A 115,343-nucleotide genomic window follows, 5' to 3' on the forward strand; every position below is an offset into this window, starting at 1 on the left:
GTTTTTCACCGCTTTCGACCGAGAAGATCGAACCGTCAAAAGCGCCAAACATCCCGACCCTCTCAACTCCTTCCAGGCTTCGGTGAACTGAAGCAACCCGCTGCCGAAAACTTCGTAACTCATTGAATCTCAAGGAGTTTTTCGTTTCGACTGCGCCGGAAGTGGGGCGAATTATAGAGACTCAGAATCTGCCGTCAACCCTTATTTTCATAAATCTGTCACATCGGTCAAAAAAGCCCCGAAACGCGAAGGCCGACCTTATTAGGTCGGCCTTCTTTGCATTGCCCCTCTACTTACAAGCTAGGAAACGCGAACTGCGAAGCTTCATGGCTCGCACGCTGCGGCCAGCGCTGGGTGATGGCCTTGCGACGGGTATAGAAGCGCACACCATCCGGGCCATAAGCATGAAGGTCGCCGAACAGCGAACGCTTCCAGCCACCGAAACTGTGGTAAGCCACCGGTACCGGCAGTGGTACGTTGACGCCGACCATGCCGACTTCAATCTCGTCACAGAACAGACGCGCCGCTTCACCGTCACGGGTGAAGATGCAGGTGCCATTACCGTATTCGTGATCGTTGATCAGCTTCATCGCCTCTTCCAGGCTGTTCACGCGAACCACGCACAACACGGGTCCGAAGATCTCTTCCTTATAGATGCGCATCTCAGGGGTGACGTTGTCGAACAGGCAGCCGCCGAGGAAGAAGCCCTCTTCGTTACCTGGAATGCTCAAGCCGCGACCGTCGACCACCAGGGTCGCGCCCGCTGCCACGCCGTCATCGACATAGCCGCTGACCTTGTCCCGCGCCTGACCGGTCACCAGTGGCCCCATGTCCAGCCCACACGAAGTGCCGGCACCGATTTTCAGCGCCTTGATCTGCGGGACCAGTTTGGCCACCAGCGCATCCGCCACCTGATCGCCGACACACACTGCGACCGAAATCGCCATGCAGCGCTCACCGCACGAACCGTAAGCCGCGCCCATCAATGCGCTGACTGCATTGTCCAGGTCCGCATCCGGCATCAACACCGCATGGTTCTTCGCCCCGCCCAGTGCCTGAACGCGTTTGCCGCGCTTGGTACCTTCGGCGTAGATGTATTCGGCAATCGGCGTCGAGCCGACAAAGCTCAGCGCCTTGACTTCCGGCGCTTCGATCAGCGCATCCACCGCGGTCTTGTCGCCATGCACCACGCTCAGCACGCCTTTCGGCAAACCGGCTTCCAGCAGCAGTTGGGCGATCAGCAGCGTCGAGCTCGGGTCACGCTCGGACGGTTTGAGGATGAAGCAGTTACCGCAGACGATCGCCAACGGATACATCCAAAGCGGCACCATCGCCGGGAAGTTGAACGGCGTGATACCGGCAACCACACCCAGTGGCTGAAAGTCCGACCAGGCGTCGATGTTCGGGCCGACGTTGCGGCTGTACTCGCCCTTGAGGATTTCCGGCGCGGCGCAGGCGAACTCGACGTTCTCGATACCGCGCTTGAGTTCACCGGCGGCGTCTTCGAGAGTCTTGCCGTGCTCTTCGCTGATCAATTGCGAGATGCGCGCTTCGTTCTGCTCCAGCAGTTGCTTGAAGCGGAACATCACCTGGGCACGTTTGGCCGGAGGGGTGTTGCGCCATGCCGGGAACGCAGCCTTGGCAGCGTCGATCGCGTGTTGAATGGTTTCGCGGGTGGCCAGCGGCAGCTTGTGGATCGCCTGACCGGTGGACGGGTTGAACACATCAACCGCGCGACCGTTCTCGGTCACCAGTTCGCCATTGATCAAATGCGGGATAACGCTCATCGAAAACTCCTGAATTCTTGTGTACAGACGCCCGCATGGGGCGCCTGTTATTCGCAGGTATATATAGAGGGAAAAATCAGTCGAGCTTGCTCAGCACTTCGCCAACCGCGTCGAACAGACGATCGAGGTCTTGCGGCTTGCTGTTGAAAGTCGGGCCGAACTGCAGGGTGTCGCCGCCGAAGCGCACGTAGAACCCGGCTTTCCACAGGGCCATGCCGGCTTCGAACGGACGCACAATGGCGTCGCCGTCACGGGCCGCAATCTGGATCGCACCGGCCAGGCCGTAGTTACGGATATCGATGACGTTCTTCGAACCTTTCAGGCCGTGCAGGGCATTTTCGAAATGCGGGGCAACCTCGGCCACGCTCTGCACCAGGTTTTCCTTTTGCAGCAAGTCGAGTGCCGCCAGACCAGCGGCGCACGCCACCGGATGCGCCGAGTAGGTATAGCCGTGGGGGAATTCCACCGCATATTCCGGCGTCGGCTGATTCATGAAGGTCTGGTAGATCTCGGAGCTGGCAATCACCGCGCCCATCGGGATCGCGCCGTTGGTGACTTGCTTGGCGATGCACATCAGGTCCGGAGTCACGCCAAAGCTCTCGGCGCCAAACATCGATCCGGTGCGGCCGAAACCGGTGATCACTTCGTCGAACACCAGCAGGATGTTGTGCTGATCGCAGATCTCGCGCAGACGCTTCAGGTAACCCTGAGGCGGAACCAGCACACCAGCGGAACCGGCCATCGGCTCAACGAATACCGCCGCGATGTTCGAAGCGTCGTGCAGTTCGATCAACTTCAGCAGCTCATCGGCCAGAGCGATACCGCCCTGCTCCGGCATGCCACGGGAGAATGCGTTGCTGGCCAGCAGCGTGTGCGGCAGGTGATCGACATCCATCATCGCCTGACCGAACAGTTTACGGTTGCCGTTGACGCCGCCAAGGCTGGTACCGGCGATGTTCACACCGTGGTAGCCACGGGCACGGCCGATCATTTTGGTCTTGGTCGACTGACCTTTCAGGCGCCAGTAGGCACGGACCATTTTCACCGCGGTGTCGGCGCATTCGGAGCCGGAGTCGGTGAAGAACACGTGGTTCAGGTTGCCCGGGGTCAGCTCAGTGATCTTTTCCGCCAACTGGAACGACAGCGGATGGCCGTACTGAAAGCCTGGCGAGTAATCGAGGGTGCCCAGTTGTTTGAATACCGCTTCCTGAATTTCCTTGCGGGTGTGCCCGGCGCCGCAGGTCCACAGACCGGACAGCGAATCGTAGATCTTGCGGCCCTTGTCATCGAACAGCCAGCTGCCCTCGGCACCGACGATCAAACGCGGATCGCGCTGGAAGTTGCGGTTGGCGGTGTACGGCATCCAGTGCGCGTCCAGCTTCAGTTGGCTGGCCAGTGGCGACGGCGCGTTTTCAGGCATGTTCATCGGGCAAAACCTCGCAGGGCATAAGCATCAGGGAGATAAAAAGCGTTGTTGCAGCTAAATTGCCACGCGGATAAAGTCGGTGAAATCCAACTTTTCTAACCTTCAGTTAGAAGCCTGCTAAACAATGAGAACAACAGCATGAGCAGTCGTCGCCCCGATCCGCTGGCCCAGGTCAGTGATTTTGATATTCGCCTGCTGCGGATTTTCCGCAGTGTGGTGGAGTGCGGCGGCTTCTCGGCGGCGGAAACCGTGCTTGGCATCGGTCGCTCGGCGATCAGCCAGCAAATGAGCGATCTCGAACAGCGCCTTGGCCTGCGTTTGTGCCAACGCGGCCGCGCCGGGTTCTCGCTGACCGAAGAGGGCCGCGAGGTTTATCAGTCAGCGCTGCAACTGTTAAGTGCGCTGGAAAGTTTCCGCACCGAGGTCAATGGCCTGCACCAGCACCTGCGTGGCGAACTGATCATTGGCCTGACCGACAACCTCGTCACCCTGCCCCACATGCGCATCACCCATGCCCTCGCCCAGCTGAAGGAGCGCGGGCCGGACGTGCAGATCCAGATTCGCATGATCGCTCCCAACGAAGTCGAACAAGGCGTGCTCGACGGTCGCCTGCATGTCGGCGTGGTGCCGCAGGCCAGCGCACTGTCGGGGCTGGAATATCAGCCGTTGTACAGCGAACGCTCACTGCTTTATTGCGCGGTGGGTCATCCGCTGTTTTATGTCGATGACAAGCAGCTGGATGACGAACGCCTGAACAGTCAGGACGCGATTGCGCCGACGTTCCGTTTGCCGGCGGAAATTCAGGCGCATTACCAGGCACTCAACTGCACCGCCAGCGCTTCCGACCGTGAGGGCATGGCGTTTCTGATTCTGACCGGGCGTTATATCGGTTATCTGCCGGATCACTACGCCAGTCTGTGGGTGCAGCAAGGGCGCTTGCGTGCGCTGAAATCGACGACGCGTTTTTATGACTTGAGCCTCGCATCGGTCACGCGCAAGGGGCGGCGCCCTCATTTGGTGCTGGAGAGCTTTCTGGAGAGCCTGGCGGCGACGCGTTGAAAGCAAGATCAACAGATCGCAGCCTCCGGCAGCTCCTACATTTGGCAATCGCAATCCCTTAAAGCTGAGCAAGTGGACAGGTTTTTGCAGTGAAGGGTGAACTCGATCCCTGAACAAGAAGCCAAACCCATGCAGCCAGATTCTGAACCGTCCAGCGAACTGATCTACGGCCTCGATGACCGCCCAAAACCACCGGCAGCTATCCTCGCCGCCCTGCAACACGTGCTCGCCAGTTTCGTCGGCATCATTACCCCGCCGCTGGTGATCGGCTCGGCTCTCGGCTTGACCGCGCACTTGCCGTATCTCATCAGCATGGCGTTGATGGTTTCAGGGGTCGGCACCTTTATTCAAGCGCGGCGACCGTTCGGCATCGGCGCCGGGATGATCTGTTTGCAAGGCACCAGTTTCGCCTTCCTCGGCGCAGTGCTGTCGGCCGGGTTTCTGGTCAAGCAGCGCGGCGGCAGTCCGGAGGACATTCTGGCGATGATCTTCGGCGTGTGCTTCTTCGGCGCCGTGGTGCAGATCGTCCTCAGCCGTTTCATCGGTCAGTTGCGCCGGGTCGTCACGCCGCTGGTGACCGGGATCGTCATTACTCTGATCGGCATCAGCCTGATCAAAGTCGGCATTACCGATCTGGGCGGTGGTTTCAATGCGCCGGACTTCGGCGCCCCGGGCAATCTCGCGCTGGGGGTGTTCGTGTTGCTGACGATCATCCTGCTCAACCGTTCGAACACGCCGTGGGTGCGGCTGTCGGCAATCATCATCGGACTGCTGCTGGGCAGTCTGGCCGCGTGGTTCAGCGGGAAACTGGTTCCGCAGGCATTGCCTGACTTGCCGCTGGTCAGTCTTCCTGCACCCTTCAAGTTCGGATTCAGCTTTGACTGGACAGCTTTCCTGCCCGTCGCGCTGATTTATCTGATCAGCACCATCGAAACCGTCGGTGACCTCACGGCCAATTGCATGCTCGCCCGTCAGCCGATCAGCGGCCCTTCTTATATAAGCCGTTTGCGCGGCGGCGTACTCGGCGACGGCGTGAGCTGCATGATCGCCGCCACCTTCAGCGCCTTCCCCAACACCACGTTCGCGCAGAACAACGGCGTGATTCAGTTGACCGGCGTGGCCAGCCGCTATGTCGGGCTGTACATCGGCGCGATTCTGTTTTGTCTCGGCCTGTTCCCCATGATCGGCGCGGTGCTGCAGCAGATCCCGAAACCGGTGCTCGGTGGCGCCACCCTGGTGATGTTCGGCAGCGTCGCCGCAGCCGGGGTGCGGATTCTCGCGCAGTCGCCGCTGGACCGCCGCAGCATGCTGATCATCGCCACCTCGCTCGGCGTCGGCCTGGGCATCGCCGCGCAACCGAACCTGCTGCACCTGTTGCCGAAACTGGTTCAGAACCTGTTCGACTCGGCAATTACCAGCGGTGGCCTGACCGCGATCATCCTCTGCCTGTTGCTGCCGGAGGCGAAAACCTCGACCGTCGAATCCGGCGCATCGTTGAACAAGATCGAACAGGCGTAACGGTTTTATTGCATCAGGACTTGTCGGATGCCTGTGGGTGCGTTATCAACGCAACTGGTTGCACCCACAGACAAACCGGAAGTGCCTATGACCTTTGAAGTCCCAGCCCATGGCGGCAAACCCGCCAGCCGCATTCGTCAGAAGAACGAAGAGACCATCCTCAAAGCCGCCGAAGACGAGTTCGCCCGTCACGGGTACAAAGGCACCAGCATGAACACCATTGCGCAGAATGCCGGGTTGCCCAAGGCAAACCTGCATTACTACTTCACCAACAAGTTGGGGTTGTATGTGGCGGTGCTGAGCAACATCATCGAGCTGTGGGACAGCACCTTCAATACCCTGACCGCCGATGACGATCCAGCCGAAGCGCTGACCCGCTACATTCGCGCCAAGATGGAATTCTCCCGCCGTCAGCCGCAGGCCTCGCGGATCTTTGCGATGGAAGTGATCAGCGGCGGCGAGTGCCTGACCGAGTATTTCAACCAGGATTACCGCGCCTGGTTTCAGGGGCGCGCGGCCGTTTTTCAAGCGTGGATCGATGCGGGCAAGATGGACCCGGTGGATCCGGTGCACCTGATTTTCCTGCTGTGGGGCAGCACCCAGCATTACGCCGACTTCGCCACGCAGATCTGTCGCGTCAGCGGTCGCAGCAAGTTGACCAAGCAGGACATGGAAGACGCCGGCAACAACCTGATCCGCATCATTCTCAAAGGCTGCGGCCTCACCCCGACTGTTTAAGACGTTTATGCCTTTCACCCTCAGCGGTTTTTGCGAGTACCGCGAAGAGATTCGCAAAAGCCGCTTCATCACCTTCGCCGCGCCGATCGCCAGCCCCGCCGACGCGCAGGCGTTCTTTGAACAACACAGCGACCTGAATGCCTCGCACAACTGCTGGGCGTGGAAACTCGGTGCGCAATACCGCAGCAACGACGACGGCGAACCCGGCGGCACCGCCGGACGGCCGATTCTGGCGGCCATCGAAGCGCAGGATTGCGATCAGGTCGCGGTGCTGGTGATCCGCTGGTATGGCGGCATTCAACTGGGCACCGGCGGTTTGGCCCGAGCCTATGGCGGCGGCGCGAACAAGTGCCTGCAAGCGGCGGCAAAAGTCGAGTTGATCAGCCGTGTGCCGCTCAGTTGTGCCTGCTGCTTTGCCGAGCTGGCGCTGGTGAAGCTGCGGGTGGCGGATCTGGGTGGCTTGGTAGTGGAAGAAAACTTCACTGCCAATGGTGTTGAATTGCGGTTGGCGCTGGGTGAGGCGCAGATCGATCTGCTGCAAACGCAATTGGCGGACTTGAGCCGTGGGCGGATTGTGCTGCAGCGTTAGATGAGTAAAAGATCGCAGCCTTCGGCAGCTCCTACACAAGACTTTGCGTTTCCCCTGTAGGAGCTGCCGAAGGCTGCGATCTTTTAGGGCAGCCCACAATCTGCTTATTCCACGGAGTTGCCCACATCTGCTGTGCACCCGACTGTGGATAACCTGAGCACATTTGGCTGTAACCCTTCTGTCACGTGGCTTTGCGCGATTTGCTCATTTTTCGTCCACTCCATCTGAAAAAAGACTAATCCCGCGTAAAAACAAATAGTTAGCGCTGTTTATCACCAATGGAAGATAGCACTGCAGCGCTTATGCCAAGGATTTCCAATTGCACACAAATACTGTGGAGCAACCTGTGGATAACCCGTTCATGGCTGGCGCAGCCGCAGGGTCTGCATAGGCCCCACGCATTTGCTCGTTTTTTGATCAGTTGCCTACGGGCAAAACTGGAGCCTGATCAACGGCTTTGCTCCCAATTGGTGCCGTACCTCCCAAACATTTGCCCTTCGACGCTCTACGGCAACCGTTGCCGTACGAGGGCCGCCAAGGTTCCTGACTCAATGGCCAGGAAATTGCTTTATCCACAGGCACAACTCCAAGTCAGTCGAGCCTGTCATGCCAAGCCCAGATTCAACGCCGCGCCTGCAACTGCGCCAGATCAGCAAACGCTACCCCGGTTGTCTGGCCAATGACGCCATCGACCTGAGCATCGCGCCCGGAGAAATCCACGCCCTGCTCGGTGAGAACGGCGCGGGCAAAAGCACGCTGATGAAGATCATCTACGGCGTGACCCAGGCCGATGCCGGCGAAATGCTCTGGCAAGGTCAGCGGGTGAATATTCGTAATCCGGCGCAGGCCCGGCAGTTGGGGATCGGCATGGTGTTCCAGCATTTCTCGCTGTTCGAAACCCTCAGCGTCGCGCAGAACATTGCCTTGGCGATGGGCGCCAGGGCCGGCACGCCGAAACAGCTTGAGCCGAAAATTCGCGAAGTGTCGCGCCGCTACGGCATGGCGCTGGAGCCGGAGCGACTTGTCCACAGCCTGTCGATTGGCGAGCGGCAACGGGTGGAGATCATTCGTTGCCTGATGCAGGACATTCGCCTGCTGATCCTCGACGAGCCGACGTCGGTGCTGACGCCGCAAGAGGCGGACGAACTGTTCATCACCCTGCGCCGCCTCGCCGCCGAGGGCTGCAGCATTCTGTTTATCAGCCACAAGCTCGCGGAAGTGCGCGCGCTGTGCCATAGCGCCACGGTCTTGCGCGGCGGGCGGGTCGCCGGGCATTGCCGGCCGGCCGAATGCTCGGATCAGCAGTTGGCGCAGATGATGGTTGGCGAAGCGGCAGCACTGATCGGCGAATATCCGAAGGTCAGTGGCGGCGCGGACTTTCTACAGGTCAACGGCTTGAGCTGGCACAACCCCGATCCCTTCGGCTGCTCGTTGAGCGACATCAACCTGCAAGTGCGCGGCGGCGAAATCGTCGGCATCGCCGGGGTCGCGGGCAATGGCCAGGATGAGTTGCTCGCCCTGCTCAGCGGTGAACAAACCCTGCCCCGCGACGGCGCGACAACGATTCGTTTCGCCGGGCAAGCGGTCGCCGATTTGCGTCCGGATGCGCGGCGCCAACTCGGTCTGGCGTTCGTCCCGGCAGAACGCCTGGGCCACGGCGCAGTGCCGGAACTGAGCCTTGCCGACAACGCCTTGCTCACGGCCTTTCAACAGGGGCTGGTGAGCAACGGTTTGATCGAGCGCAGTAAAGTCGAAGCCCTCGCCCAACAGATCATTCAGCGCTTCGGGGTGAAAACCCCGGGCACTCACGCGGCCGCGCGCAGCCTGTCCGGCGGCAATCTGCAGAAATTTATCCTCGGCCGGGAAATCCTCCAGCAACCGAAACTGCTGATCGCCGCGCACCCGACCTGGGGCGTCGACGTGGGTGCGGCGGCGACCATTCACCGCGCGCTGATTGCCCTGCGCGATGCCGGTGCGGCAATCCTGGTGATCTCCGAAGACCTCGACGAACTGTTCCAGATCAGCGACCGCCTCGGCGCCCTGTGCGCCGGGCGTCTGTCGCCGATGCAGAACACCACCGACACCCTGCTGAGCGATGTCGGCGGCTGGATGGCCGGGCACATCAACCCCACGCATTCATCGGCCACGGCCTGACGGAGTTTTCCCAACATGCTGCTTTCCCTCGAACCCCGTGGCCAGCAATCGCGCCTGATGTTGTGGTGCTCGCCGTTGCTGGCAGCACTGCTGACACTCGGTTGCGGCTCGCTGTTGTTCATCGCCCTGGGGCATGATCCGCTGCAAACCTTGCACACGTTGTTGATCGCACCGGTCAGCGATCTGTATGGCGTCTCCGAACTGCTGGTCAAGGCGCTGCCTATTCTGCTTTGCGCACTCGGTCTGGCCGTGGCTTATCAAGCGCGAATCTGGAACATCGGCGCCGAAGGCCAGTTGCTCCTCGGTGCACTCGCCGGCAGTGCCTTGGCGGTGAACATCATCGACCTGCAGAGCCGTTGGGCGCTGGTGCTGATTCTGCTCACCGGGACCTTCGCCGGGGCCGCTTGGGCCGGGCTGACGGCATGGCTGCGCACGCGCTTCAACGCCAACGAAATCCTCACCAGCATCATGCTCAATTACATCGCGCTGAACCTGTTGCTGTTCTGCGTGCACGGGCCACTGAAGGATCCGGCCGGCTACAACTTTCCCGAGTCGGCGATGTTCGGCGACGCCAGTCGCCTGCCGCTGCTGATGGAGGATGGTCGGGTGCATGCCGGGGTGTATTTCGCCTTGCTCGCGCTGGTCGCGGTGTGGGTGTTGTTGCAGAAAAGCTTTGTCGGTTTCCAGATCAAAGTGCTCGGTCTGGATAAACGTGCGGCGGGGTTTGTCGGCTTTCGCGAGAAACGCCTGACCTGGCTCGCGCTGTTGATCAGCGGCGGTTTGGCCGGGCTGGCCGGGGTCTGCGAAGTGACCGGGCCGATTGGGCAATTGGTGCCGCAAGTCTCGCCGGGCTATGGCTATGCAGCAATCACCGTGGCGTTTCTCGGGCGGTTGAACCCGATCGGGATTCTGTTCTCAAGCCTGCTGATGGCGCTGCTGTACATCGGCGGCGAGAGCGCGCAGATGACCCTGAATCTGCCGCAAGCCATCACCCAACTATTCCAGGGAATGATGCTGTTTTTCCTGCTGGCCTGCGACGTGCTGATTCTCTATCGGCCACGCCTGAAACTGCGCTGGGCACGGCGCGCGTCGACCACCGCCGTAACCGCCGGAGCGCTGTGATGGATATCGATCTGCTGAGCAATATTTTCTACGCCATGGTGCGTTGCGGCACGCCACTGCTGTTGGTGGCACTGGGTGAGTTGATCTGCGAGAAGAGTGGCGTGCTCAACCTCGGCCAGGAAGGGATGATGCTGTTTGGCGCGGTGATCGGTTTTATCGTCGCCCTCAACAGCGGCAACCTGTGGCTCGGCGTGTTGTTGGCGATGCTCGCGGGGATGCTGTTGTCATCGCTGTTTGCCCTGGTGGCGCTGGTGTTCAATGCCAATCAGGTGGCAACCGGATTGGCATTGACGATTTTCGGCGTGGGGCTTTCAACTTTTGTCGGTGCCGCATGGGTCGGTAAGCCACTGGCCGGATTCGAGCCGTTGGCGATTCCGTACTTGAGTGATATTCCGCTGATTGGACGGATGCTGTTTGCTCAGGACTTGCTGGTGTACCTGTCGTTCGCGCTGTTTGCGCTGGTGGCTTGGGTGATCATCAAGAGCCGTGTCGGGTTGATCATTCAGGCCGTTGGCGAGAACCCGGACGCGGCCAGTGCGATGGGCCTGCCGGTGCTGACCGTGCGCACGCTGGCGGTGCTGTTTGGCGGGGCGATGGCCGGGTTGGCCGGGGCGTATCTGTCGCTGGCGTACACGCCGATGTGGGCGGAAAACATGACCGCCGGACGCGGCTGGATCGCCTTGGCGCTGGTGGTGTTTGCCAGTTGGCGGGTGTGGCGCTTGTTGCTCGGGGCTTATCTGTTTGGCCTCGCCAGCATCCTGCATCTGGTGGCGCAGGGCTTGGGGCTGGCGATTCCGTCGAGCCTGCTGGCGATGCTGCCGTATGTGGCAACGATTGTGGTGTTGGTGCTGTTGTCGCGGGATGCGGTGCGGACTCGGTTGTATGCGCCGGTGTCGTTGGGGCAGCCGTGGCAGGCCGGGCATTAGACGGTGATGTCACTGGCCTCATCGCTGGCAAGCCAGCTCCCACAATGTCGGTGTTGTAGACATGATGTGCGAACATCGCTGAGCGGCCTGCGAATTTGGGAAGCAAGCATGCTAAAGCCTGGAGTATGCTCCGGGGTCAACAGCTCTTTTGAGAGCCGGTTCGATGTGCTGCGACGAGCGTTGCAACAACGACTCGGTCAGGCGTGTCCATTGAATCCGTGAACCGTAACTTTCAAGGAATTCCGTCATGTCCCAGGCAAAACACGCACTGATCATCGGCGCCTCCCGCGGCTTGGGCCTCGGGCTGGTGAAAACCCTGCTGGCCGACGGCTGGCAAGTGACCGCTACCGTGCGCAATCCGCAAAAGGCCGAGGCGCTGCAAGCGCTGGGCAAGGTGCGGATCGAGAAACTCGACATGGACGACCAGCAAGCGGTGATCGCCCTGAGCCAACAGCTCAAGGGCGAAACTTTCGACCTGCTGTTCGTCAACGCTGGAGTCAAAGGTCCGGAGGTGCAAACCCCGGGCGGCGCGACCCTGGCCGAAGTCGGCCAGTTGTTCTTCACCAACGCCGTGGCGCCGATCAACCTCGCGCAACGCTTCGTCGGGCAAATCCGCGATGGCAGCGGCGTGCTGGCGTTCATGAGTTCTGGTCTGGGCAGCGTGACCGTACCGGACGCGCCGGAGCTGGCGCTGTACAAGGCCAGCAAGGCCGCGCTGAATTCCATGACCAACAGTTTCGTCACTCAGTTGGGCGAGCAGAAACTGACCGTGCTGTCGCTGCATCCGGGCTGGGTGAAGACGGACATGGGCGGTGAAGGTGCTGACCTGGATGTAGAGACCAGCACCCGTGGGCTGATTGATCAGGTGAATGCTTATACCGGCAAGGGTGGACATCACTTCATCAACTACAAGGGTGAAACGATCCCCTGGTAAACACTGAAGATCCCAATGTGGGAGCGAGCCTGCTCGCGAATGCGGTGTGTCAGACCATGGATGTATCGACTGATACGACGCCTTCGCGAGCAGGCTCGCTCCCACAAGGGTTGTGTGGTGAATGGTCGGGTTGGGCTTGCCCGCTACCGCGATTTGTTTGAAACTCCGCACCTCGTCCAACGCGGCGACCCTGGATCAGCAGACAGGGCAACACTGAGCTGGCAACCCTGAACCCCACTTTCAGAGGAGCCGGCCACAATGCCTGCGACCCGTACCTGGTTAAAAAATCCCCTCGCCATTTTCACGGCCAACGCGCTCGATGCCCGTGGCGGTCTGGTGCTGCAAGACGGCGTGATCGTCGAAGTGCTGGCAGCCGGTCAGCAACCTTCGGCACCGTGCAATGAAGTGTTCGATGCCCGCGAGCATGTGATCCTGCCGGGCCTGATCAACACCCATCACCACTTCTATCAAACCCTGACCCGCGCCTGGGCGCCGGTGGTCAATCAGCCGTTGTTCCCATGGCTGAAAACCCTGTACCCGGTGTGGGCGCGGCTGACCCCGGAAAAACTCGCTCTCGCGACGAAAGTGGCTTTGGCTGAACTGCTGCTGTCGGGTTGCACCACCGCCGCCGACCATCATTACCTGTTCCCGGACGGCTTGGAAAACGCCATCGACGTGCAAGTCGACACCGTGCGTGAACTGGGCATGCGCGCCATGCTCACTCGCGGCTCGATGAGCCTCGGCGAGAAGGACGGCGGCCTGCCACCGCAGCAGACCGTGCAGGAAGGTCAGGTGATTCTCGACGACAGTCAGCGTCTGATTCACGAGTACCACGAGCGCGGCGACGGTGCGCAAATCCAGATCGCTATGGCGCCTTGCTCGCCGTTTTCGGTGACCCCGGAAATCATGTCGGCCAGCGCCGAACTGGCGGACAAACTCGATGTACGCCTGCACACCCATCTGGCCGAAACCCTCGACGAGGAAGATTTCTGCCTGCAGCGTTTCGGCCTGCGCACCGTGGATTATCTGGACAGCGTCGGCTGGCTCGGCCCGCGCACCTGGCTGGCCCATGGCATCCACTTCAACCCGGATGAAATCGCTCGCCTCGGCCAGGCCGGCACCGGTATCTGCCATTGTCCGAGTTCGAACATGCGCCTGGCTTCCGGCATCTGCCCAAGCATCGATCTGACCAATGCCGGCGCGCTGTTCGGTCTGGGCGTGGACGGCTCGGCCTCCAACGATGCGTCGAACATGATCCTCGAAGCGCGGCAGGCGTTGTACATTCAGCGTCTGCGTTATGGTGCGGAGAAGATCACCCCGGAACGCGTGCTCGGCTGGGCAACCAAAGGCTCGGCGAGCCTGTTGGGGCGTACCGACATTGGTGAGCTGGCGGTGGGCAAGCAGGCGGACCTGGCGCTGTTCAAGCTCGATGAGCTGCGCTTCTCGGGGAGCCATGATCCGATTTCGGCGCTGTTGTTGTGCGGTGCCGATCGTGCCGATCGGGTGATGATTGGTGGCCAGTGGCGGGTGATTGATGGCCAGGTTGAAGGACTGGATCTGAAAGGCCTGATCGCCGATCACAGCCAGGCGGCTCGGCAGTTGATCGCAGGCACCTGATCCGATAAAAACCCTGTAGGAGCTGCCGCAGGCTGCGATCTTTTGATCTTGATTTTAAGAACAAGATCAAAAGATCGCAGCCTGCGGCAGCTCCTACACCGGATTTGTGGTGGTCTTAGAGACCCAACAGCGACAGCATGATAAACGTCGCAAACAGCACAAAGTGAGTCATGCCTTCGATGGCATTGGTCTCCCCGTCATTCAGGTTGATCGCACTGACGATCAGCGTGATGAAGATCATCACCGTCTGCACCGGGGTCATCGCCATTTGAAATGGCTGGCCGGTGTACAGCGCCATCGCTTCCATCACCGGCACGGTCAAAATCACCGTCGACAGTGACGCGCCCATCGCGATGTTCACCACCGATTGCATGCGGTTGGCCAACGCGGCACGCAACGCCGTCAGAATTTCCGGCGCGGCGGAAATCGCCGCCACCAGAATCGCCGTGATCACCGGCGGTGCGCCCGTGCCTTCCAGGCCCAGATCGAGGGTCTTGGACATCACTTCGGCCAGTGCGCCGATCACCACCACGCCGAACACCAGAATGCCGACCGACCACGCCAGGCTCAGCGGTTTCGGCTCATTTTCCACCGGTTCTTTCTTGCGGCGCTTATCCGGGTAGCTGTAGCTGAAAAAGTAACTGTGCGGCCCGACCTGCATGCGCAGGAACAGCGCGTAAAGCACCACCATCGCACCGATGGTGAACGCTGAATAAATTTTCCAGTTGGCCGCCGGAATAAACTCCGGCACCACCATCGACACGCCCATGGCGGTGAGGATCATCACGCTGTAGCTGCGCGCCGAATCGTCGTTGTACGACTGCTCGCCATGCTTGAGTCCGCCCATCAACGCGGCGAGGCCGAGGATGCCGTTGATGTCGAGCATCACCGCCGAATAGATCGTGTCACGCACCAGCGTGGCGGACGCTTCGTTGCTCATCATGATCGCCAGGATCACCACCTCCACCAGCACCGCAGCGAGGGTCAGGATCATCGTGCCGTAGGGGTCGCCGACTTTTTCGGCGAGCAGTTCGGCATGATGGGCAACGCGCATCGAAGCCGCGACGATGAAAGTGATCAGCACCAGACCGCAGATCAGCGCGACGATCTGGCCGCTATGGAGCATCCAGTGTTCCAGCGGATAGGCGATGCACGCGGCAATCACCGCCAGCAGCAGAAAGCTTTCTTGCTTGAAAATCGTGAGCATGGCGGGCCTTTTTGCCGAGAGGTTCGAATGAGCTACTGACTGCGGCGCGGCGCTAACGTTTCGTTACACCTTAGCGCACCAGCCGATAGCGTGAATCCGCTGACTTGCACTGCGTTGGTTCCGGCGCTGAAAAGATCGCAGCCTGCGGCAGCTCCTACAGGTTTCCCATTCCCCTGTAGGAGCTGCCGCAGGCTGCGATCTTTTGCTTTGTTGTCCTGTTGGTCAGCAATTTGCATTGCCCCTGACCACACACAACAAAATGGAGTTCGAATTCATGCAAATACGTCCGCTGCACAAACTGCTGTGCGCCGCCATCGGTCTGGGGATCAGCCTGAGCGCCAGCGCTGCCGATCCGCTGAAGGTCGGTTTCGTCTACATCGGCCCGATCGGCGACCACGGCTGGACGTATCAGCATGAACAGGGACGCAAGGCGCTGGCGGAGAAATTCGGCGCGCAGATCACCACCAATTACGTCGAGAACGTGGCCGAGGGCGCCGACGCCGAGCGGGTGATCCGCAACATGGCCAAGGACAATTACGACCTGATCTTCACCACCTCCTTCGGCTACATGAACCCGACGCTGAAAGTCGCCAAACAGTTTCCCAAGGTGACCTTCGAACACGCCACCGGCTACAAGCAAGACAAGAATCTCGGCACCTATCTGGCGCGCACTTACGAGGGTCGCTACGTCGGCGGCTTCCTCGCGGCGAAGATGACCAAGACCAAGAAAATCGGCTACGTCGCCTCGTTCCCGATTCCGGAAGTGATCCGCGACATCAACGCGATCCAGTTGGCGTTGAACAAGTACAACCCCGGCACTGAAATCAAAGTGGTGTGGGTCAACTCGTGGTTTGACCCGGGCAAGGAAGCCGACGCCGCCAACGCTTTGATCGATCAGGGCGTGGACGTGGTGTTCCAGCACACCGACAGCCCGGCGCCGATCCAGGCCGCTGAACGGCGTGGCGTGTACGCTGTGGGTTACGCCTCGGACATGGCGCACTTCGGCCCGAAAGCGGTGCTGACTTCGATCGTCAATGACTGGGCGCCGCATTACATTCAAGCGACCCAGAGCGTGATCGACCACAGCTGGAAATCCCAGGATTACTGGGGCGGGCTGAAAGAAGGCACGGTTGAACTGCCGATCAGCGAGCTGGTGCCGGCACCGGTGAAAGCCGAGGCCGAACAGATCATCGCCGACATCAAGAGCGGTGCGCTGCAACCGTTCACCGGGCCGATCAAGGATCAGGCCGGCGTGGAGAAAATCCCTGCCGGTGTGAGCGCAACCAATGCCGAACTGGCGTCGATGAACTACTACGTTGAAGGCATGAAGGCCGAGATGCCGAAGTAAATCTCCGATTCACCACACAAAACCCTGTGGGAGCGAGCCTGCTCGCGAAGAGGGAGTGTCATTAAACAAAAATGTTGTCTGACACTCCCTCTTCGCGAGCAGGCTCGCTCCCACATTGGAAACTCAGCGTATTCAAGGATTGTGTATGGATCAGCTTCCGGTCATCGACATCAGCCCGCTCTATTCCACCGACCAAAACGCCTGGCCCGCCGTCGCCGCGCAGATCGACCAGGCCTGCCGCGAATGGGGCTTTTTCTACATCAAGGGCCATCCGATTTCCGCGCAGCGCATCGACTCGCTGCTCGACCACGCCCAGCGTTTTTTTGCGCAACCGGCAGAAGAAAAACTGCGGATCGACATCACCCGGACCCGCCACCATCGCGGCTACGGCGCCATCGCCACCGAACAGCTCGACCCGGACAAACCCAGCGACCTCAAGGAAACCTTCGACATGGGCCTGCACTTGCCGGCGGATCATCCCGACGTGCTCGCGGAAAAACCGCTGCGCGGGCCGAATCGCCATCCGGCGCAAGCTGGCTGGGAAACGCTGATGGAGCAGCATTACCTCGACATGCAGGCGCTCGCGCAAACCCTGCTGCGGGCGATGACGATTGCGCTGGGGATCGAGCGCGACTTCTTCGATTCGCGCTTCGTTGAGCCAGTCAGCGTACTGCGGATGATCCACTACCCACCACGCCACACCGCCAGCAGCGCCGAACAGCAAGGCGCCGGAGCGCACACCGATTACGGCTGCATCACCCTGCTCTATCAGGACAGCGCCGGCGGCCTGCAAGTGAAGAACATCAACGGTGAATGGATCGACGCGCCGCCCATTGACGGCACCTTCGTGGTCAACCTCGGCGACATGATGGCGCGCTGGAGCAATGACCGTTATCGCTCGACTCCGCACCGGGTGATCAGCCCGCTGGGGGTAGACCGCTATTCGATGCCGTTCTTCGCCGAGCCGCATCCGGATACTCGCATCGAATGCCTGCCCGGTTGTCAGGACGCACAGCATCCGGCGAAATATCCGACCACCACCTGCGCAGAATTCCTGCTGTCACGCTTTGCCGATACCTACGCCTATCGTCGAGAGCCGCAAGCGGTCTGATGGATCGCTTGGTCAGGTTTTGCCAATTGTTTCGGCGAGCATCTGTAGAATGCCGTCATTGCACCTGATGAGAAAAGCATATGTACGACTGGCTCAACGCCCTGCCCAAGGCTGAACTGCACCTGCATCTGGAAGGCTCGCTGGAGCCCGAGCTGCTGTTCGCCCTGGCCGAACGCAACAAGATCGCCCTGCCGTGGAGCGATGTCGAAACCCTGCGCAAGGCTTACGCCTTCAACAACCTGCAGGAATTCCTCGACCTGTATTACCAAGGCGCCGACGTGCTGCGCACCTCGCAGGACTTCTACGACCTGACCTGGGCTTACCTGCTGCGCTGCAAAGCGCAGAACGTGATTCACACCGAACCGTTCTTCGACCCGCAGACCCACACCGACCGCGGCATCCCGTTTGAAGTGGTGCTCAACGGCATCGCGGCGGCACTCAAGGATGGCGAACAGCAACTGGGCATCACCAGCGGTTTGATCCTGAGCTTCCTGCGCCACCTGAGCGAAGACGAAGCACAGAAAACGCTGGATCAGGCGCTGCCGTTCCGTGATGCGTTTGTCGCCGTCGGTCTCGACAGCTCCGAGATGGGTCACCCGCCGAGCAAGTTCCAGCGTGTGTTCGACCGCGCCCGCCACGAAGGCTTCCTGACCGTCGCCCACGCCGGGGAAGAAGGCCCGCCCGAGTACATCTGGGAAGCCATCGACCTGCTGAAAATCCAGCGTATCGACCATGGCGTACGCGCCATCGAAGACGAACGCCTGATGCAGCGGATCATCGACGAGCAAATCCCGCTGACCGTGTGCCCGCTGTCGAACACCAAACTCTGCGTGTTCGATCACATGTCGCAGCACAACATCCTCGACATGCTCGAGCGTGGAGTGAAGGTCACCGTCAACTCGGATGACCCGGCGTACTTCGGCGGTTACGTCACCGAGAACTTCCACGCGCTGCACGAACACCTGGGCATGACCCAGGATCAGGCCAAGCGCCTGGCGCAGAACAGCCTGGATGCGCGGCTGGTAAAACCGTAAGCAACACCGCATAACCAATGTGGGAGCGAGCCTGCTCGCGAAGGCTTCGTGTCAGTCACAGTTTGAGTTGTCTGACACACCGCTTTCGCGAGCAGGCTCGCTCCCACATTTATACCGGTGTCGACTCTGTAAGCTCTTCCAATGTCTTGCCCCGCGTCTCCATCCCGAACAGCCACACCACCCCCGCCGCAATCGCAAAGCACAGCGCCCCCAGTGCAAACACTCCGCCCTGCCCGGTAATCGGGAACACCAATCCGGTCACCAGCGGCCCGAGCAGCGAACCGACACGGCCAATCGCTGAGGCAAAGCCCGAACCTGTGGCGCGCGCCGAAGTCGGGTACAACTCCGGCGTGTAGGTGTAGAGCACCGCCCACATGCCGAACAGGAAAAACTGCATCAACAATCCCGAGCCGATCAACAGCGCGACATTGCCACCAAACACCGCACTCTGGCCGTAGATGAACGCCATGACCCCGCCGCCCAGCAAAGTGACGATGCACACCGGTTTGCGCCCCCAGCGCTCCACCAGCCACGCCGCCATCAGAAACCCGGGAATCCCGCCCAGTGAAATCAGCACGGTGTAATACACCGACTGGGTCACGGCGAAACCCGACTGCTGCAACAAGGCACTGAGCCACGACGTCAGCCCGTAAAAACCGAGCAAGGCGAAAAACCACAGGCTCCAGATCATCGTCGTGCGCTGGCGGTATTGCGGCGACCAGATCTGCTGCAGGGCCGAGAAGAAGTTGCCCGGGGGCGTCACTGTCCTTGGCAGGCGCACCGGCTCAGGCAATGTCGCAACGCCAAGAGACGTGCGCACCCGTGCCTCGATGGCGCCGAGGACCTTGTCCGCCGCTTCGTGACGTCCGGCCTGCTCCAGCCAGCGCGGTGATTCGGGAATGAAAAAACGGATCGCCAGCACAAACACCGCCGGTACCGCCAGTACCAGGAAGATGTCGCGCCAGCCAATCAACGGCAGCAGGAAGTAAGACAGTACGCCGGCAGCGACAAAACCCAATGGCCAGAAACCGTCCATCAACGCGATGTAGCGACCGCGCCGTTGCGCCGGGATCAGCTCCGAGAGCATCGACTGCGCAATGGGAAACTCCATACCCATGCCGATCCCCAGCAGGATGCGGAACAGTGTCAGGCTCTCGACCGTTTGTGCGGTCGAACACAGATAACTGGCCACGCCCCACAACACGATGCTCCACTGAAACACCGGTTTGCGTCCGAAGTGGTCGGCGAGCAGGCCCGACAGCGATGCCCCCAGCACCATCCCGAAAAAACTCGAACTGGCGAGCAGGCCGGCTTGTGCACTGCTCAGGCCAAACTCGCTTTTGATCGAGCCGAGCAGGAACGTCATCATGGCCAGGTCCATGGAATCGAAAAAGAACGCCAAGGCGATGATGATGAAAATGACCCGGTGATAACCGCTGAGCGGCAGCCGTTCCAGGCGTTCTGCCGCGCTGAAGTTTCGCGTATCCATACCTCATCCCCCATCCACGAAGTGTGCGGACCGAGTGTGCGCGATAACGCCTCAACGCTTTTTCTGGATACGACCTGTTCGCAGTCACAGACGACGCAAGCCACGAAGTGTTGACCGGCGAATGCTCTATTACGCCAGTTCCAGCTCGACTTCCTTGGCGAAACAGTGAATTTCCCGCTGTCCGGCCGGCGTGACTTGCAATGCGCGAGAATCCTTGGGCAGCACCAGCCAGCCGGACTGCATGAACAATTGCAGCAACGCGGCGCCCAGTGAACCGCCCAGATGCGGACGGCGTTCGCTCCAGTCCGGACAGGCACACGCCACCTGGGCCTTGCGATGGGCCAGGGCCTGAATGAACACCCCGCGATTCGCCAGCTGCGTCGAGCCTTTGAGCGTCACCACGACCCGCTGCTCGATCTGTTCGATCCAACCGGCATCGAGCAAACGCTGGTACAGATCGGCGGCCAGCGTGCCGCCCAAATGATCGTCGCAAAAGCGCGCACGCAGCAGCGAGGACGGCGCGGTTCGTGGATTGTTGATCGGCGTCGAGCGTTTGAATACGTGAGGGACGTCCCGTGGCGCACTGGCAATCGTGGCACTGGCCAGGGCTTCAATGGCGGCTGCGATTTCCGGAGCCGCCAGGCGGAAGAAGCGCTTGCGCCCACGGACCTCGACTTTCAACAGGCCACCCGCGGACAAACGCCCCAGATGCGCACTGGCCGACGACGGCGACAGCCCTGCCAGCAGCGCCAGCTCCTCGGTCTGGCGGGCCGAGCCATCCATCAACGCCCACATCATCGCGCTGCGCTTGGGGTCGGCCAGCAGCGTGGCGATCTGGCTGATGCAAGGTGCATGTTCCATGTATTCACTCCCTGTTGAATCGTATCGTCTACTGCTCGAAGACATCTTGACCTGTAATGTGTCGTCGGCCAAGACGGGTAAAACGCCATGAGCCGGTGCAAGCCAGGTCAGCACTGCGACACCCGTTGATGGCGTGTTCACAGCGTTTGTATGGCGCAGGCACGGCCCTGGAAAAACCGGCCTGATTCTGCCCTGGCCAGTTGTCGGTGCAGGTTTGAGGCGGTCGCTAGTATAAGCGGGATGCACGCTGCTTCCTGCGCCGTGGCTGACACGAATGGTGATAGTTCCTGAGTGAAATTTCGCTAATTGCCTGCGACTAATGATCAACTTTCGGGAAATGGGGAAATTGACTACTCAATTCGACGCATCGGCTGGCGAGCATTTCCCTTAAAAGGTTTACCGGCTTACTCAATTGCGCGCGATGGGCGCACAACAGATTCAGCGGAGCACGCTCGCAGAGAAGCTCCGGCAGCAACACTTTGAGGCGTCCGGCGAGGACATCGGTGCCGACATCGAGCCACGATTTATAAGCAATGCCCGCCCCCGCCACCGCCCACAACCGTACGACGTCGGCGTCATCACTGAAGCGATCACCACTGACCGTCAGTCCGACTTCGCGCTTGCCGTCATGAAAACTCCAATGGTCATGCACGCGGCTGCCGAGCATGTACAGCAGGCAATTGTGCTGCGCCAATTGTTCGAGCTGACGCGGCTCGCCGTGGCGCGCCAGGTAGGCCGGCGAGGCGCAGAGCACGCGGCGATTGTCCGGGGCGATGGGCAGGGCCACCAGACTTGAATCTTCCGGTTCGCCGTAGCGCAGGGCGATGTCCACTGGCTGGCGGAACAGGTCGGCGATACGGTCACCGAGCAACAGCCGCACGGTCAGCTTCGGGTGCTCGCGCTGAAACTCGTCGAGCCAGGGCAACAACATGTTGCGCCCGAAATCCGAGGGCGCCGACAACTGCAGGATGCCGCTGACCTGATCCTGCGCGCTGGAGAGAAAACGCCGGCCTTCGTCCAGCGAACCGAGCGCGGCCCGGGCATATTCGAGAAAGCCTTCGCCCTCGGCGGTCAGGCGCAGGCTGCGGGTCGAACGCGCCAGCAAGCGCACGCCCAGTTGCTGTTCGATACGCTTGAGCGCGGCGCTGGCCACCGCGGCAGACATGTCCATCACTCGCGCGGCTGCCGACAGACTGCCCAAGTCCGCAGCGCGAACGAACAACTGTAAATCGTCGAAACGCAGCATTCTCAGCCTCGATTATCAAAATAAAATTGAAAGAGACTGCTCTTTTAGCCGGTTTTATCGCGCCGAGAAATAGCCAATGATTGGCCCAAGCCCATTTATCCCGCGACTGGAGCCAAACATGTCCAAAGCATTCACCGCCATCGCCACCCTGATCGCTAAACCCGGTCAACAGGACACCCTCGAAAACGCCCTGCGCGAACTGGTTGAGCCGAGTCGCGCCGAAGAAGGCTGCAGCCAGTACGACCTGCATCGCGACCTCGCCGATCCGCTGACCTTTTATGTGATCGAACACTGGGCCAGCGAGGAAATCCTTTCGGCGCACAACGCCAGCGCGCACTTCCAGAATTTCCAGGCCACAGCCGGCCACTGTATCGAACACTTCCAATTGAAACGCCTGGGCAGCATCGCCTGAGCCCTTCTTCTATTACCGTTACGGAGCAAATCATGAAAGCCATCGCCTATTACGCTTCCCTGCCGATCAGCGACGAAAATTCCCTGCAAGACATCGAACTGCCGGAGCCGGTCGCCGGCCCGCGCGACCTGCTGGTGGAAGTCAAAGCCATCTCGGTCAACCCGGTCGACACCAAGGTGCGGCAGAACGTGGCGCCGGAAAACGGCGCGGCAAAAGTGCTGGGCTGGGACGTCGCCGGCGTGGTCAAAGCCGTCGGCAGTGAAGTGACGCTGTTCAAGGCCGGCGACAAGGTGTTCTACGCCGGCTCCATCGCCCGTGCCGGTGGCAACAGCGAACTGCACGTGGTGGATGAGCGGATTGTCGGCCACATGCCCAAGTCCCTGGGTTTCGCCGAAGCCGCTGCCCTGCCGCTGACCGCGATCACCGCGTGGGAATTGCTGTTCGAACGCCTGCAGATCCGTGAGGGCAAGACCGATGAAGGTCAAAGCCTGCTGATCGTCGGCGCCGCTGGCGGTGTCGGTTCGATCCTCACCCAACTGGCCCGCCAGTTGACCGGCCTGAAGGTGATCGGTACCGCGTCCCGTGCACAGACTCGCGACTGGGTGACTGAGCTGGGCGCCGATCTGGTGATCGATCACAGCCAGCCGTTGAGCGAAGAGCTGCAGCGCGCCGGCATCGATCACGTGACCCACGTCGCCAGCCTGACCCAGACCGATCTGCACCTCGATCAACTGGTCGAGGCCTTGGCGCCGCAAGGCAAACTGGCGCTGATCGACGATCCTAAGTCACTGGACGTGAGCAAACTCAAGCGCAAGAGCCTGTCGCTGCACTGGGAATTCATGTACACCCGCTCGCTGTTCGAAACCCCGGACATGATCGAACAGCACAAACTGCTCAACCGCGTGGCCGAGCTGATTGATGCGGGGACCTTGAAGACTACGGTGGGCGAGCATTTCGGCACGATCAATGCGGCGAACCTGCGACGCGCGCACGAGTTGCTGGAAAGCGGCAAAGCCAAGGGCAAAATTGTTTTAGAAAGTTTCTGAAAAACCGAACGTCGTCATCAGCGCCAGTCCTTTTAAGGGCCGGCGCTGTTTTTTGCCGTCAGTCAGATGCTTGATCGTTGTCACAAATGCGATCGTATTCAGGTCTACACTCGAAACCTCTGCGATGCATCTTTTACACGAGGGAGGTCAGCAATGAAGATCCTGATAAAAGAAGTGGCAAAGTCTCAATGGCAGGTTCGTCTGGACCAGCACGCCGTGACCTTTCGCAGTGAAGCCGAGGCGCTCGCCTTCACCCGCACCCTCGAAGCGCGCCTGCACGCGCCCCATCAGATTCCCCAGCCCGGACAACAACGCGCCGTCGGCTGAAGTTCAGGCTTCGGCCTGTGCTTGAGCCAGTGCCCGGGCATTCTGCAAACGCCGGGTGTACATCGCAATGCTCACCACCAGTAGTCCGCACAGGCTGATGACCATGGCCATCGGCATGGCGCTGCCATCGTGCAGGACACCCACCAGCGAGGCCGCGCCGGAGGCCACGCTGAATTGCAGGCAGCCCATCAGCGCCGAGGCACTCCCGGCGCGCGCGCCCTGGCCATTCATCGCGCATGCCGCAGCATTGGGCAGGATGCAGCCGAGGCTGGCAATGCACACGAACAACGGAATCAACAGCGGCCACAATGCTTCGGTGTGCATCGCGCTGACCGCGAGCAGCGAAACGCCGGCCAACAGGTATACCCATACCGCTCGCGCCAGCAGGAAGGACGGACCGCGCTTGGCCAGCAGCCGCGCGTTGACCTGAGCCACCAGAATGAAACCCGCTGCATTGGTGCCGAACAGCCAGCCGAAATGCTCGGCGGGTACGCCGTACAGTTTGATGAAGACAAATGGTGAGCCGGCGATGTAGGAAAACATCCCGGCGACCGCGATACCGCCGGTCAGTGCGTGGCCGAGAAACACCCGGTCGCCGAACAACCGACCGTATTGACGCAACGCACCGGACAGCGGCTGGCGCGGCACATAGGCCGGCAGGCTTTCCGGTAACCCCAGCGCCACAGCGAGGCCGGCCAGTGCACTAAAGCCAGTCAGCACGAGGAAGATCGACTGCCAGCCCGTGGTGTTGACCAGCAGACCGCCGAGCAATGGTGCGAGGATTGGCGCCAAACCCATCACCAGCATCAACTGCGAGAAGACTTTCGCCGATCCGACGGCATCGCATTTGTCGCTGACCACCGCCCGGGAAATCACCATCCCCGCGCAGCCGCCCAAGGCCTGGACGAAGCGGGCCCCGATCAGCCATTGCAGATTCGGCGCATAGGCGCAGGCTAACGAGGCCAGCGTGAACAAGCCGACACCGACCAGCAGCGGCAGGCGCCGACCAAAACGGTCGGCCACCGGGCCATACAACAACTGCCCGATCGACAGACCGGCGAAATACGCTGCCAGGGTCAGTTGGACGTGCTTTTCATCGGTGCCAAAGGCCAGCGCCATTGACGGGAACGCCGGCAGATAGAAGTCGATCGCCAGCGGACCGAAGGCGCTCAAGGCACCGAGAATCAGAATGGTACGGAAGTTCATCAGGCATCCAGGTTGGATTGGAGTCGGCAGCCCGACAGTCTAGCCGCGCAAAGACACCTTGAACATTCCGATAGCTCGCTAACTATTAAAAAGTCAGACGAACTGCACTGTGGAGTTTGCCTGCAAAGATCAAAAGATCGCAGCCTTCGGCAGCTCCTACATTGGAATGCGTTTCCTGTAGGAGCTGCCGAAGGCTGCGATCTTTTGGCTTTTGATCATCCGGCGAGTTTTACCGGGTAGCCCTCTTCGCTGATGATCTCGATCACCTGCTCGGGGCTGAGCGAACTCTCGACGCCGACTTCTTTGGCCGCCAGATCGACCCGCACGCTCGCCGCCGGATCTTTCGCCTGCACGGCGTTGGTGATGGCTTTGACACAGTGGCCGCAGGACATGCCTTGAACGCTGAACACTTGCATGGAGGGACTCCTTTGAGTGAGGTTGCCGGCAGTGTCGAGCTTGCCACCATGGCAAGGTCAAGTTCTGCGTAAAACTGCCGGGCTGGCAATCGGCGCTGCGCTCAGCCAAGCTGCGTGCATCAATGACTCAAATTCAGGAGATTCAGCCATGCGCTGGTCAGCTTTCAGCCTGTTTGGCTTGCTCAGCCTCTTTGCCGCCCTGCCTCAGGCCAATGCAACCGGCGAGGACTATGCGGTTCTGATCATCTCGCGCGAGCGCCTGGAAGTGCCGACTTCCTGCGAGATTGGCGTATATCTCAATGACGAACTGGCGGCGCGCCTGCTTCAGGAGCAGACCACTTCGTTCAACCTGCCGCACGGCACGATTTCCATTCGCCTGAAACAATTGCCTGGCCAGATGCCGGGGTGCCAGGCAGGCATGCTCGCGCCGCCCGCGCAGCAGATCTCGCTCAAGGCCGGCGATGTGCTCAAGTACCGGATCGCGGCCAACGCCAAAGGGCTGTACCTGCGACCTGCCGCCCTCGAATATTGAGTCAATGAAAAAGATCGCAGCCTTCGGCAGCTCCTGCATTGGAATGCAATCCACCTGTAGGAGCTGCCGAAGGCTGCGATCTTTTGCTTTTCAGATTGGCGCTTGACCTTGCCCGCATGGCAAGGTTGATCCTTGTAGACATCTTCTACAGGGAGTAAGACCGATGTCCGATTCCATCACTTTCGATCTGCCGATTGCCGGCATGACCTGCGCCAGTTGCGCCGGGCGTGTCGAGCGGGCGTTGCGCAACGTCAGCGGCGCCAGTGACGTCAGCGTCAATCTCGCCACCGAACAGGCCCGCGTCCAGGCACCCGGTGACAGCTTGCCAGCGTTGATGGAGGCGGTTGAACGCGCCGGTTACAGCGTCCCACAACAAACCGTGGAACTGAGCATCGACGGCATGACCTGCGCCTCGTGCGTCGGTCGCGTCGAGCGCGCCCTGAACAAAGTCCCCGGGGTGAGGAGCGTCAGCGTCAACCTCGCCAACGAACGCGCCCACCTCGAATTGCTCGGTCAGATCGATCCGCAATTGCTGCTCGACGCCGTGAGCAAGGCCGGTTACTCGGCCAGCGTCTGGCAAGCCGAACATCCCGCAGCGGATAACCAGCAACAGCGCCTGCAACATGAACGCTGGGCGCTGATCTGCGCCATCGCTCTGGCCTTGCCGCTGGTGCTGCCAATGCTGCTGCAACCGTTCGGCATTCACTGGATGCTTCCCGCCTGGGTGCAATTTGCCCTTGCCACGCCGGTGCAATTCATTTTCGGCGCGCGATTTTATGTGGCCGCGTGGAAAGCCGTGCGCGCTGGCGCCGGCAACATGGACTTGCTGGTGGCCCTCGGCACCAGCGCCGGTTATGGCCTGAGCCTGTACGAATGGGCCACCGCCGCCGGGCGCATGCCGCATCTGTATTTCGAAGCCTCAGCCGTGGTGATCGCCCTGGTGCTGCTCGGCAAATATCTGGAAAGCCGCGCCAAGCGCCAGACCGCCAGCGCCATCCGTGCCCTCGAAGCCTTGCGCCCGGAACGGGCGATTCAAGTCATCGACGGTCGCGAACAAGACGTCGCGATCAGCGCCCTGCGCCTTAATGATCAGGTGCTGGTCAAACCCGGTGAACGCTTCCCGGTGGACGGTGAAGTGCTGGAAGGCCAGAGCCACGCTGACGAAGCGCTGATCAGCGGCGAGAGCCTGCCGGTGCCAAAACAGCCCGGCGACCAGGTCACCGGCGGTGCGATCAACGGCGAAGGCCGCCTGCTGGTACGCACCACCGCCCTCGGCGCGGAAAGCGTGCTGGCGCGGATCATTCGGCTGGTGGAAGACGCCCAGGCAGCGAAAGCGCCGATCCAGAAACTGGTGGATAAAGTCAGCCAGGTGTTCGTGCCCACCGTGTTGCTGATTGCCCTCGTCACGTTGATGGGCTGGTGGCTGTACGGCGCGCCTATGGAAACCGCGTTGATCAACGCTGTCGCCGTGCTGGTGATCGCTTGTCCGTGTGCCCTCGGCCTCGCCACGCCGACGGCCATCATGGCCGGCACCGGTGTGGCCGCGCGTCACGGCATTCTGATCAAGGACGCCGAAGCACTGGAGCGAGCCCATGAGGTCGACAACGTGGTCTTCGACAAGACCGGCACGCTGACGTCCGGTACGCCGCGCATCGCCCATTTCAGTGCGCTGGATGGCGATGAAAATACCCTGCTGACACTGGCCGGCGCCCTGCAGCGCGGCAGCGAACATCCGCTGGCCAAAGCTGTGCTGGACGCGGCCGCCGAGCGCGGGCTGAGCGTGCCCGATGTCAGCGACAGCCAGTCCCTGACCGGGCGCGGCATCGCCGGCCATCTTGACGGGCGGCGCCTGGCGCTGGGCAACCGGCGTATGCTGGAGGAAAGCGGCCTCAACGCGGGTGATCTCGCCGGGGCCGCCCAGGCGTGGGAAGCGGAAGGCCGGACCCTGTCGTGGCTGATCGAACAAAGCCCGCAGCCACGGGTGCTCGGGTTGTTCGCGTTCGGTGACACACTCAAGGCCGGCGCACTGCAAGCGGTGCAACAACTGGCCGCCCGGGGTATCCACAGCCATCTGCTGACCGGCGACAACCGCGGCAGCGCGAAAGTCGTCGCCGAGGCGTTGGGCATCGAGAACGTGCACGCCGAAGTGCTGCCCGCCGACAAAGCCGCCACCGTCGCCGAACTGAAAAAAACCGGGGTGGTGGCGATGGTCGGTGATGGCATCAACGACGCCCCGGCATTGGCCGCAGCGGACATCGGCATCGCCATGGGCGGCGGCACCGACGTGGCCATGCACGCGGCCGGTATTACCTTGATGCGCGGCGATCCACGACTGGTGCCCGCCGCGCTGGAGATCAGCCGCAAGACCTACGCGAAGATCCGCCAGAATCTGTTCTGGGCCTTCGTCTACAACCTGATCGGCATTCCGCTGGCGGCGTTCGGTTTTCTCAACCCGGTGCTGGCCGGTGCGGCGATGGCGCTATCGAGCGTCAGCGTGGTGAGCAATGCGCTACTGTTGAAAACCTGGAAACCGAAGGATCTGGAGGAGCACCGATGAACATCGGCCAAGCGGCCAGGCACAGTGGCCTGAGCGCAAAGATGATCCGCTATTACGAGTCGATCGGCCTGCTCAAGGCTGCCCATCGCACCGACAGCGGCTACCGTGTCTACAGCGATGATGACCTGCACACGCTGGCGTTCATCAAGCGTTCGCGGGACCTGGGATTTTCTCTGGAAGAAGTCGGCAAGCTGCTGACCCTGTGGCAGGATCGCCAGCGCGCCAGCGCCGATGTGAAAGCCCTGGCACGGCAGCATATTGACGAGCTGAACCAGAAGATCCGCGAACTCGGCGAGCTGCGCGACACCCTGCAGGACCTGGTCGAGCACTGTAATGGCGACCATCGCCCCGACTGCCCGATCCTCAAGGAACTGGCGTCGGGCTGCTGCGCGCAACCCGCCCGCGCCTGAGCGCCAACAGCTTAACGGTCAACAACGTACCGAGCGGGATGCCGTGAAACAGCAGCACCACGGCACCCGGCGTCCACCAGCCGTAGAACGGCGCGGCAATCAACATGCCGACACCGAACCCGGTCATTTGCAGCAAGGTCAGGAAGCTGAAGACCGGCAGGCGCAAATGCTCCGGTTCGCGTTGCAGGCGCGACATCAGGCCGACCTCGGAAATGCCGTCCCCCAACCCCGCCGGCAGGGAAAACAGCAGCAGACCGAGAAGGCTGTGCTGCTGGAACATCAGGATAAAACCGCAGGACATCAACGCCACGCCGAAGAAATACCGTCGCTCCAGATTACGGTTATCAGAACCTTTGAGGCGACTGGCAATCCGCGCACCCAGCAGTTTGCCGCTGGCCCACACCGCCAGCATCAGGCCGAGCGTGGTGCTGGCCGAATCGGGTGTCAGCAGTTTGGAGATGATCGGGAAGCCGACGTTGTGCGCGGCACTGCCCAAGGTGTCGGCCATGGTCACGGCGAGCATCGCCGCAATCACCGGAGCGCTGCGCAGGCCTTGTTTCAGGGCTGACCATTCGCTGCGTTCGTTGGTCGATTGTTCGCAGACGTCTGCAGCGGCGAAGCGCAACGGCGTAATCAACAGCGCCGCCAGCACATAGGTCAATGCGTTTAGCGCAAACACCGTTTCGAAACCGAACGCCGCCACCAGCAAACCGGACACCAGGCTGCCACCAACCATTGCCGCCGATGAAGCCGACGTGAGCCAGGTATTGGTTTTCAGTAGCTGCGCGGCTTCGATCAGCCTCGGCAATTGACTGTTGAGGCCGATGGCGAACATCGAGTTGCCAAAACCCAGGCCGAAAGCGATCACCGGCAACATCAACGCCTGCTGGCTCATCGGCAAGATCAACAGCAGGCCCAGTAACACCGCGCGCAGCAGATCGAAGGCAATCAGCGGCCCCCGGCCGTTCCAGCGCCGATAGAACCGCGTGCCAATCAGGCTGGCAAAAATCCCCCCGCCGACACGACTGGCGAGAAACACCCCGACGCTCATGGCGCTGTTGCTCAGCAGGTAAACGTAAGTCGCCAGCGCGACCATGTTGAGGAAAGCGCCGAAGTCGGAGATCAGCCGGGCGCTGATGATCAGTTGGGTGTTGCGTGGGGTGATCACAATCAGTCCTTGAGTGTGCCGAGGCCGGACAGATTCACACACAACTATTAGCAACACCACCCATCCTCTGTGGGAGCGAGCCTGCTCGCGAAAGCGGTATGTCAGTCAACAAGGATGGTGACTGGTAAGGCCCCTTCGCGAGCAGGCTCGCTCCCACAGGGAATTTGGGGTGGTCTCCGGAAAAATACAGGGCACAAAAAACCCGGCCGAAGCCGGGTTTGTGTTCAAGCGCTCACTGCATCCACGGTGGCGGCGGTGGTTCGTCGGACTTGCCTTTGGGCGCATCGTCGGCGGCACGGATAGCCTGCTTGCGCTCTTCATCCAGACGCGCCGCTTCGATCTCGCGCAACACTCCGCCAACGTCGGCCAGGTCTTCAGGATCGTCGAACTCGCCGGTCAGCACACTGTTCGGGTGCAAGGTGCCGGCTTCGTACAGCGCCCACATTTCTTTCGCATAACGGGTTTTCTTCAGCTCCGGGGCAAAGCGCCCGAAGTACGAAGCCATGTTGCCCACATCACGCTCCAGCATGCTGAACGCGTGGTTGTTACCAGCGGCATCCACTGCCTGCGGCAGGTCGATGATCACAGGACCTGTCGGGGTCAGCAGCACGTTGAACTCCGAGAGGTCACCGTGCACCAGACCGGTACACAACATCAACACGATCTGCGAGATCAGGAACGCGTGATACTCGCGGGCCTGATCCGGCTCCAGCACCACGTCGTTCAGACGCGGCGCGGCATCACCGTATTCGTCGGCCACCAGTTCCATCAGCAGCACGCCATCGAGAAAATCATACGGCTTGGGCACTCGCACGCCGGCTCCGGCCAGCCGGAACAGCGCCGCGACTTCGGCGTTCTGCCAGGCGTCTTCGGTCTCCTTGCGACCGAATTTCGAACCCTTGGCCATCGCCCGCGCCTGCCGGCTGTTACGCACCTTGCGCCCTTCCTGATACTCGGCTGCCTGGCGGAAACTGCGTTTGTTCGCCTCCTTGTAGACCTTCGCGCAACGTAACTGGTTACCGCAGCGCACCACATAAACAGCTGCTTCTTTACCACTCATGAGTGGGCGCAGCACTTCGTCGACCAGACCGTCTTCGATCAGGGGTTCAATGCGTTTTGGAGTCTTCATCAGCTTTTATTGTGGGTCCTTTATTACCAAACACGCGAATGTCACTCGTTATACGGCAATCCTCGCGCTACGGGGAGGGGTTGCCGACCTGTGAACCCTGTGGATGCACACACTGTGCCGAAATAATCGACCGACCGTTGCCGATCATAGCCGAGCCCACCGGGCTTGTAGTGATCGGTCGTCGAGGGCATTTGCGACAGAATCTGACATCGCATGCATTTCCCCTGAGGGATTGCGCTCAGCGTTCGATGATTGCGGTGACACCCTGGCCGCCGGCAGCGCAGATCGAGATCAGTCCTCTGCCTTTGCCCGCCGCATCCAGCAATTTCGCCAGATTGGCGACAATCCGCCCGCCCGTCGCGGCAAACGGATGCCCCGCCGCCAGCGAGCTGCCTTTGACATTCAAGCGGCTGCGATCGATCGAACCGAGCGGCGCATCCAGTCCAAGACGGGTCTTGCAGTATTCGGGGTCTTCCCAGGCCTTGAGCGTGCACAGCACCTGCGCGGCGAACGCTTCGTGAATTTCGTAGTAGTCGAAGTCCTGCAAGGTCAGGCCATTGCGCGCCAGCAGACGCGGCACCGCATACACCGGCGCCATTAACAGCCCTTCGGCGCCGTTGACGAAATCCACGGCCGCCGCTTCACCGTCACGCAGATAGGCAAGGATCGGCAAACCACGCTCTTTCGCCCATTCTTCACTGCCCAGCAGCACCACCGAGGCACCGTCGGTGAGCGGTGTGGAGTTGCCCGCCGTCAGCGTCCCCTTCGGGCTTTTTTCGAAGGCCGGTTTGAGCGTGGCGAGTTTTTCCAGGGTCAGGTCCGGGCGCAGGTTGTTGTCGCGGGTCAGACCGAGAAACGGCGTCATCAGGTCGTTGTGCCAGCCTTCGCTGTAGGACGCGGCGAGTTTGTGATGGCTTTCGAGGGCCAGTTGATCCTGCTCTTCACGAGGAATGTTCCAGGTCTGCGCCATCAGTTCGCAGTGCTGGCCCATCGACAGGCCGGTGCGTGGCTCGCCGTTACGCGGAAATTCCGGAATCAAGTGCCGCGGACGCAGTTGCAGCAAGGTTTTCAGCTTGTCGCCGGTGGTCTTCGCGCGGTTGGCCTGCAAGAGGATTTTGCGCAAGCCTTCGCTGACGCTGATCGGCGCGTCCGACGTGGTGTCGACGCCGCCAGCGATGCCGCAATCGATCTGGCCGAGGGCGATTTTGTTCGCCACCAGCAGCGCCGCCTCTAGCCCGGTGCCGCAGGCTTGCTGGATGTCATAGGCCGGGGTGGTGGGCGACAGCCGCGAGCCGAGCACGCACTCGCGGGTCAGATTCATATCCCGTGACAATTTAAGCACCGCCCCCGCCACCACTTCGCCGATGCGCTGGCCGTGCAGGTTGTAGCGTTCGATCAGGCCTTCAAGCGCGGCGGTGAGCATCACCTGATTGCTGGCGGTGGCGTACGGCCCGTTGGAGCGGGCGAAAGGAATACGGTTACCACCGATGATGGCGACGCGGCGCAGCTGACTCATGAAAAGCTCCTTGTTTGATTTCAGACCTGAAAACAATCCCTGTGGGAGCGAGCTTGCTCGCGAAGGGCCGGCACATCCAACAGTTACATTGGCTGACAAGCCGCCTTCGCGAGCAAGCTCGCTCCCACAAGGTCCGCATTTGTCTGCAAGACCTGCTAAACCTCAGTGTTCAAGCGTAGGCCTTATTGCGTGGATCGAACGATTGATTGCCGTTGGTAGTCCACACTTTGAACCCCAACTTTTGGAGAGCGTTCCATGTCTGACCGCTATATCGACTTCGCCAACTCATCCATCGGCCATCGTCTGGTCGGGGCGTTGGGCCTGCCGTCGCCGGTGCGGCTGGAACGCTGGCAGGCCGGGCGCCTGCGGCCGGTAGACGGCGCCCTGCTGATCGGCGGCGGGCCGCTGGCCGAGCGGGTCATTGCATTCGCCAACCGCCTGACCGATGCGATCTACAGCTACGGCACCGAACCGTCGCTGGCCACCGCGTGGATTCCCGGGCACGGGCCGAAACTCAAGGCCGTGGTGTTCGACGCCAGCGACCTGCAGCACACCGACCAGCTCAAACAGCTGCGCGAATTCTTCCAGCCGCTGATGAAAAACCTCGACCACAGTGCGCACCTGGTGATTCTCGGCCGCGCTCCGGAAACCCTGCGCGATCCCTTTGCCTCCAGCGCACAACGGGCACTTGAAGGTTTCTCGCGCTCGCTGGCCAAGGAGCTGCGCAGCGGCGGTACGCTGCAACTGATCTATGTCGGTGAGGGCGCCGAAGAGCAACTGGAAGGCCCGCTGCGATTTTTCCTCTCGCCGAAAAGTGCCTTTGTCTCCGGGCAAGTGATTCGCCTGACCGCGTGCGCCACGCACGTCACCGACTGGACGCGGCCATTGGCCGGACGCAAGGCGCTGGTCACCGGTGCGGCACGCGGGATCGGCGCATCCATCGCCGAAACCCTGGCCCGCGATGGCGCCGAGGTGATTCTGCTCGATGTGCCGCCGGCCAGGACCGATCTGGAAGCCCTCGCCGCGCGGCTCGGCGGCCGGGCGATCACCCTCGACATTTGCGCTGAAGACGCCGCTGCGCAATTGATCGAACAACTGCCGGACGGTCTCGACATTCTGGTGCACAACGCCGGGATCACCCGCGACAAGACCCTGGCCAACATGACCCCGGAATTCTGGGATGCGGTGCTGGCGGTCAACCTCAATGCGCCGCAGGTGCTGACCAAGGCCCTGCTCGACAGCGGCACCTTGCACGACAACGCGCGGGTCATTCTGCTGGCCTCGATCAGCGGTATCGCCGGCAATCGCGGACAGACCAACTACGCCGCGAGCAAGGCCGGCCTGATCGGCCTGGCCCAGGCTTGGGCGCCGACGCTGCACGAACGCGGCATCAGCATCAACGCCGTGGCGCCGGGCTTCATCGAAACCCAGATGACCGCGCACATTCCGTTCGGCCTGCGGGAGGCCGGGCGGCGCATGAGTTCGCTGGGCCAGGGCGGTTTACCGCAAGATGTCGCCGAAGCCGTGGCGTGGCTGGCCCAACCGGGCACTGGCGCGTTCACCGGCCAGGCGCTGCGGGTCTGTGGACAAAGTGTTCTGGGGGCGTAGACATGAGCATTGAATGGCACATCCTCGACCGCGAACCGAGCCTGCCCGGTCTGTATGCACGGGCCGCGACCCGGCGCAAGATCACCGGCACTCGACTGCCCGACAGCGGCTTGCGCTGCTGGATCGATGTCGACGGCCAGAAGCTGGCGGCTTATCGAAAGGTCTGCGGCTTTGCCGATGACGGCCTGCTGCCGCCGACTTATCCACACATCCTCGCATTCGCCCTGCAAATGCAATTGCTCACGCAGAAGGATTTTCCGTTCCCGCTGCTGGGGTTGATTCATCTGAGCAATCGCATCCGTGTATGGCGGCCGATGGGCGGAATCAGTCGCGCACAAGTCAGCGTCCGCGTGCACAACCTGCAGCCGCATCCCAAAGGGGCAACCTTCGATGTATTGACCACCCTCGATGATCAACTCGGGCCGCTGTGGGAAGCCGAAAGCCAGATGCTCTGTCGCGGAGTGAAACTCGACGGCGAACCTGTGGAACAACAGTGGGAACCTGCGCAGCCTCTGACCCAGGTGGCGCAGTGGACAGCGCCGGCCGATATTGGTCGGCAATACGCCAAGGTCTCGGGCGACTACAACCCGATTCACCTGAGCGCCGCCAGTGCCAAACTGTTCGGTTTCCCCACGGCGATTGCTCACGGCTTGTGGAACAAGGCACGAACCCTTGCGGCACTGGCCGATCACTTGCCAAAAGCCAACCTGGAAATCGTCGTGCACTTTCGCAAACCGGTGCGTTTGCCCAGTGAGGTTTCGTTGCTGGCGAGTGCGCCGGGGTCCAGCGGCGAGTTGCGCCTGATCGGTGCTGGCGATCTGGAGCATATGGTTGGTCAGTGGCAACCGGTTGCCTGATTCCACCCCCGGCAAGCCTGTAAATTGTGTATATATCACTTAAGTTTTTCCGCCCTTCACGCGGCGCCCTGGAAAACTCCCAGCCTTGATTTTCAAGGCTTTTTTTTGCGCGTTTATATCCTGGGTATTAGTCCTTAGGCACTGCGCGGCGCCTTATATATAAAGGCGTTAATACCAACTTGAGAATGGCGGCAAGCCGCGACGCGATCGAGATTGACACCACGGACGAGGCATCACCGGCGACAGACGGGTGAGCCATCGAAAACGACGAATGTTGTTACAGGTGCAAGGAATCTCAATCATGAAAACTCAAGTGTGGTGCAAATCGGCAACAGCTCTGGCATTGATCCTCTCCCTTGGCCTCGCGGGCTGCAGCAGCGGCGGTGGCGGCCATCACAGCAGTTCCGGCAGCTCTTCGCCTGACGGCGCGACATCGGGCACTGGTGGCACCAGTGGCACCGGCGGTTCCGGCAGCACTGGCGGCACCGATACCGCTGGCACAGGCGGTACTGGCGGCACTGGCGGCACTGGCGGCACTGGCGGTACCGGCACGACCAACCCGACCAACCCGACCGATCCGACCAACCCAACCAATCCGACAGACCCTACGGACCCCACCAATCCGACCAACCCGACCACCACCCCGTTGGTGACCACCACCCTGGTGCAGGATGTCGGCAATACCGTCGCAGGCGTCGGCGACGGCGTCGGACAGGTCGGCGATTCGCTCAGCACGGTTCCAGTGGTCGGAGGCGTCGTGCAAAGCGCGGCCAACACCGCTGGCAATGTGGTCAGCACTTTGGGTGACGGCGTGGCCAACGGTATCGGCAAACTGGGCACGGTCGATAATGGCCTGGGCGTCACCGCAGCCTCGGTCGGCGGCGTGGTTTCAGATGTCGGTACCGGCGTCTCGGACCTGAGCGGCAAACTGGCGACCGCCACCGGCAGCGTTCCAGTCGTCGGTGGCGTGGTGACCAAAGTGGCGCCGGTGCTTGATGGCGTCGGCGAGAAAGTCACCATGCTCGGCGACACATTGAGCCTGGCCACCACCACAGGCCCCCTCGGTTCAGTGACCAAAAGTGTCGGCAACGGTCTGGTACCGGTGATTGCAATGGTGGAAAGCACCACCGACAAAGTCGGCGACACGACCGGCCTCGGCGCTCCGCTCAACGGTGTCCTCGGCCAGGTCGGTGGCGCAGTCAAAGGCCTGGGCGGTCAAGTTACCGGGGCCGGCAGCGGTAATGCCCTGACCAACACCGTTGGCGGCGCCCTGACCAACGTTGGCACCACGGTCGGCAAAGCCGGCGGGCTGGTCGACAATGGCACCGCTTCCGGTGGTGGCTTGGGCGGCGGCCTCGGTGGCGGCCTGGGCGGTACCGGCCTGCTGCAAACCGTAGGCGGGGCCGTGGTCAATGTGGGTGCTGGCCTGAACGCCGGCAACACCAACGGTGCGGTGAGTGCCGGTGGCGTCACCACGGCGTCAGTGGGCAATACCATCGCCTCGCTCAACACCGTACTCGGTGGCTCGGGCACGCCGATCACCGCCACCACCTCGCCGCTGGCCACCGTCGGCGCCACCGTCGGTGCCGGGCTGAACCCGGTCACCAGTGCGGTCACCAGCGTCACTCAACAAGTCGGCGCCGCCACAGGTCTGGGCGCACCGGTCGCAGGTCTCACCGGTCAGGTCGGCGGCGCAGTCAGCACGGTTGGCGCCACCCTCGCGTCCACCAACAACCCGGTCACGACCGCCGTCGGTGGTGTGGTCAGCAACGTCGGCGCTACCGTCGGCGCGGTCGGTGGTCTGCTCAACGGTGGCACCAGTACCGGCGGCACCGCAACGGGTAGTACCGCAACCGGTGGCTTGGGCGGTGTACTCGGTGGCCTGACCGGCACTCTTGGAGGCAACAAACGCTAAATTGCACCTGGCCGATTCGACGGCCTCACCTACAGCGCCTACGCTTGGTTGAGGGCGGAAGATTCCCACGAGTCTTCCGCTTTTTTCTTAGGAAAAATTCAGCCCAGTGCTGTGATCTGACCATGGAGTGTCCTATGCGTGTAATGGCATCCCTGCTGTTCCTCAGTCTCAGTTCCGCCGCCCTCGCCGACACCCTGCCCAGTTTTCTCAACAGCAACGAAACCATCCGCAACCTGCCCGTGCCGAACCTGCCGGCCGATGCCTACCGCCCGGCCACTACTCCGGTGCAAGTACCGGAACCCGGCGCGGCCAGTGCCCAGCCGCTGATGATGGAAACCAGAATTACCCTGAAGACGGTCCAGATTGAAGGCGGGACGATCTATCCCCTCAGCGAACTGGCCGAGATCTATAAACCCCTGATCGGTCACCCGACCAGCCTCGCCGACCTGATCGAAGCCACCCGCACCATTACCCGCCGCTACCAACAGGACGGTTATCTGCTGTCCTACGCGTTCTTGCCGCAACAAAAATTCGACGACGGCGTCGCGCGGGTGGTGTTGGTGGAAGGCTACGTCAGGGACATCCAGATGCAGGGCGACGTCGGCCGGGTCAAAGGTCTGCTCGACAAGCTGGCAGCGAAAATCCAGGCTGAACGGCCGTTGACCCGCAAGACCTTCGAGCGCTATACCACGTTGATGACCCGCATTCCCGGCGTGACGGTGCAGGCCCAAGTGCCTCCGCCCGGCACCACTGACGGTGCCACGACCCTGGTCGCCCAGGCCAGCCGCAAACCGTTCACCAGCACCCTGAGCACCACTGAAGACAACCGCAATGGCACCCAGGCGTTGCTGGGAGTGAGCAGCAACTCGCAGACCGCCATGGGCGAGCAATTGACCCTCAGCGGGCTGTTTCCGCCGGGGGATGACCACGAGCATTACTACCGACTGGACTACAACCAGTTCCTCAACAGCGAAGGCACGCAACTGAGCCTGTTTGCCTCCCGCTACCGTGCCGACCCGGGCACCAGTCTGTTCACCAGCGACGGCTTCGAACTCAAGCCGCACAAGGAAGACGACCGTTACTCAATCGGTGTCAGTCACCCGTTCATCGCTGCGGCCAACGAACTGCTCAATGCCGGCGCGCGGCTGTATGCGGTCGATAGCACCAACCGCTACAAGGTGGTTGGCTACCCGTTGAGCATCGAGGAACGCACTGACGTACGCGCCCTCGCGTTCGAAAGCGACTGGCGCAAGAGCGACGCCCGGCAACTGCGGATTCTCAGTGGCGGCTTGTATCAGGGGCTGGACAGCATGGGCGCACATTCCAACAACCCGGCACTGGACCTGAACTTCCTGCGCCTGCGCCTCTCCGGCGTGCAGAGCGACAAGTTCTTCGACAACTGGCAAGGCGTGTTGTCGGCCGCGTTGTACTGGAGCGATGACACCCTGCCCGACAGCGAACGCGCCGTGTTCGGCGGGCAGAATTTCGGCCGTGGTTACCCGGACGATCAGGCGTCGGGAGATAAAGGCTGGGGCGCGGCCTACGAGGTCAACTACAGCTTCAACCGCGACGGCAACTGGGTGCGCATCCTGCAGCCGTATGTGGTGCTGGACCGTTCGAAAACCTGGTTCAACAAGCTCGCGGTACAGAGCAACGACCTGTCATCGGCGGCAGTGGGGCTGCGCTTTGGCGATGCCAAGTACTACAACATTGCATTGGAGGCCGCCAAGCCGATGTCCGATGAGGCGCTGGATACGTTCAATCGACGGGCGCGCTACAGCATCAGTTTCAGCTATCAGTTGTAGACCTTCAGCCATTGCGTCAACGCCGCTTTAGCGGCGATGACGCAATGGATTTAGCCTCGCCAGCAACCTAGTTCTTGGTCTCGATCTTGCCGCCCGCGTCCGGGTCGTAGAAGTCCGGGATCTCGTACTTGTACTTCTTCAGCCAGCGCTGCATCGCCTCTTCCCGCTCGGCCGCCGTGGCGGTTTGCGGTTTCGTCGAGGCCGCCTGGTTACGGCTTTGCAGCACCAGCCAGCCTTCGGTTTCCTGTTGCTGCGCCGAGGCCGGGCCGGCGTCGATCGCCTGGGCTGCTAGCGGCAGGCTCAGCAGTATCAGGCAGCTTAGGCGGTGCACGGTGTTCATGGTGATCTCCCGGAATGTCACTTGAGCGTCGACGGTTGTGGGTCAGCCACCACCGCCACTTGATTACCGGCCGCGGTCGGGGCCTTGGCCGGCACCTTGAGTTTTTCCGCACGGGCCCGGGCTTCGGAGAATTGTTCCGGCGTCAGGTGCGCGCGGCTGACGATTTCGGCGGCTTGCTGCCAGTTGTTCTGGTAGAGCAGCAAGGTCACCAGATTCAGCGGAGCCAGTTGATCGTTCTGCTTGAGTTCGATGGCGGTGAGGAATTCGAAGCGTGCGTCCTCCAGGCGCAACTGATTGAGGTAGACCACGCCGAGGTCGTTGCGGATCTTGTCATTGGTTGGCGCCAGACGCACCGCGCGCTGCAGGTGCGCCTGGGCCTGACCGTTATCGCCACGGGCGGCATAGATTTGCCCCAGGCCATGTTCGGCGTCCGCCGTCAGGCACGTGCCGAGCAGGCCGCGATACAGCGGCTCGGCCTCGTTGCGCCCGAGCAAGCGGTAAACCCTGGCCTTGCGCAAGCGCACCTCGACCAGGTTGTCGGGCAGGCTTTGCAGGTTGGCCAGGCTGGCGTGCAGCTTGCCGTCGTTGGCCAGATCATCCGCCAGGTTCAGGGCCAGTTCCTGTTCGGAGTCGAGCTTGCTGCAACTGCTCGGCGCCAGCATTGCCGACCACGGTGCCTGGCCGTCAGTGGCACAGCCACCGAGCATCAACAGACTTGCCACGACAATCAGTGCTTTCATCAAACGCTCTCCATGAGCCCACGTCAGTTTGCAAACGCCCGGGTAATCGCGGTGAACCCCGGGCCGGCCAGTACGATCAGCAAGGCAGGAAACAGAAACAGCATCATCACCACCGACATCTTCGCCGACATTTTCGAGATGTATTCCTGCAGTCGGGTCAGGCGCCGGTCGTCGAGCAATTGTTTGAGCGCCAGCAACGATTTCATCGCCCCGCCGCCCTGCTGAATCAGCTGTTGCAAGATCACGCAGGTGTCGGTGAATTCATCGACGGCGAGCATCACCGAGGCCTTGTTCAGTTCCTGCCCCAACTCCAGTCCCGAATCGACCCGGGCCAGAATCAGGCGCAGTTCGCGGGTCAGTTCCGGCAGCAGTTTCTGCCCTTCGCTGCTGAGCACGCGCAGGGCTTGTTCGACCGCCATGCCCGACTCGAACAGGATGCGCAGCAACGGGATGAACGTGGAGATTTCCACGGTGATGGTTTTCTGCCGACGCCCGGCGGCGTAAGCCAGCAGCCGCTTGGGTAACAGGTAACCGGCGCCGGTGGCGAGCATCGGCACGATCCAGCGGTTGGCGGCGTGCGGAAAAAAAACTTCCTGGAGAAAGATCGCCAACCCAAGCGTCAGCAGCGGCGTGCCGATCTGGCAGGCGGCGAACAGCGAGCGCTCACTGGCGCGGCGCCAGCCGAGGCGACTGAGCAGGGTCTGGGTTTCGCTGTCGATGCTCACCGAGCGCTGACCGAACCTGCTGTTACCCAGAGCCCGCAGCCAGTTACCGAAACGGTTCTCGCGCACCAGATGCCCCTGCAAACGCTGGTTGACCTGGCGCACCCGGCGGCGCTCGGTCAGCAGGTGATTGACCACCAGCAACAGCGCGCCGAGCAGCAGCATCAGAGCGGCGAGATAGACCATGTCAAATACTCCGCAACATGCGCCACAGCGCCAGGCAGCCGGTCACTTGCAACACCACGGCGATGATCAACATGGTCCGGCCACCGCCGTCGTGCCACATGCCAAGCATGTAACCGGGGTTGGTCAGCATGAAGTAGCCCACCAGGATCACCGGCAGCGAACCCAGCACCCAGGCCGTCATACGCGTTTCGCCGGTGAGCGCGCGCAGTTGCCGAGCACCCTGGTCACGCTCGCGGATCAGCTTGATCAGGTTCTCCAGCAACTCACTGGCATTGCCGCCATAGCGATGATTGACCTTCAGGCCGAGGGCGAACATGCGCAATTCGTCCTGTTCATAAAGCTCGGCAAAGTCACTGACCGCATCCGGCAGATTGACGCCCAGTTGCACGTTGCGCTGCACCCGGCCCATCGCTTCTTTCAGCGGATCGTCACTCGACTCGATGCCGCCCATGACCGCGTCACTCAGGGTGCGGCCGGACTTGAGACTGCGCACGGTGTAGTCGAGCAACTGCGGTAACTGCTCGATCATGCGTTTGATCCGCCGGTGGTACCGCCAGGACATGTACAGACGCAGAGTCAGCGGCGGTGCCAACAGCATCGTCAGCAAACCGATCCAGCTCGCCAGCAGATACCCGAGGGCAATGGCCACGCCCCACAAGGTCAGCCACAGGCCGAAACGTTCGTTGGGACGGCCCAGCCCCGCTCGCAGGAACATGCGTTCGAACCCGACCCACGCCGGTTTCTGTGCAACGAGTTGTGGCTGCCCCGCCGCAAGGCGATTGAGCACCCGTTCGTTGCCGCTCTTGTGGATACCGTGCACGAACAGCCAGATCGACAGCCCGAGCAGAATCAGACAAAGCAGGATGAGAATGGCCGGTCCGATCATGATGTGCGTCCCATGCTCTCAGCCCAGGTTCGTCTCGTGGCGCAACTTGTCGCCCGCCGGATTGACCGCTTCGCGCAGGAAGCCGAAACCGGTACGCCGATCAAGACGAAACAAGGTGTTGGTGACATAGATGTCTTCGCGGATGCCGACCACTTCCACCACCTCGCTGACACAGCGACGGCCGTCCGGCATGCGGGTCAGCTGGATGATCACGTCGAGGGCGGCGCAGATCATCTGGCGCAGTGTGCGCTCGGCGATCGAGCGTCCGGTCAGCCCCACCAGCGTCTCCAGGCGCAGCAGCGCATCCTGTGCATTGTTGGCGTGCACGGTGCTCATCGAGCCGTCGTGGCCGGTGTTCATCGCAGTCAGTACATCGACCACTTCGACCCCACGAATCTCGCCGAGGATGATCCGGTCGGGACGCATGCGCAGGGCGTTGCGGATCAGGTCGCTGGCCTTGACTTCGCCGTGACCCTCGGCATTTGGCGGGCGGGTTTCCAGGCGCACGACGTGCGGGTGGCCAAGCTGCAATTCGGCGACGTCTTCGATGGTCACCAGCCGTTCGTGGGGGTTGATCAATTGGCTGAGGATGTTCAGCAGCGTGGTCTTGCCGGTGCCGGTACCGCCGCTGATGAGCACGTTGCAGCGCTTGCCCACCACCTCTTGAAGAAACTCGAAAATCGCCAGATCGATGGTCTGCATCGCCATCAGGTCACTGCTTTTGAGCATGTCCTTGCGAAACTTGCGAATCGACAGGCACGGGCCATCGAGAGCGATCGGCGGGATGATCGCGTTGACCCGACTGCCATCCGGCAGGCGTGCATCGACCATCGGCGAGGACTCGTCGAGGCGTCGCCCGAGCGGCGCGAGAATCCGTTGCATGACCCGCTCGACGTGATGCGCATCGATAAAGCGCAGGTCACTTTGATGCAGCACGCCGTCGCGCTCGATGAACACCCGGTGCGGGCCGTTGACCAGAATCTCGGTCACCGACGGATCGCGCAGCAGCACCTCCAGCGGGCCGAAACCGGTGAGTTCGTCGACGATTTCTTCGGCCAGGCGCTCCATCTCGTAGCGGGAAATCGCCAGGTGCAGACGGGCGATGTATTCGGCGACCTTGTCGGTGACAAATTGCGCCAGCAACTGGCGCGAGCCTTCCAGCAGGTTTTTCCCCGACTCTTCGATGGCGTCAATGATGTAGCGATGCAGGACCAGCTTCAGGCCTTCGTGATCGGTGTTGCCGGTCGCGCCGTGCTGCACCGCGCCGAACAGTTTTTCCGCGCTCATGAGGTGCCTCGCAAGCGGTCGAACCAGGTGACGACCTTGGGCTTGACCAGGCCTTCGGAGCGCTTGGCCAGACGTTCGCCGAGGGTGCGCAGGCTCTGTGTGAGTTTTTCCCGCGGGGCCAGTTCGAACAGGCTGACGCCCTGGTTCTTGGCGTTCAAGCGCACTTCGGCGTTGGCTGCCAACACCGCGATCACTTCCAGGTTGAAGGTCTTGCCAAGGGTTTCGGCGTCCGGGGCGACGCTGCTCAAGTAACCGTCCACCAGCAAGCGTGCGTGGTCGAGTTTCATGCCTTTCTCGCGCCACTGGTTGAGCACGGCAAGGTTGCGACGGCAGTTGAGCACGTTCTGATCGGTGTACCAGATCAGCTTGTCGCAATGGCTGACAAACGTGCGCAAGGCTTCACTGTCGGACTGCCCGGTGAGGTTCACGACGATGTGCTGGAAGTGTTGACGCAAGGCGCTGAGCAACATGTACAGCTCGGCGGCACTGGTACTGTCCAGCGGCTCGTCGCTGCTGGCGTACGCCAGAATCCGCAGGCCGGCTTCCGTGCTGGTGAAGGCACTGTCGATCAACGTCGCATCGAGCCTGCGCAAGTGGCGCAAGGCATCGCCGAAGTGAAACGAACTCTCGAGCCCGAGCAGCGCCAGACTATCGCCCCGGGGCAGGCCCAGATCCAGCAGCAAGGTTTGCTGACCGCTCTTTTGCACCACCAGCGCCATGTGATTGGCCAGCAGCGCACCGTCGGAATTGCTCTGGGTGCCGTACAACACCGTGAGGCCACCCAGCTGCGTGGTAGTGGTCACCGGTGGCAGACGTTTGTTCAGGCGCCGCACCAGCCCGGCGACCTCACTGGCCCGCGAACCGTACGCGACGAAATCCCGGGCGCCGGCACGCATCGCATTGAGCACCAGTTGGTTGTCCATGCCATCACCCAGAGCAACGATGGCGAGCATGGGTTTGGCTTCCAGCGCACCTTCGATCAACGCACTCTGCGCCACCACGTGGTCACGATCGAGGCCGACGAACACCAGGCTGGCGAAGGTGACATCGACCAGCGCCAGCAACTCGTCCAGGCTCCCGGCCCCGGCGCTGACCACCTGACCCAGTGGCGCGAGAGCGCCTTGCAGCCACTCCAGATCGGTGCTGTTACGGGTGATCGCAAGAAAGGTCTGGCTCAGGTTCTGGTTCATTGGGACAACCCACTGCGCTTGTCGAAGTTGCCGTTTTCGAGGAAGAACATGCGGTAGAAATTCGGATCGTAGTTGCGCAATTTTTCGCCCGGCAGCGACGGCAGCTGCGCATCGGCCGCCAATGGCTGCACCAGGTGCGGGGTGACGATCATCAGCAGTTCGCGCTCCTCGCGCTTGATCTGCGAATCACGGAAAAACGCGCCGAGCACCGGGATATCACCCAGCCCCGGAAACTTGTTCACTTGCGAGGTGTTGCTAGTGCTGATCAAGCCACTGATGACGAAACTTTCGCCGTCGGCCAGCGATACGCTGGTATCGGTACGGCGTACGGTCAGGGCCGGCACCGGGGTGCCGGCGATATTGATGGCGTTGGCGTAATCCAGTTCGCTGACTTCCGGCGCGACCTTCAGCGCCACGCGATTGCGGTCGATCACGGTCGGCGTCAGGGTCAGGCGGATGCCAAACTCCTTGTACTCGATGGTCACCGTATCGCTGCCGGAACTGGGCACCGGAATCGGGATTTCGCCACCGGCCAGAAAGCTTGCGCTCTGCCCGCTCAGCGCGACCAGACTCGGCCGCGCGAGGGTGTAGGCAAAGCCGCTGCCTTCCAGCGCGTTGATGATCGCCATGGTCTTGCCGCCGATCCAGGAAAAATTGAACTGGCCGTTATTCACCGGCAACTTCGGTGTCGGCACACCACCGACATCGGGCAGCGTGCCGGGCGAGCCAAACAGAAAATTGCCGCGTACGCCGATCAAAGAGGCCGTGGCTTCCTTGAGTTTGGTGCGGCTGACTTCGACGAAGCGAATGTCGGTCTGCACTTGCGAAGGCAGCGTCGGGTCATCGGAAGGCAGTCTGCTGGTGCTGGTCAACGCCGCCGTGGCGCTGCCTTGCACGAACACCATGCTCTGACGCGGCTCACTGGAGCACGCGGTCCAGACCATCAGGCTGGTGGCGCCGGGGGCCACGCCAGTGAGCAAAAAAGAAGCGCTGCCGGTGTCATGCACATCGGCGATCTTCGGATCACCGATGGCCACCCGGGTGATTGCCACGGGCGACTGGATGTCCTGCTGGAACCCTTCGCCGATCTCGATCACCGCTGGCAGGCGACCGAGCGCCGAGCAATTGCCGGTGGCCGCGATGGCCGCGTTCATCGTCAGTCCCATCAGTATCAAGGCCGGGACTACCGGTTTTAATAACGGCCTGAATCGACTCTGCATGCACGTGGATCCTTGCTCAGTCATGGGGCTTGTTGGGAAAGCTGATTGCCGCGGATCACTTCCATCGGCTTGCGTTCATGACCACCTGAGGACGGCGCTTTCGGCGCGGCGCCCAAGGCCAGTTGCGTGAACTGGAAGAGTTGGCTGTTGGCGTTATCCAGGTGCGCCGGCGCCTGCTGTTCACCGGCCCAGTATTTCGCCAGCCGCTGCTCTTCGCTGCTGCGCACGGCCAGACGCAAGGTGCCGACCTGGGTGGCGAGCATCATCCGGCTGAGCAATTGTTCAGGTACGGCCAGAACCACGGTGCGCGCAGCGATCCGGCGTTGATCCTGTTTGAGTTTGTCGTCGGCGCTGAGGGCCGGATTGGCGGGCTGGCCGTCGTTGGTCAGGCCGTATTGTTCACCCACGCCAAGCACGCGCATGGCCGGAACGACGATTTGCGCTGACTGCTGCAGATTGCTCGCATCCTGGCGCAGGTAGAGCAGCACATCGACATAGTCGCCGGGGAGCAGTTGCCCGGCAGCGCCAATCACTTCATCCACGGCCACCGTCAGAGCGCGCTCGTCGCTGTGGATCATCCGCGCCAGTGAGCCACCCGCCTCGAAGCTTTCATCGTTGAGCCAGGTGCCGGCGCTCAAATGCCGCCACGGGGTACGGCCCACTGCCTGATCAACACTGGCAAGGCTGCCGGCCGGCGCATTGCGCAATTTTTCCACGGTCACATCGGCAGCGGTCAGCGGAGTGAACGGCGGAACATCGTGCAACAACACGACCACGGGCTGACGGGTCTGATCTTCGGCGGCGGCGACGGTTTTTTCCACCACGACGGGCGAAGCGGCAGGCACCTGGGCAACCGGAGCCGGTTGCCGACTGAGCACCAGCCCCCAGTAACCGACGATGATTGCCCCCAGCAGCAGCACGGCTGCAAGGCCCATGGTGACGCGACTGTTCATGACGGCTCTCCCTTTCCTGCTGCACCGACAGCCTGTACTTCCTGCCGAGAGAATTTTTCGCGATCAGGCAGCTATGAACATGCAACGATTTCGCTATTTCCAAGCTAGCTGATACGAGCCAAAACGCCATTACTGACAGGAAAATAACTCACTAAAGTATGAGTCATGGCCAATTAACTGTAGGGATTGGCTCAATTAACAATCCGGTTAATCCTTTGTGATTAATCCGTTCTTACAGTTGTTGACCGGGGGTTTGTTGACAATGCTCTGATAGCACGGTGAAAGCATGCCGCTGTAGCGTTGGATCGGCGCCAGAGGCGCGAAGGAGTGGACGTATGTTTCGGATGATCATCGACTATCTACTGGCCAGGGCCAGGCTGCTGTGCAGAAGTGAAGAAGGTGCGTCGGCCATCGAATACGCGATCGTGGTGGCAATGGTGGCGGTGGTGGTCGTGGTGTTTGTGTCGCCCATCGGCGACAAGGTGCTGGCCATTTTCAACGTGGTGCTGACCAAGCTCGGTGGCACGGCACAAGTCAGAACGACGCCTTGATCAACATCCCTCCCGTCGTCCAGTGTCCAGGCCCATGCTGACCAGCAGCATCGCTCAGACACTGGCAAATCTTCGGATTTCACCAGTCCGATCACCCGCCGTTACGAAGGAGAATGTCAATGATCCTCGAATATCTGATATTGCGCCTGAGGTCGTTTCTGGCAAGTACAGAGGCTGCATCCGCCATCGAGTACGCCATCGTGGTGGCAATGGTAGCGGTCGTTGTGGTGGTGTTCATCACACCACTGGGCGCGAAAATCTTTGCGATTTTCAATAGCGTCCTGGTATCCCTCGGCGGCACCGCCCAGACCGCTCCGGTACAGACCCCCTGATGTGAGTCGCGCCCGGCGAATGTCGGGCTACACTCGATATCACTTTCAGCTTTTCAGGGACTGCCCATGACTGCTTCCTCACTCCCCCGCCAACAGTTGCTTCTGGTTGACGACGAAGAGGACGCGTTGCTTGAGCTGGCCGAGCTACTGGAGGGCGAGGGCTTTGTCTGCCACACCGCCACGTCGGTGAAACTCGCCCTGCATCACCTCACCCGTTTTCCGGATATCGCCCTGGTGATCACCGATCTGCGCATGCCGGAGGAGTCCGGCATGTCGCTGATCAAACGCCTGCGCGAGCACACTTCACGCGAGCATCTGCCAGTGATCGTCACGTCCGGACACGCCGACATGGAGGACGTCAGCGACATGCTGCGCCTGCAGGTTCTGGACCTGTTTCGCAAGCCGATCTACCACGTGCGGCTGCTGGAAACCCTGGACAATCTGTTCCCCAAACCCAAGACACAGGCCGGGTAATACAGGCGAAGGTTTTTTGGCAGAATTGACTGCCTGCCCGGGAAGGGGCAGGCAAACAGAATCAGTGTGCGGTTACACGCTGACGGGCGGCCGAAGCACTGGGTGAAAGGGCCAATGCCAACTGCGTGCGGTTGTGCATGTGGGTCAGGCGCAACACCTGGGAAACGTACAGTTTCACAGTGTTTTCAGTAATGCCCAACTCGCAGGCGATCTGATAGTTGGTCTGCCCTTTGCCCACCAGCCGCGCCACATCCAGTTGCCGTGGCGACAACTGATTGAAGATCGCCGGAATCTCCTGCTCGGCTTCGGCGCCGTCGCCACCGAGCATGTCTTTGACCACCGTCGCCGGATTACGCCGGACCTTGTCCAGGTCCTGGTAGAGGTCATCGATGGATTCGGAAAGAAACTGCAGCTTCTGGTTCAGGTGGCCCAACTGCACATTCTTGTGCCGCTCCTGCAGAGCCGCTTCCTGACGCTTCACGCCTTCAAGCAGTTCATCCAGCTCGATCGGCTTCTGATAGTAATCGGCGATCCCCGCGCGCAGGGCCTTGATCACGTCCTGTTTATCGGCGCGGCCGGTTAGCATGATCGCTTCGAACACCCGGTGTTTGCCGCAGATTCGTTGCAGTTCCTGCACCAGCTGAATGCCGTCCATGTCGGGCATGTGCAGATCGCTCAGCACCAGGCCGATTTCCGCGTCTTCGCTGAAACGCTCGATCGCCTGCGCACTGGATTCACACGGCACACAGCGGTACCCGCTGCTTTCGAGAAACTCGCACAACTCTTCGACGATCAACGGCTGATCATCGACCACGAGCACTTTTACCGCCGACGTAAGCTTGTTCACGAACCACTCCATTGCTCGGGCCAAAGCTGACTTTTTCTGCACTTTGGCAATGTAACGACTTCATTTGAAAGTAGACGCACTTTCCGACTATGTACATAGAACTAGTGGCACCTGGCGACTAATGGATCCAATGAATCGAAGCCAGTACGCCCAGCAGCACGAACGGTGCAAATGGCAGCTTCTTTGACGCTCCAGGCTCCATATATCGAAGATGTTCTCTAAGTCGTTGACTCATATGAAGCCAGACTCTTGGCGCAACAAGCAGCCAGAGCAGACTGGCGACGCCGGCGCCGATAAACGCACAAAGAATGAATAAACCGTTCGTCGCAAGGCCCATGGCTGTCATTAGTTTCACATCGCCGGCACCCATGCGCCCCATGAAGTACCCCGGCAAGGTCAACACAAAGGCGATCACGCCCGCCCACAGTCCCTGCTGCGCTTCGGCACCGAGCCAGGTCGAGCCAGTCACCAGCAGATAGATCAGCGCCAGAGCTCCCGCGCCGAATGTCAGTGCATTGGCGATACGCCGTTGTCGGGCATCCTGGGCGGCGCAAACCGCCAGCCAGATCAGGAGAACGAAACTCTGCATCCGGTTAAATCCCGTCCGATTTTGCTGATTGATTCTATGCTGATACTACGCAGTGAACGTCAGGGTAGACGCAGTCATGAAAACCGGCTTCGCAAAATCACAGGCAGGCGCAGTGGCGATCGAGTTCGCCCTGGTATTCGTGATTTTTTTCGCCGTGTTCTACGCGCTGGTCAGTTACAGCCTGCCGTTTGTATTGATGCAGACCTTCAACGAGGCGACATCCGAAGCGGTGCGCCGCAGCGTCGCAGTCGACCCCAACACGCCCGGTTATGCCTCCGTGGTGGTGAGCACTGCCAACACCGCTCTGACCCAGCAGTTGCAGTGGGTGCCACCCGCGCTGAACCTGGTGGTCGGTGTCGACACCTCGGCGGTGTATGACGCCACTCAAGGTACGCTGACGGTCAGAGTCGATTACCCCACCAGCAAGCTCAATCAGGTCATTCCATTTCTGGTGCTGCCGGGCGTGGGTGCCGTGCCGAGCCTGCCCGCCACCCTCTCCGCCGCGTCGAGCCTGAAATTTTGACCTCCGGCGACCATCTGTTCGGACGCCTGCTCAAACGTGCGCCGGCGCCCGCCAGTGAACTGCCCGACCACCTCGGCTCACCGCCGCTGGGTTTGCACCTGCACCTGGATCACGACGGCGGCGTACTGCAGATGGCCGGGCCGTTGCGTCATCTGTTGGCGCAACAGCCGCCCCATGATTCGCCGCTACCGTTGGCGGCTTATTTACTCGCCCACAGTACGCTGGCGATCGAAGGCCGCCCACAGGACTGGCAAGGGCAAATGCTCGACCTGGACTTCCCCGGGCTCAGTGACCAGACCCTGCATTTGCGCGGCTGGGTGCAGCCTTCGGCGGCGGGTTGGGTATTGCAACTGATGGACATCGGCGACCTGCTGCTGGAGCGCCAGCAATCGCGCCACCGCGAATCCTGTCAGGCCCTTGCCGGGCAGATCAGCGACCACCTGCGCACCTGCAGCCTGATGCGCCTGCCGGTGGTGCTCAGCGAGCAGTTGCAGGCCATCGCCCAGCGCTGGCGAATCCCGTGCCTGGCCATCGCCCTGCTCGACGAACAGGCACAGGGCTGGCAGATTTTTCAACACTATCGCGCCCACGATGCCCCCATGCTGTGGCAGGACGGCCAGCGTCTGGGCACGCCGCTCGACAGCCTCAACGGCAGTGCACCGCAGCGTCTCGGCGCGCATCACGGTTTGTTCGAACACTCGCGCGTTGCAGCGATCTTCGGCAACGCCGATGGTTTCGCCGTGCCCTACAGCGATGATCGTGGGGTGGCGGCATGGCTGCTCTGTGGTTTCTACACCGTGGACGTTGTCGCTCCACACCTGAGCGACCGCGACTGGATGTCACTGACCGGCGCGCTCGCCGGCCCGCTGCTCAGCCGTCTGCGGGATCAGCAACATCATCACTACACCGAGCGCCTCGAGTCGCTGCAAACCCTGCTGGGTACCGGCTGGTGGGAAATGCTCGGGGACGACGTGTTGCTGGCGCCGTCGCTGCTCGCTGCGCTGCCGGCGGACAGCGCTCGAATCTCGCTGCAAGACTGGCTGGCGCTGATTCATCCGGTCGACCGCGAAGAACTGCGCAGCCGTCTGCACGCCCTGCAACTGCACGGCGAAGCCCTGAGCCTGAGCGTTCGTCTGCACCGCAGCGAATCAGGACAAACACCGCTGTGGTATCGCGTGCAAGGTCAGGTCGCCGGCAGTGGTGAACAGCGGCGACTGGTAGGGTTCATGCTCGACATCAGCGACATCCGGAACCAGCAGCAGCGAGCCGAAGCTGCGCACGCGCGACTGGACAACCTGATCGCCAGTTCGCCAGCGGTGATTTATGTGCAGCGTTACGTCGAGGGCGCGCTACGTCCCGATTTCTTCAGCGCCAGTTTGCAGCCGCTGCTGGGCTGGACGCCGGACGAGGGCATTGGCACTGACTGGGTGCAATTGATTCATCCTGAAGATCGCGATCTGTATTTCGCCCGTACCCGCCAACTGCTGCGCGAAGGCTCGGTGCGCGCGCGCTTTCGTTTACGCGACGCGCGCGGCGAATACCACTGGCTGCTCGATGAAGCCAAGCTGCTGCGCAATGACCTGGGCCTGCCGGTCGAAGCCGTCGGCCTGTGGCTGGACGTCACCGAAGCGACCCTCGCCGCCGAACAGGTGAAACAGAGCGAAGAGCGCTACCGGATTCTGGTGGAAGACTCGCCGGCGATGATTTGCCGTTATCGTCCGGACCTGACCCTGACCTTCGGCAACCGGCCACTGGCGACTTATCTGGAATGCTCGCCGGAGCAATTGCCGGGGGTCGATCTGGGCAGCTGGATGTCCGACGAACAACGCGCCGCCTTCGTGCAACGCCTGGCGCTGCTGACTCCGGAGCTGCCGGTGAGCACTGCCGAAATCAGCCTGCAATTACCTGGGCGCGAACATGCCTGGTGGGTGTGGTCCGATCGCGGGGTGTTCGATGAACACGGGCGCCTGCTCGAAGTGCAGGCCGTGGGCCGCGACAACACCGAGGTGCGCCGCTCGCAACAGCAACTCACACAAAGCGCGAAAATGGCCACCCTCGGCGAAATGGCCACCGGCCTGGCCCACGAAATCAACCAGCCGCTGAACGTGATGCGCATGGCCATCGTCAACGTGCTCAAGCGTCTGGGCAATGGTGATGTGCAGATCGACTACCTGACCGACAAACTCAATCGCATCGACGCCCAGGTGCAGCGCGCGGCGAAAGTGGTCGATCACATGCGCGTGTTCGGCCGCCGCTCGGAGGTCGAGCAGCAACTGTTCAACCCGGCCTCGGCCATCGAAGGGACGCTGTCGTTGCTCGCCGAAGGCATGCGCGGCAAAGGTGTCGACCTGCGGATCAGCGAAACCGCTTTCAGCGTGCAGGTGCGCGGTTATGTCGATCAACTGGAACAGGTGCTGATCAACCTGATGGTCAATGCCCGCGATGCGCTGCTCGGCAAACGCGAGAAGGACGCGTCATTCAAACCCTGGATTTCGATTTACGCCGAGCGCGATGAAAGCAAGGTGCGGCTGTGGGTTGAGGACAACGGTGGCGGCATCGACCCACGTTTGCTGGAGCGGATTTTCGAACCGTTCTTCACCACCAAACCGGTGGGCGTCGGCACCGGGCTGGGGCTGTCGGTGAGCTACGGCATCATTGAAAACATGGGCGGCCATTTGAGCGTGCGCAACTCGCTGGAGGGCGCACGTTTCTGCATCGAGTTGCCGATAGCGCCGAACGTCTAGATCACCAGATAAGCCTTGCCGGTCTGGCCGCAGGTCATGTTGGCGCCGACGTCGACGTCCATCAGGTTGATGCCCAGGCTTTTCAGCAGGTTGTTGAGCAAGGGGTCGAGCAACGGGCTGACGAGGTTGGTAATCAGTGGCTGCAAAATCGCCGTGACATCACTGATCAGGCTGGCCACGCCAGTGACGATGGCGCCCAGTGGATTGCTGCCCTGCGGTTTGTAAACGATCAGATTGATCCCCGCCAACGTGTTCGCCAGGCTGTTGACGATATTGCTCGACGGCGCCGCCGAGATCACGCTTGGCGGCAGTTTGAGGTTGGCCGGCGTGGCGAACGGCGTGCTGCTGGAATACAGCAGATCCTGAGCGTTTTGCGCGACACTGGTGTTGACCATGATCGCAATACCGCCCGCCCCGTACTGCACGTGGGTGCTCTCGTCGCAACTGCCAATGCCGAGAATCTTGTGGCAAGTCACGGTGCCAAGATCGACCAGTGGCAACGGTGTGACCGTCGGTTCGGCGAGCGAGGAAAAGGCATTGGTCGGGTCGATCTTGCCGACCTTGAGGTCCGCGATCGAGGTGAGGGTATGGGCGGTCAGACTTTTCGTGCCCGCAGTGCCCGGGCCTGCCGGGCAGCTGTAGTCGGTGACGTAGCTGACCGCCCCACCGGCATCCAGGGCGATGTCGATTTGCGGCGATGGCAACAGCAGCGGATCAAGCTGTTCGCAACCGGCACCCAGCAGACAACCGACCGAGTTGAGGGTCGCCACCAGATTCAGACTCAACAGCGCATTGAGGGTCGGGGTCAAAGTACCGACCAGCCCCAATACGGCGTTGGTCAACCCGGTCACCCCGGTCAGCACCGGCAGATTCACCGAGAGCAGCGTGCGAATCTGCGCCGTGCGCACATAAATCCGGTCCGGCCCCAACGGATTGGCCTTGGCCCGCGCCGGATCGCCAATGGCCGAGAACTGCGGCGGCTCGATCACCTTGACCCGCACCGTGACATTCGCCAGCCCCAGCACGCTGATCGGCAAGGTCGCCGCCACCGCGCTTTTGCTGTTGGCCAGTTGCACCACGCCCTGAATCAATTGCAGCAGTTGCAGGTTGGCATCCAGCCCGGCCGCTGTAGTGCCGGTCTGCAACTGCAGAATGTCGCCGAGCTTGACCGGTGCCGCGTTGATCGCCGCAACCTGCAATTGCCCCAGCGCAGTGATCACCGTGGCGGTCGCGCCATTGAGCTGCACCACCGTCGCGGCCGCCTGAATCAGTTGGGTGACGGTGGCCTGGGTATTGAGCAGTTGCGTGTAATTACCGGCAGCGACGTTGAGGTTGATTGCCAGTTGGTTGAGGTAGTTGAGCAGGTTGATGTCGGTATTGAGCAGACCATCCCAGCCCAGTGCCGTGAGGTTGACGTTGCCGCCGAGCAGCCCGGAGAACAGCGGATTGAGGATGTTCGATTGTGCAGTGTTGATGCTCGCAAGGTTGCTGCGGATGTTCAGTTGCGCAACCGTCGGTGTCGGCTGGGCGGCGACAGCCGAAGCATTCAGCGTGGTGTTCAGACTGACCGCTGAGCCCGTGAACAGCGCTTGTACCCCACCGGCAAAACTGGTGGTCACCGTGCGACTGGCAGCGACTTTCACCGCCGTCGACTGCGTCGCATCGGCAGTGAACGCGCGCAGTCCGGTGGCGGCGGTCTGTACGCTGCCGCAAGTGGTCACCAGCGTGTTGTTGCCATCGACGATGTAGCCATTGCGCACGGCGCTTTGCCCGGCGTAAGTAGCGGCGCTGAGACCGGACTGGCAGTTGCCGCCGCGACTGACGGCTTCCAGCGCGGCACTGTCGACCACCCGCTGCAACTTGCGCTGCTCCATGTACAGCCGACCGGTGTCGACCACCAACAGCATCAACACCAGCGCCAGACTGAGGGACGCAGCCGCCATCAAGCCGATCGCCCCGCGTTGCCGGGCCTTGCCATTGAACTGCGTACGAGGCGACATGGCGCACTCCTTTGCTGGCGCGTTGCCGAGCGCAACCTCCGATGGTGGGTTTGAGTGTAGACGCCGCTAATGGCAACGCGCCATTTGGTGCCGCACAAAACCCTGCAGACCTCGCCTGCTCGCGAATGCGCGGTGTCATTCAACATGGATGTGGCTGACACGCCGTCTTCGCGAGCAAGCTCGCTCCCACAGGGGATTTGTGGCGGGGCAAAAAAACGGGAGCCTCTTGGGCTCCCGTTTTTTTTACAGCGCACTAGCGCGGTGGATAGTTGGCCAATATCCGGCTGACGGTTTCGCGCACCGCGTTGCTGCGATCCTGCGGATTCGGCGTGCTGCTGAGCATCTGCTCGTCGCTGCCGCGCCATACCAGTTTGCCGTCCTTGCCATCGAGCAGGTCGATCTGGATGGTCGCCACCTTGTAGGTGATGTTGCGGGTTTCGTTGTACATCGGCGCGCCCCAGTAACCGTTCCACGGGCCGCCCCAACCGCCGCCGTAGTTGGTGGTCACTTGCTGCTGACGGTCTTCGACAATCAGGTAGGTCTGCACACTCAGGTCACCCTTGGCCCCCGCTGCGGCGGGACGCAAACCGCGCTGGTCGAGCTGATCGCTGACGGCCTGGCGGATGCGTTGCTCGGTCAGGTCGCTTTTGATCCGTGGGTCATCCGGGCGATATTGCAGCGCGGGCTCTTTCCAGCTCCAACTGCGATAAGCAGCGAAGTCGCGGCTGGCGTCGAAGTCATGGTTGACCTGATTGGCGGCGCAGGCACTGAGCAGCGCGGCCATGGCCAATAAAGCGAGACGGCGGAACATGATTTTTCTCCGGTTGAAGGCCTGAACCTGCGAAGCGTTCTCATATGAAGTCTAGCTCGGCGGATAGGCCGACAGGGCTTTTTCCAGCGCCTCGCGAATGGCGTCGGTGCGCACCAGTTGGCTGCCCTGGTTGGCGGTTTCGGCGCTGGCGCTCCACACCGGTTGCCCGGTGCCGGCATCGAACAGATTGACCTGCACCACCACGACCTGCTCCTGATAGGTGCGAACAATCGGCACGCTGTTGTACATGCCGTAACCGTGTCCGTAGCGATCATAGCCACCGTATCCGCCGTAGTAGCCGTAGTCGTCCTGCACCTGACGCAAGCGGGTTTCCAGACGCAGGTTGGCGCTGACCAACAGGTCGGCCGGACGGTTGTCGTGCAACGGCCGCAATCCGCGCTGATCCAGCGCATTGCTCACCGCTTCGGCCACTTGCGCCGAGTCGGCCCAGGCCGTGCCCGGCGGCAACTGGCCGTTGAGCCAGGCCCAACTGCGATAGCGCCCGTAATCGCGCGGCGGTGCCGGATAAGCACTGCGATCAAAGGTATTGGCCGCTTGCGGTGGTGCCGGCGGCAACGGCCGTGACTGCGCGACGTACGGGTTGGTGCCCTGGCAGGCGGCCAGCCCCAGGCAGATCAGCAATAAACCGGATTGAGCTTTCATGCGGTGCTCCGATCAGATCGGCCGGCAGATCCAGTGCAAGTAACGCCCAAGCCCGGCGAAGCTTGGGTGGCGACGGTGAGCGAGCTCCATCTCCAGCAAATCCACGAGTTCGGCGCGGGCCTGGAATTCCACGGGCATGTAGTCGTGAAAAACCCGGATCCCGCTCTGGGTTTCGACCTGCCACAACCCTTCGAGTTGCGTTGCCAGCTCCCGCGGATCAAGCGGCTGCTGCGGAGTCAGGCTCTGCTTTTCACCGGCCATGGTGTTTTTGCGCATTTTCTTGAAATGGCCTTTGAGCAGGTTGCGATAAATCAGCGCATCCCGGTTGTAGAACGCCAGCGACAGCCAGCCACCGGGACTGGTCAGCTGATGCAGCACCGGCAGGATCGCATGGGGTTCGGCCAGCCATTCGAGTACGGCGTGGCAGATCACCAGATCGTAGGGTTCGGTGAGCTGACCGAGCAGTTCCTGCCACGGTGCCTGGATGAACGTCGCGCTCTGCCCGGCTTCGGCGAAGCGCTGGCGGGCCCCTTCGAGCATCGGTTCGGCCGGTTCGGTGAAGGTCACTTGATGGCCACGCTCGGCCAGCCACAGCGACATGTGGCCCAGCCCGCCACCGATGTCCAGCACGCGCAACGGCCGGTCCGGCAACGCTTCGGCCAGGTCGGCCTGCAACACCGCCAGGCGAATCGCGCCTTTGGCGCCACCGTAGATTTTTTCGGCGAAACGGGTCGCCAACTGATCGAAATGCCGATCGCTCATCAGCTGAACCGCCGTTCGCTGTCGGCGAGCTTGCTGCGCACCACTTCATTCATATCCAGCCCCAACTCGCTGCACAACAGCAACAGATACAGGACGATGTCGCCGACTTCCTGCCCGGCATGCGCCAGTTTGTCCGCCGGCAACTGGCGTGACTGGTCTTCGGTCAGCCACTGGAAAATCTCCACCAGCTCGGACATTTCCACGCTGGCGGCCATGGCGAGGTTTTTCGGGCTGTGAAATTGTCGCCAGTCATTACGGTCGCGGATGGCGTGCAGGCGTTCGGTCAGTTCAACAAGGTTCATCGGGTTCTCCTGAAGGCGTATAGCTTCGGGGGGATGTCGGCTGAACGCAAGCGGCCATGGTGTGCATTTGTGGGAGCGAGCCTGCTCGCGAGAGCGGTGTCTCATTCAAACCATCAATTCTTTGCACCACCGCATTCGCGAGCAGGCTCGCTCCCACACAGGACTGAGACAAACCCTCTATAGTTGCAGGGAACTCGGCCACCCGCGTTGTGGCCCAAGGCTCAGCTCTTTCATCAGGATGCACACATGCAGGTAGAAAGCTTTTTCGAATGGCTCGGCCAGGCGCTCGGTTCGATCATCCGCTTCATCGTCGATGGCCTCAGCGGCCTGTTCAACATACTGAGCAACGCTGGCGGCAATTTTGTCGATGGCCTGGCGAAGACACTGGGCATGGACACCTCGATCATCAGCATCCTCGCGCTGATTGTCGGCCTGATGCTGCTGTGGTCGGCGATTCGCGCGTTCATGAATGCGTCGATCATTGCCGGGATCATCTGGTTGCTGTTGGGGTTGTGGCTGTTGAGCTGGATCATCCATTAACCCTCGTGGGAGCGAGCCTGCTCGCGAAGGCGTCAGATCAGCCAAAACGGCTCTGAATGACACAGCGCTTTCGCAATCAGGCTCGCTCCCACATTGGTTTGTATCGCAGGCCGCATGAGTCGCTACAATCCCCGCTCCCCCAAGGAGCCCGCATGTCCAACCTGATTGCCGACTGGCGCGACCGTCTGACTCACCGCAAGGTCTGGGCGCTCGCCGCGCCGATGATTCTTTCGAATATTTCCGTACCGCTGGTGGCGCTGGTCGACAGCACCGTCATCGGCCACCTGCCCCACGCCCATCAGTTGGGCGCAGTGGCGGTCGGCGCCAGCCTCTACACCTTTCTCGCCTGGGCCATGGGCTTTCTGCGCATGGGCACCACCGGGTTTGCCGCCCAAGCCGCCGGGCGCAGCGATGGCGCGGCGTTGCGGCAGATTCTGTTGCAGGGTTTGCTGCTGGCGCTGGGACTGGCAATCGTGCTCGGCACGCTCGGCGTGCCGTTGAGCGGCGTGGCCCTGCACTTCATGCAGCCGTCGGCGGAGCTTGATCAACTGACCCGCGAATTCTTCCACACCCGGTTATTCGGGCTGCCCGCAGCGCTGGCCAGTTACGCCCTGGTCGGCTGGTTCCTCGGCACTCAGAACGCCCGGGCGCCGCTGGCGATTCTGCTGAGCACCAACCTGATCAACATCGCTTTGAACCTGTGGTTCGTGATTGGCCTGGAATGGGGCGTGGTCGGCTCGGCCCGGGCTTCGGTGATTGCCGAGTGGAGCGGTGCCCTGCTTGGCCTGTGGCTGACCCGTGACGCCTTGCGCGCCTATCCCGGGCGCATCGCCTGGGCAGCGCTGAAAGTGTGGCAGAGCTGGCGCCCGTTGCTGGCGGTCAACCGCGACATTTTCATCCGCAGCCTGGCGCTGCAATCGGTGTTCTTCCTGATCACCGTGCAAGGCGCGCGTTTGGGCGATGCCACGGTGGCGGCCAATGCCCTGCTGCTCAACGGCCTGCTGCTGACCGCCCATGCGCTGGACGGTCTGGCGCATGCGGTCGAAGCCTTGTGCGGGCACGCGATCGGCGCCCGCGATCGCCTCGCCCTGCGCCGCTCATTGGTGGTGGCCGGCGGCTGGTCGTTGTTGGCCAGCCTCGGATTTGCCGCGCTGTTTCTGCTGGCCGGGCATTTGTTCATCGAAATGCAGACCGATATCCAGAGCGTGCGCGACACCGCGTTCATCTATCTGCCGTATCTGGCGGTGTTGCCGCTGATTGCGGTCTGGAGCTATTTGCTCGACGGCCTGTTCATCGGCGCCACCCGCGCCCGGGAAATGCGCAATGGCATGCTGCTGACCGTCGCCCTGCTGCTGCCGTTTGCCTGGGCGCTACAAGGCTTGGGCAATCACGGGCTGTGGATAACATTCCTGCTGTTCATGGTCTTGCGCAGCCTGACGCTCGGCGTATTTGCCCTGTGGCTGCGCCGCGATGACGGCTGGTTCAGCGGTGCCGCTCACTGAACCGGCGTATGTTTGACGAACGCGACGACCTGCTCAAGCACCGGCGCCAGGCGCCGAAGCGGCCGCGACAGGCTCGCCACCAGCGTCACATGACTGGGGCGCGAATAGTACAGATCCTGCACCGGCACACCGGCCTCGCGCAGTTTGCGCGCGAGGCCGGCGGTGTTGCGCGTCGGGTTGACCAGATTATCTTTGGTCGCAGCGATCAGCAGCGCCGGAGGCTCGCCCTGCCGGACATGGTTGATCGGCTGCGATTGCGGCGGTGAGTCAGGCCAGAAGAATACTGGGCGCACATCGGCATTCTTGATCGGCAGAAAATCGTACGGCCCGGCCAGGCCAATCCAGCCGCTGAGGTCTTTCGACGACATGCCCACCGCACCGAGCAGCGCAGGGTCGAGCGCCAGCATCGCCGCATTGTAGGCCCCGGAACTGTGGCCCATCAGGAACAGGCGTTGCGGGTTGCCGGAGAACTCGCGGATATGCGCCCGGGTCCAGGCCACTGCCCGTGCCGAGTCTTCAAGAAACAGCGGATAGCGCACTTGCGGGTACAGCCGATAGTCCGCCAGCACCGCGACGATCCCCCGCGACGCAAGCGCCTCGCCGACAAAGGCGTAATCGCCGCGATCACCGCTGTTCCAGCTGCCACCGTAGAAAAACACCACCACCGGCGCGCCCTCCAGTGGCTGGCGTGGCACGTAGACGTCGAGTTTCTGTCGCGGATCGTCGCCATAGGCAATGCCCGCCGTTCGCTGGAACGTGTCATCGGGTGTCAGCGCATTGAGCACCTTGACCGGCGAACACCCCGACAGCATCAGCAGCAGGCACCCGCCGAGGATTGAACCAAACCGTTGCCACAGCGGGTTTGTCATGGGTGCCACACCTCAAGATTGATCGTTCTGCCAGTGCCGCCGCACATGGTCGAGCCGTGCCTGCTGGCTCAGCCCGTCCGGCACGTCCGGCAGTTGCGCCCGGGGATGCTGCAAGCGTAGCCATAACCAGCCATCCAGCACCGTGCGGTCGCTGAAACCCAGGCTCAGGCCCTCCTGCACATGGGAGGCCATCCGTGCGTAGTCGGTTCCCATGGATTGGCACCAGCGCCAGATGTGTTGTTCCAGCAGACAGTTTTGCAAGCGTTCGCGCTGGCGCCGGGTCAGGCTTTCGTCGACGCTCAGCGGCTCGACCACCCATTGCGGATTGCGCAGTTGCTGCCAGCCCTCACTGCCAATGGCGAGGTCAGCCCAGGTACCACCGAACCAGCGCAGCAGTTGGATCGGCCCGAGCCAGCGGCTCAGGTCGGCGGCATCACAGGCATCGAAGAAGTAACTGGCCGTCTGCCGGTTGTAGTAACCGAGCAAGGCGCGATGATTGAGCCCGAACGAGACGGTCAGCATCCGTCGCAAGTGACTCAGAAGAACCTGCCACGAGGCATCGCTCGCGATCAGCAGACCACGCCAGGTCTGCGGATCACGGTGACACAGCGCCGCCAGTGCCGGGCACTCGTGCAGGTCGACCAGCAGCGGCCCGAGTTCGCTTACCGCCTGAAATTCGGTGCCCTCGAACAGCCGCGTGCAATGGACTGCGGCGAACCCCTGACGCAACGTCGTCAGCGCCTGCTGCGCATCGGCGCCATCGAGCAGCAGCCACTGTGTCTGCGGGGTGAATGGCGCGCCGCTCAAGTGGCGCCGCCCTGTCCCAGCGACGCGACCAGCCGGCAACTGCAGATTGCCGCCGTGCAGTGGTTATAACTGCCACCGCCGGGCACCAGACACAACAGCAACAGCGGTTCGGCGGACATCAACCACCGCGCCAGACCTGCGCTCGGCAGAACGTCCGGCAGCACCGGAGGCTCCTGGTAGTCTTCGATCAGGGTCGGTTCCTGCAACACACCACTGATCACCGGCTGGTCCGGATCGCCCTCAAGAAAACTCACCACCACCTCGACGCCCTCGTCCAACGCTGCCGGCGACGTCTCGCTCAACGCCGCAGAAAGGGGCAGCCAGCAGTGGCTGGCAGCAGCGCCTTCCCCCTGATAGAGCCAGTCAAACTGCACCGCTACCGACCGCCATTCGTCAGGTTGGGGCTCTGCGACGCTCACCACCCAGGCCCGTTGCAGACTGTGCATGCGCGGTGGTGTGGCAGGGCTCGTCGGCGGGGCAAGAGGCGCCTGGGCCGAGGCAAGAATCCGGTTGCTGTACGGCGGTTCGCTGGCCGGATCAGCACGATGCTCGATCCGGTTCAGCAGCCAGCGGCGGTTGCACTCGGCAAACGGATGTTCGCTCAGTGCCAGCCACCGCGCACTGCGCAAGGTTGGCAGATCACTATGGCCGTGGGCTTTGCCGGGCCGAGCCAAACGCTCCTGCACATCGCTGGCATCCACTTGCATCTGCCAGCGCCGGACGCTCGGCGAGTTCGCGTCATCATCCACAGATGCCCCGTCAGCCAGCGGAAACCTTGCGGGATCATCAACGAAGACCAGGCAGTGCCCGTCAGGCCGATGCTCGAAGTAGTAGTGAATTCGCGCCTGCGCGCACAGCCGCTGCACGAACTGCAGGTCCGACTCGCGGTATTGGGTGCAAAACGTGCGTACCGGGTATTCGCCGTGCAAATCAAAACGCCGTTGCGCGCCAGCGATACCGTGCTCCTTGAGGACCTGTGCGAGGATCTGCGGCACACACTGGCTGCTGAAAATGCGCTGACTGAAACGCAGCGCCAGACAACTCAACTTCGGTCCCAGCGTCACTCGGCACAACCGCACCCCCGCCTCGTGCTCATGCTGCACGACGCTCTGCAATTGCCCGCTCAGGCCATTGTGCCTGGGGCCGAAATGCAGGAATGCCGAGCGGTACAGCAGACCGGCCAGGTCCAGTTGCGGGTCATCGATCAACAGGTCGATGTCAAACGCAAAAGGTTCGCTGATGCCCTCACTGCCGGTAAAGGCCAGCACCTCGAAGGGGTCGGGCAGCCCCGTTACATCGAGACGAAACGACGGCTCGTTGACTGATTCGAACATGGGCGGATCTCTACAGGAGGGGCGGCCGGGGATTCTCGCCGAGAGACATGGCCGAGTAGAGAGCTGAAGTACAACTTAGGAAATGACCTACGCGAAAAGCAGACGGGATCACTTCACCGGCTGTGGCAGGCAGTTATTTCGCGGGAAATTTGGGAGATGTCCCACCGGGTCATCCGAATTTTCCACCGCTTTCGTGGAAATTTCAGACAACCCGGTGCAACAGCATCTGTCTCAGGAAGACAGGTAGGAGGAGCGGGTCAGACCCAGACGCAAGGCATCGAGGAACTGCGTGCGTTCGCTGGCACTGATGCGGGCACTGGCGCACTTGTCACGGTAGTGGGTCATCAGTTCTTCCGGCGACAAGTGCACGTAGCGCAGCATGTCTTCGATGGTGTCGTGGGTCTCGATACCGGCGTGGTACACGCTGCCATCGGCGTTCTGATAGATGTTCACCGAGTCGGTGTCACCGAACAGGTTGTGCATGTCGCCGAGAATTTCCTGATAGGCGCCGACCAGGAACACCCCCAGCAGATAGTCTTCACCTTCGTTCAGACCGTGTACCGGCAGGCTGGTCTCGATGCTCTGCTCGTCGACGTACTGGTTGATTTTGCCGTCGGAGTCGCACGTCAGGTCTTGCAGCACGGCACGACGCAACGGCTCTTCGTCCAGACGATGCAGCGGGATGATCGGCAGCACCTGATCAATCGCCCAAGTGTCCGGCAGGCTCTGGAACACCGAGAAGTTGCAGATGTACTTGTCGGCCAGCTTGTCGTTGAGTTCGTCGAGCACCTGACGGTGCGAACGCTGACGGGCTTTCAACGAGTTATGCAGGCGACGGCACACCGCGAAGTAGCACTGCTCGGCCAGGGCTTTTTCAGCCAGGGTCAGTTTGCCGTCGGCGTACTGCGAAGCCACGTCGCTCATGTAGTGCGTCGCGCGCCAGTAGGTCTCGGTGACCATTTCGATGTCGGTCGGGCCGAGCAGGTCAACCAGCCACTGCACGGTTTCCGGCAGTGCTTCCTTGTTTTCGATCTGTGGCACGTCGTCGTTGTGCTTCTCGACGTCGGTCACTTGCACCACCAGCATCGCGTGGTGTGCGGTCAGCGAGCGGCCGCTTTCGGAGAAGATGTGCGGATGCGGCAGGCTCTGCGCGTCGCAGAATTCCTTGAGCATGCCGACCACGACACCGGCGTAATCGTCCATGTCGTAGTTGATCGAACTGGCATTGCGCGAGTGGGTACCGTCGTAGTCGACACCCAGACCGCCGCCGACATCGATGTGATCGACCGGCAGGCCAAGGTTGCGCAGCTCGCCGTAGTAACGGATGGCTTCCTTGAAACCGTGCTGGTAGTCAGCCAGGTTGGCGATCTGCGAACCCATGTGGAAGTGCAGCAGGCGAATGCCCTGATCCAGGCCCGCGGCGCGGAAACGCTCGACCACCGACAGCAGTTGCGCCGCCGACAGACCGAACTTGGATTTCTCGCCACCGGTGTCCGCCCACTTCGAGGACGCCAGCGACGACAGGCGCACGCGCAGGCCGACCTGTGGCTTGACCTTGAGCGAGGCCGCTTCTTCGATCACCAGGCCGACTTCGGATTCTTTCTCGATCACGATGAACACGTTGTGGCCGAGTTTCTGGCCCATCAGCGCCAGACGGATGAACTCGCGGTCCTTGTAACCGTTGCAGACGATGGTGCCGCCCTTCGGCGCCAGCGCCAGCACCGCCAGCAGCTCAGGCTTGGAGCCGGCTTCCAGACCGATGGAAACGTTCTGGGTGGCAATGATGTTCTCGATCACCGCTTCCTGCTGGTTGACCTTGATCGGGTACAGCGCGGTGTACTTGCTCTGGTATTCCAGGCGCTCGATGTTCGAGTCGAAAGCACCGGTCAGCTGACGGACGCGGTCTTGCAGGATGTCGGGGAAACGTACCAGCAACGGCAGGGACAAGCCGCTCTTGCGCAGTTGGTCGACTTGTTCGAACAGGTCGATAGGCGAACTGCTCGGGCCGTTCGGACGAACTTCGACGCGACCGGCGTCATTGATCGCGAAATACCCGGCCCCCCAATGGCGAATCCCGTAAACACTGCGGCTGTCCGCAACTGTCCATTGGCTGCCATCGTCTTTGCGTGTGCGTCGTACGGACATCGAAGTCCCCTATAAAGAAGTCATAGTGCGTCGCCTGATCGCAGGCCGGCGCAGTCTAAAGAATGAAAATGACGGTTCGTCAGCGCGGCGGTAGACCGCGCTGACCGCGTGTAGTTTAGAAACCGGTATGAACAGGCTCTGTGAAAACCATGGAGACGACGCCGGATCTGAACTGCTTCAGTGCCGGATCAAGCCGCGGGTGGTTTTCACAGAGGCTGCTAGCCGCCGGACTTCTTCGCTTTGAAACCGTGCTTGATCAGCTCTGCCAAGAGTAGCTCGACATGATCGCCCTGGATTTCGATGACCCCGTCCTTCAACGCCCCACCGGTGCCGCAACGTTTCTTCAACGTTGTCGCCAGCTCCTTGAGGGCGTCTTCGGCCAGTGGCACGCCGGTGATGGTGGTCACCGTCTTGCCGCCACGGCCCTTGCTCTCGCGACGCACGCGGGCAATGCCGTCCCCGGCCGGGATTACGGTTTGTTTGCAGATACAGGCGTCCACCGGTTTGCTGCATTCCGGGCAATGACGACCTGCGTCGGTGGAAAATACCAGGCCGCCCAGGGCGGCGAAGGATGCGGCTTTTTTGGCCACCGGCAATCCTCTTGGGAGGACAAAGACTGATCGCGACCTTGGGCAAGGTCATCGACCGCGAAGCCCCACTCAGGCAGGGGCAGCGCTACTGCACCGTACGCTTGAACAAAAGCAGGTCGGTGCAGCTTGAAAAGGTCGCGCAGTGTAACGGCAAAAAGCGCAATTGCTAAGAGCCAATCGGCGCCAATTTATGTGTTCTTTGCGACGTCGCTTTGCTGCGCCTTCAGATAGCGCTTCAACGCGGCCAGAGAGTCCGGACAGTAAGGCTTTTGCTCGATTTCCAGCAGCACCTGTTCGACCGGAATGAAGCGTGCTTCCAGCACTTCTTCCGGCTGCAGCTTCAGCGGGCCGTCCCACACCGCGGAAAACGCCGAGCACCACAGGCGATTGCCGGTGTCCTCGAAGAAGAAATGATCGTGGGCCGTCAGTTCCACCCCGCTCACCCCCAATTCCTCTTCCAGCTCGCGGGCCGCCGATTCGGCGTAGGTCTCATCGGCCTGGACCATGCCGCCGGCCGCCACGTCCCAGTAACCGGGATAGATCGCCTTGCTCAAGGTGCGCCGATGCACGCAAAGCTCACCGGCACTGTTGAACAGCATGATGTAAGTGCCGCGACCGATCAGCCCACGCTCACGCAGATCGGCCCGCACCAGGGCGCCGAGCAGGTTGTCCTGCTCGTCGACCCAGGCGATCTGTTCAGCATCGGAGGCGGCGCGATGGGCCGCCTCTTTGGCGCTCTCGTCCATGACTCAGCCCTGATTGAGCAGTTGACGCAGATCGATCACGGCGGCGTTGGCCCGGGAGATGTAGTTGGCCATGACCAGCGAGTGGTTGGCCAGCACGCCGAAGCCGCTGCCGTTGAGAATCATCGGGCTCCAGACCGGCTCCTGCGAGGCTTCCAGCTCACGAATGATCTGGCGCACGCTGACCGTGGCGTTCTTCTTCGCCAGGACATCGGCGAAATCGACTTCGATGGCGCGCAGCAGGTGCGACAGCGCCCAGGCCTGACCGCGTGCTTCATAGAACACGTTGTCGATCTGCATCCACGGAGTCTCGACCACTTCTTCGTCAACCTGCGGCACTTCGCCCACCGCTGGCACTTCGGTTTTCAGTGCGGTGTTGAGCTTCACCCGGCCAACACTGGCCGACAGACGTTGCGACAGCGAACCCAGGCGAGTGCCGACATCGCCCAGCCAGTTGTTCAGGTTGTCGGCGCGGGCGTAGAACAAGGCGTTTTTCTGCGTTGGATCAGACAGACGCGCCTGATAACGGCTCAGGGAGTTGATGCCTTCCTGATATTCCGATTCGCTCGACGGCAGGATCCAGCTCTTGTTGTCGAAGTTGAAACGCGGTTCGGCCTTGGCCAGATCGGCGTCCTCGGCCGACTGCGACTGCGAACGGGCGAAGTCTTTGCGCAGGGCCCGGGTCAGGTCACGCACCTGCACCAGCACGCCGTATTCCCAGCTCGGCGTGTTGTCCATCCACAGGCCTGGCGGGAAGCGGTCGTTGGAAATGTAGCCACCCGGCTTGTTCAGCAGAGTGCCGGCAACGGTCTTGAGGGTTTCGACCGTGGTGTAGCCGACCACCATTTGCTTGCCTTCTTTCTCGGCAGCAGCCTGGGCATTTTGTGCCACCGGGAACAGCGCGGGCTCCTGGCTCCAGTACCAGCCCAGGCCAATGGTGACCAGCAGATAAATGCCGATCAGCGTGGCCAGCGCGCGGCTGAACAGCAGCCCGCCCACGTAGCTGCGGGTGGCCGACTTCGGTTCAGCGGCACGTTCAGGCGCGCTGCCCGCGCGGTTCTTCCAGTCCAGCATGGCGATATCCTTTCAATCACTTGGGTTCAACGGTTCGACCACAACCATACAACAACGTGCCAAGGCCGGGCACCCGCCATCGAAGAGAAGCAGAAAATCCACGGAGAGCGCGACCTCAAGCTGCGAACTTTCTAAGGGTTTCCCTGATGCATCGTCCACGCTAAAAGTCGGCACGCCGTCGTCAAGGATCAATCCAAATCTGCACCATAGCGGTGTTCCCAAAGATTTTTTCGCTGACCAAGCAGCCCGACGCGCCCGGTTTCAGGGGACTTCATCGACGAACGGGTCGAATCCAGCACCAACTGGTCAGAAACTGAATTGTGCAGCACCGCAGATTATTGACGCACGACACTCATATAAGGGAAAAGAGGTGCTAGCATAGAGCCACCAGTCGATCTCAGCATGCGCCCTAACTAGTAGTCAGGATATGACCGAGCCAGAAGACCCCAGCCGTGAGCGCCTCAAGCACCACTTTGCCCAGCGGGTAATTCATCAGGCACGTCAGATTCTTGAGATATGGCAGCGCCTGCAACGCAGTGAGTGGTCCACTGCCGACCTCGCCGAACTGAGCGAAGCGAACTTGCGCCTGCTGCGTTTTGCCGAGCGCTTCGAGCAGCCCGAGCACACGCAACTCGCGCGGCATATCGGCCAGTCGCTGGAAGCGGTGGATGCCAATCGCGGCCGCCTGAGCAGTGGCCTGATTACTGACCTCAATCGCTTGATGCAACGCCTGTCGCGCACTGGCCTGCGCCATGGCGATCAACTCGACCAGACCTTCCTGCCGCCGCTGCGCAAACCGATCTACGTGATGCTGCAGGATCACGACCGCGCCGAACGCCTGGCCAAGCAGCTGGAATTCTTCGGACTGACCGCACAGGCGCTGGACAGTGTCGCCGCATTTCGCTCCTCGATGGTCGAGCGCTTGCCGGCGGCAATCGTCATGGACGTGGACTTCAGCGGCGCTGGTGTCGGCTTGCAACTGGCCGCCGAAGCCCAGACAGGTCTGGAAGAACCACTGCCGCTGCTGTTCTTCAGCCTGCATGAAACCGACACCCCGACCCGCCTCGCTGCCGTCCGCGCCGGCGGCCAGGAATTTCTCACCGGCACCCTCGAAGCGTCGAGCCTGCTGGAAAAGATCGAAGTCCTGACCTGCGTCGCCCAGTACGAACCTTATAAAGTGCTGATCATCGACGACTCTCGCGCCCAGGCCTTGCACACCGAACGCCTGCTCAACAGCGCTGGAATCGTCACGCGCACCCTGATCGAACCGATCCAGGCGATGGCCGAACTGGCGGACTTCCAGCCGGACCTGATCATCCTCGACATGTACATGCCGGCCTGCACCGGCACCGAACTGGCCAAGGTGATTCGCCACAACGACCGTTACGTCAGCGTGCCGATCATCTATTTGTCCGCCGAGGACGATCTGGACAAGCAGCTCGACGCGATGAGCGAGGGGGGCGACGACTTCCTGACCAAGCCGATCAAGCCGCGACATCTGATTACGACGGTGCGCAACCGCGCCGCCCGTGCGCGCAATCTCAAGGCACGCATGGTCCGCGACAGCCTCACCGGCCTGTACAACCACACGCACATCCTGCAATTGCTCGAAGACTGCTCGTTCCGCGCCCGGCGCGAGAACAAGCCGCTGAGCTTTGCAATGCTCGACATCGACCACTTCAAACGGGTCAACGACAGCCACGGTCACCCGATGGGCGACCGAGTGATCAAAAGCCTGGCGCTGTTCCTCAAGCAACGCTTGCGCAAGACCGACTTCATCGGCCGTTACGGCGGCGAAGAATTCGCCATCGTCATGCCCGACACTGATATAGAAGCCGCGCACAAAGTGCTCGACGAGATCCGCCAGCGCTTTGCCGAAATCCACTATCCGGCGCAGCCGCAGGATTTGTGGTGCACCTTCAGCGCCGGCGTGGTGGAAATGCACGAAGACTCCGACAGCCTGATGATGGCCAGCCAGGCCGACGAAGCGCTGTACCGCGCCAAGGGCGCCGGACGCAATCGGGTGCAGACTGCGCGCGACTCAAAGCAAAGTGCCACCTTTTCATCGGAATCCACCGATTCGGTCATAACCCTGTAACAGAACCGCAATAAATTCAGGCGCTTACCATTTCTGCCGTTGGTAGCCGTCATGCGCCTGAAGTTGCTCACCAATCTCAACACCCTGCTGCTGGTCGCCGTCTGCGTGGCCCTCGGCGCGACGCTGTGGTGGTCGCAAAAAGCCCTGGAGCGTCCGTATCTGTTGATGGAGCGCTACCTCGGCCTGTCGCAGCAATTTCAGAATGACGTGGCGCGCAATGTCGAGGACTACCTCGCCAGCGGCGATGCCCTGCGCCTGAGCAGTGCCAGCCAGGCCATCGATGGCTTGCAGAAGGAGCTCGGTGAACTGCCGCCGACGCTGGCCGAGACCCTGCGCCCGAGCCTGTCGAGCCTGGAAGCATTCAGCAAAACCGACCTGCTCGCCGCCGGCAAACTGGCCGGTGATCCGCAGGCACTGCTGCTGCAAGCCGAACGCGAACTGAGCGCCAGCCTCGATCAACTCAGCACCTACGCCAATGGCAACGCGACGTACCTGACGCCGCTGCTCGTCGCTTCGCAGCACTTGGGCAAGCTGTCGCTGGCCCGCGACAAACTGGTCAGCAGCGGCCGCAGTGAACTGGCGGCCGACGTCGAGCGCGAAGTCGACAACATCCGCGCCCAGGCTCAGGCCATCGATGCCCTGCCCCTGCTCGGCGTGGTCGCCAGGAATGAATCCGGCAGTGATGATTTCGCCGCGATGATGGGCATCGAAAGCACCGAAAAATCCGCCGCCGAAGACGCCGGCATCGGCCTCAAGCGTGAACTGAACAGCCTGCTCGGCCGCTACCCGGCGGAGCTGGCACGCACCCGCGAGCAGATCCAGAAACGCACCGAACTGAGCACCGCGACCCACCTGAAAATCGCCGCCGTGCAACAGGCGATCGCTGGACTTGAGCCGGTGGTGCGCGCCCAGCACGGACAGATCCAGGGCGAAGTACGCCTGATGCAGGGCGTGATGATCGGCCTGATTCTGCTGATCGCACTGCTGATCGACACCTTGCAGCGACGTCTGGCCCGCACCCTGACCAACCTTGCTCCGGCACTGTCGACCTGGGCCGAAGGCGATTTCAGTCGCGACATACAACTGGGCAAGACCAACCGCGAACTGCATGACATCGAAGCGTCGCTGAACCGCCTGCGCGCGTATCTGGTGGATCTGGTCGGGACGATTCGCGGTAACGCCGAACAGGTCGCCGACAGCAGCCGCACCCTGGCCGAACTGAGCAACAACCTGCACTCCGGTGCCGAGCATCAGGCCGGCGACACCGCGCTGATCCGCGATTCACTGGGTGAGCTGGAAGCGACGATTCAGCAGGTCGCCGGCGATGCACGGCAGGCTGCCGATGCCAGTCGCCATGCCGGACTGGCCGTGGAGCACGGGCAAACCGTGATCGGCCAAAGCCTCACCGGCCTGCATGCGCTCGTCGGCGAGGTGCAGGGCAATGCACAGATGATCGAGCACCTGGCCGAAGAATCGGCGACCATCGGTGGCGTGCTGACGGTGATCCGTTCGATCGCCGACCAGACCAACCTGCTGGCCCTGAACGCGGCCATCGAAGCGGCGCGGGCCGGGGAAATGGGCCGCGGCTTTGCTGTGGTGGCCGAGGAAGTGCGCTCACTGGCACAACGCACGGCCGGTGCGACGGCGGAAATCCAGACGCTGATCGCCGGCCTGCAAGCCGCCGCCCGACAATCGGTCGAAGGCATGCGCGCGCAGGTCGAACACGCCGAAGCCACGGCCAACCAGGCACAAGCAGCGGACGGCGCGCTGGATAAAATCGTCGGCGCGATCCAGACCATTTCCGACACGGCGATCCGCATCGCCGAGATCACCGCTCAGCAGAGCGGCGCGGTCAGCGAAATCCGTGATCACAGCGAGCGGATTCATCAATTGGGCGGCGATAACCTGCTGCGCATCGGCGAAGGTCGAGAACAAGGCGAGAACCTGCTGCTATTGGGCGGGCAACTGCATACCGCCGTACAAGCCTTCCGCGTCTGATCACGCTCACTGTAGGAGCTGTCGAGTGAAACGAGGCTGCGATCTTTTGATCTTGCTTTTAAAGACCAAGATCAAAAGATCGCAGCCTGCGGCAGCTCCTGCACGGCTTGACCGAAGTGACCGGATCAAATCACTCAGTCACAAATTTCGCGTAAACATCGGTCATCGTGCTGGCTATTGCAGAGAACTGGACAGTCACAAAGCCTTTGCGGCATAGTCGCCGGGTTCTGACGACTGCTCATTCATAACAAGGAACACGCAGATGGCAACGCTACTGGTGCTGCACGGCCCCAACCTGAACCTGCTCGGCACCCGCGAACCCGGCACTTACGGTTCAACGACCCTGGCGCAGATCAATCAGGATCTGGAGCGCCGCGCCCGTGAAGCCGGCCATCATCTGCTGTATCTGCAAAGCAACGCCGAGTACGAATTGATCGATCGCATCCACGCCGCTCGCGGCGAAGGTGTGGATTTCATACTGATCAATCCAGCAGCTTTTACGCACACAAGTGTCGCATTACGTGACGCGCTGCTGGGAGTGAGCATCCCATTCATCGAAGTGCATTTGTCCAACGTGCACAAGCGCGAACCTTTCCGCCATCACTCTTACTTCTCCGATGTCGCGGTGGGAGTGATCTGCGGCCTTGGCGCCAGCGGTTACCGACTGGCCCTGGAGGCCGCACTAGAGCAGCTTGAAACACAGGCAACGACTTGAACCACAAGCGTTAAACGCCCCTGACCGACCCTTGGGAGTTGATGATTCATGGATATCCGTAAAGTTAAGAAACTGATCGAATTGCTGGAAGAGTCCGGCATCGACGAGCTCGAGATCAAGGAAGGCGAAGAGTCCGTACGCATCAGCCGTCACAGCAAGACTCCGGCTCAGCAGTACTACGCTCCGGCGCCGATGCAGGCTCCGGCCGCTGCACCTGCCGCCGCTGCTGCTCCAGTGGCTGCTGCCGCTCCGGCTGCCGCTGCTGCTCCTGCACTGAACGGCACCGTGGCCCGCTCGCCAATGGTAGGCACCTTCTACCGCAAATCTTCGCCAACCTCGCCAGCCTTCGTTGAAGTCGGCCAGACCGTGAAGAAAGGCGACACCCTGTGCATCGTCGAAGCCATGAAGATGATGAACCACATCGAAGCTGAAACCAGCGGTGTGATTGAATCCATCCTCGTCGAAGACGGCCAGCCGGTTGAGTACGACCAACCGCTGTTCACCATCGTTTGAACTGCGGAGAGCCTTTGATGACTGCGAAGTTGGAAAAAGTTCTGATCGCTAACCGCGGTGAGATCGCCCTGCGGATTCTGCGTGCCTGCAAAGAGATGGGCATCAAGACCGTCGCCGTTTACTCCAAGGCCGACAAAGAGCTGATGCACCTGGGTCTGGCAGACGAATCCGTCTGCATCGGCCCGGCGTCTGCCGCTCAGTCCTACCTGCACATCCCGGCCATCATCGCTGCCGCTGAAGTGACTGGCGCCACCGCCATTCACCCAGGCTACGGTTTCCTCGCGGAAAACGCCGATTTCGCCGAACAGGTCGAGAACTCCGGCTTCGCCTTCATCGGCCCGAAAGCCGAGACCATTCGCCTGATGGGCGACAAGGTATCGGCCAAGCACGCGATGATCGAAGCCGGCGTGCCGACCGTTCCAGGTTCCGACGGCCCGCTGCCGGAAGACGAAGAAACGGCGCTGCGCATCGGTCGCGAAGTCGGCTATCCGGTGATCATCAAAGCCGCTGGCGGCGGTGGTGGTCGCGGCATGCGTGTGGTGCACAAGGAAGAAGACCTGATCGCCTCGGCGAAACTGACCCGCTCCGAAGCTGGCGCGGCGTTCGGCAACCCGATGGTCTATCTGGAAAAATTCCTGACCAACCCGCGTCACGTCGAAGTGCAAGTGCTGTCCGACGGCCAGGGTCACGCCATCCATCTGGGCGACCGCGATTGCTCGCTGCAACGCCGTCACCAGAAGGTTCTCGAAGAAGCGCCGGCACCGGGCATCGACGAGCAGGCGCGCCAGGAAGTGCTGGCGCGCTGCGTCAAGGCGTGCATCGACATCGGCTACCGTGGCGCCGGCACGTTCGAGTTCCTGTACGAGAACGGTCGTTTCTACTTCATCGAAATGAACACCCGTGTTCAGGTGGAGCACCCGGTTTCGGAAATGGTCACCGGTATCGACATCGTCAAGGAGATGCTCAGCATCGCCGCTGGGAACAAGCTGTCGTTCACTCAGGATGACGTGGTGATCCGCGGTCACTCGCTGGAGTGCCGGATCAACGCTGAAGACCCGAAAACCTTCATGCCGAGCCCGGGCACGGTCAAGCATTTCCACGCCCCGGGCGGCAACGGCGTTCGCGTCGATTCGCACCTGTACAGCGGTTATGCGGTTCCGCCGAACTACGACTCGCTGATCGGCAAGCTGATCACTTACGGCGCCACCCGCGACGAAGCCATGGCGCGCATGCGCAATGCCCTGGACGAGATCGTGGTGGACGGGATCAAGACCAACATCCCGCTGCACCGTGATCTGACCCGCGACGAAGGCTTCTGCAAAGGGGGCGTGAACATTCACTACCTCGAGCACAAGCTGGCTGGCGACAAGCACTAAGCTTCAGCCCGCACCAGACAAGGCCGCCTTCGGGCGGCTTTGTTGTTTCTGGAGCAAAGTCAAAAGATCGCAGCCTTCGGCAGCTCCTACAGGAGAATGCATTCGAAATGTAGGAGCTGCCGAAGGCTGCGATCTTTGCTTTTCAACCAAGTTCGTCTTCTTTGGCGCGCTCGCGTAAACTTGCGCGCTTCTCGCTGGCCGCTAGGCTGCAATCATATTTTTTCAAAGGTGCCCGCCATGCCTTGGCTGCAAGTACGTCTCGCCATCAGCCCGGAACAAGCCGAAACCTACGAAGACGCTTTCCTTGAAGTGGGCGCCGTTTCGGTGACCTTCATGGACGCCGAAGATCAGCCGATCTTCGAGCCGGAACTCAACACCACCCCGCTGTGGGCGCACACACATCTGCTGGCTCTGTTCGAGGGCGGCACCGAGCCTGCGCCGGTGCTGGCGCATCTGGAACTGCTGACCGGCAGCCCGCTGCCCGAGCATCACAGCGAAGTCATCGAAGACCAGGATTGGGAACGCAGCTGGATGGACGGTTTCCAGCCAATGCGTTTCGGCCAGCGCCTGTGGATCGTGCCGAGCTGGCACGCCGCGCCCGAGCCTGACGCGGTCAATTTGCTGCTGGATCCGGGCCTGGCATTCGGCACCGGCACCCATCCGACTACCGCGCTGTGCCTGGAATGGCTCGACGGTCAGGACCTGAAAGACTGCAACGTGCTGGACTTCGGCTGCGGCTCGGGGATTCTGGCGATCGCCGCCCTGCTGCTCGGCGCCAAAGAAGCGGTCGGCACCGACATCGACGTGCAGGCGCTGGAAGCCTCGCGCGACAACGCCGGGCGCAACAAGATTGCCGACGAGCTGTTCCCGCTGTACCTGCCGGAAGATCTGCCGCAGGTCAAAGCCGACGTGCTGGTGGCCAACATTCTGGCCGGCCCGCTGGTTTCGCTGGCGCCGCAGCTGTCCGGCCTGGTCAAGTCCGGCGGGCGTCTGGCGTTGTCCGGGATCCTCGCCGAACAAGGCGAAGAGGTCGCTGCAGCCTATGCGCAGGACTTCGATCTGGACCCGATCGCCAATCGTGATGGCTGGGTGCGCATCACCGGCCGTCGGCGCTAGAATGGCCGCCTGCATAAACCGGATCGCCGCATGACCGACAGCTTCGTCACCCAGTGCCCGCATTGCCAAACCAGCTTCCGCGTCAGCCATGCTCAGTTGAGCGTGGCCCGCGGGGTGGTTCGCTGTGGCTCCTGCCTGCAAGTGTTCAATGCCGCCAAACAGCTGCTGGAACAACACGCCGGCAAGGAAGCGGTTACGCCGGTGGCGCCGACCATTGTCCAGCCAGCACCGTCTCAGCCTGTGGTCAGCGAACCGCCGCCAGTGGTCGAAGCGCCCGTCAATGACGAACCGCCCGCGCCGCGCGCCATCAGCCAAAAGCAATGGAGCGCCAGCGAGCTGGACCTGGACAGCCTCGATCTGGACGAAGAACTGGCCCGCCTCGAACAACGGGAAATCCAGCCGACCACCGAATTCGGTCGTCAGCGCGAAGAGTCCCTGAGCGCCCGCCGCGACAGCCCTGAAGCCGATGAAACGGTGTGGCGCGACAGCCTGTTCAGCGCACGCGACGATGAACGCCTGCCCGAGCCCGAAGATGAAATCGAACCCGAGATCGTCGAAGCCGAACCGCTGAAAACCGCGCGCACCGAGCCTTCGTTGTCGCTGGAGCCGGTGGATCTGGACGACGAGCCGCCGATCCCGCAACTGCGCCTGCATGACCCGATCGATCCGAATGCCCGCCGCGAACGCCTGTCGGCCAGCGTCGAACCGGACGATGACGAGTTGCCATCGGTCGAACCACTGCGCAAAAAACGTGAACGTGCCGAACCCGGCGTACGCGCCGAAGTGCTGCAGGACCTGACCGACGACCCGCTGCAACTGGACTGGCAGAAACGCCGCTCGCCCTGGGGCCGGCGCCTGCTCTGGAGTTTGCTGGTGCTGCTCGCCGCTGCTGGACTCGCCGGTCAGTACATCGCCTATCACTTCGATGAGCTGGCGCGCCAGGATCAGTACCGCCCGTGGTTCCAGCAGTTCTGTCCGCAGATCGGCTGCACGGTGCCGTCCAAGGTCGACATCGGCAAAATCAAAAGCAGCAATCTGGTGGTGCGCAGCCATCCGCAATTCAGTGGAGCGCTGGTGGTCGACGCGATCATTTATAACCGTGCGACGTTCTCCCAGCCGTTCCCGCTGCTGGAGTTGCGCTTCGCCGATCTCAACGGTCATCTGATTGCCAGTCGTCGCTTCAAACCCGGCGAATACCTCAACGGCGACCTTGAGGGCATGGCGGAAATGCCGCCACAGACGCCGATCCACATCGCGCTGGATATCCTCGATCCAGGCCCCAAAGCGGTGAATTACAGCCTGAGTTTCCACTCCCCCGAGTGAATCGCTTCATCGCTTCAGGTTTGACGGCAGTTTTCTGACTTCCCCCACGGCCACCAAACCGCTGGTAATAACAGAATAACTGTTCAGATTTTGTTCAATTCAGCCTTTATCCAGTCATCGAGAGCGGGTATCATGCCAACCCTTTTTCGAACTCTCATGATCCGGCCCCACTTCAGGGAAGTCCTATGTCGGCGGTACGCATCGGCCCATATACATTGCAGAACGGTTTGATTCTCGCCCCGATGGCGGGCGTCACCGACCAGCCCTTTCGTCAGCTGTGCAAGCGTTTGGGCGCAGGGCTTGTAGTCTCGGAAATGGTCACCAGTGACATGAGCCTGTGGAACACCCGCAAGTCGCGCATGCGCATGATCCACGAAGGCGATCCCGAGCCACGCTCGGTACAGATTGCCGGTGGCGACGCGCAGATGCTCGCGGATGCGGCCAGGGCCAACGTCGAACTGGGCGCACAGATTATTGATATCAACATGGGTTGCCCGGCAAAGAAGGTCTGCAACAAGGCCGCCGGCTCCGCGTTGTTGAAGGATGAAGCACTGGTTACCGAGATCCTGCAGGCCGTCGTCGCTGCAGTAGATGTGCCGGTGACCCTGAAGATCCGCACCGGATGGGATCGCGACAACAAGAACGGCCTGACCGTGGCGAAGATCGCCGAGCAGGCCGGGATCACCGCGCTGGCCGTGCATGGCCGCACGCGCGCCGATCTGTACACCGGCGAAGCCGAGTACGACACGATTGCCGCGATCAAGCAGGCGGTGTCGATTCCGGTGTTTGCCAATGGCGATATCGATTCGCCGGAAAAGGCCCGTTACGTGCTTGACGCGACCGGTGCCGATGGCCTGCTGATAGGCCGGGCTGCCCAGGGGCGGCCATGGATTTTTCGCGAGATCGAACACTTCCTGCGTACCGGCGAGAAATTGCCGGCGCCGGAGCTGAGCGAAGTGGAACGCATCCTGCTGGAGCATCTGGCCGCCCTTCACGCCTTCTATGGGGATGTGATGGGCGTGCGCATTGCCCGCAAGCATGTGGGCTGGTATCTCGCAACCTTGCCGGGCGCCAGGGAGTTTCGCGCCCACTTCAATCGTTTGGATGGTACGGAAACACAATGCGCCAACGTTCGGGAGTTCTTCGCCGAGCGTTACAAGAGCCTGACAGGGGACGAAGAAGGGGTGGCCGCATGACGATGATGACCGAGACTTTAGTGAGTGGAACAGCACCCGTGAGCGACAACGTGAATTTGAAACAGCACCTCAATACCCCAAGCGAAGAAGGTCAGACCCTTCGCGGGAGTGTCGAGAAGGCGCTGCACAATTATTTCGCCCACCTTGAGGGCGCGTCCGTCACGGATGTGTACAACCTGGTGCTCTCCGAAGTCGAGGCTCCCCTGCTCGAAAGCGTGATGAACTACGTCAAGGGCAACCAGACCAAGGCCAGTGAGCTGCTGGGACTCAACCGCGGCACACTGCGCAAGAAACTCAAGCAGTACGATCTGCTGTAAGCATTCAATCAAACCAGAAAGGCGCCCGCGTAAAACCGGTCGCCTTTTTTGCTGACTTCCTTTGCTTTTGATGGAAATTGAGATGACCGACCAGACTACCCGCCTGCCGATCCGCCGCGCCTTGATCAGCGTTTCCGACAAGACCGGGATCCTCGAATTCGCCAGGGAGCTTGAAGCCCTCGGCGTCGAGATCCTCTCCACCGGCGGGACGTTCAAGCTGCTGCGCGACAACGGTGTTGCTGCAGTGGAAGTCGCGGATTACACCGGTTTCGCGGAAATGATGGACGGCCGGGTGAAAACCCTGCACCCGAAAATCCACGGCGGGATCCTCGGTCGTCGCGGTATCGACGACGCGATCATGAGTGAGCACGGCATCAAGCCGATCGACCTGGTTGCGGTCAACCTGTACCCGTTCGAAGCCACCATCAGCAAGCCAGGCTGCGACTTGCCGACCGCTATCGAGAACATCGACATCGGCGGCCCGACCATGGTCCGTTCGGCGGCGAAAAACCATAAAGACGTGGCGATCGTGGTGAATGCCAGCGATTACGCCAACGTTCTGCAAAACCTCAAGGCCGGCGGCCTGACCTACGCTCAGCGTTTCGACCTGATGCTCAAGGCCTTCGAACACACCGCCGCCTACGACGGCATGATCGCCAACTACATGGGCACCGTGAATCAGGCTGCCGAAACCCTGAGCACCGAAGGCCGCAGCGAGTTTCCGCGCACCTTCAACAGCCAGTTCATCAAGGCTCAGGAAATGCGCTACGGCGAGAACCCGCACCAGAGCGCGGCGTTCTACGTGGAAGCCAAGCCTGCCGAAGTCGGTATCGCCACCGCGACCCAACTGCAAGGCAAAGAGCTGTCGTACAACAACGTGGCCGACACCGACGCCGCGCTGGAATGCGTGAAGAGCTTCGTCAAGCCGGCCTGCGTGATCGTCAAGCACGCCAACCCGTGCGGCGTGGCCGTGAGCCCGGACGCCGAGGGCGGTATCCGTCAGGCCTACGAACTGGCCTACGCCACCGACACCGAGTCGGCCTTCGGCGGCATCATCGCCTTCAACCGTGAGCTGGATGCCGAGACCGCCAAGGCGATCGTCGAGCGTCAGTTCGTGGAAGTGATCATTGCCCCAAGCGTCAGCGCAGAAGCCCGCGCCATCGTCGCCGCCAAAGCCAACGTGCGTCTGCTGGCCTGCGGCGAGTGGTCGGCGGACCGCGCTCCGGCCTGGGACTACAAGCGCGTCAACGGTGGCCTGCTGGTGCAGAGCCGCGACATCGGCATGATCGGCGCCGACGACCTGAAAGTGGTGACCAAGCGTGCACCGACCGAACAGGAAATCCACGACCTGATCTTCGCCTGGAAAGTCGCCAAGTACGTCAAGTCCAACGCCATCGTCTACGCCAAGAACCGTCAGACCATCGGTGTCGGCGCTGGCCAGATGAGCCGCGTAAACTCCGCGCGTATCGCCGCGATCAAGGCTGAGCACGCCGGTCTGCAAGTGGCCGGTTCGGTGATGGCCTCGGACGCGTTCTTCCCGTTCCGCGACGGTCTGGACAATGCGGCCAAGGTGGGCATCACGGCAGTGATCCAGCCTGGCGGCTCGATGCGTGACGCTGAAGTGATTGCTGCTGCTGACGAAGCAGGCATCGCCATGGTCTTCACCGGCATGCGCCACTTCCGTCACTGATACACCGATTCAAATGTGGGAGCGAGCCTGCTCGCGAATGCAATCTGCCAGCGACGTTGACGTTGACTGACACACCGCTTTCGCGAGCAGGCTCGCTCCCACATAAAGCGCTCCAGCAGCGCCTGACAGAATTTTGAGGTTTTTGAAATGAATGTTTTGATCATTGGCAGCGGTGGCCGTGAACACGCCCTGGCCTGGAAAGTGGCTCAGGATCCGCGTGTGCAGAAGGTTTTCGTCGCGCCGGGCAATGCCGGCACCGCAATTGAAGCCAAGTGCGAAAACGTCGCCATCGACGTGCTGGCCCTTGAACAACTGGCCGACTTCGCCGAGAAAAACGTTTCCCTGACCATCGTCGGCCCGGAAGTACCGCTGGTCGCTGGCGTGGTCGATCTGTTCCGCTCCCGTGGCCTGGACTGCTTCGGCCCGACCGCCGGCGCTGCACAGCTGGAAGGCTCGAAAGCCTTCACCAAGGATTTCCTCGCCCGGCACAAGATTCCGACCGCCGACTACCAGAATTTCACCGAGATCGAACCGGCCCTGGCTTATCTGCGGGAAAAAGGCGCACCGATCGTGATCAAGGCCGATGGCCTGGCCGCCGGTAAAGGCGTGATCGTGGCCATGACCCTGGCCGAAGCCGAAGACGCCGTGCGCGACATGCTCGCCGGCAATGCGTTCGGCGACGCCGGTTCGCGCGTGGTGATCGAAGAATTCCTCGACGGCGAAGAAGCCTCGTTCATCGTCATGGTCGATGGCAAGAATGTCCTGCCGATGGCCACCAGCCAGGACCACAAACGTGTTGGCGACGGCGACAGCGGCCCGAACACCGGCGGCATGGGTGCCTACTCCCCGGCCCCGGTGGTCACCGCCGATGTGCACCAGCGCGTGATGGACCAGGTGATCTGGCCGACCGTGCGCGGCATGGCCGAAGAAGGCAACGTCTACACCGGCTTCCTGTACGCCGGTCTGATGATCGACAAGGCCGGCAACCCGAAAGTCATCGAGTTCAACTGCCGCTTCGGTGACCCGGAGACCCAACCGGTGATGCTGCGCCTGCAGTCGAGCCTGGTGCTGCTGGTCGAAGCCGCGCTGGCGCAGGCGCTGGACAAGGTTGAAGCGCAGTGGGATCCACGTCCGAGCGTCGGCATCGTGCTGGCCGCCGGCGGCTACCCGGGCGACTACGCCAAGGGTGCAGCGATCAACGGTCTGGACGCAGCCGCAAGCCTGGAAGGCAAAGTCTTCCACGCCGGTACGGCGCTCAAGGATGGCAACGTGGTGACGGCCGGTGGTCGCGTACTCTGCGCCACCGCCATGGGCGCCAGCGTCAGCGAAGCGCAGCAGCAAGCCTACAAGCTGGCCGCCGCCATCGACTGGGAAGGTTGCTTCTACCGCAAGGACATTGGCTACCGCGCCATTGCCCGTGAACGTGGCGAAACCCAGGAATAAGCTGTCCTTCAGGTCCGGCGCGGGATGCAGTCCCTCGCCGGGCTGTTCCGCCGCTGCGCATCGTTATATTCTGGCATCAACCTACGAAGGGATTTCGCCGTGCGCTGGCTCAGGATTGCCATAAGCTTCACCGTCACGCTGCTGACCTTGCTCTGCATGCTTCCGGCGCTGGCCGCGCAAGGCAGTGGCTGGTCGGTGTTGCTTGACGATCAGGGCAATCTGCAACTGAGCGACATCCGCTCGGCTCGCTACACCAATCAATTCAGCCCTATCGAACTTGATCGCCTCACGGCGGCCGAGCCCGATGGCGCGCTCTGGCTGCGTTTCAAACTGGCGCCGGGCAAGCACGAGCAAGTGCTGCGTATCTTTGCGCCCGACCTGTCCAGTCTCAGTCTGTACGTGCTGGACGGCGACAAGCTGATCGAGCAACGCCTCTCCGGCACCCACCAGCCGCAGGCCGAGCGACCACTGCCCAGCAGCGACTTCCTGCTACCGCTGCCGCAAAGCGACAAGCCACTCGACATCTATCTGCGCATGGTCTCCGACCATCAACTGCGCCCGCACATCACTCTGCAATCGGCGGTGATGAGTGCCGCCAATCAGAACCAGACGCTGATTTTCGGCCTGCTGTTCGGTTGCCTCGGCATGTTGCTGCTGCACAACCTCGTGCGCTATGCCTACTCGCGCTCGCGCAGCAGCCTGTGGCTGGCGATCTGCGAAGGCCTGCTGGGCCTGAGTCTGTTGCTGCTGCTCAACCTCGCCGGCCCGTGGCTGCCGAACTGGCACGCGATCCAGACGCCGGGCGCTTATCTGGCGCTGCTGCTGACCGCCCCCGCCGGGTTGATGTTTGCCCTGCGCTTCTTCGCCCCGCTGGGACCGCACCCGCTGAACAAGCTGTTGCTGGGCGACATTCTGTTCATCGTGATCTGCAGCCTGCTGCTGTTATTCGTCAACACCCTGCCGCTGAACATCATCACCTACGCGCTGGTGGCGCTGGCCGGCCTGAGCATGTTGCTGGTCGGTTTCTATCACTGGCAGAAGGGCTACCGTCCGGCGCGGCTGTTCGTGGCCGGGATGGTAGTGTTCAACATCGGCACGCTGATCATCCTCCCGGCACTGCTGGGGCTGACCCTGGTAGCGCCGCAGGGCCTGATCATGACCCTGATGGGCTTCATCTGCATCAGTGGCCTGCTGATGAGCATCGCCTTGGGTGAACGCCAGCGCAGCATCACCGAAAGCCGTTTCAGCATCAGCCGCGACCTCGCCGCCAGCAACGCCGAGATCAACGCCAAGGCCGAATTTCTCGCCAAGATCAGCCACGAAATCCGCACCCCGATGAACGGCGTGCTGGGCATGACCGAGCTGCTGCTGGGCACACCGCTGTCGGTCAAGCAACGTGATTACGTGCAAACCATCCACAGTGCCGGCAACGAACTGCTGACGTTGATCAACGAGATCCTCGACATCTCCAAGCTCGAATCCGGGCAGATCGAACTGGACGATGTGCAGTTCGACCTCAATGCTTTGATCGACGACTGCCTGAGCATCTACCGGGCCAAAGCCGAACAGCAAAACGTCGAGCTGATCAGTTTCATCCAGCCACAGGTACCGCGCGTGATCAGCGGCGACCCGACCCGCTTGCGCCAGACTCTGCTGAGCCTGCTGGAAAACGCCCTGAAAAAAACCGACGAAGGCGAAGTGCTGATCGTCGTCGCCCTTGACGAGCGCAGCGTCAAGCCGCGCCTGCGCATCGCCGTGCAGGACAGTGGCCAGCCGATGGAGGCAGAAGAGCGTGAGGCGCTGCTGCATGCCGAGCTGCACAGCAAACACTTCCTCTCGGCCAATCGTTTGGGTGGCAACCTTGGGCTGGTGATCGCCCGGCAACTGATCCGCCTGATGCACGGTGAGTTCGGGATCAAGAGCGGCGCCAATCAGGGCAGTACCTTGTGGCTGACCCTGCCACTGGATCCGGACCGTCTCGAACACCCGACCTCCGACCTCGACGGCCCGCTGCAAGGTGCGCGCGTGCTGGTGGTGGACGACAACGACACCTGCCGCAAGGTGCTGGTGCAGCAATGCAGCGCCTGGGGCCTGAACGTCAGCGCGGTGCCCTCGGGCAAGGAAGCCTTGGCGCTGCTGCGCACCAAGGCGCATCTGCGTGACTACTTTGATGTGGTGCTGCTGGACCAGAACATGCCCGGCATGACCGGCATGCAACTGGCGGCCAAGATCAAGGAAGACCCAAGCCTGAACCACGATATTCTGCTGATCATGCTCACCGGCATCAGCAACGCGCCGAGCAAGATCATCGCGCGCAACTCCGGGATCAAACGCATCCTCGCCAAACCGGTGGCCGGCTACACGCTCAAGACCACGCTGGCCGACGAGTTGAACCAGCGCAACAAGGGCCAGGTGGTGTTCCAGCCGCAAGTGGTCACCCCCGCGACCGCCGCCAAGGTGCCGAGCGATTTCCGCATTCTCGTCGCCGAAGACAACACGATTTCCACCAAAGTGATTCGCGGCATGCTCGGCAAACTCAACCTGCAACCGGACACTGCCAGCAACGGCGAAGAAGCCCTGCAGGCGATGAAGGCTCAGCGTTACGACCTGGTGCTGATGGACTGCGAAATGCCGATCCTCGACGGTTTCTCGGCGACCCAGCAATTGCGCGCGTGGGAAGTCAGCAATCAGCGCACCCGCACCCCGATCGTCGCGCTGACCGCGCACATCCTCGCCGAGCACAAGGAACGTGCGCGCCAGGCCGGGATGGACGGGCACATGGCCAAACCGGTGGAGCTGTCGCAACTGCGTGAGCTGATCGAGCACTGGGTGGCCCAGCGTGATCAGCAGAACCGCACGGCCTCGACATTCTGACGATTACCGTTCATCGCCCGAAAGCGCTTGCAGCCCAGGGCAATCCGCCTCAGACACCGAGCTCGATCGCCTCAGCCAATGGCGCCACGTTCTGCGCCAGTCGATCTCCAAGCTTTCGCGCCACGACCTGACGCGATAGTGCGTAGAGCGTTTGCGACAGCGTCGCTCGCGCATAACGCACGCATACCGGACCTTCGACTTCAGCGCTCGCGAAACGCTGCGACCACGGATTGGCAGCCAGCGTCTGTCGCGTCTTGAACTCAAGATAAAGGCTGCTGATCGACGTCGGACTCTGCGCCGCAATGGTCAGCAGGCGCACCACCTGAAGCGCAGGCCTCGGCGTTTGCTCGAGCGCTTCGCCAGGCGGCTCGGGCAACGTCTGCACTGCCGAAACACCGTCAGTGATTCGCGCCGCATATGCCATCAGCCCGCCAAGTGCCGGATCGTTGCCAGCGTTATTGGCCAGCACTGTCGTGGCCCACTCCAGCGCCGAACCCGTACCTGCCTGAGCGACAGAGAAATCCTCGCGCAACTTCACGCTTCGCACCCAGAAGTCATCCAGCACAGCGATGTAAGCGTCGTACCAACTTTCAACTTTCGCGTCTTCGATTTTTTTATTGGCGACCAGTTGCGCCAACAGACTTGATTGGACGAGATCATCATAATCCGTGCTGTGCCCGGATTTCGGCAACGCCAGAACAGCATGCCCCACTGCCAACAACTTATACAACCGAGTCATTATCAACCCTCAATGAAAAAAGGGCGGACCGATAACGGCCGCCCTATCAATAACACTCAGTCAGATCTCGTAATCTTCGATCTTGGTTTTTGCGTTCAAACCCAGTCTGACGCGGATGGTATCGCGGGTCTGTTCGACGATCGAAGGCACTTTGCGGAATACCGAATCGCCCCGATAGAGTTTCACTTCACGCGAATCCCAATCCATGAACAACACTTGCTTGGCCGTGTTCTTGCGGATGAAACGCACAGTCCCCAGGGCCATGGTGACTTCGCCATTGATTTCGGTACACGTGCCCGCCGCCATACCGCCGACACCATGTTCAAGCATGTTGCGCTCGTACAGCGTCAGCGCGGTTTCACGCTTTTTCAGGGCGGTAATGGCGTCGCCTGCGACTTTCAGCATCAACACCGAAGCCGAGCCCGGCACAGCAAGCCCGGCCACGACGCTGCCGAGGATCTCCAGTACCAGTTGATCCATTCGGACAGTGTTACCGCCGATGTTCATGTCGTTGTAGTACTTGCTCGTTGGCAACCAGCCGGCATCGGTCATCACTTGCAGAAACAGGTAATACCATTCCTTGCCCTGATATTCGTACGGATACTTCTTGTTGGCGACCAGCGTGGCAAACAGGAACGCGTGTTGCACATCTTCGCGATTCTGTTCACTCAAGTTTCCGGTAAAGGACAGAATGCCTTCACCGACGATGGAACCCTTGCCCGGCTCTTCGATTGCCGGCAGCGAAAGACCACGAGGACGAATAGCCGCGCCGTCCAGTTCATAACTCTGTAAGCGGTGGACACAATCAGCAACGGCGCAATCTTCAACATCATGAATATTCATTATCAAATCCTTATTAATTAAAACGAGCTCCTCTTGAACCCGCGAAAGAACAATAAACAGAACAATAAAAAACCACAAACCAGAACATGTAACTTGCTAATAACAAGACCCGAAAAACACACATTTCAAAACTACAACTTGTTTAGTTAATCCGGGGATATTTGTTTTCGCCTTCCCCCAAAAATCAAACCGGCTGATAGACTCCGCTCTGTCCATCTGCCGCCGCGAGCCAACACCATGCTCCACGTGTTATTCAGCGTTTACCTGAAGATGCTGGTGCTCTACAGCCCATTCTTCGTGTTGTCCTGCTTCATCAGCCTGACCCGTGGCTACTCGCGCAAGGAGCAGCGGCGCCTGGCCTGGAAAGTGGCGATTGCCACGCTGGTATCCAGCGTCTTGCTGTACCTGTTCGGGCGGGTGATTTTCGATGTGTTCGGGATCACGGCGGACGCATTCCGCATCGGTGCCGGCAGCGTGTTGTTCATCTCGGCGTTGGGCATGGCCCAGGGCAAGCCGGTGGTGCAGAGTGACAACGTGCAGCAGGACGTGACGATTGTTCCGCTGACCATCCCGCTGACCGTCGGCCCGGGCACCATCGGCGCCCTGCTGGTGATGGGCGTCAGCCAGCCGCACTGGGACGATAAACTGACCGCGATCATGAGTATCACCCTTGCCAGCTTCACCGTCGGCGTGGTGCTGTACCTGTCCAATCACATCGAGCGGATTCTCGGCGACCAGGGCTTGCAGATCGTCAGTCGGTTGATGGGCCTGTTTGTTTGCGCGCTGGCGGCGCAGATCATCTTTACCGGGGTGAAGGGCTATCTGGTTTCCTGAGCTGAAGTCAGGCCGGTGCAAACCTTATTCAGGACGAGACAGAATCAGTAAAAAGGCCCGCGCAGTAATCTGCGCAGGCCTGGTCAGTTTCCCCTCCACGTCAGGCCGGCACGGCTCCCAGCAACTGCGCAAGCGTTGCACTGCCGTCGGCATCATCGACCTCAGTGACTTCACGCAACCTCTGCACCAGACTCGACACCGCATAGGAGCGCTTGCCCTCGAAGCCGAGGAAGACGTCGCCGCGCATCGCCGGATCCGTCGAGCACACATCCCTCAGGATGAGGCTGTGCTGGCGATCCGGGTCGACGATCAGCAAGTGCTCGTCGACAAACGACAGTTGCAGTTTTTGCGGAGCGTCCAGCGCCCAGACCAGCTTCCCGGGAATCACCGGAGCCTCGCCCAGTGGCGGTCGACAATCGACGATGACCGATTCCAGCCGCAACCAGCTGGCCTTGGACAAGTGATACGTCACACCGCCCTGCCCCACGCGCAACACCAGACAACTCACGTCATCAGCGATCAGTGGCAAGAGGTCGTCGACCTGCTTCTGGCCCTCGACCACCAACACCTCGGCCTCGCGCCGCATATATTCGAAAGGGCCAATGCTCTGGTGATCGGGGTAGACGAACACGCAGTGTGCCGCGCGCTCGTGCAACAGCACATGCCGATGGCGCGTACCGAGCAATTCGCAATCGTGCGGCAGGTTCTGGCCCGCGATCCGGATCAATTGTGCATTCGCCACGTCGAACCATTGCAGTTTGCCCGCGTCGGACTCCACGGCGATGTAGGGAGCATGCTCGGCAGTCTCCAGCAATGCCTGCAGAGCCTCTGGCAAATGCTTTGCGTGTTCGCTTGCCCACTGATGATCGACGCCAATGATTCGTTCAGGTTCCTGATATCGCAGCTCGAGAGACACGCCATTGGCTGACGTCCCGCGCAGACCGGAGCCATCATTGCTCACGGTGCTGAACCGCCAGTCGTCCCACTCGGCCTGCGGTGCCGGCAACAGCTCGCCCGCCAGTAACTGTGCGCCATCGCCGAATGCTGCTGCGAGCTGTCGACTGTCAAAGAACAGCTGACTCAAGATCTCACCGCTGCCGACGTCGAACAGCCAGACCGCCCGATTGTCCGGGGTCACGCCGAGCAGGCGCATTTCCCGGTCGTGCCCCGGGTCGCACAACAGCACGCGGTTATCCACGTACCAGGCACACAGGTTGCGATCACCGCTGGCGTTGCGCAGCCCCAGAATGGCGATACTGTCGACCGGGTACTTCGCCGCCAGCGCTTCCAATGCTTGCCACCACTGGGCCCGCCCCTTGAGCCAGCGCTCGCTCAAGCCGCCCAGCTGCACTTCACCCTCGGCGGTCAGATTGAAGAACAAGCCGTCATCGGTCAGGGCCAGATACCCGTCCTGTACCGGCACCACGTTACTCAGTCCGTCAGGCTGAAGCCATTGATGCGCCCATTGCGCCGGCCAGCGCTCGCTGCCTGCGGATACACTGTGTTGCACCCTGCACAGTTTTTGCGCCAGCCGGTCGTAGATGAAAAACAGCGTGTGCTCGTCGTTGACCGGCAACAGCACCAGATCATCTAGATGCTTGATCGAATCGGCCCAACCGCGGTTACGCCCAGAGGCAAACGGATGAATGCACAACAGGTCACGGCTGCGAATCCAGACCAGATCGCGCTTGTCCGGATTGAACTTCCAGCACACCGAAACGTAGGCAGCCGGTTGCCAGTCGACGGTGGTGACGCCTGCGCGTTCGGGCACCGGCGATAACGGGAAATAGTGACCCAGCACCGCCGACCAATGTGTCAGTGTCGGATTGGCGAACACTCGCTGGCCCAAGTCACGGTCCATCTCTCGGGTCACCGCAACCAGCTGCAGCTGGCCCTCACGGATCAGGTAATTGAACTGCGTGACTTGCTGATCGGCCCCCTGACATTGTTGCTCGATGTGAATCACCCCTTGGGCATCGACATCGATACGCCGCACGCTGCACTGCCCCTTCATCACCAGCAGGCGGTAGCGGCATTTGAGTAAACCGCTGACGGCATCGACCTGCCAGATATCGTAGTTGTGCGTCTCATAGAAAAACGCAGAATCGTCGACCACGGCGCCCAGCAGCATTTCATCGGCCGCCAGTACCTCTTCACTGCGAATGTACAGAAAACGATCCCTGGCAGCGTCGTACCAGGCCGTGGTGTAACGCGGTTGTTCCTCGGGCTCGAAAGGAATCGGAAAGTGATGAACCGGCGTGTAAGGCATCACCAGCCGATGCTCCCGGGCCAGCGTCTGGAAGTGCGTGAGCAGCGATTGCTCATGCTCCTCGGCTGGCGCGTCCTGCTCGAGAACATCCAGTCGTCCGTCACCGCGGTTGACCTTGAACGTTTGTCGTCCGGTCAGCTGCAGCGTGACGTCATGCCGTCCTCTGCCGGTGAAGGTCACCTTCACGCCCCCCACCGAAAGCACCCCGCCGGCTTCGATGTGCACATCGCTCTCGGTGGCCCAGGTGGCGACCAGCTTCCAGCGACACAGCTGCAGGCTGGGAGACTGCAACTGGACATCGACCCCACGATTGAGAATCAGTGAACAGGCGCCGCCCCTTCCTTCGATGCGATACGACAACTTGTCGTGCCAGACCGGCGGCGTCATGGGGACTGCCAGCGCACGTTCGCGGGCATCCAGCCGCACCTCGATCACGGTTGAGCGATACGACGGTATCAGACGGTTGATGATGTAGTGCGTGGGAAAAGAGTAGAACGAAAACAGGAACTGCCACTGGCCAGCCGCATCCTTTTTCTCCAGCTTGCGGGCTGTGTCGAAGCCGGTGTCGTGACGCAGCGTCGAGAACGGCAGCGCCTTGTATTCGTAACCGTAGTAGGTGGTCGGCGTGCATGGCAGGACGACCAATTGCGTGCTCGGCGGATCGAAGCGGATGTAGCCTGGCAGCCCCAGTTCACGCCGCAGATCGAGTGCTTGCTGATCATCCGGATTGATACCCGGCACCCCGAAATGGTCGCGCAGCCGATACACCTTCGGACTGTCGAGTACCATCATCGCGCGATTGAAGTCCAGGCTCTGAACCACCAGCGAGGGGTGAGCGACCCACGCCCCAAGCCCGTCGTCATAACGATAACCGACACCCCGACAGGCCCGCTCCAGATCGTCGAAAAACAGCCCGACCTCCTGCGCCTGCCCGGCGATCCTGGCGAACCCCTGAGCCAATGCCGCCACACCCACAGCCAATCCGCCCAGAACCACCCCGGCGCCGCCGAGCACGGCTGCCGCAGTCGCCGCGCCCGCCGTGGCGGCTCCCAGCCCACCGGCGGTCAACGCCAGACTGGTGGCGTCGAAGGCCAACTGAGTGCCGAACTGCGCGCGCTCGATCTCGTTGTCTGCCGTCGCCAATTGATAGATGTCGAAACCGACATTGGCCAGGCCCAGGACCGCGCCAACGCCTTCATTGGCGACATGTCCCAGCGCCTCGCCCACCACTGGCGCACAGGTACGGGCAATGACTTTCTCTTCATTGAGTGCGGTCTTGATCAGACTGATCAGACCGGCGACGTCGGTGACATTGCCGTGCAGCAATTGCGCGTAATTGACGTAAGCATGCAACCTGACGGCGGTGGTCAAGGTGCGGCCATCCCCCTCTCGTCCACGCAAGACGTTCATCAGTGCCTGGATCGTGAAGCCGGTATTGAGGGTGTGAACGGCACCGGCCTCAACCATCTGCGGCGTGGCTCGGGTGCCCAGTGCCGAAAACTGCTCCGACAGATAATTTCTGATGCGCAGCAGGCGATGATCGCTGCTGACCACCTGCACCACATGCTCGGATTGCGCGGGATCGATCAGGTTGATCCGGTACTCGCCGGCGGGCGTCATCTCCAGGGTTTCGAACAACGGCACCAACGGTTTTGCTGAAGCGTGCAAGCCCTGTAAAGCGTCGGTCGCCTGGGCAATCTGCTGTCCCCACCAGTGACTGTCCAGTTCGCGCAGGCTGCGCCCCAGGTGCGGATTGCTGACCAGCGAATGGCCGCGGGCACTGTTCAAGCGCTGGCGGATGGGCCGATGTGCCTGCTCCGGCAGCACATTGTCGGACTCCAGCAATTGCCCGACGCTAAATCCGCCGGACAGATTCAGGGCCGATATCTTTTGCCCCTGCAGCTCGATCAGATCAAACGTCGGACGCGCGTTGTCGCCATAGGCCGCATAGTATTTCGCCATGCCCTGTTTGTGGAAAAGGTCAGTCAGTGCCAGCTGCAACTGATCCGGCTGGCTGAACTCGAACACGCCGAAATTGGGATCATAAAAGTGATAGGTGGCGTGCCCACCCTTGAAGGTTTTCGCCACCAGCATGGCGTGGTTGTCCGAGTTGAGCATCAACGTGCGCGGGCTGGCGAACGCTTCCAGCGCGGTGCCGAGCTGTTGCAGATCGACCCGCCCCAACGGCTTGCCGATGTCGTGCAATTGCACGCCGCGCAACTCTTCGAGCGCCTGCAGAAACACCATTGAATCGTGCTGCTGCGGCTCGGCAGTGGCCAGGAAGAACCGCTCGCGCAATCGTCGCGAGGCCGCCACGCCGTGCTCCAGAGCAGCACTCATGATCAACGCCAGCGGGTAACAGCGGCCGCCGGGATCACCCGGCCCTTGGAGCAACAGATCCTGCGGCACGAGTTTGACGTCACTGGCCTCGATTTGCCCCAGCACCTGACCCAGCCGCAGGATCACCTGCTCGCGATGCTCGCGGGTGGCGACGGTCTGAATATGGGCAACATGACGCCCCCATTGGAACAGCGTGTGCGCCTGCGACAGCGCGGCTCGTTTCAGCGTCAACGCACTGTCTGACGACATCATTGGCTGCTCGACATGACTGGCGAGACCGGCCATGAATTGCGGGGCTCGCTGCTGATACAGATGGCGTTCAATGGCCGCATAACGCACCGACGCCCCTAACTCGGCAACGCTGTTGGCCAGATTATCCAGCTCGGTGGCATGTTGCGTGAGACTTGAATTATCCAGTGAGCGTGCGCCGAGCATCTGTCCCAGCACCATCCGTTGCAACGGACTGATCTGGAAGAACGGCAGCGAACCCTCGGCAATGCCGCTTAGCAACTCATCCAGCGCCAGCCCCTGAATCCGCGCATCGCTGAGCGACGCCGGAGCCTGCAAAGTGACGGGCTGGGCCTTGATGGCCTGGCGATCAGCGAAGCTGAGCCCCGGCCCGTCGGGAAACCATAAGGGGCCGTTATGTCCGCCGCGCATCGCGGCCACAAACGGTTCACCAAGTCTGTCGATCATCCGTTGCAGCACCTCCGTCAACAGCACTGGCCGACCCTCGATAACCGGCCAGCCCTCCTCGAACGTTATGCTCTGCTGGGTCAGCAATGCTTTTACATCGCCGCTGTAGCGCGCGCTGTACTGTCCTTCCTGCCAGCGCTGCTGCTCGTCGAGCACCCACTGCTCGACATCAACGGCGTTGTCTTTCCAGGAGTGGTCCTGCTCTTCCTCGGTCTTGTCGTTGACCATCCACAGCGGCTCGATAGCCGCTTCCACACGCAAGGTTTCGTCCTCGCGCGGGACGAAGTTGCGCCGTGCGTAATCGGCCATGCCATCGCGCATCGCGGCGGGTCCGGTCAGATAAATCGTCCCCTCGCTCTGCGGGCGAATGCCGTCACTGAAGTAGCCCGCGATGGCCACCATCAGAAAGTTGGCGGCCACGTCCTCGGTCATCGACAGTTCGGCCAGAGGGCCAAATGCCTGCACGAGCACTTCCCGTGCCAGCGCTGTCATGCCGTCAAAATCGCTCAATGCGACGCCTCGCTTGGCGGCGAGGCGGGCCGTCTGGTCAATGGCCTGATAGTTGAACTGAAAACGCTGGATCACGCTGTTGAGCATCGGCGATTGCGCATGAGCCATCAGGAACGAATTGCTCAACGTTTCCTGCACGGCAACCGCGCGCAAGTCCTGCGGGCGCACAAGCAGTTCGGCCGGCGCCTGGAACACCTCGTGCAGTGCCGGTTGCTGCCGGGCAAAAGCCTCCAGCGCGGCGCGGTGTTCGTCGGGAATCCGGCCCAGATAATTGGTGTATCGGTCGCGCAATGCCTGGCGTCCCGGCATCCAGTGCGGATTGTGATCGAGCAACAGTTGCAGAACGCCAAGACGCGCATTGCCGCCGAACGCACTGATGTCGACCCCGCCCATGGTTTTGACCAGGGGCGGCAGGTTATCGACATCGACGTAGCGACCACCCTCCTCGTACAAGGCCTCGGCCCGCACCACGTCGGAGGCGGCGGCCAGATTACCGCGCAAACGGGTCTCGCGATCATAGATGGCTTGCAGCCGCAGCGGTGCGTCGAGGTCACGCAAGTCACGCAACTGCAAATCATCGCCTGCCAGATCGAGCAGACTGCGCCGGTTCTGCTCGATCAAGGCTTCCAGTTGTACCGCGTCCTGGCCGTAGGCGCGGGTCAACAAATCGACCCGTGCGTCATCCGCCGATTCCCCTCGTTCCAGCGCCTCGTTGATGTGCATGAACATCTGCTGCTTGAGGACGATGACCCGTTCTTCGTACAGCGTCCCCAGTCTGCTGTCGGTAATACTCTCGCTACCGCCATGTTGCATGGCATCAGCCTTGGCGGCCTCGACGATCAACTGATTGGTTTGCCAGGCCAGTAGCGCGTCACTGTCATACCAGAGATGGAGGCTGTACCCCTGCCCGCTCAATACCTGCTTCCACAGGTTGAGGTAGTCACGCTGAATCGCGCCAAGACCACCGCCCAGCCAGACGAAATGCAGATTTTTTACAACCGGAGTGGCGGCAGTTTTCGCGTAAATCTCGCTGTTTCGCAGACGGGTCTCGAACGCCTGGATATTGTTGTAAATACCCGATAAAGAGTTTTTCGGCGGCTCAGACTGGCCAAGAGTGTCACGGCGCACACGCGGCACGCCGATCAACTGCGCCAGAGAATGCTTGAGCAATGTCAGGGGTTCAATCAGTCGCGGGGAATTGAGCAAACCGATACATGCAAAGTAATAGCGCCACACTGACGGATAAACGTCACTGTCCCGATGTACCAACAGGGCCTGCTCGAGATCAGCCTGCTTGAACAGATTGATAAAACTGACATAACCACTGGTATCTTTAAATCTTTGATCATGCATGAAAGCGCCTCCGTTATTCTGACCGACATCATGAGTGCACCTAGGCACTTGAATGGCAGCGAAGTTAACGAATGGCAAATTCACACTCAAACTTCAGAACTTTCAATATATGTCAAAACAGGCGACTGAAAAACAACTGATAACGCATGTAACCGCAACAAGTTATTGCGACAAACCTGATCAATAAATTAAAAGAACTGCGAAAGTCGGCTGCTCATCTGCGCATCGACTTTTACTGCGGCCAATCAAGATTCAGAATAAGTCCGACAAGATGTAAGTCATAAGAAAGAGCCCACGCGGCAGTGGAGCAAATCTCACACGCCCTGCTGAAAGATATGACATCGGCAAATCCGGAAACAATCTCCCCGCCATGTCCGGCACGGCGAGGGAGCATGCCCCCCTCGCCTGCGCTCATGACTGCGGCTTTTCGCCGTACCAGCGCGGCGTGTAGACCCACTCGCCACCTTCGGCCTTGGGGAACGTGCACGTGGTCGAAGAACCAATCAGCACCATGGTGCGCATGTCCACCTGATCCGGGGTCAGTTGCCCCAGTGTCGTCACGCGCAGGGTTTGCCCCGGGCGACCGATGTCGCGCCCCAGCACCACCGGCGTTGCCGCGCTGCGATGCTGCGCGACGATTTCCAGCGCACGCCCCAATTGCCACGGGCGTGCCCGGGAGATCGGGTTGTAGAAGGCCAGCGCCAGATCGGCCTCGGCCGCCAGATCCAGACGTTTTTCAATGATCGACCACGGCTTGAGGTTGTCCGACAGCGACATCACGCAGAAATCATGACCCAGCGGCGCACCCGCTTGCGCAGCCGTGGCAAGCGAGGCGGACACCCCCGGCAGGATTTCCAGCTCGACGCTGTACCATTTCGGGTCGGTCGACTCGTGCAACGCTTCGAGTACCGCTGCGGCCATGGCGAACACGCCGGGGTCGCCGGACGAGACCACGATCACCGAACGGCCCTCGGCCGCCAGCCGGAAAGCGTGGCGGGCGCGCTGCATTTCTTCGCGATTGTCGGTGCAGTGCTGCACCTGATCATCGCGAAACGGGCCGGCCATACGCACATAGGTTTCGTAACCGAGCACATCGGTGGCCCGCGCCAGTTCCGCCTTGACCGCTGGCACCATCAGTTCGGCAGCGCCGGGGCCGAGGCCGATCACCGCCAGGCGTCCACGCTGACGACCGATCTGCGCGACGTCCAGCGGCTGTTCGGCGCGCGCAATCGCCAAGCCGTTGGCATGGATGATCGTGGCCTGCGGCAGTGCCTGACGCGCCAACTCGTCGAGGTATTTGTGTGCAGCGACAAAGCGCAGCGGCACACCCAGTTCGAGCGCGGCTTCACGCAGTCTGGTGGACGCCATTTCCGTGTCAGCCGCCAGCAGACAGGCCAGCGCCTGCTGCGCAACCCCGGCCTGCTGCAACGCGGCGCGCACAGCGTTCGGCAGATCCTCCAGCTGCGCACTCACCGCCACCGCGACGCTGCGCGGATAGATCAGCAACTCGTTGGCGCTCGCGATACGTTCGGCACTACCGACATGAATCGAGCGCTGCGCCTGCGGGTCTTGCGGCAACTGCGCCTGATCCAGCCACGGCGCCGCACCTTCGATGCGCACGCTGTGCCCGGCCAGCAGGTCGGAAACGAAACGCTTGCCCAGTTCCAGATCCGCCAGCGCATAGCCGCTGGGGGGGTTGAGCAGGCAAGTGCCAAAGCGCAATTCGCCACTGGTGGTGATCGCCGCTGCGACCTGCAATGCGCCAGCGATTTCCCGGGCCATGACATTCACCCCGCCGAGGCCGCCGAGCAGTGGCACCACGGCGCTGCCGTCTTCGGCAACGGCGAGCACCGCCGGTTCAGCGCCCTTCTCCAGCAGTAACGGCGCCAGGGTGCGAATGACGATGCCGGCCGCGCACAGGGCAATGATCGGCGTGTCTTGCTGGTACAACTCACGCAGGGTCGCGCCAAATTCCTGATAGCTGCGGTCGGCGCCTTCGACGCGTCCGGCGAGGCCGTGGATCTGCGCCGTCGGATACACCTGCTGGATACGTCGCGCGGTGGCCAGCGCGCTCTGTCCGAGGATGACAATGGCCGGGGTGGAATGTGTCATCAACCTTGCCACCGCTCGCCCGGGACGATAATCAGCGAGAAGTACGGCGAGGACATGGGCTCGACCTGATCCAGCGGCACGATCTTCTGATTGGCCATGGTCGCGCGTTCGACGTACAGCGCGCGCTCGGCCAGACCGAGCTCTTCGAGTACCGCACGGACTTTGGGAAAGTTGCGCCCCAGTTTCATGATCACCGCCGCATCGGCGTCGGCCAGACGTCGCTTCAGATCCTCGTGCGGCAATACGCCGGAGAGCACCGACAGGCTCTGGTTGCGATACACCAGCGGCGCGCCGAGTACCGAGGCGCCGCCAAGCATCGAGCACACGCCCGGCACCACTTCGGCTTCGTAGCGGGTGGACAACCGGTCATGCAGATACATGTAGGAGCCGTAGAAGAACGGATCGCCTTCGCAGATCACTGCAACGTCGCGGCCGGCGTTCAGATGCGCCGCGACTTCTTCGGCGGCAGCGTCGTAGAAATCACTGATCACTTGCTCGTAGGACAGCGGCGCCGGCAGCACTTCGGTGGTCACCGGGTACACCAGCGGCAGCAGGTTCTGCGCGTCCTGCAGGTGCGCTTCGATGATGCCGAACGCATTGCCTTTCTTACCCTTGGCGACGAAGTACGCCACCACTGGCGACTCGCGCAGCAGACGCAGGGCTTTGACGGTAATCAGTTCCGGATCACCGGGGCCCACGCCGAGGCCGATCAGTCGTCCTTTTACTTGCATCATTCGATCTCCGTGGCGAGGGCGTTCACGGCGGCGGCGGCCATGGCACTGCCGCCGAGCCGGCCTTGCATGATCACGAACGGTACGCCGCGACTGTCAGCCGCCAGCGCTGCTTTCGATTCGGCGGCGCCGACGAAGCCCACCGGGAAGCCGAGGATCAGCGCCGGTTTCGGTGCGCCGGCATCCAGCATTTCCAGCAGATAAAACAGTGCAGTCGGCGCGTTGCCGATCACCACCACGCTGCCTTCGAGATGCGGTCGCCACAGCTCCAGCGCCGCCGCCGAACGAGTGTTGCCCAGCTCACGGGCCAGCTCCGGCACGCTGTCGTCGCGCAGGGTGCAGATCACCGGGTTGTTCGCCGGCAAACGCGCACGGGTCACGCCTTCGGAAACCATCCGCGCATCGCACAGGATCGGCGCACCGGCTGCCAGCGCATCGCGCCCGGCCTTGCCGGCGCCCTCGGAGAATTGCAGACCGTCGACTGCCTCGACCATGCCGCAGGCGTGGATCACCCGCACCGCGAGTTTTTCCAGATCGGCCGGGATGCGTGCCAGATTGGCCTCGCTGCGAATGATCGCGAAGGAGTTGCGATAGATCTCCTGACCGTCGCGGATGTAATCAAGCATCAAGGGGGCTCCGTGAGCGGGCGTCGAGCAGGATCGCGGCCGCTTCAATAGTAAGGTTGCGTGCGTGCAGCGTGCCGAAACCCGGCAGCGCTGCATCGCGAAAATAGAGGTCGTAATGACCGGGGCTGATCGCCAGCAAGGTGGCGGGTGCGCGGTGGGCCGCCGCGCAAGAGCGCGGGCAGCCGGACAGGTGCACGTTCTGCGCCTGAGGCAACAGCGTCGCCAGCCATCGGGCGTCGTGTTTGGTATCGGCCAGGCCTTTGCCGCAACCGCTGGAACCGGTGCAGGCAATCAGCCTGGACAGCGGCTCACTGGCGTCGGTCAGCCAGTGCAATTGCGTCAATTTTTGCAAGACTTGCGCCGCGTCGGAGGGCTTCACGTTCGGCAGCAACAGGCTTTGCCACGGGGTGAAACGCAGGCTGCCATCACCGTACTCGCGGGCCAGCCGGGCGGCGCCACGCAGCATGACCGGGTCGAGACGACCGAGCGCCGGCACCGCGCCAACATACACCCGGTCGGCAACGTTTTGCGGGTGAACACCGATGTGCAGAGCCTCCGCCAGCGGCGCGCGCTGTCGGGCAACGACGGCTTTGATCGCCACCCGTTCGCGCAACTGTTCGAGGAAGGCCGGCATCGGCCATTCATCAAGCAAATGGCGCATGCGCGTCTGCTCCGGCCGAGCCCGCTCAAGGAACAACTCCAGCACCGCGACCACCAGCGCATGGCCATTTTCCAGGATCACGGCACCGGCCGCCCGATCGGTCGGGCAGCCGGCCAGACCGAACGCCAACAAGACTTCACCGTCACACTCAAACGCCGACAACCACAGATCATGCGGATGTTCGAGCATCGCCAGCGCCTCACCGCCGTCCAGTTGCACGGCAAACTTGGCACTTAATTCGGGAAAGCGCGGATGCGTCTGCAATGTCAGCAGAATCTGTTCGGCCAGAGGCCGGGTATCGAATAGCAACCGCCGATCGATACCGGCGCTCGGGCTGAGCATCAGGTTGCGTACATCGTCACCCGCTGCGGTTTGCGGCCCGAGGCCGGCGGCCAGCAAGCTGTCGGTCAATACCGCTGACTGCTCACCGATGCCGCGAATCTGCAGATTGGCGCGGTTGGTCGCCTCGATTTCCCCACGGGCGAAACGCTCGGCGGCATTGGCCACCGCGTCGGCCTGATCGGCAGTGATCGAGCCGCCATTGAGCTTGATCCGGCAGATGCCGCCGTCCAGCGCCTGGACGATACGCAGCAACCCCGGACAAGCCGAGGGGCGTAGAGCGGTGGACAGAGGGCGTTCGTTCAAGGGATGACCGGCTGGCTGGCAGCGCTGTGGTGGGCGAAAGGTCGCCATTATGCCTGCTTTGCCCGAGCGCATGAAAATGCCTGCCGGTCGGAAATTGCACCCAGGCTGCAATTCCCGCCGCCTGGCGCTGCTTCAGAGTTGGTATTCCTCAAACCTGGACGCATTCTGGCGAATGGCTTGCTCCACGCTTGCCCGGTTGGCATCCATGGCCCGGCGCTTGATCAGCAGCTTTCTGGCGCGAATGTCCAGTTGAGACATCGGTTGATGAACCTGCCAGAACAGATAGTTGGTATTGAGTACCAACTTGATAAAGCGGATATGGCTGATGACCACCACCAGCTCGTCACGGGTGTTCTGACTGACCGGCAAAATGTGCGAGTTGAAGGTTTTGCCACTCAGCGCGGAAAACTGCTTCAACAATGCCGCATCTTTTTCCAGCGCTGCAAGTCCCGCTTCAACCTGGGTCAGTTGCGAACGCGCGAGCAACGGCGCGGTCAATCGCCGCCATGCCTCCTGCACACTCCCGGAAAATGCCGTCTGGACCAGCACCACTGGCTGTTCCTCAAGGCTCCAGCCAAACGACCAGAGGATACCGGCAAAATGATCGAACCACTGCGCAGGCTGAGTACTGCTGTTATAAACGCCGTCCGCCTTGATCTGCGCGAGATAAATGCAGTGCTTCACAAAGTTGTTATCGGCCTCGGCCCGACCTTCCAGGCCGGTGAATAACATATTGTTAACGGCCACTGCGTTATTCTGACTTAAACGTGTATTGGAACTGATATCCATATCATCTCCTGCCAACTTGGCATTGATTAATTTATTGATCTATTGCGTCAGACTTATTAAATAACTGACCTGAAGCAAACTAACAAAAACAGCAGTTGAAAAAACCAATATTGCTCAACAACACATTTCCGCGCGGCTTTCGGCCCCCGCGACGACAGACCCGCGTCAGATGCCGGCCGCCGCGTTATCATGCCGCCCTTGAAGATCTACCCTGGATTTAAGGAACGGCATGACACCCTGGCTGACGGTTGTGGGAATCGGTGAAGACGGCTTCAAGGGCCTGGGCAAAAATGCCCGGCGGGCCCTGATGGGCGCCTCGCGGATCATCGGCGGCCAGCGGCAACTGGACTTGCTGCCGGTATGCATACGCGGTGAACGCGCGTTGTGGCCAAGCCCGTTTTCCCTCGCGCCGGTACTGGAGCAGCGCGGCGAAGCCGTGTGCGTGCTGGCCAGCGGTGATCCGATGTTCTATGGCGTCGGCGCCAGCCTTGCGCGGCAGGTGCCGAGTGCCGAGATGCTGATCCTGCCGGCACCCTCTTCCTGTTCGCTGGCCGCCGCCCGGCTCGGCTGGCCGTTGCAGGATGTAGTGACACTGTCGCTGGTCGCGCGACCTTTGGCAGCACTCAATGCGCAGCTGTTCAGTGGCGTACGCCTGTTGCTGCTGAGCAATGACCGGCAAAGTCCGGCGGCGGTCGCGGCGCTGCTGCGCGAGCGCGGATTTGGCGGCAGTCGCCTGAGTGTTCTGGAGCACCTGGGCGGCGACGCCGAGCGGCGCATCGACAGCACTGCCAATGACTGGAACGACCCGGCGATTGCCGATCTGAATGTGATCGCCATCGAATGCCTGGCCGATGCGCAGGCACCGCGCCTGTCGCGTCTGGCCGGACTGCCCGATTCGGCATTCCAGCACGACGGGCAACTGACCAAACGCGATGTCCGCGCCATCACCCTCGCCCGCCTCGCGCCGATCCCCGGCGAACTGCTGTGGGATGTCGGCGGCGGTTGCGGCTCGATCGGCATCGAATGGATGCGCGCGCACCCCAGCTGCCGTGCAATTGCCATCGAGGCGGACGAAGGCCGACAGGCCTTGATCGAACACAACCGCGACGCGTTGGGCGTACCCGGTCTGCAATTGGTGCGGGGCCGCGCACCGCAGGCGCTCGCCGGGCTGGAGCGCCCCGACGCGATCTTCATCGGCGGCGGCGTGACCCGTGAGGGCGTGTTTGCAACCTGCTGGGATCAACTCAAACCCGGTGGTCGACTGGTGGCCAACGCCGTGACCCTGCAAAGCGAAGTCACCCTGATGAACTGGCGCGAACGCCACGGCGGCGAACTGACCCGAATCCACGTTGCCCAGGCGCAACCGCTGGGTGAGTTCGACACGTGGCGGCAGGCGCTGCCGATCACCTTGCTCGATCTGGTCAAACCCCTCGATGCGTGACGAAACCGCCGAACAACCCGCGCCGCTGCGTAGCGGCCTGACCACCGGCAGCTGCGCCACCGCCACCAGCCTTGCCGCCGCGCGTCTGCTGCTCGGCGGTACCTCGGCGGATGCGGTGCAGATCGTCCTGCCCAAGGGCAAGCAGGTGCAGATGCGTCTGGAGTTTTGCCGCTTGACCGCCGACGGCGCCGAGGCCGGGACGATCAAGGATGCCGGCGACGACCCTGACGTGACCCACGGTGCGCTGCTCTATTCACACGTGCGGCTGCTGGACGCGCCGGGGATTCGCTTCATCGCGGGCACAGGTGTCGGCACCGTGACCCGGCCGGGGCTGGTGCTCGGCGTCGGTGAGCCGGCAATCAACCCGGTGCCGCGCAAGATGATCAGCGATCACTTGAGCCTGCTCGCCGCCGAAAGCGGTTATGGCGGCGGCTTCGAGGTCACGGTCAACGTCGAGGGCGGCGAAGCGCTGGCGTTGAAAACCATGAATCCGCGTCTGGGCATTCTCGGTGGTTTGTCGATCCTCGGCACCAGCGGCATCGTCCGGCCGTTTTCCTGCGCGGCGTACATCGCCTCGATCCATCAGGGCATCGACGTCGCCAAAACCAATGGCTACCTGCACATTGCCGCGTGCACCGGCAACGCCAGCGAAGACACCATGCGCCGGGTCTACGACCTTCCGGAAATCGCCTTGATCGAAATGGGCGACTTTGTCGGTGCGGTGCTCAAGCACCTGCGCAAAGTGCCGGTGGATAAACTCAGCCTGTGCGGCGGCTTCGGCAAGATCAGCAAACTGGCGGCCGGGCACATGGATCTGCACTCCCGCCATTCCAGCATCGACCTGCCGCAACTGGCCGAATGGGCGGCGGCGATTGGCGCCGATCAGGCGTTGCAGCAAAGTATTCGTGAAGCGAATACCAGTCAGCAGGCCTTGGCGATGGCCAGTGCGGCAGGCGTGGCCCTTGGCGATGAAGTCTGTCGCCACGCGCTGACTTTCGCCCGCAGCGTGGTGCCGGCGCAGGTTCAGGTCGAAGTGTTTGCGATTGATCGCCAGGGCGGCATTGTCGGCCACGCCGGAGGTTTTGCATGAAGCGCATTCTGTTGCTGGGCGGCGTCACCGAAGCCCTGGCCATCGCCCGTACGTTGGGGCCAGAACACATCTACAGCCTGGCCGGCGTGGGCCGGGTACCGACCGACCTGATCTGCCAGGTACGTGTCGGCGGCTACGGCGGGGCCGAAGGGCTCGCGCAGTTCATTCGCGACGAAGGCATCGACCTGCTGCTCGACGCGACCCACCCCTACGCCGCGCAAATCAGCCACAACGCCGCGCGCGCCGCGCAACTGACCGGCATCCCTTGCTGGGCCTTGCGCCGCCCCGCATGGCAGCCGCAACCGGGCGATGACTGGCGCGAAGTCAGCGACTGGGCCGAACTGACCGCAGCCCTCAAACCGTTCCGCCGCCCGCTGTTCACCCTCGGCCGCGAACCGCTGCAACACCTCGATGAAATCCCTGCCAGCCAGTTCTGGACCCTGCGCGCCCTCGACGTCTACCCCGGCAACGAACGCTGCGAAGTGATCGGCGCCCGTGGGCCATTTCTGCTTGCGGAAGAACGCGCGCTCTTCGAGCGCCGGCAGATCGATGTCCTGATCAGCAAGAACAGCGGCAGCACCGCGACCGAGCCAAAACTGGAAGTGGCGCGGGAGTTGCGCGTGCCGGTGCTGGTGTTGAAGCGGCCGATGTTGCCGGGGGTTGATCGGGAGTTTGTGACGACGGCTGAAGTCTTCGCTGCCCTTGCCGCCTTCACCCGGCTTTAGCCAGGTGCAGAGTTCGAATACGCCTTCGCGGGCAAGCCCGTTCCCACAGTGGTCGGCGCCGACTGCATAGTTTGTGTATGCCAGGGATCCTGTGGGAGCGGGCTTGCTCGCGAAGGCGTGCGACCTGACAGCTCGTATCCTGAACGTTAAAAAGCAGATCAAAAGATCGCAGCCTCGTTCCACTCGTCAGCTCCTACAGGATCGGCGGATGAGTCTGGCGTTGCACATTTCCACCGCTACACTCATTTCCATTGATCTGCGACACCAAACCGCACGACGCCTTTTTACTTATCGGCCCTGATCAGGCTAAATAGCCCGCGCCTGATCGCCCACCCAACGGATCTTTCCCATGAACCGACACCGGCTCGCATTTGCCTGGATCGCCTGCTTTGCAGTGCTGTTCAACATGCTCGCCATGCCGATGACCGGGGCGCTGGCGCAGGCGGCCAATTCACCGGCCGAACAATTGCTGTGGAGCAGTTTCTGCACCGGCAGCGGGACGAAAATGGTGGCGATCAACATCGGCACCCCGGAGCAGAAAGCCCCGTCCAATGACAGCCATTCCAACATGCAGCATTGCTGGTGCTGCTCGGGTTCAGCGCCGCTGGTGGCGTTGCCGGGGCATGCGCCGCAGCTGTATTTCGCCCGCTACGAAAGCAATCGCAGCGTGGCGCCGCCCTCGTTGCAAACACCGACACCGCGCCAGCAATGGCCGAGCCTTAATCCGCGCGCCTCGCCTCTGGTTTGATTTGTTCTCGCAATTGACCTGCGTATCAAATCGTTCTGGAGAACTGCCATGTTGAACAAACTCTTCGTCATCGCCGCGCTGTTGCTGCCGGCGTGCTTCGCCCATGCCCACGAATACAAGGCCGGTGAGCTGGAAATCGCTCACCCATGGTCGCAGGAGCTGCCGCCCAACGCGCCAACCGTCGCCGCTTATTTTGTGATCAGTAATCCCGGCAAGACCGACGATCGCCTGCTCAGCGTCGACTCGCCGATCACCGCCGAAGCGCAACTGCATGAGCATGTAATGCAGGGCGACCTGATGAAAATGCAGCAAGTGCCCAACGTGGTGATCCCGGCCGGCGGCAAAGTGACGTTCGCGCCGATGGCCTATCACGTGATGCTGCTCAACCCGAAAGACCGCAGCCTGCTCAGCGACGGCAAACGCTTCCCGCTGACCCTGCATTTCGAAAAGGCCGGCAACGTTACCGTCGAAGTCGCGGTGCAGAAGAAACCACCGGAAACCAAGGCACACGATCACGCCCAGTAACCGATCCGGCTGACCACGCCCGTGCGCCCGCAACGCGCCGGGGCGTCCAGCAAGCATCGCCAGAGTCAGACTCTGACCCGCGGTAGCTGGATCGCCCTGTTCGCCATGTTGATGATCTTCATCGGCCCGCTGATTTCTCAGTCGATGCCGATGGATCAGCACGCCTCGAGTTCCATGCCGATGAGCATGGACACGGCCATGCCGGGCATGGATCACGGCGATCACGACACACAGCCCAGTGCCGAACACTGTCCGCCGCAATCCTCGCACCACGCCCTGTGGGAAAAGTGTGGTTATTGCAGCCTGCTGTTCAACTGCCCGGCGCTGACCGGTGGCGGCGCGTTCGCAACATTCAGCATCGCCCACGTCAACACATTCGTCCCATCCTCCCCGCGTCTGGGCCATGCCCGGCAGACCTTCTTCCCTGGCGCCCGCACCCGCGCCCCGCCCGTCGCCGCGTAAACACCGCACCTTTGATTGCACACGGTCGAGAAGACAGCTTCAGGCTGCCGGCCGTGTCGTTTACGACTGTTTGATGGAAATTGTCATGTCCAGGTTTTCTGCTGTTCCACGCCCGGGTTCTGCCCAGGCGTCCTTCGCGCTGAACGCATCACGCATTCGTTTCTCGCACGCCACCGCCGCCCTTTGCGGCGTCCTGCTGTCCCCGCTGGTGCTGGCCGATGACCACGCCGGTCACGTTGATGAACTGAGCCCGACGGTGATCACCGCGATCGCCCCCAGTTCGCCATTGACCATCGTCACCACCCCCAAGGACCCGCGCCAACCGGTGCCGGCCAGCGACGGCGGCGATTACCTGAAGACCATTCCCGGCTTCGCCCTGGTGCGCAATGGCGGCACCAATGGCGACCCGGTGCTGCGCGGCATGTTCGGTTCGAGGCTGAACATTCTCACCAACGGCAGCATGCTGCTCGGCGCCTGCCCCGGGCGCATGGACGCGCCGACCTCCTACATCTCGCCGGAAACCTACGACAAGCTCACGGTGATCAAAGGCCCGCAAACCGTACTCTGGGGCCCGGGCGCATCGGCGGGCACGATCCTCTTCGACCGTGAGCCGGAAAGCTTCGGCGAACTCGGCACGCGGGTGAATGCCAGCGTGCTGGCCGGTTCCAACGGACGCTTCGACAAAGTTGTCGACGCCGCTGCCGGCGGGCCATTGGGCTACGTGCGAGTGATCGGCAACACCGCGCACTCCGACGACTACCGCGACGGCAACAACGACAGTGTGCCGTCGCGCTACGACAAGTGGAACGGTGACATCGCCGTCGGCTGGACCCCGGACGCCGACACCCTGATCGAGCTGACCGCCGGCAAGGGCGACGGTGAAGCGCGCTACGCCGGACGCGGCATGGACGGTTCGCAGTTCCTGCGCGAAAGCCTCGGCCTGCGCTTCGAAAAATCCAACATCACTGATGTGCTGGAGAAACTCGAAGCACAGGTCTACTACAACTACGCCGACCACGTGATGGACAACTACACCCTGCGCACACCGTCCGGCACCGGGATGATGGCCGGGCCCATGGCGTCCAACGTCGACCGTCGGACCCTCGGCGCGCGGATCAAGGCAACCTGGCGCTGGGCCGACATCCAGCTGATCACCGGCCTCGATGCGCAGACCAACGAACACCGTCAACGCAGCGGCATGGGCATCGACACCTACAAGGATCAGCCGTACACCAAGGACGCCGATTTCCATAACTACGGCGTGTTCAGCGAAATGACCTGGTACGCCGCCGACCGGGACCGGCTGATCACCGGCGCCCGAATCGACCGTGCTTCGGCCAAGGATTACCGGCAGAGCATCGGCTCGGGGATGATGAGCCGCCCCAACCCGACCGCCGACGAGACCCGCGCCGACACCCTGCCCAGCGGTTTCGTGCGCTACGAGCATGACCTGGCCGACACACCGGCCACGCTGTACGCCGGCCTCGGTCACGCGCAGCGCTTTCCGGATTATTGGGAGCTGTTTTCACCGAAGTCCGGCCCGGCCGGTTCGCTGAATGCGTTCGACTCGATCAAACCGGAGAAGACCACCCAGTTCGATTTCGGCGTGAACTACAAGACCGCCGAACTCGAAGCCTGGGCCTCGGGCTACGTCGGTGTGGTGCGCGACTACATCCTGTTCGACTACACGCCGACGATGATGGGCATGAGTACTTCGCGCACGGAAAACATCGACGCACGGATCATGGGTGGCGAACTCGGCGCCGCCTACAAACTCACCGATAACTGGAAAGCCGACGCGACTCTGGCGTACGCCTGGGGCAAGAACAGCAGCGATGGCAAGGCCCTGCCGCAAATGCCGCCACTGGATGCGCGTTTCGGCCTGACCTACAGCGAAGACAACTGGAGTGCCGGGGCGCTGTGGCGCGTGGTCGCGGCGCAAAACCGCATCGACCAGAACAAGGGCAACGTGGTCGGCAAGGACTACGACAAGAGCGGCGGCTTTGGCGTGTTCTCGCTCAACGGCGCCTACCGGATCAACAAGAACTGGAAGGTCAGCACCGGCGTCGACAACCTGTTCGGCAAGGCTTACGCCGAGCACTTGAACCTGGCGGGCAACGCCGGTTTCGGCTACCCGGCCAACGACCCGCAAGCGATCAATGAACCGGGGCGCACGCTCTGGACCAAGGTCGATATGAGTTTCTGACAAGAAAAAATCAAAAGATCGCAGGCTCCTGCAGGGGAGCGCGTAGATCCTGTAGGAGCTGCCGAAGGCTGCGATCTTTTGATCTAAAAAATGATTCGCCAAGCGGAGCAAACGTGATGCAAAAGCCCAAACCGAATTTCTACAACCTGGCCTGGCGCTGGCATTTCTATGCCGGATTATTCGTCGCGCCGTTCATGGTGATGCTGGCCCTGACCGGCATCGTCTACCTGTTCAAACCGCAACTCGACTCACTGATGTACAGCAGCCTGCTCAAGGTTCCGGCCGGGCATCACACGGTGGCGGCCGATGACCTGCTGCAACGGGTCAAGAGCGCTTATCCACAGGGCCAAATCACCCAATATCTACCGCCGGCCAACGCCGAACGCAGCGCTCAGTTTGTCGTCAAGAATGAGGGTCATGAACTCAACGTATTCATCGATCCGTATCACGGCGACATCCTCGGCGAGCAGGATGCGAAGAAAAATCTGCAAGCCGTCGCCCGCGCCATTCACGGCGAGTTGATGATCGGCACCGTGGGTGACCGCTTGATCGAACTCGCCGCCGGTTGGGGTGTGGTGTTGGTGGTGTCCGGGGTGTTCCTGTGGTGGCCGCGCGGGCAGGCCGCCGGGATTCTGTGGCCACGGCTGAACAGTCGCGGTCGGGTGTTGTGGCGTGATCTGCACGCGGTTACCGGGTTCTGGGGCGCCGCACTGTTGCTGGTGATGCTGCTCAGCGGCATGACCTGGACCGGCTTCTGGGGCAAGCAATATGCGCAGGTCTGGAACGTGTTCCCGGCCGCGATGTGGAACAACGTGCCGACCTCCGACATCGAGGCCGGCAGTCTCAACAACGCCGCGCGCCAGACCGTGCCGTGGGCGATGGAAAACACGCCGATGCCGATGTCCGGCGACCACGCCGAACACATGGCCCACGGCGGCATGCAACACGGCCCCGCCGCACCCGCGATCAGCCTGCAAGACGTGCAGAACATCGCCATTGAACGCAAGGTCGAACCGGGCTACAGCATCACCCTGCCGACCACCGCAACCGGTGTGTTCACCATCGCCGTGTTCGCCGACGACCCGCGCAACGATGCGACCCTGCATGTCGATCAGTACACCGGCAAGGTCCTCGCCGATGTGCGTTTCGAGCAGTACGGCGCGGTGGCACGGGCCACGGAAATCGGTGTGATGCTGCATGAGGGCAAGATGTTCGGCACCGTCAACCAGATCGTCGTGCTGCTGATCTGCCTGATGATTCTGCTCAGCGCCGTCAGCGGCGTGGTGATCTGGTGGAAGCGTCGCCCGCAAGACAAGTTCGGCGTGCCGCCGCTGCGCCATGACCTGCCGAAATGGAAAACCGGGGTGGCGATCATGCTCGCTCTTGCCGTGATCTTTCCGCTGGTGGGCGCTTCGCTGGTGCTGGTCTGGCTGCTGGATCGCCTGCTGTTTTCGCGTCTGGGCCGCCAAGCTGAATCTGCCTCAACTTCATCGTGAAGCAGGCGAGATGCGCGTTTCAGACAGATCTTTAAACTGCCGGGGTTTAAACTCCGGCAGTTTTTAGTGTTACTGTATAACGCAAATGTGCCGCTCTGCCCGTCACCCAAAGTGGCGGGTTTTCTTTTGAAGAAGTGATTCACCGCCCCGATGAACAAGTACCTCTTGTCCAGCCTCTGCCTGTTCGCCCTGAACAACGCCAACGCCGACAGCCAGCCGTTGACGCTGCCCGCGGGCACCATCACCGCGCCTGCGCTTGACGAAGAAAATGTCAGCCTGACCACGCCGACCTCCGCCGGTTCGCGCCTGCACCTGACGGCCATGGAGACCCCGGCCAGCGTCGAAAGCCTCAGCGGCGAGCAGGTGCGCGTCCGTGGCGATCGCAGCGTGCAGGACGCCGTGTCGCGCAGCACCGGCATCAGCCGCACCGGCACTCCGGGCGATGGCGGCACCTCGTTGCAGGCACGCGGCTTTACCGGGCAGAGTTCGGTGATGCAGCTGTATGACGGCAACCGCATGTACACCGGCATGGGCACCGTGACCTTTCCGGTCGACACCTGGTCGGTGCAGCGCGTCGACGTGTTGCGCGGCCCGGCCTCGGTGCTGTACGGCGAGGGCGCGACCGGGGCGGTGGTCAACGTAATTCCGAAGAAACCGTTCGAAGGCGACATCGAAAACCACTTGCGCCTCGGCTACGGCTCCTACGACCGTCAGCAGCAGGCATTCGACAGCGGCGGTTCGCTGAGCGACACCCTGAGCTATCGGCTCAATCTCAATCGCCTGCGCAGCAACGGCTGGATTGATCGCGGTGATTCCTCCAGCGATTTCATCAGCGCCGCGTTGCGCTGGCAGGCCAGCGATGATCTGGCCTTCACCCTCGCCCACGATTACGGCGATCAGCGCCCGCAGAACGACTTCGGCACGCCGTTGATCAACGGCCAATTGAAAGACAGCCTGCGCAACAAGAACTACAACGTGCGCGACGACCGGCAGCACTACAACGATCAGTGGACGCGCCTGACCACCGATTGGCAGATCAACGACGCGCTCAGCGCCAGCAACGAGCTGTACTACCTCAAGGCCCGGCGCCGCTGGCAGAACGCCGAGAACTACAACTTCGACACCGCCACGCAACAGCTCAGCCGCAGCGGCTACTTCGGCATCGGCCACCAGCAGGAACAGGTCGGCGACCGCCAGACCTTCACCTTCAAACACTCGCTGCTCGGCCTCGACAGCCAGACCGTGACTGGCGTCGATTACAACCGCATCCGCTTCCAGCTCAACAGCAACTCGCCGTTCAACGACGTGCTGCCGAACGGTCAGGCGCTGGATCTGTATCACCCGCAACCGGGCTATTTCGAAAGCGCCAACCCGTACCGCGACCAGTTCGACAGCACCACCAGACAGATGTCAGTGTTCGGCGAAAACCGCACGCAACTGAGCGAGCGCTGGTCGCTGGTGACCGGCGTGCGCCGTGATTACGTGCACGTTGATCGCAACAACCTGATCGACGATAGCCAGAGCGACAAGACCCTGACCGGCAACAACTGGAAGGCCGGACTGGTGTTTGCCCTGACGCCCGAGACTTCGTTTTACGCTCAGGTCGCGACCAGCACCGACGGCATTGGCGGCCTGATATCCCTGAGCCCGAGTCAGCAGCAATACGACCTGTCGACTGCACGCCAGACCGAGGTCGGCCTGAAGCAGTTGTTCTGGGATCAACGCGGCGAGTTCACCCTGGCGGCCTATCGCATCGTCAAAAAGAAGCTGCTGACCGACGATCCGGGTAACCCGACGCTCAAGCAGCAGGTCGGTCAGCAATCGTCCAACGGTCTTGAAGCCAGCCTCGACCTGCAACTGCCGCACGCCTGGCAACTGCAGGCCAACGCCGCCATCGTCAAGGCCAAGTACGATGACTTCTCCGAAGTGGTCAACGGACAGACGCTGTCGTACAACGGCAATCGCCCGGTGGATGTACCGCGTCGAACCGCCAATCTGTGGCTGAACAAAAACCTCAGTGATGATCTGAAGGCTGGCGCCGGCGTGCGTTATGTCGACGCGCGCTACGCCGACATGGCCAACCGCAACGAGCTGCCGAGTTACACCGTGGTCGATGCGACGCTGTCGTGGCAAGCCTTGCACAACACCACGCTGGGCCTGCAGCTGAACAATCTGTTTGACCGCCGGTACGCACAAAGCCAATACAATGACGGCCAGCAATGGATTCTCGGCGAGCCGAGGTCGTTCTTCGTCACGGCGGATTACACCTTTTAAAAGCTCAAACATTCCTGTGGTGAGGGGATTTATCCCCGATCGGCGGCGAAGCCGTCGCAATCCGATGAATACAGTCTGCTGACAAATCGTGATGACAGGTTTTGGGACCGCTGCGCGGTCCATCGGGGATAAATCCCCTCACCACAAATGATGTAATGAATTCAGGAATTTGATGACCTCGCTAAATCTCGCCAACCTTGCCTGGACACCTCTGGGCCACGGCCACTGCCATCACCAGTTCCAGCTGCGTGATGCCTCGTTGCAGGTGGCCGCCGGTGAGTTTGTCGGGCTGATCGGCCCCAACGGCAGCGGCAAGACCAGCCTGCTGCGCTGCGCCTATCGCTTCAGCCAGCCGGAAAGCGGTGAGGTCAGACTCGATCATCACAACGTATGGAAGCAATCCTCGCGCTGGTGTGCACAACGCATCGCCGTGGTTCTGCAGGAGTTCCCCGATGCGTTTGGCCTGACCGTCGAAGAAGTGGTCGCCATGGGCCGCACGCCGCACAAAGGCCTGTTCGATGGCGACACGCTGGAAGATCGCAATCTGGCGACGCAAGCGCTCAAATCCGTCGGACTCGACGGCTTCGAAGACCATGCGTTCGCCACCCTGTCCGGCGGTGAGAAGCAGCGGGTGATCCTTGCCCGCGCCCTGACCCAGCAACCGCAACTGTTGATCCTCGACGAACCGACCAACCACCTCGACCCGCGTTATCAGCTCGAACTGCTGCAACTGGTCAAACGTCTGCAGATCGGCACCCTCGCCAGCATCCACGACCTGAACCTGGCCGCCGCGTTCTGTGACCGACTGTACGTGATCAACCACGGCCGGATCGTCGCCAGCGGCAGGCCGCCAGAAGTACTGACCACCGAGTTGCTGCGCGACGTGTTCGGCGTCGAGGCGTTGATCGACTCCCATCCCCTCCACGGCTACCCGCGAATCACCTGGATAACCCGACCATGACCGTGCGTTCCCTGCTTTGCGTCGCTTTTTTGTTGTGCAGTGCCCAGGCCTTGGCCGAAGCCACGAAGTACCCGCTGACCGTCCCCAGCTGCAACCGCGAAGTGACCTTCAACGAGGCGCCGAAGCACGCGGTCAGCCACGACATCAACATGACTCAGATGATGCTCGCCCTCGGTCTCAAATCGCGCATGGCCGGTTACAGCGGCGTCAGCGGCTGGAAGTCGGTGACGCCCCAGATGCAGTCGCTGCTCGACGGCTTGCCGGAGCTGGCCGCGAAATATCCGTCGGTGGAAACCCTGCTCAACGCCAACGTCGATTTCTTTTTCGCCGGCTGGGATTACGGCATGCGCGTCGGCGGCGATCTCACCCCGCAGACCCTGCAACCGCTGGGCATCAACGTGTATGAGCTGACCGAGTCCTGCGCCTTCGTGATGAAGCGCCCGGCGGCGACGCTGGATGACACCTACAACGACCTGCGCAATCTCGGGAAGATTTTCGACGTACAGGATCGCGCCAACGCACTGATCGCCGACATGCAGAATCAGGTCGCCGAGATCCGCAAAGACCTGCCCGCCGACAAGCCGCGCGTGTTCCTCTACGACAGTGGCGAAGACCGCGCCATGACCTCCGGCCGACTCGGCATGCCGCAGGCGCTGATCGACGCGGCGGGTGGGCGCAATATTCTCGATGACGTCGACGCGAGCTGGACCCGGGTCAACTGGGAGACCGTGGTCGAACGCAATCCGCAGGTGATCGTGATCGTCGACTACAGCGAAATCACTGCCGAGCAGAAGATCGAATTTCTGCTGAAGAACCCGGCGTTGCAATCGGTGGACGCCATCAAGAACCAGCGTTTCATCGTCATCCCTTACGTGCAGGCCACGCCGGGGATCGATAACGTGCTGGCGGTGGAAACCCTGGCCAAGGGGTTCCACGGCGAATGATCGACCGTCGCTACGCCTTGTTGCTGATCGCCCTCGGCGCCGTGTTGCTGGTGTCGTGCGTGGTGTCGCTCGGCTTTGGCCCGGCGCGGGTGCCGGTGGAGGTGGTGTGGCGGATTCTGCTGCACAAGGCCTTCGGTTTCGGCGAGGTGAGCTGGAGCGCCGGGCAGGAACACATTGTCTGGCTGATCCGTGTGCCGCGCATGTTGCTCGGGGCGTTGGTCGGTGCCGGGCTGGCGTTGATCGGCGCGGTGTTGCAAGCGGTGACGCGCAATCCTCTGGCCGATCCGCACCTGCTCGGCGTCACCTCCGGCGCGACACTCGGCGCAGTGATCGTGGTGCTGCACATAGGTGAGATCGTCGGTCTGCTGACCTTGCCGATTGCTGCTTTCATCGGTGCGTTGCTGAGCATGTTTCTGGTGCTGGGCATTGCCAACCGTCAGGGCCGGCTCGACAGCGATCGCTTATTGCTGTGCGGCGTGGCGGTGTCGTTCGTGATGATGGCGATCGCCAACCTGCTGTTGTTCATGGGCGACCATCGCGCCAGTTCGGCGGTGATGTTCTGGATGCTCGGCGGCCTCGGCCTGGCGCGTTGGGAGCTGCTGGCAATACCCGCGCTGAGCGTGTTGCTCGGCCTCGGCCTGCTGCTGGGCATGGCCCGCCCGTTGAACGCACTGATGGCCGGCGAGCAGACCGCCGTGACCCTCGGCCTGAATGCCCGGGCGGTGCGTTTGCGGGTGTTTGTGATCGCCTCGTTGATGACAGGAGTGCTGGTGTCGATCAGTGGCTCGATCGGCTTTGTCGGACTGATGGTGCCGCACATTGCCCGCCGTCTGGTGGGTGCCGAACATCGCCGTCTGCTGCCGGCCTGCGTACTGCTCGGCAGCCTGTTTCTGGTGTGGGTCGATGTGGCCGCGCGAACCCTGATCGCGCCGGAAGACCTGCCCATCGGCGTTGCCACCGCGGCTATCGGCGGCCTGTTCTTCATCGGCCTGATGCGCCGCCGCTGACACAACACAATCCCCCTGTAGGAGCTGCCGCAGGCTGCGATCTCTTGATCTTGCTTTTGATCATTAGAAATCAAGGTCAAAAGATCGCAGCCTGCGGCAGCTCCTACAGGAATTGTGGGCGCCCCAATCTGGCGCGGCCGCCTGCACCAACGCTCTCTCCGCGTCCCTTCATGGTGCACCCCACCCACGCGCAACCGCTCTAAACCGACATTTTCCTGCCCGATCCCGACCGGGCACAGCCCTTGCAAAACACCCTTCAGTCGTCCGCATCTGCCAACCATAAAAAACTTTAACGTTCATGGAGATCGCACAATGAAGCGTCGCAGTTTGATCAAGGCTTTCACACTCACGGCATCCATTGCCGCGATGGGCATGACCTGGACTGTCCAGGCCGCCGAGACCATCAAGGTGGGGATTCTGCATTCGTTGTCCGGGACCATGGCGATTTCCGAAACGTCGCTCAAGGACATGGCGCTGATGACCATCGACGAGATCAATGCCAAGGGCGGGGTGAACGGCAAGATGCTCGAACCGGTGGTGGTCGACCCGGCATCGAACTGGCCGCTGTTCGCCGAGAAAGGCCGGCAGTTGCTGACCCAGGACAAGGTCGCGGTGGTGTTCGGTTGCTGGACCTCGGTGTCGCGCAAATCGGTGCTGCCGGTGTTCGAAGAACTCAACGGCCTGCTGTTCTACCCGGTGCAATACGAAGGTGAAGAGATGTCGCCGAACGTGTTCTACACCGGCGCTGCGCCGAACCAGCAAGCGATCCCGGCCGTTGAATACCTGATGAGCGAAGAAGGTGGCAGCGCCAAGCGCTTCTTCCTGCTCGGCACCGACTACGTCTACCCGCGCACCACCAACAAGATCCTGCGCTCGTTCCTGCACTCCAAAGGCGTGGCCGACAAGGACATCGAAGAGGTCTACACCCCGTTCGGTCACAGCGACTATCAAACCATCGTCGCCAACATCAAGAAATTCTCCGCCGGCGGCAAGACCGCTGTGATCTCGACGGTCAACGGCGACTCCAACGTGCCGTTCTATAAAGAGCTGGCCAACCAGGGGCTGAAGGCGACCGACGTACCGGTGGTGGCGTTCTCCGTGGGTGAAGAAGAACTGCGCGGCATCGACACCAAACCGCTGGTGGGCAACCTCGCGGCGTGGAACTACTTCGAGTCCGTGGAGAACCCGGTGAACAAAAAGTTCGTCGCTGACTGGAAGGCTTACGCGAAGAAACACAACCTGCCGGGCGCCGACAAAGCGGTGACCAACGACCCGATGGAAGCCACTTACGTCGGCATCCACATGTGGGCGCAGGCGGCGGAGAAAGCCAAGTCCACCGACGTCGACAAAGTCCGCGAAGCACTGGCTGGCCAGACCTTCGCCGCGCCGTCCGGTTACACCCTGACCATGGACAAGACCAACCACCACCTGCATAAGCCGGTGATGATCGGCGAGATCCAGAACGACGGTCAGTTCAACGTCGTGTGGCAGACCGAAGGCCCGATCCGTGCGCAGCCGTGGAGTCCGTTTATCGATGGCAACGACAAGAAACCGGACTATGCGGTGAAGAGCAACTGAGGCGGATTCAATCTTTGAGGCGGGCTTGAGATTTCCCCCTCACCCCAGCCCTCTCCCTCAGGGAGAGGGGGAAAGGGAGCCGATCTTCATACTTTTCAACGTGTGAGCTCGGCTCGAATTCGCAGGTCGCAACACATCGTCCTGACACCTCGGTCAGTCCCCTCTCCCTCCGGGAGAGGGTTAGGGTGAGGGGGCGGTTGAACAGGACACCACTAATGCCCACTGCCATATACCGCTTATTTCTGGCCCTGGCACTGCTGTTGCCGATGGCTGCCTTTGCCGGCGACGCCGAAGACTTCGTCGCCGCCAACCCGGTGCAACAGGCCAAACTGCTGGAAGCCTGGGCCGCGCAGCCCGAGCCGGCGCGTGTCGAGCTGATCAACGCCCTGCAGCAAGGCGAATTGACCCTCGACGGCCAAACCAAAACCCTGCGCCTGAACAACCGCCTGCGGGGTCTGATCGACACCGCTCTGGCCAGCCACCAATTGCTCGCCGCCGACGCCAAAACCCGTCTGACTGCCGCGCAGCAATTGCAGAAAAGCGCGAAACCCGCGCAGCTGAAATTCCTTGACCAGCAACTGGCTGGCGAAAAAGACGAGAACGTCCACGCTGCCCTGAGCCTGGCGCTGGCCAACCTGCAACTGGTGGACAGCGACCCGGCGGTGCGTCTGGCCGCCGTGCGCCTGCTCGGCGAAACCGGCGATCCGCTGGCCCGCACCCGCCTCGAAGGACTGCTCGAACCCGGCGTCGAAAGCGATGCCAGTGTGCGTACCGCCGCCGAAACCAGCCTCGCGCAGGTCAAGCGCAAACTGCTGATCGGCGAAGTACTCGGTCAAGCGTTCAGCGGCATGTCCCTCGGCTCGATTCTGCTGCTCGCGGCCCTCGGTCTGGCGATCACCTTCGGCCTGCTCGGGGTGATCAACATGGCCCACGGCGAGATGCTGATGCTCGGCGCCTACTCGACCTACGTGGTGCAGTTGCTGTTCCAGCGCTACGCGCCACAGGCGATCGAGTTCTATCCGCTGATTGCGTTGCCGGTGGCGTTCTTCGTCACCGCAGCAATCGGCATGGCGCTGGAGCGCACGGTGATTCGACACCTCTATGGCCGACCGCTGGAAACCCTGCTCGCCACTTGGGGCATCAGCCTGATGCTGATTCAGTTGGTGCGCCTGCTGTTCGGCGCGCAGAACGTTGAAGTGGCGAACCCGGCGTGGCTGTCCGGCGGGATTCAGGTGCTGCCGAATCTGGTGCTGCCGTACAACCGCATCGTGATCATCGCCTTC

Annotated in this window: 96 protein-coding genes and 1 pseudogene (1 of these 97 running past the window's edge); 56 read left to right on the forward strand and 41 right to left on the reverse strand. The window is 61.6% G+C overall.

Annotated features, from left to right (window positions below; translation table 11 throughout):
* Positions 1 to 293: 293 nt before the first annotated feature.
* The gene (locus tag ACM6HV_RS10830; RefSeq protein ID WP_041067919.1) at positions 294 to 1,787 is read right to left on the reverse strand and encodes a CoA-acylating methylmalonate-semialdehyde dehydrogenase; all 1,494 of its coding nucleotides are present in this window, start codon (positions 1,785 to 1,787) and stop codon (positions 294 to 296) included.
* 76 nt (positions 1,788 to 1,863) lie between these two features.
* Entirely contained in the window at positions 1,864 to 3,213 is a 1,350-nt protein-coding gene (locus ACM6HV_RS10835) for an aspartate aminotransferase family protein (protein WP_414904175.1), read from the reverse strand.
* A gap of 138 nt (positions 3,214 to 3,351) precedes the next feature.
* Here ACM6HV_RS10835 and ACM6HV_RS10840 point away from each other — a divergent pair, with 138 nt between their 5' ends.
* The 9 genes from ACM6HV_RS10840 to ACM6HV_RS10880 all read left to right on the forward strand — a co-directional run bounded on the left by ACM6HV_RS10840 (position 3,352) and on the right by ACM6HV_RS10880 (position 13,870).
* On the forward strand, positions 3,352 to 4,272 hold the full coding sequence (locus tag ACM6HV_RS10840) for a LysR family transcriptional regulator (RefSeq protein WP_007968115.1): 921 nt from the start codon (positions 3,352 to 3,354) through the stop codon (positions 4,270 to 4,272).
* Between the two features lie 129 nt (positions 4,273 to 4,401).
* Positions 4,402 to 5,790 carry a uracil-xanthine permease family protein gene (locus ACM6HV_RS10845; RefSeq protein WP_414904176.1) on the forward strand — a complete coding sequence of 463 codons (1,389 nt, stop codon included), beginning with the start codon at positions 4,402 to 4,404 and terminating at the stop codon, positions 5,788 to 5,790.
* An 87-nt stretch (positions 5,791 to 5,877) separates the two neighbouring features.
* Complete coding sequence (locus tag ACM6HV_RS10850; RefSeq protein ID WP_047291099.1) at positions 5,878 to 6,528, forward strand: TetR/AcrR family transcriptional regulator; 651 nt, start codon at positions 5,878 to 5,880, stop codon at positions 6,526 to 6,528.
* Positions 6,529 to 6,535: 7 nt separating this feature from the next.
* A complete protein-coding gene (locus tag ACM6HV_RS10855; protein WP_414904177.1) occupies positions 6,536 to 7,117 on the forward strand; it encodes an IMPACT family protein in 582 nt (193 codons plus the stop codon).
* A 606-nt stretch (positions 7,118 to 7,723) separates the two neighbouring features.
* Positions 7,724 to 9,271 carry an ABC transporter ATP-binding protein gene (locus ACM6HV_RS10860; RefSeq protein WP_414904178.1) on the forward strand — a complete coding sequence of 516 codons (1,548 nt, stop codon included), beginning with the start codon at positions 7,724 to 7,726 and terminating at the stop codon, positions 9,269 to 9,271.
* 15 nt (positions 9,272 to 9,286) lie between these two features.
* Positions 9,287 to 10,393, forward strand: coding sequence for an ABC transporter permease (locus tag ACM6HV_RS10865; protein ID WP_414904179.1), 1,107 nt, complete (start codon positions 9,287 to 9,289; stop codon positions 10,391 to 10,393).
* Positions 10,393 to 11,319, forward strand: a complete 927-nt coding sequence (locus ACM6HV_RS10870; protein ID WP_145596310.1) for an ABC transporter permease — start codon at positions 10,393 to 10,395, stop codon at positions 11,317 to 11,319. The genes ACM6HV_RS10865 and ACM6HV_RS10870 overlap by 1 nt, the downstream gene beginning before the upstream one ends.
* A 247-nt stretch (positions 11,320 to 11,566) precedes the next feature.
* On the forward strand, positions 11,567 to 12,253 hold the full coding sequence (locus ACM6HV_RS10875; RefSeq protein WP_041067945.1) for an SDR family oxidoreductase: 687 nt from the start codon (positions 11,567 to 11,569) through the stop codon (positions 12,251 to 12,253).
* 258 nt (positions 12,254 to 12,511) lie between these two features.
* Positions 12,512 to 13,870, forward strand: a complete 1,359-nt coding sequence (locus ACM6HV_RS10880; protein ID WP_414904180.1) for an 8-oxoguanine deaminase — start codon at positions 12,512 to 12,514, stop codon at positions 13,868 to 13,870.
* Positions 13,871 to 13,985: 115 nt separating this feature from the next.
* Here the strand turns inward: ACM6HV_RS10880 and ACM6HV_RS10885 are convergent, their stop codons facing one another.
* Positions 13,986 to 15,077 (reverse strand): calcium:proton antiporter, encoded by a 1,092-nt coding sequence (locus ACM6HV_RS10885; protein ID WP_145596304.1) that lies wholly within the window; start codon positions 15,075 to 15,077, stop codon positions 13,986 to 13,988.
* Between the two features lie 274 nt (positions 15,078 to 15,351).
* Between ACM6HV_RS10885 and ACM6HV_RS10890 the strand changes: the two genes are divergently transcribed.
* The 3 genes from ACM6HV_RS10890 to ACM6HV_RS10900 all read left to right on the forward strand — a co-directional run bounded on the left by ACM6HV_RS10890 (position 15,352) and on the right by ACM6HV_RS10900 (position 18,570).
* Entirely contained in the window at positions 15,352 to 16,425 is a 1,074-nt protein-coding gene (locus ACM6HV_RS10890; RefSeq protein ID WP_239778671.1) for a BMP family ABC transporter substrate-binding protein, read from the forward strand.
* Between the two features lie 145 nt (positions 16,426 to 16,570).
* Positions 16,571 to 17,536, forward strand: a complete 966-nt coding sequence (locus ACM6HV_RS10895) for a 2-oxoglutarate and iron-dependent oxygenase domain-containing protein (RefSeq protein WP_414904181.1) — start codon at positions 16,571 to 16,573, stop codon at positions 17,534 to 17,536.
* An 80-nt stretch (positions 17,537 to 17,616) separates the two neighbouring features.
* Positions 17,617 to 18,570: an adenosine deaminase gene (locus ACM6HV_RS10900; protein ID WP_003221371.1), complete on the forward strand. Its 954-nt coding sequence runs from the start codon at positions 17,617 to 17,619 to the stop codon at positions 18,568 to 18,570.
* 109 nt (positions 18,571 to 18,679) lie between these two features.
* Here ACM6HV_RS10900 and ACM6HV_RS10905 read toward each other — a convergent pair whose 3' ends face one another.
* The 3 genes from ACM6HV_RS10905 to ACM6HV_RS10915 form a co-directional block, all read right to left on the reverse strand.
* Positions 18,680 to 20,059 carry an MFS transporter gene (locus ACM6HV_RS10905; protein WP_414904182.1) on the reverse strand — a complete coding sequence of 460 codons (1,380 nt, stop codon included), beginning with the start codon at positions 20,057 to 20,059 and terminating at the stop codon, positions 18,680 to 18,682.
* A 129-nt stretch (positions 20,060 to 20,188) separates the two neighbouring features.
* Positions 20,189 to 20,920 carry an ArsR/SmtB family transcription factor gene (locus tag ACM6HV_RS10910; RefSeq protein ID WP_041067961.1) on the reverse strand — a complete coding sequence of 244 codons (732 nt, stop codon included), beginning with the start codon at positions 20,918 to 20,920 and terminating at the stop codon, positions 20,189 to 20,191.
* A 316-nt stretch (positions 20,921 to 21,236) separates the two neighbouring features.
* Positions 21,237 to 22,166, reverse strand: coding sequence for a LysR family transcriptional regulator (locus ACM6HV_RS10915; protein WP_414904183.1), 930 nt, complete (start codon positions 22,164 to 22,166; stop codon positions 21,237 to 21,239).
* Between the two features lie 118 nt (positions 22,167 to 22,284).
* Here ACM6HV_RS10915 and ACM6HV_RS10920 point away from each other — a divergent pair, with 118 nt between their 5' ends.
* The 3 genes from ACM6HV_RS10920 (at position 22,285) to ACM6HV_RS10930 (ending at position 23,951) form a co-directional block, all read left to right on the forward strand.
* The gene (locus ACM6HV_RS10920) at positions 22,285 to 22,578 is read left to right on the forward strand and encodes a putative quinol monooxygenase (RefSeq protein ID WP_414904184.1); all 294 of its coding nucleotides are present in this window, start codon (positions 22,285 to 22,287) and stop codon (positions 22,576 to 22,578) included.
* A gap of 32 nt (positions 22,579 to 22,610) precedes the next feature.
* Positions 22,611 to 23,624 (forward strand): zinc-binding alcohol dehydrogenase family protein, encoded by a 1,014-nt coding sequence (locus ACM6HV_RS10925; protein ID WP_414904185.1) that lies wholly within the window; start codon positions 22,611 to 22,613, stop codon positions 23,622 to 23,624.
* A 153-nt stretch (positions 23,625 to 23,777) separates the two neighbouring features.
* Complete coding sequence (locus tag ACM6HV_RS10930; protein ID WP_169842458.1) at positions 23,778 to 23,951, forward strand: hypothetical protein; 174 nt, start codon at positions 23,778 to 23,780, stop codon at positions 23,949 to 23,951.
* A gap of 3 nt (positions 23,952 to 23,954) precedes the next feature.
* Here the strand turns inward: ACM6HV_RS10930 and ACM6HV_RS10935 are convergent, their stop codons facing one another.
* Together ACM6HV_RS10935 and ACM6HV_RS10940 are read right to left on the reverse strand one after the other, a co-directional pair.
* Positions 23,955 to 25,157, reverse strand: a complete 1,203-nt coding sequence (locus ACM6HV_RS10935) for a multidrug effflux MFS transporter (protein WP_041067973.1) — start codon at positions 25,155 to 25,157, stop codon at positions 23,955 to 23,957.
* Between the two features lie 215 nt (positions 25,158 to 25,372).
* The gene (locus ACM6HV_RS10940; RefSeq protein WP_145596291.1) at positions 25,373 to 25,573 is read right to left on the reverse strand and encodes a cation transporter; all 201 of its coding nucleotides are present in this window, start codon (positions 25,571 to 25,573) and stop codon (positions 25,373 to 25,375) included.
* A 148-nt stretch (positions 25,574 to 25,721) separates the two neighbouring features.
* Here ACM6HV_RS10940 and ACM6HV_RS10945 point away from each other — a divergent pair, with 148 nt between their 5' ends.
* The 3 genes from ACM6HV_RS10945 (at position 25,722) to cueR (ending at position 29,072) form a co-directional block, all read left to right on the forward strand.
* Positions 25,722 to 26,105: a hypothetical protein gene (locus ACM6HV_RS10945; RefSeq protein WP_047291083.1), complete on the forward strand. Its 384-nt coding sequence runs from the start codon at positions 25,722 to 25,724 to the stop codon at positions 26,103 to 26,105.
* Positions 26,106 to 26,268: 163 nt separating this feature from the next.
* Positions 26,269 to 28,662 (forward strand): heavy metal translocating P-type ATPase, encoded by a 2,394-nt coding sequence (locus ACM6HV_RS10950; RefSeq protein WP_414904186.1) that lies wholly within the window; start codon positions 26,269 to 26,271, stop codon positions 28,660 to 28,662.
* The gene (cueR, locus tag ACM6HV_RS10955; RefSeq protein WP_007962968.1) at positions 28,659 to 29,072 is read left to right on the forward strand and encodes a Cu(I)-responsive transcriptional regulator; all 414 of its coding nucleotides are present in this window, start codon (positions 28,659 to 28,661) and stop codon (positions 29,070 to 29,072) included. The genes ACM6HV_RS10950 and cueR overlap by 4 nt, the downstream gene beginning before the upstream one ends.
* On the opposite strand, the gene ACM6HV_RS10960 is transcribed toward cueR, so the two are convergent.
* The 3 genes from ACM6HV_RS10960 to ACM6HV_RS10970 form a co-directional block, all read right to left on the reverse strand.
* Positions 29,026 to 30,240: an MFS transporter gene (locus ACM6HV_RS10960; RefSeq protein WP_414904187.1), complete on the reverse strand. Its 1,215-nt coding sequence runs from the start codon at positions 30,238 to 30,240 to the stop codon at positions 29,026 to 29,028. The genes cueR and ACM6HV_RS10960 overlap by 47 nt on opposite strands.
* Before the next feature lie 232 nt (positions 30,241 to 30,472).
* Positions 30,473 to 31,369 carry a PA4780 family RIO1-like protein kinase gene (locus tag ACM6HV_RS10965; RefSeq protein ID WP_041067990.1) on the reverse strand — a complete coding sequence of 299 codons (897 nt, stop codon included), beginning with the start codon at positions 31,367 to 31,369 and terminating at the stop codon, positions 30,473 to 30,475.
* Positions 31,370 to 31,607: 238 nt separating this feature from the next.
* Positions 31,608 to 32,885 carry an acetyl-CoA C-acetyltransferase gene (locus ACM6HV_RS10970; protein ID WP_414904188.1) on the reverse strand — a complete coding sequence of 426 codons (1,278 nt, stop codon included), beginning with the start codon at positions 32,883 to 32,885 and terminating at the stop codon, positions 31,608 to 31,610.
* A 255-nt stretch (positions 32,886 to 33,140) separates the two neighbouring features.
* Here ACM6HV_RS10970 and ACM6HV_RS10975 point away from each other — a divergent pair, with 255 nt between their 5' ends.
* The 4 genes from ACM6HV_RS10975 to ACM6HV_RS10990 all read left to right on the forward strand — a co-directional run bounded on the left by ACM6HV_RS10975 (position 33,141) and on the right by ACM6HV_RS10990 (position 39,070).
* A complete protein-coding gene (locus ACM6HV_RS10975; RefSeq protein ID WP_145596284.1) occupies positions 33,141 to 34,493 on the forward strand; it encodes a 3-oxoacyl-ACP reductase in 1,353 nt (450 codons plus the stop codon).
* A 2-nt stretch (positions 34,494 to 34,495) separates the two neighbouring features.
* Positions 34,496 to 35,350 (forward strand): MaoC family dehydratase, encoded by an 855-nt coding sequence (locus tag ACM6HV_RS10980; RefSeq protein WP_414904189.1) that lies wholly within the window; start codon positions 34,496 to 34,498, stop codon positions 35,348 to 35,350.
* A gap of 301 nt (positions 35,351 to 35,651) precedes the next feature.
* Positions 35,652 to 37,265, forward strand: a complete 1,614-nt coding sequence (locus ACM6HV_RS10985; protein ID WP_414904190.1) for a collagen-like triple helix repeat-containing protein — start codon at positions 35,652 to 35,654, stop codon at positions 37,263 to 37,265.
* A gap of 134 nt (positions 37,266 to 37,399) precedes the next feature.
* The gene (locus ACM6HV_RS10990; protein WP_414904191.1) at positions 37,400 to 39,070 is read left to right on the forward strand and encodes a ShlB/FhaC/HecB family hemolysin secretion/activation protein; all 1,671 of its coding nucleotides are present in this window, start codon (positions 37,400 to 37,402) and stop codon (positions 39,068 to 39,070) included.
* Between the two features lie 67 nt (positions 39,071 to 39,137).
* On the opposite strand, the gene ACM6HV_RS10995 is transcribed toward ACM6HV_RS10990, so the two are convergent.
* Genes ACM6HV_RS10995 through cpaB form a run of 8 tightly spaced genes read right to left on the reverse strand, consistent with a single transcriptional unit; the run spans position 39,138 to position 46,594 of the window.
* Entirely contained in the window at positions 39,138 to 39,410 is a 273-nt protein-coding gene (locus ACM6HV_RS10995) for a DUF3613 domain-containing protein (protein ID WP_414904192.1), read from the reverse strand.
* A gap of 17 nt (positions 39,411 to 39,427) precedes the next feature.
* A complete protein-coding gene (locus ACM6HV_RS11000; RefSeq protein WP_145596273.1) occupies positions 39,428 to 40,150 on the reverse strand; it encodes a tetratricopeptide repeat protein in 723 nt (240 codons plus the stop codon).
* 23 nt (positions 40,151 to 40,173) lie between these two features.
* On the reverse strand, positions 40,174 to 41,058 hold the full coding sequence (locus tag ACM6HV_RS11005) for a type II secretion system F family protein (RefSeq protein ID WP_414904193.1): 885 nt from the start codon (positions 41,056 to 41,058) through the stop codon (positions 40,174 to 40,176).
* A 1-nt stretch (position 41,059) separates the two neighbouring features.
* A complete protein-coding gene (locus ACM6HV_RS11010) occupies positions 41,060 to 41,944 on the reverse strand; it encodes a type II secretion system F family protein (RefSeq protein ID WP_414904194.1) in 885 nt (294 codons plus the stop codon).
* An 18-nt stretch (positions 41,945 to 41,962) separates the two neighbouring features.
* Positions 41,963 to 43,231, reverse strand: a complete 1,269-nt coding sequence (locus ACM6HV_RS11015; RefSeq protein WP_414904195.1) for a CpaF family protein — start codon at positions 43,229 to 43,231, stop codon at positions 41,963 to 41,965.
* Entirely contained in the window at positions 43,228 to 44,421 is a 1,194-nt protein-coding gene (locus ACM6HV_RS11020; RefSeq protein WP_145596264.1) for a pilus assembly protein, read from the reverse strand. Before ACM6HV_RS11020 ends, ACM6HV_RS11015 begins: the two co-directional genes overlap by 4 nt.
* On the reverse strand, positions 44,418 to 45,641 hold the full coding sequence (locus tag ACM6HV_RS11025; protein WP_414904196.1) for a type II and III secretion system protein family protein: 1,224 nt from the start codon (positions 45,639 to 45,641) through the stop codon (positions 44,418 to 44,420). The genes ACM6HV_RS11020 and ACM6HV_RS11025 overlap by 4 nt, the downstream gene beginning before the upstream one ends.
* A 20-nt stretch (positions 45,642 to 45,661) precedes the next feature.
* The gene (gene cpaB / locus ACM6HV_RS11030; RefSeq protein ID WP_414904197.1) at positions 45,662 to 46,594 is read right to left on the reverse strand and encodes a Flp pilus assembly protein CpaB; all 933 of its coding nucleotides are present in this window, start codon (positions 46,592 to 46,594) and stop codon (positions 45,662 to 45,664) included.
* Between the two features lie 335 nt (positions 46,595 to 46,929).
* On the opposite strand from cpaB, the gene ACM6HV_RS11035 reads away from it, so the two are divergent.
* From ACM6HV_RS11035 to ACM6HV_RS11045, 3 genes are all read left to right on the forward strand, one after another.
* Positions 46,930 to 47,145: a Flp family type IVb pilin gene (locus ACM6HV_RS11035; RefSeq protein WP_371260371.1), complete on the forward strand. Its 216-nt coding sequence runs from the start codon at positions 46,930 to 46,932 to the stop codon at positions 47,143 to 47,145.
* Positions 47,146 to 47,264: 119 nt separating this feature from the next.
* Positions 47,265 to 47,477, forward strand: coding sequence for a Flp family type IVb pilin (locus ACM6HV_RS11040; RefSeq protein WP_041068032.1), 213 nt, complete (start codon positions 47,265 to 47,267; stop codon positions 47,475 to 47,477).
* A gap of 66 nt (positions 47,478 to 47,543) precedes the next feature.
* Complete coding sequence (locus ACM6HV_RS11045; RefSeq protein WP_121183537.1) at positions 47,544 to 47,951, forward strand: response regulator; 408 nt, start codon at positions 47,544 to 47,546, stop codon at positions 47,949 to 47,951.
* Positions 47,952 to 48,012: 61 nt separating this feature from the next.
* On the opposite strand, the gene ACM6HV_RS11050 is transcribed toward ACM6HV_RS11045, so the two are convergent.
* Positions 48,013 to 48,798 (reverse strand): response regulator, encoded by a 786-nt coding sequence (locus ACM6HV_RS11050; protein WP_414904198.1) that lies wholly within the window; start codon positions 48,796 to 48,798, stop codon positions 48,013 to 48,015.
* Between the two features lie 118 nt (positions 48,799 to 48,916).
* Positions 48,917 to 49,387, reverse strand: coding sequence for an A24 family peptidase (locus ACM6HV_RS11055; RefSeq protein ID WP_414904199.1), 471 nt, complete (start codon positions 49,385 to 49,387; stop codon positions 48,917 to 48,919).
* A gap of 76 nt (positions 49,388 to 49,463) precedes the next feature.
* Here ACM6HV_RS11055 and ACM6HV_RS11060 point away from each other — a divergent pair, with 76 nt between their 5' ends.
* Entirely contained in the window at positions 49,464 to 49,910 is a 447-nt protein-coding gene (locus ACM6HV_RS11060; RefSeq protein ID WP_047291066.1) for a TadE/TadG family type IV pilus assembly protein, read from the forward strand.
* The gene (locus tag ACM6HV_RS11065) at positions 49,907 to 52,654 is read left to right on the forward strand and encodes a PAS domain-containing protein (RefSeq protein ID WP_414904200.1); all 2,748 of its coding nucleotides are present in this window, start codon (positions 49,907 to 49,909) and stop codon (positions 52,652 to 52,654) included. The genes ACM6HV_RS11060 and ACM6HV_RS11065 overlap by 4 nt, the downstream gene beginning before the upstream one ends.
* On the opposite strand, the gene ACM6HV_RS11070 is transcribed toward ACM6HV_RS11065, so the two are convergent.
* The 5 genes from ACM6HV_RS11070 to ACM6HV_RS11090 all read right to left on the reverse strand — a co-directional run bounded on the left by ACM6HV_RS11070 (position 52,651) and on the right by ACM6HV_RS11090 (position 57,192).
* Positions 52,651 to 54,654, reverse strand: coding sequence for a pilus assembly protein TadG-related protein (locus tag ACM6HV_RS11070; RefSeq protein WP_414904201.1), 2,004 nt, complete (start codon positions 54,652 to 54,654; stop codon positions 52,651 to 52,653). The genes ACM6HV_RS11065 and ACM6HV_RS11070 overlap by 4 nt on opposite strands.
* Before the next feature lie 253 nt (positions 54,655 to 54,907).
* The gene (locus ACM6HV_RS11075; protein ID WP_007963018.1) at positions 54,908 to 55,465 is read right to left on the reverse strand and encodes a DUF4136 domain-containing protein; all 558 of its coding nucleotides are present in this window, start codon (positions 55,463 to 55,465) and stop codon (positions 54,908 to 54,910) included.
* 51 nt (positions 55,466 to 55,516) lie between these two features.
* Complete coding sequence (locus ACM6HV_RS11080) at positions 55,517 to 56,128, reverse strand: DUF4136 domain-containing protein (protein ID WP_414904202.1); 612 nt, start codon at positions 56,126 to 56,128, stop codon at positions 55,517 to 55,519.
* Positions 56,129 to 56,140: 12 nt separating this feature from the next.
* Positions 56,141 to 56,890 carry a methyltransferase gene (locus tag ACM6HV_RS11085; protein WP_041068058.1) on the reverse strand — a complete coding sequence of 250 codons (750 nt, stop codon included), beginning with the start codon at positions 56,888 to 56,890 and terminating at the stop codon, positions 56,141 to 56,143.
* Positions 56,890 to 57,192 carry a MazG-like family protein gene (locus tag ACM6HV_RS11090; RefSeq protein WP_007951009.1) on the reverse strand — a complete coding sequence of 101 codons (303 nt, stop codon included), beginning with the start codon at positions 57,190 to 57,192 and terminating at the stop codon, positions 56,890 to 56,892. The genes ACM6HV_RS11085 and ACM6HV_RS11090 overlap by 1 nt, the downstream gene beginning before the upstream one ends.
* 246 nt (positions 57,193 to 57,438) lie before the next feature.
* On the opposite strand from ACM6HV_RS11090, the gene ACM6HV_RS11095 reads away from it, so the two are divergent.
* Complete coding sequence (locus ACM6HV_RS11095; protein ID WP_007963021.1) at positions 57,439 to 57,732, forward strand: hypothetical protein; 294 nt, start codon at positions 57,439 to 57,441, stop codon at positions 57,730 to 57,732.
* Between the two features lie 152 nt (positions 57,733 to 57,884).
* Entirely contained in the window at positions 57,885 to 59,234 is a 1,350-nt protein-coding gene (locus ACM6HV_RS11100) for an MATE family efflux transporter (protein ID WP_414904203.1), read from the forward strand.
* Here the strand turns inward: ACM6HV_RS11100 and ACM6HV_RS11105 are convergent.
* From ACM6HV_RS11105 to ACM6HV_RS11135, 7 genes are all read right to left on the reverse strand, one after another.
* The gene (locus tag ACM6HV_RS11105) at positions 59,228 to 60,103 is read right to left on the reverse strand and encodes an alpha/beta hydrolase (RefSeq protein WP_414904204.1); all 876 of its coding nucleotides are present in this window, start codon (positions 60,101 to 60,103) and stop codon (positions 59,228 to 59,230) included. The two genes, ACM6HV_RS11100 and ACM6HV_RS11105, sit on opposite strands and share 7 nt — an antisense overlap.
* Positions 60,104 to 60,115: 12 nt before the next feature.
* A complete protein-coding gene (locus tag ACM6HV_RS11110) occupies positions 60,116 to 60,910 on the reverse strand; it encodes a DUF4123 domain-containing protein (protein ID WP_414904205.1) in 795 nt (264 codons plus the stop codon).
* On the reverse strand, positions 60,907 to 62,244 hold the full coding sequence (locus tag ACM6HV_RS11115; RefSeq protein WP_414904206.1) for a type VI secretion system Vgr family protein: 1,338 nt from the start codon (positions 62,242 to 62,244) through the stop codon (positions 60,907 to 60,909). The genes ACM6HV_RS11110 and ACM6HV_RS11115 overlap by 4 nt, the downstream gene beginning before the upstream one ends.
* Before the next feature lie 231 nt (positions 62,245 to 62,475).
* Positions 62,476 to 64,389 carry an arginine decarboxylase gene (speA, locus tag ACM6HV_RS11120; protein ID WP_007963030.1) on the reverse strand — a complete coding sequence of 638 codons (1,914 nt, stop codon included), beginning with the start codon at positions 64,387 to 64,389 and terminating at the stop codon, positions 62,476 to 62,478.
* A gap of 218 nt (positions 64,390 to 64,607) precedes the next feature.
* Entirely contained in the window at positions 64,608 to 64,979 is a 372-nt protein-coding gene (locus tag ACM6HV_RS11125; protein ID WP_041068080.1) for a translation initiation factor Sui1, read from the reverse strand.
* A gap of 188 nt (positions 64,980 to 65,167) precedes the next feature.
* Entirely contained in the window at positions 65,168 to 65,725 is a 558-nt protein-coding gene (locus ACM6HV_RS11130) for an NUDIX hydrolase (protein WP_047291057.1), read from the reverse strand.
* A 3-nt stretch (positions 65,726 to 65,728) separates the two neighbouring features.
* Positions 65,729 to 66,796: a DUF2333 family protein gene (locus ACM6HV_RS11135; RefSeq protein WP_007963034.1), complete on the reverse strand. Its 1,068-nt coding sequence runs from the start codon at positions 66,794 to 66,796 to the stop codon at positions 65,729 to 65,731.
* A 427-nt stretch (positions 66,797 to 67,223) separates the two neighbouring features.
* Here ACM6HV_RS11135 and gcbA point away from each other — a divergent pair, with 427 nt between their 5' ends.
* From gcbA to ACM6HV_RS11195, 12 genes and pseudogenes are all read left to right on the forward strand, one after another.
* Positions 67,224 to 68,894, forward strand: a complete 1,671-nt coding sequence (gene gcbA, locus ACM6HV_RS11140; protein WP_198758537.1) for a diguanylate cyclase GcbA — start codon at positions 67,224 to 67,226, stop codon at positions 68,892 to 68,894.
* Between the two features lie 1,491 nt (positions 68,895 to 70,385).
* Positions 70,386 to 70,892 (forward strand): annotated as a pseudogene (locus ACM6HV_RS11145) (methyl-accepting chemotaxis protein); the annotation flags it as partial.
* Positions 70,893 to 71,154: 262 nt separating this feature from the next.
* Positions 71,155 to 71,607 (forward strand): type II 3-dehydroquinate dehydratase, encoded by a 453-nt coding sequence (aroQ, locus tag ACM6HV_RS11150; protein WP_007914604.1) that lies wholly within the window; start codon positions 71,155 to 71,157, stop codon positions 71,605 to 71,607.
* Between the two features lie 48 nt (positions 71,608 to 71,655).
* On the forward strand, positions 71,656 to 72,120 hold the full coding sequence (gene accB, locus ACM6HV_RS11155; RefSeq protein WP_024164417.1) for an acetyl-CoA carboxylase biotin carboxyl carrier protein: 465 nt from the start codon (positions 71,656 to 71,658) through the stop codon (positions 72,118 to 72,120).
* A gap of 17 nt (positions 72,121 to 72,137) precedes the next feature.
* Complete coding sequence (gene accC, locus ACM6HV_RS11160) at positions 72,138 to 73,496, forward strand: acetyl-CoA carboxylase biotin carboxylase subunit (protein ID WP_041068145.1); 1,359 nt, start codon at positions 72,138 to 72,140, stop codon at positions 73,494 to 73,496.
* Positions 73,497 to 73,733: 237 nt separating this feature from the next.
* Positions 73,734 to 74,612, forward strand: a complete 879-nt coding sequence (gene prmA / locus ACM6HV_RS11165; protein WP_145596239.1) for a 50S ribosomal protein L11 methyltransferase — start codon at positions 73,734 to 73,736, stop codon at positions 74,610 to 74,612.
* A gap of 30 nt (positions 74,613 to 74,642) precedes the next feature.
* The gene (locus ACM6HV_RS11170; protein WP_414904207.1) at positions 74,643 to 75,935 is read left to right on the forward strand and encodes a DUF3426 domain-containing protein; all 1,293 of its coding nucleotides are present in this window, start codon (positions 74,643 to 74,645) and stop codon (positions 75,933 to 75,935) included.
* A 185-nt stretch (positions 75,936 to 76,120) separates the two neighbouring features.
* Positions 76,121 to 77,131, forward strand: coding sequence for a tRNA dihydrouridine synthase DusB (gene dusB / locus ACM6HV_RS11175; RefSeq protein WP_007961945.1), 1,011 nt, complete (start codon positions 76,121 to 76,123; stop codon positions 77,129 to 77,131).
* On the forward strand, positions 77,128 to 77,448 hold the full coding sequence (gene fis, locus ACM6HV_RS11180; protein WP_003221275.1) for a DNA-binding transcriptional regulator Fis: 321 nt from the start codon (positions 77,128 to 77,130) through the stop codon (positions 77,446 to 77,448). Before dusB ends, fis begins: the two co-directional genes overlap by 4 nt.
* An 82-nt stretch (positions 77,449 to 77,530) precedes the next feature.
* On the forward strand, positions 77,531 to 79,138 hold the full coding sequence (gene purH, locus ACM6HV_RS11185; RefSeq protein WP_041068154.1) for a bifunctional phosphoribosylaminoimidazolecarboxamide formyltransferase/IMP cyclohydrolase: 1,608 nt from the start codon (positions 77,531 to 77,533) through the stop codon (positions 79,136 to 79,138).
* Between the two features lie 147 nt (positions 79,139 to 79,285).
* Positions 79,286 to 80,581 (forward strand): phosphoribosylamine--glycine ligase, encoded by a 1,296-nt coding sequence (purD, locus tag ACM6HV_RS11190; RefSeq protein WP_047291052.1) that lies wholly within the window; start codon positions 79,286 to 79,288, stop codon positions 80,579 to 80,581.
* Between the two features lie 99 nt (positions 80,582 to 80,680).
* The gene (locus tag ACM6HV_RS11195; protein WP_108181561.1) at positions 80,681 to 83,455 is read left to right on the forward strand and encodes a hybrid sensor histidine kinase/response regulator; all 2,775 of its coding nucleotides are present in this window, start codon (positions 80,681 to 80,683) and stop codon (positions 83,453 to 83,455) included.
* Positions 83,456 to 83,504: 49 nt separating this feature from the next.
* On the opposite strand, the gene ACM6HV_RS11200 is transcribed toward ACM6HV_RS11195, so the two are convergent.
* Both ACM6HV_RS11200 and ACM6HV_RS11205 read right to left on the reverse strand, forming a co-directional pair.
* On the reverse strand, positions 83,505 to 84,194 hold the full coding sequence (locus ACM6HV_RS11200; RefSeq protein ID WP_414904208.1) for a hypothetical protein: 690 nt from the start codon (positions 84,192 to 84,194) through the stop codon (positions 83,505 to 83,507).
* 60 nt (positions 84,195 to 84,254) lie between these two features.
* On the reverse strand, positions 84,255 to 85,037 hold the full coding sequence (locus tag ACM6HV_RS11205; RefSeq protein ID WP_145596227.1) for a hypothetical protein: 783 nt from the start codon (positions 85,035 to 85,037) through the stop codon (positions 84,255 to 84,257).
* Between the two features lie 237 nt (positions 85,038 to 85,274).
* Between ACM6HV_RS11205 and ACM6HV_RS11210 the strand changes: the two genes are divergently transcribed.
* Entirely contained in the window at positions 85,275 to 85,871 is a 597-nt protein-coding gene (locus ACM6HV_RS11210) for a MarC family protein (RefSeq protein WP_003221263.1), read from the forward strand.
* A gap of 100 nt (positions 85,872 to 85,971) precedes the next feature.
* Here ACM6HV_RS11210 and ACM6HV_RS11215 read toward each other — a convergent pair whose 3' ends face one another.
* The 6 genes from ACM6HV_RS11215 to ACM6HV_RS11240 form a co-directional block, all read right to left on the reverse strand.
* Positions 85,972 to 93,039 (reverse strand): TcdA/TcdB pore-forming domain-containing protein, encoded by a 7,068-nt coding sequence (locus tag ACM6HV_RS11215; RefSeq protein ID WP_414904209.1) that lies wholly within the window; start codon positions 93,037 to 93,039, stop codon positions 85,972 to 85,974.
* A 411-nt stretch (positions 93,040 to 93,450) separates the two neighbouring features.
* Positions 93,451 to 95,151, reverse strand: coding sequence for a precorrin-3B C(17)-methyltransferase (gene cobJ, locus ACM6HV_RS11220; protein WP_414904210.1), 1,701 nt, complete (start codon positions 95,149 to 95,151; stop codon positions 93,451 to 93,453).
* On the reverse strand, positions 95,151 to 95,885 hold the full coding sequence (locus tag ACM6HV_RS11225) for a precorrin-2 C(20)-methyltransferase (protein WP_414904211.1): 735 nt from the start codon (positions 95,883 to 95,885) through the stop codon (positions 95,151 to 95,153). Before ACM6HV_RS11225 ends, cobJ begins: the two co-directional genes overlap by 1 nt.
* Positions 95,882 to 96,508: a precorrin-8X methylmutase gene (locus tag ACM6HV_RS11230; protein WP_003221256.1), complete on the reverse strand. Its 627-nt coding sequence runs from the start codon at positions 96,506 to 96,508 to the stop codon at positions 95,882 to 95,884. The genes ACM6HV_RS11225 and ACM6HV_RS11230 overlap by 4 nt, the downstream gene beginning before the upstream one ends.
* Positions 96,501 to 97,799 (reverse strand): precorrin-3B synthase, encoded by a 1,299-nt coding sequence (gene cobG / locus ACM6HV_RS11235; protein ID WP_414904469.1) that lies wholly within the window; start codon positions 97,797 to 97,799, stop codon positions 96,501 to 96,503. Before cobG ends, ACM6HV_RS11230 begins: the two co-directional genes overlap by 8 nt.
* A gap of 147 nt (positions 97,800 to 97,946) precedes the next feature.
* Entirely contained in the window at positions 97,947 to 98,603 is a 657-nt protein-coding gene (locus tag ACM6HV_RS11240) for a hypothetical protein (protein ID WP_414904212.1), read from the reverse strand.
* Positions 98,604 to 98,832: 229 nt separating this feature from the next.
* On the opposite strand from ACM6HV_RS11240, the gene cbiE reads away from it, so the two are divergent.
* From cbiE to urtB, 14 genes are all read left to right on the forward strand, one after another.
* Positions 98,833 to 100,044 carry a precorrin-6y C5,15-methyltransferase (decarboxylating) subunit CbiE gene (gene cbiE, locus ACM6HV_RS11245; protein WP_414904213.1) on the forward strand — a complete coding sequence of 404 codons (1,212 nt, stop codon included), beginning with the start codon at positions 98,833 to 98,835 and terminating at the stop codon, positions 100,042 to 100,044.
* Positions 100,037 to 101,134 carry a cobalt-precorrin-5B (C(1))-methyltransferase gene (locus ACM6HV_RS11250; RefSeq protein WP_414904214.1) on the forward strand — a complete coding sequence of 366 codons (1,098 nt, stop codon included), beginning with the start codon at positions 100,037 to 100,039 and terminating at the stop codon, positions 101,132 to 101,134. The genes cbiE and ACM6HV_RS11250 overlap by 8 nt, the downstream gene beginning before the upstream one ends.
* Positions 101,131 to 101,859 carry a cobalt-precorrin-6A reductase gene (locus ACM6HV_RS11255; protein WP_414904215.1) on the forward strand — a complete coding sequence of 243 codons (729 nt, stop codon included), beginning with the start codon at positions 101,131 to 101,133 and terminating at the stop codon, positions 101,857 to 101,859. The genes ACM6HV_RS11250 and ACM6HV_RS11255 overlap by 4 nt, the downstream gene beginning before the upstream one ends.
* Before the next feature lie 349 nt (positions 101,860 to 102,208).
* Positions 102,209 to 102,607, forward strand: a complete 399-nt coding sequence (locus ACM6HV_RS11260; RefSeq protein ID WP_414904216.1) for a DUF2946 domain-containing protein — start codon at positions 102,209 to 102,211, stop codon at positions 102,605 to 102,607.
* A 48-nt stretch (positions 102,608 to 102,655) separates the two neighbouring features.
* On the forward strand, positions 102,656 to 103,132 hold the full coding sequence (locus ACM6HV_RS11265; protein WP_145596206.1) for a copper chaperone PCu(A)C: 477 nt from the start codon (positions 102,656 to 102,658) through the stop codon (positions 103,130 to 103,132).
* A 21-nt stretch (positions 103,133 to 103,153) separates the two neighbouring features.
* Positions 103,154 to 103,594, forward strand: coding sequence for a DUF2946 domain-containing protein (locus tag ACM6HV_RS11270; protein WP_414904217.1), 441 nt, complete (start codon positions 103,154 to 103,156; stop codon positions 103,592 to 103,594).
* Positions 103,595 to 103,679: 85 nt separating this feature from the next.
* Positions 103,680 to 105,800 carry a TonB-dependent copper receptor gene (locus ACM6HV_RS11275; RefSeq protein ID WP_414904218.1) on the forward strand — a complete coding sequence of 707 codons (2,121 nt, stop codon included), beginning with the start codon at positions 103,680 to 103,682 and terminating at the stop codon, positions 105,798 to 105,800.
* A 116-nt stretch (positions 105,801 to 105,916) separates the two neighbouring features.
* Positions 105,917 to 107,296 (forward strand): PepSY-associated TM helix domain-containing protein, encoded by a 1,380-nt coding sequence (locus ACM6HV_RS11280; RefSeq protein ID WP_414904219.1) that lies wholly within the window; start codon positions 105,917 to 105,919, stop codon positions 107,294 to 107,296.
* Positions 107,297 to 107,446: 150 nt separating this feature from the next.
* Positions 107,447 to 109,570 carry a TonB-dependent receptor gene (locus tag ACM6HV_RS11285; RefSeq protein WP_414904220.1) on the forward strand — a complete coding sequence of 708 codons (2,124 nt, stop codon included), beginning with the start codon at positions 107,447 to 107,449 and terminating at the stop codon, positions 109,568 to 109,570.
* Between the two features lie 172 nt (positions 109,571 to 109,742).
* Positions 109,743 to 110,531: an ABC transporter ATP-binding protein gene (locus ACM6HV_RS11290; RefSeq protein ID WP_414904221.1), complete on the forward strand. Its 789-nt coding sequence runs from the start codon at positions 109,743 to 109,745 to the stop codon at positions 110,529 to 110,531.
* Positions 110,528 to 111,475, forward strand: a complete 948-nt coding sequence (locus tag ACM6HV_RS11295; RefSeq protein ID WP_414904222.1) for an ABC transporter substrate-binding protein — start codon at positions 110,528 to 110,530, stop codon at positions 111,473 to 111,475. The genes ACM6HV_RS11290 and ACM6HV_RS11295 overlap by 4 nt, the downstream gene beginning before the upstream one ends.
* Positions 111,472 to 112,482 carry a FecCD family ABC transporter permease gene (locus ACM6HV_RS11300; RefSeq protein WP_414904223.1) on the forward strand — a complete coding sequence of 337 codons (1,011 nt, stop codon included), beginning with the start codon at positions 111,472 to 111,474 and terminating at the stop codon, positions 112,480 to 112,482. Before ACM6HV_RS11295 ends, ACM6HV_RS11300 begins: the two co-directional genes overlap by 4 nt.
* Positions 112,483 to 112,794: 312 nt before the next feature.
* The gene (gene urtA / locus ACM6HV_RS11305; RefSeq protein ID WP_027613564.1) at positions 112,795 to 114,060 is read left to right on the forward strand and encodes an urea ABC transporter substrate-binding protein; all 1,266 of its coding nucleotides are present in this window, start codon (positions 112,795 to 112,797) and stop codon (positions 114,058 to 114,060) included.
* A gap of 215 nt (positions 114,061 to 114,275) precedes the next feature.
* Positions 114,276 to 115,343, forward strand: the 5' portion of a protein-coding gene (urtB, locus tag ACM6HV_RS11310) for an urea ABC transporter permease subunit UrtB (RefSeq protein ID WP_414904224.1). The gene runs 435 nt beyond the window's last position; only the first 1,068 of its 1,503 coding nucleotides appear in the window; its start codon is at positions 114,276 to 114,278; the stop codon falls past the right edge of the window.

This window comes from Pseudomonas sp. IT-P260 (assembly GCF_949768395.1).
GTDB classification, from domain to species: domain Bacteria; phylum Pseudomonadota; class Gammaproteobacteria; order Pseudomonadales; family Pseudomonadaceae; genus Aquipseudomonas; species Aquipseudomonas parakoreensis.

What these genes read in the sequence shown, in the direction of transcription:
- ACM6HV_RS10860 (WP_414904178.1), top strand. Translation starts at nt 7,724, where the DNA reads ATGCCAAGCCCAGATTCAACGCCGCGCCTGCAACTGCGCCAGATCAGC.
- ACM6HV_RS10900 (WP_003221371.1), top strand. Translation starts at nt 17,617, where the DNA reads ATGTACGACTGGCTCAACGCCCTGCCCAAGGCTGAACTGCACCTGCAT.
- ACM6HV_RS11025 (WP_414904196.1), bottom strand. Translation starts at nt 45,641, where the DNA reads ATGCAGAGTCGATTCAGGCCGTTATTAAAACCGGTAGTCCCGGCCTTG.
- gcbA (WP_198758537.1), top strand. Translation starts at nt 67,224, where the DNA reads ATGACCGAGCCAGAAGACCCCAGCCGTGAGCGCCTCAAGCACCACTTT.
- ACM6HV_RS11085 (WP_041068058.1), bottom strand. Translation starts at nt 56,890, where the DNA reads ATGAGCGATCGGCATTTCGATCAGTTGGCGACCCGTTTCGCCGAAAAA.
- prmA (WP_145596239.1), top strand. Translation starts at nt 73,734, where the DNA reads ATGCCTTGGCTGCAAGTACGTCTCGCCATCAGCCCGGAACAAGCCGAA.
- ACM6HV_RS11095 (WP_007963021.1), top strand. Translation starts at nt 57,439, where the DNA reads ATGCAGGTAGAAAGCTTTTTCGAATGGCTCGGCCAGGCGCTCGGTTCG.
- ACM6HV_RS11105 (WP_414904204.1), bottom strand. Translation starts at nt 60,103, where the DNA reads ATGACAAACCCGCTGTGGCAACGGTTTGGTTCAATCCTCGGCGGGTGC.
- ACM6HV_RS11290 (WP_414904221.1), top strand. Translation starts at nt 109,743, where the DNA reads ATGACCTCGCTAAATCTCGCCAACCTTGCCTGGACACCTCTGGGCCAC.
- ACM6HV_RS11130 (WP_047291057.1), bottom strand. Translation starts at nt 65,725, where the DNA reads ATGGACGAGAGCGCCAAAGAGGCGGCCCATCGCGCCGCCTCCGATGCT.
- ACM6HV_RS10945 (WP_047291083.1), top strand. Translation starts at nt 25,722, where the DNA reads ATGCGCTGGTCAGCTTTCAGCCTGTTTGGCTTGCTCAGCCTCTTTGCC.
- ACM6HV_RS10905 (WP_414904182.1), bottom strand. Translation starts at nt 20,059, where the DNA reads ATGGATACGCGAAACTTCAGCGCGGCAGAACGCCTGGAACGGCTGCCG.
- ACM6HV_RS10995 (WP_414904192.1), bottom strand. Translation starts at nt 39,410, where the DNA reads ATGAACACCGTGCACCGCCTAAGCTGCCTGATACTGCTGAGCCTGCCG.
- ACM6HV_RS11035 (WP_371260371.1), top strand. Translation starts at nt 46,930, where the DNA reads ATGTTTCGGATGATCATCGACTATCTACTGGCCAGGGCCAGGCTGCTG.
- ACM6HV_RS11265 (WP_145596206.1), top strand. Translation starts at nt 102,656, where the DNA reads ATGTTGAACAAACTCTTCGTCATCGCCGCGCTGTTGCTGCCGGCGTGC.
- ACM6HV_RS11260 (WP_414904216.1), top strand. Translation starts at nt 102,209, where the DNA reads ATGAACCGACACCGGCTCGCATTTGCCTGGATCGCCTGCTTTGCAGTG.
- ACM6HV_RS10880 (WP_414904180.1), top strand. Translation starts at nt 12,512, where the DNA reads ATGCCTGCGACCCGTACCTGGTTAAAAAATCCCCTCGCCATTTTCACG.
- ACM6HV_RS10925 (WP_414904185.1), top strand. Translation starts at nt 22,611, where the DNA reads ATGAAAGCCATCGCCTATTACGCTTCCCTGCCGATCAGCGACGAAAAT.
- ACM6HV_RS11070 (WP_414904201.1), bottom strand. Translation starts at nt 54,654, where the DNA reads ATGTCGCCTCGTACGCAGTTCAATGGCAAGGCCCGGCAACGCGGGGCG.
- ACM6HV_RS10875 (WP_041067945.1), top strand. Translation starts at nt 11,567, where the DNA reads ATGTCCCAGGCAAAACACGCACTGATCATCGGCGCCTCCCGCGGCTTG.
- fis (WP_003221275.1), top strand. Translation starts at nt 77,128, where the DNA reads ATGACGATGATGACCGAGACTTTAGTGAGTGGAACAGCACCCGTGAGC.
- cueR (WP_007962968.1), top strand. Translation starts at nt 28,659, where the DNA reads ATGAACATCGGCCAAGCGGCCAGGCACAGTGGCCTGAGCGCAAAGATG.
- ACM6HV_RS10950 (WP_414904186.1), top strand. Translation starts at nt 26,269, where the DNA reads ATGTCCGATTCCATCACTTTCGATCTGCCGATTGCCGGCATGACCTGC.
- ACM6HV_RS11020 (WP_145596264.1), bottom strand. Translation starts at nt 44,421, where the DNA reads ATGAACCAGAACCTGAGCCAGACCTTTCTTGCGATCACCCGTAACAGC.
- ACM6HV_RS10850 (WP_047291099.1), top strand. Translation starts at nt 5,878, where the DNA reads ATGACCTTTGAAGTCCCAGCCCATGGCGGCAAACCCGCCAGCCGCATT.
- ACM6HV_RS11255 (WP_414904215.1), top strand. Translation starts at nt 101,131, where the DNA reads ATGAAGCGCATTCTGTTGCTGGGCGGCGTCACCGAAGCCCTGGCCATC.
- ACM6HV_RS11280 (WP_414904219.1), top strand. Translation starts at nt 105,917, where the DNA reads ATGCAAAAGCCCAAACCGAATTTCTACAACCTGGCCTGGCGCTGGCAT.
- cbiE (WP_414904213.1), top strand. Translation starts at nt 98,833, where the DNA reads ATGACACCCTGGCTGACGGTTGTGGGAATCGGTGAAGACGGCTTCAAG.
- ACM6HV_RS10985 (WP_414904190.1), top strand. Translation starts at nt 35,652, where the DNA reads ATGAAAACTCAAGTGTGGTGCAAATCGGCAACAGCTCTGGCATTGATC.
- ACM6HV_RS10970 (WP_414904188.1), bottom strand. Translation starts at nt 32,885, where the DNA reads ATGAGTCAGCTGCGCCGCGTCGCCATCATCGGTGGTAACCGTATTCCT.
- ACM6HV_RS11000 (WP_145596273.1), bottom strand. Translation starts at nt 40,150, where the DNA reads ATGAAAGCACTGATTGTCGTGGCAAGTCTGTTGATGCTCGGTGGCTGT.
- ACM6HV_RS11100 (WP_414904203.1), top strand. Translation starts at nt 57,885, where the DNA reads ATGTCCAACCTGATTGCCGACTGGCGCGACCGTCTGACTCACCGCAAG.
- ACM6HV_RS11285 (WP_414904220.1), top strand. Translation starts at nt 107,447, where the DNA reads ATGAACAAGTACCTCTTGTCCAGCCTCTGCCTGTTCGCCCTGAACAAC.
- purD (WP_047291052.1), top strand. Translation starts at nt 79,286, where the DNA reads ATGAATGTTTTGATCATTGGCAGCGGTGGCCGTGAACACGCCCTGGCC.
- ACM6HV_RS10915 (WP_414904183.1), bottom strand. Translation starts at nt 22,166, where the DNA reads ATGCTGCGTTTCGACGATTTACAGTTGTTCGTTCGCGCTGCGGACTTG.
- ACM6HV_RS11295 (WP_414904222.1), top strand. Translation starts at nt 110,528, where the DNA reads ATGACCGTGCGTTCCCTGCTTTGCGTCGCTTTTTTGTTGTGCAGTGCC.
- ACM6HV_RS10835 (WP_414904175.1), bottom strand. Translation starts at nt 3,213, where the DNA reads ATGAACATGCCTGAAAACGCGCCGTCGCCACTGGCCAGCCAACTGAAG.
- ACM6HV_RS11080 (WP_414904202.1), bottom strand. Translation starts at nt 56,128, where the DNA reads ATGAAAGCTCAATCCGGTTTATTGCTGATCTGCCTGGGGCTGGCCGCC.
- ACM6HV_RS10840 (WP_007968115.1), top strand. Translation starts at nt 3,352, where the DNA reads ATGAGCAGTCGTCGCCCCGATCCGCTGGCCCAGGTCAGTGATTTTGAT.
- ACM6HV_RS11170 (WP_414904207.1), top strand. Translation starts at nt 74,643, where the DNA reads ATGACCGACAGCTTCGTCACCCAGTGCCCGCATTGCCAAACCAGCTTC.
- ACM6HV_RS10830 (WP_041067919.1), bottom strand. Translation starts at nt 1,787, where the DNA reads ATGAGCGTTATCCCGCATTTGATCAATGGCGAACTGGTGACCGAGAAC.
- ACM6HV_RS11250 (WP_414904214.1), top strand. Translation starts at nt 100,037, where the DNA reads ATGCGTGACGAAACCGCCGAACAACCCGCGCCGCTGCGTAGCGGCCTG.
- ACM6HV_RS11115 (WP_414904206.1), bottom strand. Translation starts at nt 62,244, where the DNA reads ATGTTCGAATCAGTCAACGAGCCGTCGTTTCGTCTCGATGTAACGGGG.
- ACM6HV_RS11135 (WP_007963034.1), bottom strand. Translation starts at nt 66,796, where the DNA reads ATGCTGGACTGGAAGAACCGCGCGGGCAGCGCGCCTGAACGTGCCGCT.
- ACM6HV_RS10855 (WP_414904177.1), top strand. Translation starts at nt 6,536, where the DNA reads ATGCCTTTCACCCTCAGCGGTTTTTGCGAGTACCGCGAAGAGATTCGC.
- ACM6HV_RS10935 (WP_041067973.1), bottom strand. Translation starts at nt 25,157, where the DNA reads ATGAACTTCCGTACCATTCTGATTCTCGGTGCCTTGAGCGCCTTCGGT.
- ACM6HV_RS10940 (WP_145596291.1), bottom strand. Translation starts at nt 25,573, where the DNA reads ATGCAAGTGTTCAGCGTTCAAGGCATGTCCTGCGGCCACTGTGTCAAA.
- ACM6HV_RS11060 (WP_047291066.1), top strand. Translation starts at nt 49,464, where the DNA reads ATGAAAACCGGCTTCGCAAAATCACAGGCAGGCGCAGTGGCGATCGAG.
- ACM6HV_RS11040 (WP_041068032.1), top strand. Translation starts at nt 47,265, where the DNA reads ATGATCCTCGAATATCTGATATTGCGCCTGAGGTCGTTTCTGGCAAGT.
- ACM6HV_RS10845 (WP_414904176.1), top strand. Translation starts at nt 4,402, where the DNA reads ATGCAGCCAGATTCTGAACCGTCCAGCGAACTGATCTACGGCCTCGAT.
- ACM6HV_RS11055 (WP_414904199.1), bottom strand. Translation starts at nt 49,387, where the DNA reads ATGCAGAGTTTCGTTCTCCTGATCTGGCTGGCGGTTTGCGCCGCCCAG.
- speA (WP_007963030.1), bottom strand. Translation starts at nt 64,389, where the DNA reads ATGTCCGTACGACGCACACGCAAAGACGATGGCAGCCAATGGACAGTT.
- ACM6HV_RS11200 (WP_414904208.1), bottom strand. Translation starts at nt 84,194, where the DNA reads ATGACTCGGTTGTATAAGTTGTTGGCAGTGGGGCATGCTGTTCTGGCG.
- accB (WP_024164417.1), top strand. Translation starts at nt 71,656, where the DNA reads ATGGATATCCGTAAAGTTAAGAAACTGATCGAATTGCTGGAAGAGTCC.
- ACM6HV_RS10870 (WP_145596310.1), top strand. Translation starts at nt 10,393, where the DNA reads ATGGATATCGATCTGCTGAGCAATATTTTCTACGCCATGGTGCGTTGC.
- ACM6HV_RS11300 (WP_414904223.1), top strand. Translation starts at nt 111,472, where the DNA reads ATGATCGACCGTCGCTACGCCTTGTTGCTGATCGCCCTCGGCGCCGTG.
- ACM6HV_RS11005 (WP_414904193.1), bottom strand. Translation starts at nt 41,058, where the DNA reads ATGGTCTATCTCGCCGCTCTGATGCTGCTGCTCGGCGCGCTGTTGCTG.
- ACM6HV_RS11230 (WP_003221256.1), bottom strand. Translation starts at nt 96,508, where the DNA reads ATGCTTGATTACATCCGCGACGGTCAGGAGATCTATCGCAACTCCTTC.
- ACM6HV_RS11015 (WP_414904195.1), bottom strand. Translation starts at nt 43,231, where the DNA reads ATGAGCGCGGAAAAACTGTTCGGCGCGGTGCAGCACGGCGCGACCGGC.
- dusB (WP_007961945.1), top strand. Translation starts at nt 76,121, where the DNA reads ATGTCGGCGGTACGCATCGGCCCATATACATTGCAGAACGGTTTGATT.
- ACM6HV_RS11225 (WP_414904211.1), bottom strand. Translation starts at nt 95,885, where the DNA reads ATGATGCAAGTAAAAGGACGACTGATCGGCCTCGGCGTGGGCCCCGGT.
- ACM6HV_RS11010 (WP_414904194.1), bottom strand. Translation starts at nt 41,944, where the DNA reads ATGATCGGACCGGCCATTCTCATCCTGCTTTGTCTGATTCTGCTCGGG.
- ACM6HV_RS10865 (WP_414904179.1), top strand. Translation starts at nt 9,287, where the DNA reads ATGCTGCTTTCCCTCGAACCCCGTGGCCAGCAATCGCGCCTGATGTTG.
- ACM6HV_RS10980 (WP_414904189.1), top strand. Translation starts at nt 34,496, where the DNA reads ATGAGCATTGAATGGCACATCCTCGACCGCGAACCGAGCCTGCCCGGT.
- ACM6HV_RS11205 (WP_145596227.1), bottom strand. Translation starts at nt 85,037, where the DNA reads ATGAATATTCATGATGTTGAAGATTGCGCCGTTGCTGATTGTGTCCAC.
- ACM6HV_RS10910 (WP_041067961.1), bottom strand. Translation starts at nt 20,920, where the DNA reads ATGGAACATGCACCTTGCATCAGCCAGATCGCCACGCTGCTGGCCGAC.
- ACM6HV_RS11240 (WP_414904212.1), bottom strand. Translation starts at nt 98,603, where the DNA reads ATGGATATCAGTTCCAATACACGTTTAAGTCAGAATAACGCAGTGGCC.
- ACM6HV_RS11090 (WP_007951009.1), bottom strand. Translation starts at nt 57,192, where the DNA reads ATGAACCTTGTTGAACTGACCGAACGCCTGCACGCCATCCGCGACCGT.
- aroQ (WP_007914604.1), top strand. Translation starts at nt 71,155, where the DNA reads ATGGCAACGCTACTGGTGCTGCACGGCCCCAACCTGAACCTGCTCGGC.
- urtA (WP_027613564.1), top strand. Translation starts at nt 112,795, where the DNA reads ATGAAGCGTCGCAGTTTGATCAAGGCTTTCACACTCACGGCATCCATT.
- ACM6HV_RS11275 (WP_414904218.1), top strand. Translation starts at nt 103,680, where the DNA reads ATGTCCAGGTTTTCTGCTGTTCCACGCCCGGGTTCTGCCCAGGCGTCC.
- ACM6HV_RS10975 (WP_145596284.1), top strand. Translation starts at nt 33,141, where the DNA reads ATGTCTGACCGCTATATCGACTTCGCCAACTCATCCATCGGCCATCGT.
- ACM6HV_RS11210 (WP_003221263.1), top strand. Translation starts at nt 85,275, where the DNA reads ATGCTCCACGTGTTATTCAGCGTTTACCTGAAGATGCTGGTGCTCTAC.
- ACM6HV_RS10965 (WP_041067990.1), bottom strand. Translation starts at nt 31,369, where the DNA reads ATGAAGACTCCAAAACGCATTGAACCCCTGATCGAAGACGGTCTGGTC.
- accC (WP_041068145.1), top strand. Translation starts at nt 72,138, where the DNA reads ATGACTGCGAAGTTGGAAAAAGTTCTGATCGCTAACCGCGGTGAGATC.
- ACM6HV_RS10885 (WP_145596304.1), bottom strand. Translation starts at nt 15,077, where the DNA reads ATGCTCACGATTTTCAAGCAAGAAAGCTTTCTGCTGCTGGCGGTGATT.
- ACM6HV_RS10890 (WP_239778671.1), top strand. Translation starts at nt 15,352, where the DNA reads ATGCAAATACGTCCGCTGCACAAACTGCTGTGCGCCGCCATCGGTCTG.
- purH (WP_041068154.1), top strand. Translation starts at nt 77,531, where the DNA reads ATGACCGACCAGACTACCCGCCTGCCGATCCGCCGCGCCTTGATCAGC.
- ACM6HV_RS10895 (WP_414904181.1), top strand. Translation starts at nt 16,571, where the DNA reads ATGGATCAGCTTCCGGTCATCGACATCAGCCCGCTCTATTCCACCGAC.
- ACM6HV_RS10920 (WP_414904184.1), top strand. Translation starts at nt 22,285, where the DNA reads ATGTCCAAAGCATTCACCGCCATCGCCACCCTGATCGCTAAACCCGGT.
- cobJ (WP_414904210.1), bottom strand. Translation starts at nt 95,151, where the DNA reads ATGACACATTCCACCCCGGCCATTGTCATCCTCGGACAGAGCGCGCTG.
- ACM6HV_RS11045 (WP_121183537.1), top strand. Translation starts at nt 47,544, where the DNA reads ATGACTGCTTCCTCACTCCCCCGCCAACAGTTGCTTCTGGTTGACGAC.
- cpaB (WP_414904197.1), bottom strand. Translation starts at nt 46,594, where the DNA reads ATGAACAGTCGCGTCACCATGGGCCTTGCAGCCGTGCTGCTGCTGGGG.
- ACM6HV_RS11215 (WP_414904209.1), bottom strand. Translation starts at nt 93,039, where the DNA reads ATGCATGATCAAAGATTTAAAGATACCAGTGGTTATGTCAGTTTTATC.
- ACM6HV_RS10930 (WP_169842458.1), top strand. Translation starts at nt 23,778, where the DNA reads ATGAAGATCCTGATAAAAGAAGTGGCAAAGTCTCAATGGCAGGTTCGT.
- ACM6HV_RS11075 (WP_007963018.1), bottom strand. Translation starts at nt 55,465, where the DNA reads ATGTTCCGCCGTCTCGCTTTATTGGCCATGGCCGCGCTGCTCAGTGCC.
- ACM6HV_RS10990 (WP_414904191.1), top strand. Translation starts at nt 37,400, where the DNA reads ATGCGTGTAATGGCATCCCTGCTGTTCCTCAGTCTCAGTTCCGCCGCC.